The 90,827-nt window shown below is 70.6% G+C and carries 99 protein-coding genes; 18 read left to right on the top strand and 81 right to left on the bottom strand.

Annotated features, from left to right (window positions below; translation table 11 throughout):
• Nucleotides 1-217: 217 nt before the first annotated feature.
• The 9 genes from LN042_RS23360 to LN042_RS23320 all read left to right on the top strand — a co-directional run bounded on the left by LN042_RS23360 (nucleotide 218) and on the right by LN042_RS23320 (nucleotide 8,005).
• The gene (locus LN042_RS23360; RefSeq protein WP_230053281.1) at nucleotides 218-865 is read left to right on the top strand and encodes a hypothetical protein; all 648 of its coding nucleotides are present in this window, start codon (nucleotides 218-220) and stop codon (nucleotides 863-865) included.
• A gap of 100 nt (nucleotides 866-965) precedes the next feature.
• Nucleotides 966-1,391, top strand: coding sequence for a MarR family transcriptional regulator (locus LN042_RS23355; RefSeq protein ID WP_230053280.1), 426 nt, complete (start codon nucleotides 966-968; stop codon nucleotides 1,389-1,391).
• A gap of 494 nt (nucleotides 1,392-1,885) precedes the next feature.
• Complete coding sequence (locus LN042_RS23350) at nucleotides 1,886-3,331, top strand: ParB/RepB/Spo0J family partition protein (RefSeq protein ID WP_230053279.1); 1,446 nt, start codon at nucleotides 1,886-1,888, stop codon at nucleotides 3,329-3,331.
• 112 nt (nucleotides 3,332-3,443) lie between these two features.
• A complete protein-coding gene (locus LN042_RS23345; protein ID WP_230053278.1) occupies nucleotides 3,444-4,358 on the top strand; it encodes a ParA family protein in 915 nt (304 codons plus the stop codon).
• A 255-nt stretch (nucleotides 4,359-4,613) separates the two neighbouring features.
• Nucleotides 4,614-4,826 (top strand): hypothetical protein, encoded by a 213-nt coding sequence (locus LN042_RS23340; protein ID WP_230053277.1) that lies wholly within the window; start codon nucleotides 4,614-4,616, stop codon nucleotides 4,824-4,826.
• 110 nt (nucleotides 4,827-4,936) lie between these two features.
• Entirely contained in the window at nucleotides 4,937-5,233 is a 297-nt protein-coding gene (locus tag LN042_RS23335) for a hypothetical protein (RefSeq protein WP_230053276.1), read from the top strand.
• On the top strand, nucleotides 5,230-5,496 hold the full coding sequence (locus LN042_RS23330; RefSeq protein WP_230053275.1) for a hypothetical protein: 267 nt from the start codon (nucleotides 5,230-5,232) through the stop codon (nucleotides 5,494-5,496). Before LN042_RS23335 ends, LN042_RS23330 begins: the two co-directional genes overlap by 4 nt.
• A 155-nt stretch (nucleotides 5,497-5,651) precedes the next feature.
• Nucleotides 5,652-7,349 (top strand): DUF2637 domain-containing protein, encoded by a 1,698-nt coding sequence (locus LN042_RS23325; protein ID WP_230053274.1) that lies wholly within the window; start codon nucleotides 5,652-5,654, stop codon nucleotides 7,347-7,349.
• Between the two features lie 176 nt (nucleotides 7,350-7,525).
• Nucleotides 7,526-8,005, top strand: a complete 480-nt coding sequence (locus LN042_RS23320; RefSeq protein WP_230053273.1) for a hypothetical protein — start codon at nucleotides 7,526-7,528, stop codon at nucleotides 8,003-8,005.
• 94 nt (nucleotides 8,006-8,099) lie between these two features.
• On the opposite strand, the gene LN042_RS23315 is transcribed toward LN042_RS23320, so the two are convergent.
• Nucleotides 8,100-9,197: an outer membrane protein assembly factor BamB family protein gene (locus LN042_RS23315; RefSeq protein WP_230053272.1), complete on the bottom strand. Its 1,098-nt coding sequence runs from the start codon at nucleotides 9,195-9,197 to the stop codon at nucleotides 8,100-8,102.
• Nucleotides 9,198-9,777: 580 nt separating this feature from the next.
• The gene (locus LN042_RS23310; protein ID WP_230053271.1) at nucleotides 9,778-10,116 is read right to left on the bottom strand and encodes a hypothetical protein; all 339 of its coding nucleotides are present in this window, start codon (nucleotides 10,114-10,116) and stop codon (nucleotides 9,778-9,780) included.
• A gap of 851 nt (nucleotides 10,117-10,967) precedes the next feature.
• On the opposite strand from LN042_RS23310, the gene LN042_RS23305 reads away from it, so the two are divergent.
• Nucleotides 10,968-11,192 (top strand): hypothetical protein, encoded by a 225-nt coding sequence (locus tag LN042_RS23305; protein ID WP_230053270.1) that lies wholly within the window; start codon nucleotides 10,968-10,970, stop codon nucleotides 11,190-11,192.
• A 52-nt stretch (nucleotides 11,193-11,244) separates the two neighbouring features.
• On the opposite strand, the gene LN042_RS37780 is transcribed toward LN042_RS23305, so the two are convergent.
• The 22 genes from LN042_RS37780 to LN042_RS23195 all read right to left on the bottom strand — a co-directional run bounded on the left by LN042_RS37780 (nucleotide 11,245) and on the right by LN042_RS23195 (nucleotide 36,600).
• Complete coding sequence (locus LN042_RS37780) at nucleotides 11,245-12,021, bottom strand: prepilin peptidase (protein ID WP_230053269.1); 777 nt, start codon at nucleotides 12,019-12,021, stop codon at nucleotides 11,245-11,247.
• A gap of 75 nt (nucleotides 12,022-12,096) precedes the next feature.
• A complete protein-coding gene (locus LN042_RS23295) occupies nucleotides 12,097-15,492 on the bottom strand; it encodes a LysM peptidoglycan-binding domain-containing protein (RefSeq protein WP_230053268.1) in 3,396 nt (1,131 codons plus the stop codon).
• Between the two features lie 36 nt (nucleotides 15,493-15,528).
• Nucleotides 15,529-16,536 (bottom strand): hypothetical protein, encoded by a 1,008-nt coding sequence (locus LN042_RS23290; RefSeq protein ID WP_230053267.1) that lies wholly within the window; start codon nucleotides 16,534-16,536, stop codon nucleotides 15,529-15,531.
• Nucleotides 16,524-17,210, bottom strand: a complete 687-nt coding sequence (locus LN042_RS23285; protein WP_230053266.1) for a hypothetical protein — start codon at nucleotides 17,208-17,210, stop codon at nucleotides 16,524-16,526. Before LN042_RS23285 ends, LN042_RS23290 begins: the two co-directional genes overlap by 13 nt.
• A gap of 38 nt (nucleotides 17,211-17,248) precedes the next feature.
• Entirely contained in the window at nucleotides 17,249-17,692 is a 444-nt protein-coding gene (locus tag LN042_RS23280) for a pilus assembly protein TadG-related protein (protein WP_230053265.1), read from the bottom strand.
• The gene (locus tag LN042_RS23275) at nucleotides 17,689-18,135 is read right to left on the bottom strand and encodes a TadE family protein (protein WP_230053264.1); all 447 of its coding nucleotides are present in this window, start codon (nucleotides 18,133-18,135) and stop codon (nucleotides 17,689-17,691) included. Before LN042_RS23275 ends, LN042_RS23280 begins: the two co-directional genes overlap by 4 nt.
• Complete coding sequence (locus LN042_RS23270; RefSeq protein ID WP_230053263.1) at nucleotides 18,125-18,553, bottom strand: TadE/TadG family type IV pilus assembly protein; 429 nt, start codon at nucleotides 18,551-18,553, stop codon at nucleotides 18,125-18,127. Before LN042_RS23270 ends, LN042_RS23275 begins: the two co-directional genes overlap by 11 nt.
• A gap of 52 nt (nucleotides 18,554-18,605) precedes the next feature.
• The gene (locus tag LN042_RS23265; protein WP_230053262.1) at nucleotides 18,606-18,917 is read right to left on the bottom strand and encodes a hypothetical protein; all 312 of its coding nucleotides are present in this window, start codon (nucleotides 18,915-18,917) and stop codon (nucleotides 18,606-18,608) included.
• 43 nt (nucleotides 18,918-18,960) lie between these two features.
• Nucleotides 18,961-19,875, bottom strand: a complete 915-nt coding sequence (locus LN042_RS23260) for a type II secretion system F family protein (protein WP_230053261.1) — start codon at nucleotides 19,873-19,875, stop codon at nucleotides 18,961-18,963.
• Nucleotides 19,872-20,741: a type II secretion system F family protein gene (locus tag LN042_RS23255; protein ID WP_230053260.1), complete on the bottom strand. Its 870-nt coding sequence runs from the start codon at nucleotides 20,739-20,741 to the stop codon at nucleotides 19,872-19,874. Before LN042_RS23255 ends, LN042_RS23260 begins: the two co-directional genes overlap by 4 nt.
• Complete coding sequence (locus LN042_RS23250; RefSeq protein ID WP_230053259.1) at nucleotides 20,738-22,039, bottom strand: TadA family conjugal transfer-associated ATPase; 1,302 nt, start codon at nucleotides 22,037-22,039, stop codon at nucleotides 20,738-20,740. Before LN042_RS23250 ends, LN042_RS23255 begins: the two co-directional genes overlap by 4 nt.
• On the bottom strand, nucleotides 22,039-22,878 hold the full coding sequence (locus tag LN042_RS23245) for a CpaE/TadZ family protein (protein ID WP_230053258.1): 840 nt from the start codon (nucleotides 22,876-22,878) through the stop codon (nucleotides 22,039-22,041). Before LN042_RS23245 ends, LN042_RS23250 begins: the two co-directional genes overlap by 1 nt.
• A gap of 17 nt (nucleotides 22,879-22,895) precedes the next feature.
• A complete protein-coding gene (locus tag LN042_RS23240; RefSeq protein WP_230053257.1) occupies nucleotides 22,896-23,516 on the bottom strand; it encodes a hypothetical protein in 621 nt (206 codons plus the stop codon).
• Nucleotides 23,517-24,074: 558 nt separating this feature from the next.
• Nucleotides 24,075-26,903 carry a type IV secretory system conjugative DNA transfer family protein gene (locus LN042_RS23235; protein ID WP_230053256.1) on the bottom strand — a complete coding sequence of 943 codons (2,829 nt, stop codon included), beginning with the start codon at nucleotides 26,901-26,903 and terminating at the stop codon, nucleotides 24,075-24,077.
• The gene (locus LN042_RS23230; RefSeq protein WP_230053255.1) at nucleotides 26,900-27,289 is read right to left on the bottom strand and encodes a hypothetical protein; all 390 of its coding nucleotides are present in this window, start codon (nucleotides 27,287-27,289) and stop codon (nucleotides 26,900-26,902) included. The genes LN042_RS23235 and LN042_RS23230 overlap by 4 nt, the downstream gene beginning before the upstream one ends.
• A gap of 281 nt (nucleotides 27,290-27,570) precedes the next feature.
• Nucleotides 27,571-28,719 (bottom strand): C40 family peptidase, encoded by a 1,149-nt coding sequence (locus LN042_RS23225; RefSeq protein WP_230053254.1) that lies wholly within the window; start codon nucleotides 28,717-28,719, stop codon nucleotides 27,571-27,573.
• Complete coding sequence (locus tag LN042_RS23220) at nucleotides 28,716-31,628, bottom strand: hypothetical protein (RefSeq protein WP_230053253.1); 2,913 nt, start codon at nucleotides 31,626-31,628, stop codon at nucleotides 28,716-28,718. The genes LN042_RS23225 and LN042_RS23220 overlap by 4 nt, the downstream gene beginning before the upstream one ends.
• Nucleotides 31,625-34,225 carry an ATP-binding protein gene (locus LN042_RS23215; RefSeq protein ID WP_230053252.1) on the bottom strand — a complete coding sequence of 867 codons (2,601 nt, stop codon included), beginning with the start codon at nucleotides 34,223-34,225 and terminating at the stop codon, nucleotides 31,625-31,627. The genes LN042_RS23220 and LN042_RS23215 overlap by 4 nt, the downstream gene beginning before the upstream one ends.
• Nucleotides 34,222-34,806 (bottom strand): hypothetical protein, encoded by a 585-nt coding sequence (locus tag LN042_RS23210; protein ID WP_230053251.1) that lies wholly within the window; start codon nucleotides 34,804-34,806, stop codon nucleotides 34,222-34,224. The genes LN042_RS23215 and LN042_RS23210 overlap by 4 nt, the downstream gene beginning before the upstream one ends.
• A 59-nt stretch (nucleotides 34,807-34,865) precedes the next feature.
• Complete coding sequence (locus LN042_RS23205) at nucleotides 34,866-35,198, bottom strand: hypothetical protein (protein ID WP_230053250.1); 333 nt, start codon at nucleotides 35,196-35,198, stop codon at nucleotides 34,866-34,868.
• Complete coding sequence (locus LN042_RS23200; RefSeq protein ID WP_230053249.1) at nucleotides 35,198-36,103, bottom strand: conjugal transfer protein; 906 nt, start codon at nucleotides 36,101-36,103, stop codon at nucleotides 35,198-35,200. The genes LN042_RS23205 and LN042_RS23200 overlap by 1 nt, the downstream gene beginning before the upstream one ends.
• A 230-nt stretch (nucleotides 36,104-36,333) precedes the next feature.
• The gene (locus tag LN042_RS23195) at nucleotides 36,334-36,600 is read right to left on the bottom strand and encodes a hypothetical protein (RefSeq protein ID WP_230053248.1); all 267 of its coding nucleotides are present in this window, start codon (nucleotides 36,598-36,600) and stop codon (nucleotides 36,334-36,336) included.
• Nucleotides 36,601-37,223: 623 nt separating this feature from the next.
• Here LN042_RS23195 and LN042_RS23190 point away from each other — a divergent pair.
• Both LN042_RS23190 and LN042_RS23185 read left to right on the top strand, forming a co-directional pair.
• Entirely contained in the window at nucleotides 37,224-37,922 is a 699-nt protein-coding gene (locus tag LN042_RS23190; protein ID WP_230053247.1) for a hypothetical protein, read from the top strand.
• Nucleotides 37,919-39,649, top strand: a complete 1,731-nt coding sequence (locus LN042_RS23185) for a helix-turn-helix domain-containing protein (protein ID WP_230053246.1) — start codon at nucleotides 37,919-37,921, stop codon at nucleotides 39,647-39,649. Before LN042_RS23190 ends, LN042_RS23185 begins: the two co-directional genes overlap by 4 nt.
• 138 nt (nucleotides 39,650-39,787) lie before the next feature.
• On the opposite strand, the gene LN042_RS23180 is transcribed toward LN042_RS23185, so the two are convergent.
• The 4 genes from LN042_RS23180 to LN042_RS23165 form a co-directional block, all read right to left on the bottom strand.
• Nucleotides 39,788-40,321 (bottom strand): flavoprotein, encoded by a 534-nt coding sequence (locus tag LN042_RS23180; protein WP_230053245.1) that lies wholly within the window; start codon nucleotides 40,319-40,321, stop codon nucleotides 39,788-39,790.
• Nucleotides 40,318-41,538 carry a helix-turn-helix transcriptional regulator gene (locus LN042_RS23175; RefSeq protein WP_230053244.1) on the bottom strand — a complete coding sequence of 407 codons (1,221 nt, stop codon included), beginning with the start codon at nucleotides 41,536-41,538 and terminating at the stop codon, nucleotides 40,318-40,320. Before LN042_RS23175 ends, LN042_RS23180 begins: the two co-directional genes overlap by 4 nt.
• Before the next feature lie 229 nt (nucleotides 41,539-41,767).
• Nucleotides 41,768-41,980, bottom strand: coding sequence for a DUF397 domain-containing protein (locus LN042_RS23170; RefSeq protein ID WP_230053243.1), 213 nt, complete (start codon nucleotides 41,978-41,980; stop codon nucleotides 41,768-41,770).
• Between the two features lie 27 nt (nucleotides 41,981-42,007).
• Nucleotides 42,008-42,832: a helix-turn-helix domain-containing protein gene (locus LN042_RS23165; RefSeq protein WP_230053242.1), complete on the bottom strand. Its 825-nt coding sequence runs from the start codon at nucleotides 42,830-42,832 to the stop codon at nucleotides 42,008-42,010.
• A 398-nt stretch (nucleotides 42,833-43,230) separates the two neighbouring features.
• Here LN042_RS23165 and LN042_RS23160 point away from each other — a divergent pair, with 398 nt between their 5' ends.
• The 6 genes from LN042_RS23160 to LN042_RS23135 all read left to right on the top strand — a co-directional run bounded on the left by LN042_RS23160 (nucleotide 43,231) and on the right by LN042_RS23135 (nucleotide 46,735).
• Nucleotides 43,231-43,764 (top strand): hypothetical protein, encoded by a 534-nt coding sequence (locus LN042_RS23160; RefSeq protein ID WP_230053241.1) that lies wholly within the window; start codon nucleotides 43,231-43,233, stop codon nucleotides 43,762-43,764.
• Complete coding sequence (locus tag LN042_RS23155) at nucleotides 43,761-44,237, top strand: ATP-binding protein (RefSeq protein ID WP_230053240.1); 477 nt, start codon at nucleotides 43,761-43,763, stop codon at nucleotides 44,235-44,237. The genes LN042_RS23160 and LN042_RS23155 overlap by 4 nt, the downstream gene beginning before the upstream one ends.
• Before the next feature lie 123 nt (nucleotides 44,238-44,360).
• Nucleotides 44,361-44,879, top strand: a complete 519-nt coding sequence (locus LN042_RS23150; RefSeq protein ID WP_230053239.1) for a hypothetical protein — start codon at nucleotides 44,361-44,363, stop codon at nucleotides 44,877-44,879.
• A gap of 67 nt (nucleotides 44,880-44,946) precedes the next feature.
• Nucleotides 44,947-45,333: a hypothetical protein gene (locus LN042_RS23145; RefSeq protein WP_230053238.1), complete on the top strand. Its 387-nt coding sequence runs from the start codon at nucleotides 44,947-44,949 to the stop codon at nucleotides 45,331-45,333.
• Complete coding sequence (locus tag LN042_RS23140; RefSeq protein ID WP_230053237.1) at nucleotides 45,330-45,773, top strand: hypothetical protein; 444 nt, start codon at nucleotides 45,330-45,332, stop codon at nucleotides 45,771-45,773. Before LN042_RS23145 ends, LN042_RS23140 begins: the two co-directional genes overlap by 4 nt.
• Complete coding sequence (locus LN042_RS23135; protein WP_230053236.1) at nucleotides 45,770-46,735, top strand: hypothetical protein; 966 nt, start codon at nucleotides 45,770-45,772, stop codon at nucleotides 46,733-46,735. The genes LN042_RS23140 and LN042_RS23135 overlap by 4 nt, the downstream gene beginning before the upstream one ends.
• Nucleotides 46,736-46,814: 79 nt before the next feature.
• Here LN042_RS23135 and LN042_RS23130 read toward each other — a convergent pair whose 3' ends face one another.
• The 53 genes from LN042_RS23130 to LN042_RS22875 all read right to left on the bottom strand — a co-directional run bounded on the left by LN042_RS23130 (nucleotide 46,815) and on the right by LN042_RS22875 (nucleotide 89,980).
• Nucleotides 46,815-47,120, bottom strand: coding sequence for a hypothetical protein (locus LN042_RS23130; RefSeq protein WP_230053235.1), 306 nt, complete (start codon nucleotides 47,118-47,120; stop codon nucleotides 46,815-46,817).
• Nucleotides 47,121-47,291: 171 nt separating this feature from the next.
• Complete coding sequence (locus LN042_RS23125; RefSeq protein ID WP_230053234.1) at nucleotides 47,292-49,109, bottom strand: replication-relaxation family protein; 1,818 nt, start codon at nucleotides 49,107-49,109, stop codon at nucleotides 47,292-47,294.
• A 108-nt stretch (nucleotides 49,110-49,217) separates the two neighbouring features.
• Complete coding sequence (locus tag LN042_RS23120) at nucleotides 49,218-49,949, bottom strand: hypothetical protein (protein WP_230053233.1); 732 nt, start codon at nucleotides 49,947-49,949, stop codon at nucleotides 49,218-49,220.
• 175 nt (nucleotides 49,950-50,124) lie between these two features.
• On the bottom strand, nucleotides 50,125-50,454 hold the full coding sequence (locus LN042_RS23115) for a hypothetical protein (protein WP_230053232.1): 330 nt from the start codon (nucleotides 50,452-50,454) through the stop codon (nucleotides 50,125-50,127).
• Between the two features lie 151 nt (nucleotides 50,455-50,605).
• Nucleotides 50,606-51,175, bottom strand: coding sequence for a hypothetical protein (locus LN042_RS23110; RefSeq protein ID WP_230053231.1), 570 nt, complete (start codon nucleotides 51,173-51,175; stop codon nucleotides 50,606-50,608).
• Nucleotides 51,176-51,337: 162 nt separating this feature from the next.
• Complete coding sequence (locus LN042_RS23105; protein ID WP_230053230.1) at nucleotides 51,338-51,928, bottom strand: DUF6248 family natural product biosynthesis protein; 591 nt, start codon at nucleotides 51,926-51,928, stop codon at nucleotides 51,338-51,340.
• Nucleotides 51,929-52,121: 193 nt separating this feature from the next.
• A complete protein-coding gene (locus LN042_RS23100) occupies nucleotides 52,122-52,943 on the bottom strand; it encodes a hypothetical protein (RefSeq protein WP_230053229.1) in 822 nt (273 codons plus the stop codon).
• 102 nt (nucleotides 52,944-53,045) lie between these two features.
• Complete coding sequence (locus tag LN042_RS23095; protein WP_230053228.1) at nucleotides 53,046-54,080, bottom strand: single-stranded DNA-binding protein; 1,035 nt, start codon at nucleotides 54,078-54,080, stop codon at nucleotides 53,046-53,048.
• 169 nt (nucleotides 54,081-54,249) lie between these two features.
• The gene (locus LN042_RS23090) at nucleotides 54,250-54,918 is read right to left on the bottom strand and encodes a hypothetical protein (protein WP_230053227.1); all 669 of its coding nucleotides are present in this window, start codon (nucleotides 54,916-54,918) and stop codon (nucleotides 54,250-54,252) included.
• 246 nt (nucleotides 54,919-55,164) lie between these two features.
• Entirely contained in the window at nucleotides 55,165-56,967 is a 1,803-nt protein-coding gene (locus tag LN042_RS23085) for a ParB/RepB/Spo0J family partition protein (protein ID WP_230053226.1), read from the bottom strand.
• Nucleotides 56,968-57,183: 216 nt separating this feature from the next.
• A complete protein-coding gene (locus LN042_RS23080) occupies nucleotides 57,184-57,804 on the bottom strand; it encodes a hypothetical protein (protein WP_230053225.1) in 621 nt (206 codons plus the stop codon).
• 232 nt (nucleotides 57,805-58,036) lie between these two features.
• The gene (locus tag LN042_RS37360; protein WP_283843889.1) at nucleotides 58,037-58,165 is read right to left on the bottom strand and encodes a hypothetical protein; all 129 of its coding nucleotides are present in this window, start codon (nucleotides 58,163-58,165) and stop codon (nucleotides 58,037-58,039) included.
• Between the two features lie 118 nt (nucleotides 58,166-58,283).
• Entirely contained in the window at nucleotides 58,284-58,616 is a 333-nt protein-coding gene (locus LN042_RS23075) for a hypothetical protein (protein ID WP_230053224.1), read from the bottom strand.
• A 105-nt stretch (nucleotides 58,617-58,721) separates the two neighbouring features.
• On the bottom strand, nucleotides 58,722-60,128 hold the full coding sequence (locus LN042_RS23070) for a hypothetical protein (RefSeq protein WP_230053223.1): 1,407 nt from the start codon (nucleotides 60,126-60,128) through the stop codon (nucleotides 58,722-58,724).
• Nucleotides 60,129-60,285: 157 nt separating this feature from the next.
• Nucleotides 60,286-60,669, bottom strand: a complete 384-nt coding sequence (locus LN042_RS23065) for a DUF2958 domain-containing protein (protein WP_230053222.1) — start codon at nucleotides 60,667-60,669, stop codon at nucleotides 60,286-60,288.
• A 116-nt stretch (nucleotides 60,670-60,785) separates the two neighbouring features.
• Nucleotides 60,786-61,490: a hypothetical protein gene (locus LN042_RS23060; protein WP_230053221.1), complete on the bottom strand. Its 705-nt coding sequence runs from the start codon at nucleotides 61,488-61,490 to the stop codon at nucleotides 60,786-60,788.
• A complete protein-coding gene (locus tag LN042_RS23055; protein WP_230053220.1) occupies nucleotides 61,487-61,741 on the bottom strand; it encodes a hypothetical protein in 255 nt (84 codons plus the stop codon). Before LN042_RS23055 ends, LN042_RS23060 begins: the two co-directional genes overlap by 4 nt.
• Before the next feature lie 39 nt (nucleotides 61,742-61,780).
• Complete coding sequence (locus tag LN042_RS23050; RefSeq protein WP_230053219.1) at nucleotides 61,781-62,584, bottom strand: hypothetical protein; 804 nt, start codon at nucleotides 62,582-62,584, stop codon at nucleotides 61,781-61,783.
• A gap of 207 nt (nucleotides 62,585-62,791) precedes the next feature.
• Nucleotides 62,792-63,631 (bottom strand): GP88 family protein, encoded by an 840-nt coding sequence (locus tag LN042_RS23045; RefSeq protein ID WP_230053218.1) that lies wholly within the window; start codon nucleotides 63,629-63,631, stop codon nucleotides 62,792-62,794.
• Nucleotides 63,632-63,718: 87 nt separating this feature from the next.
• Nucleotides 63,719-64,432 (bottom strand): DUF6197 family protein, encoded by a 714-nt coding sequence (locus tag LN042_RS23040; RefSeq protein WP_230053217.1) that lies wholly within the window; start codon nucleotides 64,430-64,432, stop codon nucleotides 63,719-63,721.
• Nucleotides 64,433-64,684: 252 nt separating this feature from the next.
• Entirely contained in the window at nucleotides 64,685-65,173 is a 489-nt protein-coding gene (locus LN042_RS23035) for a hypothetical protein (protein ID WP_230053216.1), read from the bottom strand.
• A 132-nt stretch (nucleotides 65,174-65,305) separates the two neighbouring features.
• On the bottom strand, nucleotides 65,306-66,685 hold the full coding sequence (locus tag LN042_RS37775; RefSeq protein WP_230053215.1) for a phosphoadenosine phosphosulfate reductase domain-containing protein: 1,380 nt from the start codon (nucleotides 66,683-66,685) through the stop codon (nucleotides 65,306-65,308).
• An 85-nt stretch (nucleotides 66,686-66,770) separates the two neighbouring features.
• Nucleotides 66,771-67,007 (bottom strand): hypothetical protein, encoded by a 237-nt coding sequence (locus LN042_RS23025; protein WP_230053214.1) that lies wholly within the window; start codon nucleotides 67,005-67,007, stop codon nucleotides 66,771-66,773.
• A 143-nt stretch (nucleotides 67,008-67,150) separates the two neighbouring features.
• Complete coding sequence (locus tag LN042_RS23020; RefSeq protein WP_230053213.1) at nucleotides 67,151-67,348, bottom strand: hypothetical protein; 198 nt, start codon at nucleotides 67,346-67,348, stop codon at nucleotides 67,151-67,153.
• 149 nt (nucleotides 67,349-67,497) lie between these two features.
• Complete coding sequence (locus LN042_RS23015; RefSeq protein ID WP_230053212.1) at nucleotides 67,498-67,668, bottom strand: hypothetical protein; 171 nt, start codon at nucleotides 67,666-67,668, stop codon at nucleotides 67,498-67,500.
• A gap of 217 nt (nucleotides 67,669-67,885) precedes the next feature.
• Nucleotides 67,886-68,482, bottom strand: a complete 597-nt coding sequence (locus tag LN042_RS23010; RefSeq protein ID WP_230053211.1) for a hypothetical protein — start codon at nucleotides 68,480-68,482, stop codon at nucleotides 67,886-67,888.
• Between the two features lie 218 nt (nucleotides 68,483-68,700).
• Nucleotides 68,701-70,023 (bottom strand): GNAT family N-acetyltransferase, encoded by a 1,323-nt coding sequence (locus tag LN042_RS38295; protein ID WP_504871032.1) that lies wholly within the window; start codon nucleotides 70,021-70,023, stop codon nucleotides 68,701-68,703.
• Nucleotides 70,004-70,321, bottom strand: a complete 318-nt coding sequence (locus LN042_RS23000; RefSeq protein ID WP_230053209.1) for a hypothetical protein — start codon at nucleotides 70,319-70,321, stop codon at nucleotides 70,004-70,006. The genes LN042_RS38295 and LN042_RS23000 overlap by 20 nt, the downstream gene beginning before the upstream one ends.
• Before the next feature lie 324 nt (nucleotides 70,322-70,645).
• Nucleotides 70,646-71,257 carry a hypothetical protein gene (locus tag LN042_RS22995; RefSeq protein WP_230053208.1) on the bottom strand — a complete coding sequence of 204 codons (612 nt, stop codon included), beginning with the start codon at nucleotides 71,255-71,257 and terminating at the stop codon, nucleotides 70,646-70,648.
• A 74-nt stretch (nucleotides 71,258-71,331) separates the two neighbouring features.
• Nucleotides 71,332-71,802 (bottom strand): hypothetical protein, encoded by a 471-nt coding sequence (locus LN042_RS22990; RefSeq protein ID WP_230053207.1) that lies wholly within the window; start codon nucleotides 71,800-71,802, stop codon nucleotides 71,332-71,334.
• Nucleotides 71,803-71,870: 68 nt separating this feature from the next.
• On the bottom strand, nucleotides 71,871-72,605 hold the full coding sequence (locus LN042_RS22985) for a hypothetical protein (RefSeq protein ID WP_230053206.1): 735 nt from the start codon (nucleotides 72,603-72,605) through the stop codon (nucleotides 71,871-71,873).
• A 69-nt stretch (nucleotides 72,606-72,674) separates the two neighbouring features.
• Nucleotides 72,675-72,950: a hypothetical protein gene (locus LN042_RS22980; RefSeq protein WP_230053205.1), complete on the bottom strand. Its 276-nt coding sequence runs from the start codon at nucleotides 72,948-72,950 to the stop codon at nucleotides 72,675-72,677.
• An 89-nt stretch (nucleotides 72,951-73,039) separates the two neighbouring features.
• The gene (locus LN042_RS22975; RefSeq protein WP_230053204.1) at nucleotides 73,040-74,131 is read right to left on the bottom strand and encodes a hypothetical protein; all 1,092 of its coding nucleotides are present in this window, start codon (nucleotides 74,129-74,131) and stop codon (nucleotides 73,040-73,042) included.
• A gap of 79 nt (nucleotides 74,132-74,210) precedes the next feature.
• Nucleotides 74,211-74,549 carry a hypothetical protein gene (locus LN042_RS22970; RefSeq protein ID WP_230053203.1) on the bottom strand — a complete coding sequence of 113 codons (339 nt, stop codon included), beginning with the start codon at nucleotides 74,547-74,549 and terminating at the stop codon, nucleotides 74,211-74,213.
• Between the two features lie 124 nt (nucleotides 74,550-74,673).
• Nucleotides 74,674-75,189 carry a hypothetical protein gene (locus LN042_RS22965; RefSeq protein ID WP_230053202.1) on the bottom strand — a complete coding sequence of 172 codons (516 nt, stop codon included), beginning with the start codon at nucleotides 75,187-75,189 and terminating at the stop codon, nucleotides 74,674-74,676.
• A 129-nt stretch (nucleotides 75,190-75,318) separates the two neighbouring features.
• Nucleotides 75,319-75,780, bottom strand: a complete 462-nt coding sequence (locus LN042_RS22960) for a hypothetical protein (RefSeq protein ID WP_230053201.1) — start codon at nucleotides 75,778-75,780, stop codon at nucleotides 75,319-75,321.
• Between the two features lie 171 nt (nucleotides 75,781-75,951).
• Complete coding sequence (locus LN042_RS22955; protein ID WP_230053200.1) at nucleotides 75,952-76,824, bottom strand: hypothetical protein; 873 nt, start codon at nucleotides 76,822-76,824, stop codon at nucleotides 75,952-75,954.
• A gap of 149 nt (nucleotides 76,825-76,973) precedes the next feature.
• A complete protein-coding gene (locus LN042_RS22950) occupies nucleotides 76,974-77,717 on the bottom strand; it encodes a hypothetical protein (protein WP_230053199.1) in 744 nt (247 codons plus the stop codon).
• Between the two features lie 538 nt (nucleotides 77,718-78,255).
• On the bottom strand, nucleotides 78,256-78,735 hold the full coding sequence (locus tag LN042_RS22945; RefSeq protein WP_230053198.1) for a hypothetical protein: 480 nt from the start codon (nucleotides 78,733-78,735) through the stop codon (nucleotides 78,256-78,258).
• A 67-nt stretch (nucleotides 78,736-78,802) separates the two neighbouring features.
• Nucleotides 78,803-79,480 carry a hypothetical protein gene (locus LN042_RS22940; protein WP_230053197.1) on the bottom strand — a complete coding sequence of 226 codons (678 nt, stop codon included), beginning with the start codon at nucleotides 79,478-79,480 and terminating at the stop codon, nucleotides 78,803-78,805.
• A gap of 107 nt (nucleotides 79,481-79,587) precedes the next feature.
• Nucleotides 79,588-79,962 (bottom strand): hypothetical protein, encoded by a 375-nt coding sequence (locus tag LN042_RS22935; protein WP_230053196.1) that lies wholly within the window; start codon nucleotides 79,960-79,962, stop codon nucleotides 79,588-79,590.
• A 59-nt stretch (nucleotides 79,963-80,021) separates the two neighbouring features.
• Nucleotides 80,022-80,318 carry a hypothetical protein gene (locus LN042_RS22930; protein WP_230053195.1) on the bottom strand — a complete coding sequence of 99 codons (297 nt, stop codon included), beginning with the start codon at nucleotides 80,316-80,318 and terminating at the stop codon, nucleotides 80,022-80,024.
• A 170-nt stretch (nucleotides 80,319-80,488) separates the two neighbouring features.
• A complete protein-coding gene (locus LN042_RS22925) occupies nucleotides 80,489-82,456 on the bottom strand; it encodes a hypothetical protein (RefSeq protein ID WP_230053194.1) in 1,968 nt (655 codons plus the stop codon).
• 281 nt (nucleotides 82,457-82,737) lie between these two features.
• The gene (locus LN042_RS22920; RefSeq protein WP_230053193.1) at nucleotides 82,738-83,262 is read right to left on the bottom strand and encodes a hypothetical protein; all 525 of its coding nucleotides are present in this window, start codon (nucleotides 83,260-83,262) and stop codon (nucleotides 82,738-82,740) included.
• Nucleotides 83,263-83,377: 115 nt separating this feature from the next.
• Nucleotides 83,378-83,614, bottom strand: coding sequence for a hypothetical protein (locus tag LN042_RS22915; protein ID WP_230053192.1), 237 nt, complete (start codon nucleotides 83,612-83,614; stop codon nucleotides 83,378-83,380).
• Nucleotides 83,615-83,690: 76 nt separating this feature from the next.
• The gene (locus LN042_RS22910; protein ID WP_230053191.1) at nucleotides 83,691-84,107 is read right to left on the bottom strand and encodes a hypothetical protein; all 417 of its coding nucleotides are present in this window, start codon (nucleotides 84,105-84,107) and stop codon (nucleotides 83,691-83,693) included.
• Between the two features lie 125 nt (nucleotides 84,108-84,232).
• Complete coding sequence (locus LN042_RS22905) at nucleotides 84,233-84,586, bottom strand: hypothetical protein (protein WP_230053190.1); 354 nt, start codon at nucleotides 84,584-84,586, stop codon at nucleotides 84,233-84,235.
• A 195-nt stretch (nucleotides 84,587-84,781) separates the two neighbouring features.
• The gene (locus tag LN042_RS22900) at nucleotides 84,782-85,051 is read right to left on the bottom strand and encodes a hypothetical protein (RefSeq protein WP_230053189.1); all 270 of its coding nucleotides are present in this window, start codon (nucleotides 85,049-85,051) and stop codon (nucleotides 84,782-84,784) included.
• Nucleotides 85,052-85,445: 394 nt separating this feature from the next.
• The gene (locus LN042_RS22895; RefSeq protein WP_230053188.1) at nucleotides 85,446-86,780 is read right to left on the bottom strand and encodes an ArdC-like ssDNA-binding domain-containing protein; all 1,335 of its coding nucleotides are present in this window, start codon (nucleotides 86,778-86,780) and stop codon (nucleotides 85,446-85,448) included.
• 349 nt (nucleotides 86,781-87,129) lie between these two features.
• Nucleotides 87,130-87,801 carry a hypothetical protein gene (locus tag LN042_RS22890; protein WP_230053187.1) on the bottom strand — a complete coding sequence of 224 codons (672 nt, stop codon included), beginning with the start codon at nucleotides 87,799-87,801 and terminating at the stop codon, nucleotides 87,130-87,132.
• Nucleotides 87,802-88,687: 886 nt separating this feature from the next.
• A complete protein-coding gene (locus LN042_RS22885; protein WP_230053186.1) occupies nucleotides 88,688-89,122 on the bottom strand; it encodes a hypothetical protein in 435 nt (144 codons plus the stop codon).
• Nucleotides 89,123-89,269: 147 nt separating this feature from the next.
• A complete protein-coding gene (locus tag LN042_RS22880) occupies nucleotides 89,270-89,617 on the bottom strand; it encodes a hypothetical protein (RefSeq protein WP_230053185.1) in 348 nt (115 codons plus the stop codon).
• Nucleotides 89,618-89,695: 78 nt separating this feature from the next.
• Nucleotides 89,696-89,980: a hypothetical protein gene (locus LN042_RS22875; protein ID WP_230053184.1), complete on the bottom strand. Its 285-nt coding sequence runs from the start codon at nucleotides 89,978-89,980 to the stop codon at nucleotides 89,696-89,698.
• Between the last annotated feature and the right edge of the window lie 847 nt (nucleotides 89,981-90,827).

Raw genomic sequence — 90,827 nt, 5'->3', positions numbered from 1 at the left:
TGCGGAAACGCCGTCGAATCTGGCCATTGCGGCTGGCCTTGACGGTAAGGCCAAAGCCGGGGGTGGTTTGGCCTCACTGGCCAGGCCAAACCACCCCCGCTTCTCGCTCCCGGAACGTCGCCGCGCCGACGCCACGCTGGCCTCAACGTCAAGGCCAGAGCACTAGCTTGTCTGCTAGCGTTCAATCTGACAGTCGATCAAGAGCACGGGAGCGCGAATGACCGAGAAGCCCCGCCTAGGACCAGGCGAGCAACTGGTCACCCGCGTCGATAGCCGGGGCAACCTGGTCTACTCGGTTCAGAAGATCACCGGCCGGGTCTTCGTCGAAGACGACGAGACCAAGGGCTACGTCACCGATGCGCCGCTCATGATGCTGACGCTCGGCAAGATGGACATTCCCGGAACCTGGTTCCGGACCTGGGCGACGCTGGTGGGCTTCCAGCAGCTGGGGAAGTCGAAGCGCCGTCGCCCCCTGGGAATGATCAAGACTTCTCACCGGGACATCTCGACTGAGAGCGGAATCAGCCGGGCCTACGTCGGCGAGGCGATGATCTACTTCAACGAGATCGCCTGGGTTCGGACCGCGAAGGTCGGCATCTATCAGCTGAACCCCTACCTCACGTTCGCCGGCACCTCGGCGGACCAGGAACGGGCGCAGGAAGTCTGGAACGCGGCTGTGGCGGAGTTCGTGATGCCGGGACCCGACCACGCGGCGGAGTGGCGGAAGCACCGGCGGGACGACCAGCGCAAGATCACGCAGGCGGCCAACGTGGTCGCGCTCGAAGGCGCTCGAAGGAACAAGGCCAACACCGCTACCGAGCAGCCGGCGCGTCCGGCCCGACGGCGCCGGGCGGAGGGGGCCTGAACACCTAGGCTCCGCCCAGCTGTCGGGCTGGGGGATTAGCCTGACAGAGCACACCGAAGACCCGACCGAGCACCGCTGCCGGCAAGAGTGAGGACTGGACATGGACACCGCGTACGTGCCGCCCGTTCCGTCCCTTGAGCCTGTCCCCCTGTCCCGGGAGGCGCTTGGTGTGCTGAGCCTGGTGGACATCGCCAGCAACCCGTTCCGCCTGCTGATGCTGCTGCTCAAGCACATGAACGAAGAGGACGGCTGCGCGGAGATCTCCCAGGCGGAGATGTGCGCAGCCCTGGGTATGGCATCGCCGAGCGTCAACCGGGCAGTCAAGCGCCTCGCGGAGGTCAAGCTCGCCTGGGGACTGGAGGACGGCGTCTACCAACTGCACCCGCAGCTCACCGACGGGAAAATGCGTGCCAGGATCGCCGCGGTCCCCGAGATCGACTCGGTCGAGCCGGCGGAGTTCGCAGCGCGCCGTCAGGCGAAGTATCGGACCCAACTGGCCGGCCTCGGCCTGCAGCAGGGTGCCTGAGCCCACCGAAGAAGCGATCGAACAAGGGGCCCCTCGGGGCCCCTTTCCCGTTCCCGAAGGCCGCCCGGGAGGAGTTGAGGCGGAGCACGGTCGAACAACTGCTCAGCGGAGGGCGGTTCAGCACGGGCGGCCAGCGCGTCGGCCGACGGCTGGCCTCCCCAGCGAGGCCAGGTCACTAGCACACATGCTAATGACCTGGCTCCCAAGTCGGGGCCAAAGCCGCTCCTAGGTAACTCGTGAGAGCGATCGACACGGCGACGGGACCCAGGTGCGAGGCCAAGCCGCTAGCTTGGATGCTAGCGTGATGGCCTTGTGAGACCTCGGACGGCCAGCGGCCGGGTGGGGCCCCGATATTCCGACGGAATACCGCGGATCCGCAGTGGCACCACCGAGGGCGAGTATTCCGACGGAATACCGGGGCGCCGGCTCGGCGCCGGACCTGCTAACCCCCGTGCTCTCAGACCAGCTGAATGACAGGGACAGAGGAGAACCGCATGGCAGTCGGGGCAGCTGGGCCCACCATGAACCTCGGTGCTGGCCGCCGCTCGATCTGGGACGACCCGGAGGGCGAGGACGAGAACGTAGACGCGGAGGGCTCCGAGGGCAGCGGGCACACCGAGATTCCGCTGCATCGGCTCTGGGCGAACCCCTTCAACCCGCGCACCACCCGGGACGAGGAAGAGTTCGACGCCCTCGTTCAGTCGATCAAGGTGGACGGCCAACTCCAGGAACTGGTCGTCTGCCCCGTCGGCGGGTTCCTGGACTACTGGCGGCCGAGGGTAGCCAACCAGCCGGAGACGGCCGAGAAGGTCGAGAAGATGCTCGGCCATGCCCCGGAAGACGAGTGGGTCATCCTGATCGGGCACACCCGGCGCGACGCACTGGAGCAAGTGGACGTCGATGCCGCCCGCTGCCGGATCTCCGAGGAGTCCATCCCCCGCGCCCGGATCATCGGTCTGCCGGAGAACCTGCGCCGGATCGCGCTCAACCCAATCGACGAAGCGATCGGCTTCGCCGGCGCGATGGCGGACGGCTTGACCCAGGTCGAGGTTGCGCAGCAGACCGGATGCAAGCAGCCGTACGTCTCCAAGCGCCTCAAGCTGCTGAAGCTCGCGCCAGCCGTCCGCAAGGCCGTCCTCGAACGCCGGCTCCGCACCACACACGCCGAGCTCATTGCCGACGAACTCCCCAATGCTGACGACCTGCAGATCGCCGCAGCAAAGCTGATCATGGACGGCAACGGCAAGGTGAGCCCACAGGTGGCGATCGAGCGGGCCCGCCGGGTTCCCGCGGCCCGCGCCGAGGGTGCGAAGGCCAACTCGAAGCCCGCGCCGCAGTCCCCCGTCCCGGCACCGCGGCCCACTGGTGAACAGGCTCGGGACGACCGGGCCTCCTCCTCCGACAGCGCCGATGCCCCCACGGCTACGGGCGCTGCGGGAGATGACTCCACCGGTGCCGACGCGCAGCAGCCGTTCGAGACGGCCGCGGCAGACCAGCAGGGCACCGAGGAACCGGATGTATGGATCGAAGACGACTTCGACGACGACCTCGCAGAGGAGCAGGCCGCCGACGACACCCGCGCGGGCGCCTGCAAGCTCGTCGCCACCGTCTTCGACATGCGCAACCCCCGCGACGCGGTGAAGATCATGGCCCCGGGCCTGCTTCTCCGCAGCGACGCCGCTCAGGAGCTCGCCCTCTCCTGGCTCACCGACGCCTCGGTGCTGGCCGGCACCCCCGAAGAACTCGGCAGCGTCCTTTCCCGGGCCGACAGCAAGCTCACCCCGCACATCGCCTTCGCCGTGGCTCTTGCTGCGCTCGAACTGCGCGCGCAGGAGAGCGACCGCCCCTGGGACGACCTGGACCGGCAGTACCTGACGTACCTGCAGGAGACCGCCGGCTACCAGCTCAGCGACGAAGAGCAGCAGCGTCTCGGCGCCTGAACACCTACGGGTGGCACTTCTCGGAGTGCCACCCGCCGGGCGATGACCGCCCGGCAGTATTCCGACGGAATACCCGACGACGAACACCACGCCAGCCACCCAGGAGTCCGCTGTGGCCAAGATCAATCCGGGCATCATCGAGGTCGCGAACGAGCGGCGAATTGCCGCTTCCGGCCAGGCCGGCGGTGCTGGCAAGACCCAAGCGATGGTCAATCTCGCCGTGGAGCTCGCTCTCCGCGGCTACCGGGTCCTCGTCTGGGACCTCGACCCGCAGCGCAGCACCAGCCACATCTTCGGTCACCAGGACCCCATGCCCGGCCAGCCGACGATCTTCTCGGTGCTCTGCGGCGAGAACAAGCTGCTCGAAGCCGTGGTGCCAGCCCGCTACCGCATCGGCGAAGGCGACGAGGACTCCGCCTTCCGACTCATCCCCGGCATCGACCTCGTCCTCGGTACCCCGCAGATGGCAGAAGCGGAGGTCACCCTCGGCAACGACAGCTCCGGCGTGCTCTGGCTCGACACCGTCCTGGACGAGCAGGTCCCCAAGGGCCGGTGGGACGTCCAGCTCTTCGACTGCGGGCCGACGCTCGGCATCCTGCTGCTCTCCGTCGCCCTCGCGGTCCCCGAAATCATCGGCTGCGTCAACGACGAGTTCAAGTACGTCATCGGTATCCAGGACTTGGAGGCGACCCTCGCCAAGGGGCGCAGGAGCCGGCTCAAGAAGTTCGGCTTCCGAGCCGAGATGCAGCACATCCTCGCCACCAACATCCCCATCAGCCCGACGGGCGAGATCGACCGCTCGCAGGGCGCCGTCACCGACGACGTGATCGAAAAGATCAACGCCCGGGCAGACTGGCAGGGGAAGCTGCTCCCCATCGTCCGCCGCAGCATCCGGTTCAAGGAGACCATCGTGCGGCAGAAGGCGCTGCGATACCACGCCCCGAACAACGCGGCGCTCGCCGACATCGCGGCCGTCGCGGACGCGCTCGGGTTCCCGCGTCTGAACTCGACCCGGAAGAAGCGCTGATCGGATATTCCGTCGGAATACCGCGGGTGGTCCGCGGCCCCACGACCGGGGCCACCCGCAGTTGCCTGCCCCGGCTGCGCCTCGGCGCCGCCGCACTCCAGCGGCCCACGGCGCGAACGTCCAGCAGCCGGCTCAAGCGAACACCAGGCGCGCAGCACTGACGGGGGCGCACAACAGCACCGCCCGCGCTGGCCTGGCGCCGCGATGAGGAACACTGGGCCGAGCGCACCGTGCGCGGACCGGACGGAGGACAGGGTGGAGAGCAAAGTGCGGACGGGCCAGCACCTGCCCGGCGGCCCCGAGAAGACCAGCCACGCGGTGGACATGACCGCACTCGTCATCCCGACCGGAAGCCCCGGTCTCATCGCGGAGGGCGTGAACGGCTTCGCGATGATGGGCACGGACGGACGCCTCGTAGTTGGCTTCGACGCTCCCCCGGACCAGGCAGGCGAGTCGGCCACCGCGTAGACCACCAACCGACCGGGCGCGCTGCCGGCCGCAACCGGACTGGTTTCGTGAATGGCTTCCAGTGCCTCCCCCGGCCGAGTAGCGTCATCCGGACAGAGAGAGGAGCGCCCATGTCCACCGCAGCACAGCATTCCGCGCCGCACGACCCCCCGATGGAGACCGTGCCCCAGCTGCGCGCGGCACTGGGCGGCCTCGCCTCGCTCGGGATCGAGACCGAGCTCGACACCTTCGAGGCGGCCCTCGGGGAGACGCCTCTCAACGAGTTCGAGGAACTGGGCGACAGGTACCGCGCCTATGTCCACCGCAACACCTCGCCTGAGGCGGTCGCTGGGCTCACGATGTCTGCGGCCGAATCGGCCGCGCAGCTGCGCCGCAAGATGGCCGAAGCCCAGGCGGAGGGTCGGTGACCTTCGTTGCGTTCTCCGACAGCACCGAGAAGGTGCTGCCCGAGCTGACCCCCAGTGAGCGACGCGCCGTCAACACGGTGCGCTCCCAGCTGGAGGCGCAGCCGCGGCTCGGCAAGCGCCGGCCTGGGTACGACCCCAAGGCAGAGGACTACGTCGTGCGGCTGGGGGAGGAGCAGACCGGCGGTCGGACCATCTCCGTTCTGTACCGGTTCCACCCTTCAATGGATGCTGCCCTGGTGACCTGGTTGGTGATCGGGCCATAGCCTGGTCCGCTGTTCCGCCGGACACGGAGCAGAACGCCACAGACTGTCTCTTCTCAGTGACGTTCAGCATCCAAATCGGCCGCGTGAGCGCCCGAGACTCCGTCAGCACCGAATGTCACTGTGACCTCGTCGGCGCCGCATGAAAAACTGACCCCTTGAGCAACCAACGCGCACAAGGGGGAGTCGTGGCCGCCCGACCGGTCCTGACGAAAATCCACTGGCTGCTGATCAGCATCGTCGCCGTCGGCGCGACCTGCCTCGCAGTGATCGGCTTCTGGGGCTCGTACATCAACGTACGCGCCCTGGCCGTCCACAAGGGCATGGGCACCTTCGCCAACGTCTTCCCGATCGGCATCGACGCGGGCATCGTCGTCCTCATCGCGCTCGACCTGGTCCTCACCTGGATGCGGATCCCGTTCTTCCTGATCCGCCAGCTCGCATGGCTGCTGACCGCCGCGACGATCTTCTTCAACGCGGCATCGAGCTGGGGTGACTGGCTGGCCGTCGGAATGCACGCGGTCATTCCCCTGCTGTTCATCGCCGTAGCGGAAACCAGCCGACACGCGGTCTCCCGCCTGGCCAAGCTCACCGACGAGCGGCGCATCGACCGCATCCGCACCACGAGCTGGGTCCTGGCGACCAGGAACACCTGGCGGATGTGGCGCAACATGCAGGTCCGGGACATCCGTAGCCTCCCCGAAGCGCTGCTGCGCGAGCAGGCTCGGCTGGCCTACATCACGCTCCTACTCGACACGGCCGGCGCGAGCAGGAACAGGGGCCGCAAGAAGAAGACGAAGAACACCGAGAAGCTGCTGGCCTCGCTGCAACTACCGGCAGCGGCGCTCCTTCCCCTCAAGCTTGAGGAAGTCGGCGTACCGCTGGAGCTGACCTACGCTGACGGCCTTGCAGCCGCCGGCGTGCCGACCGCGCCGCTCGATCGGCTCTTCGCCCTTGCCCGCCGAGGTCGCGAGTCCCTTCCAGCCCCGGCACTTCCTCCTGAGGCCGAGCGCATCGACCTGGTGCGGGAAGTCAAACCACTTCCGATGGCACCGGTGACGCCGCCCGCCCCTGCGCATGCGCAGGCTCCCGCCGAGGCGCCTTCCGCACAGGGCCCTGGTGAGCAGCAGATCCCTGCGCAGACGCAGCGCGTGCCCGCGCAGAGCGAGGTTGCGCAGCCGATTACCGTGCTCGCTCCGGAACCTGCGCACGCGCAGCCCGACGCGGTGGGGGCTTCGCCGCACGCTACGCAGACCCCGGCGGACGACCAGGCCCCGTCAGGCGTGCCGTCAGCTGAGATTGCCCAGGTCAGCCCTGGTGCTGGCGGGCGCGCACAGCGCGGTCAGACCGACGACTGGGATGACGTGATGACCAGCGAGTCCGTCCCTCAGGCCGACGACATGGCGCGGGTGCCGGAGGCGGAGTCCGGTGGATTTGCTCAGGAACAGCCAGGTGTCTCTGCTGCACAGCAGTCGCTGGCCGAGAGCATGTTGGCCCAGCCGGCGGACGCCGATGCGGTTGCGCAGGTGCAGGACGCACTGCGTGCTGCGCAGGCGGTGGGGGTGTCCGCGCTGGAAGACAGGCAGGGCCCGACGATCACTCAGTCCACCGAGCAGCCGCGAATCCCTGCTACGTGGCTCGACGGCTTCGGGGACTTCGTCCGGACTCACCGCCGGCACCCGGACCAGCAGGAGCTCTCCGAGCACCTGTACTCGCTCGGATTGAGGGCGAAGGGGAAGGACGCCCCGGTCTCACTCGACTCGGTGCGCCGCTACTACAACCGGCTCGTGGAGCTGCACCCGCTCGGTGAGGAAGAGCAGCAGCAGTTCGACCTGGTGGCGCTTGCCCGCCAGTGAGCCGCACAGAATGCTGAGGGCCCGTTCCCGAGCTGGGGCGGGAATCGCGAGATCGGCCACTACGACCCAGGAGGCCGCGCCCACTACGAGCCCCGCCGCTCGGACCTGAAACGCTGGGACTGGGCGGGAGAAAGCCCCTGAACGGTCCCGCAGCACTGGTTGTGGCGTCGGGTTGAGTGACGAGCGGGCCCGGCTTCCAGCTCGCACACCACCCGCATCTGACCGCTCGTGATGGCCTGTCAGACGGGCGTGCCAACATCCGCGAAGAGGAGAGGGAGGCGCACATGAGCTTCATGGGGAGGTGGTGCCTGGTACCGGTGGATTCCGGCACCATCGACCACTACGCGCCGCTTCTGCAGCCGGCCATTGACGAAGAGGCGGACCAGTCCAGCGAGTTCCTTCAATGGTGGCGCACCCTCGCGGACACGAAAGAAGCCAGACTCCAGTTTTTGGAGGCGGCCGCACCATACGCGCTGGCGGAGCACCTCCGCGTCGTCTACGAGGCGTGGAAGCGCGGGCACGACGCCCCGCTGCCACACATCGCCGTCACCGTGCGCAAAAGGTATCCGGCAGCCGCCTTGGCCTACGCCGCCGGTCCCGAGCGCTTCAGGCTGACCCTCCACCAGAACCTGCTACCCCGCTTCACCCCGCGGTAGCCGACCCACTGCTCGGTTGCGCCGCGGGGTGAGCGCCGGCCCGCGTGGGCTCGGCCGCGCAGTCCCCGCTCGACGGAAGGCCCGCCGGCGTCGGTCAGCCGGTGGCGGGCGTTGCGGAGACCTCGCCCTCGTTCCAGTAGACGACGGCGTAGGCGTCGACCAGGATCGGCGCGAACTCGGGTGTGGCGCGGTCGGTGCCGTTGCGGCCATCGAGGATCACCGGTCCGTTTGAGGTGTGGCCGTAGAGCGCGCCGTGCCACGCCGCGCTGATCGACGGGACGAGTCGCCCTCCGGGCGTTGCGGCCAGCGTCCACAGCTGCTTCAAGGTGGTGGCGTCCAGCGCCACGATCCGGTCGGCTTGGTTGAACGCCTCGTCGCTGCACGCGATCACGGACGCCTGGTCGAACTCGCAGCTCCAGGGGTGGATGTGTCCCGCCGCCTGAACGATGTTGGCGCGGGCGGCACCGGTCTTTGTCTCCAGGAGGTCGAACCCGTCGGTGGTGTCGATCGCGATCAGGCCCGGGCCGGCCAGGGAAGCGGGGTGTCCGGCGCCTACGGGGGGTACGGACCAGGTGGTGGAGTTGTCCTGGGCGGCGTATCCGGCGAGTTGCCGTTGCCCGTACGAGGGGGCGCCCTCGCCCGCGACGATGCCGCCGTCCAGCGCGATGGCCTGGAACGACGGGCGCTTCCAGCGCAGCTGTCGGCTGCTCAGGTCCAGCACGTAGGTGGTCTCGCCTTCGGTGACGACCAGGGTCTGGGCATTGACGCCGATTACCTTGCCGGCCGTGATGCCGTCGGCCACCAGGCCGTCGTCCTGCCCCATGAAGTCGTCCGGGGACGGCGTCGAGTCGACCTGGGCGTCCCAGAGCTGGGCCCCGGTGGAGGCGTTGGCCGCGAGGATTTCGATGACCGTCCGGGACGGGGCCGTGCCAGTGCCCTGGACGACCCTGTCGAAGGCGGCGAACACCGCGGGCTGACCGTTCATGGAGGCGACCAGCGGGGCGGCGCGCACGGTTCCGTCGGTCGGGGCCGGCGTGACGGTGCCCGCCGCCCAGACCTTGCGGCCGGAGGCCGTGTCGAATGCCTCGATGCCGCTCTCGGCCGTGACGAAGGCAGTGGTACCAGAGAGGGTGACGGCGGGCCGGTCCCTGACCGTGCCGGTCGCGCTGGGCTGGGCCGCGTCGCCCAGCATCGCGCCGCCGGGGGCACCGTTGCTGAAGCGCAGGGGAGGGTCGAACGCCTGGCGAGCCGGAGAGGCGATTGGTTTCGCTCCCGGCAGGCCCGCTGCGTCCCCACCTCGAGGCGATCCGTTGGAACAGCCGGCCACGGTCGCCAGCATCAAGGCCGTACCAAGCCCGGCACCGGCTGCTCGAAACCCCATCCCGGTCGTGCGCATCACGTGCCCTGCCCCCTTGATCGTCACCGAACCGGAGGAACTGTATCTGAGAGTCACGGCTCGCTGCCACGACGTGATCCCGGTCGGCAACCAGTACGAGCCCAGGCCTTCGGGTCAGGCGCGCGGCGACGGTCCGGGGCGCCCGCCCCGGTCGGAAGTCGACCGCTCAGACGTCGCGCTCCGGGGCAGCGGGTCATTCGGCAGCGCCGGCGCCTGCACCCGCGCTGCGGAAACACAGCCTGCTCCGCGCCCACCGGTCCGGGCCGAGAAGTGGAGTTCGCCCTCTCGTCGGCTGCCGACCGGGCGTCCGGACGGCCCGGTTCAGCGGCGGGCCGGTGTCACGAGGTCTGGCCGGAACTGCCAGGGGCGGGGCCGGTCACGACGAACAGTGGTCGTCGGCCGCAGGGGAGTGGTCGTGGCGCTCTTCGTCGGGCTGCGGTGCGGTGGCGCGGCCCATGATCGTTCCGACGAAGTCCGGCTCGGGGCCCGGCAGCATTTGGACGTTCACCCCTGTGAAGCCGTGTCGCTCCAGGGTGCGTGCCCAGTCCTCGCAGGTGAGCATCCACCGCACTATCGCGAGCCGGGGGCCGCGGTAGCCGTTTCCGTACATGATCTGTGGGCCGTAGCAGGGGGCCGGCGGTTCGACGCAGGAGAACGCGAGATCAGCCGGCCCCAGGGTGATCTTGCGCGGATAGAGTCCGGGCATGACGAACACGGGGGACATCCGCATCGACCTGTCGGCGATCGAGGAGGACCTGGAGGCCCGCGGTCATGACAGTTGTCAGGTCGATTCGTGCCGGACCCGCTGGGCCCGGCCGGCTCGGCTGCCGACGGCACCGCGTTGCTCACCGCGGCCAGCACGGCGGTGGGGGTAGCTAACAGCGCGGACGGCATGGAGCAGGCGATGTGGGGGCATAGCCCGTTTCCCACGTTGGCCGGCACCGCGGTGACGCTCAGGGCCTACTGGGGACCCGCCACCCTCGCCTGCTGGCTGGAAAGCTTCTCCAGCTCCCTCCGAGACCAGGGCTACCGCGGCCGCATCGGTGCCGCCCCGTGCGTGATGCCCCCGCAGTGGTGGCGGCACAGGCAGGAGCCCAGGGCCACCGCGTTCGTCGCCCTGAGCCACTCCCTCACCGACGAACCGGCCGCCAGCACCTGGTGCCGGCAGGCAACGGGTTGGGCAGCGGTCAACGGCGGCGACGCTCACCTCCAGGCCGGCCCGATTCTCCAACACGATCCCGGGCCGGATACCGCCGAGCACCTCGCATCGGCGCTGTGCACCAACGGGAGCGCCATCCTCACCAACTTCGAATCCAGCGCGCCGCGGGCGCAACGGGTCTGGGCGCAGTCCAACGGCCTGGCTGTCCACCAGGCGTACGACCCGGCGCAGCCGTGGGCCTTGCTGGTGGACAGCGTCCAGGAGGCGGTGCTGCAGGCCGCCGACCGAACCCGGCTCGCCTTCGTCGCGATGACGCCGCTGTGGGCCCACGGCTGGGAGCACCGGGGCCGCGACCTGCCCGACTTGCCCACGGTCCCGGCCTACCGGCTCCGCGAGAACTCCCCGGTATGGGGCCGCCGCGTTCCCGACGCCCACGGAATCCAACTGCTCACCTCGACCAGGCGAATGACCTGTCGGCGTGGAACATCGTCGCGATCCACCGCGACCGGTTTCTCGTCCAGGCGCGTGACCTCGACGCCTGGTTCTCAGCCGGCGCACCGTCGGCCGCCTCCGTCCAGCAGGCGCGTGCCGACTTCGGCCGGCTCATCGTCAGCCCGGAAGACCTGGACTGACAGATGGCCCAGGCATAGGCCTGGCCATTGCCTGGTAGATGGTGAGCACCAGTCAGGCGAGCACAGTGGAGGCCACCAGGGTGCCGACCAGGAGCGCGGGCCCGAAGGCGATCTCCGTCTTGCGTGTCGCGGTGGAGAACGCCTTCAGCGCGAGCCACTGGAGCACGCCCAGCACGCACGACAGGAAGAGTCCGTCGAACGCCATGCTCCAGCTCTGCCAGGCGAGGAGCGCCGTCAAGGTCGGTGCCAGCTTCAGGTCACCCAAGCCCTGGCCGAGCAGCGCGAGGACGAAAAACCAGAGCGCGGTCGCCAAGGCGACCGCCACGGCTCGCATCAGGGCGTCCCATTGGTGCTCGGCGAGCGCCGCGCCCGTGAGCAGCACGCCCACGCCGGCTCCGGCCGCGGCGGTCAGGTGGTTCGGCAGCCGGTGCACGGCGAAGTCGGCCAGCAGGAGCACCGATCCGACGGCGACCAGCCAGAGTTGAGCGGCCATTAGGAAGCCGGTCGTTCCGCCGGCCAGGACTGCGGCTGCGCCCAGGGCCGTGAGGAACTCGGGTACCAGCAGCGGCGGGCCGATCCGGAGAGCGATGCCGGCCGGCTCGGCGGCCGCGCATGCGGTGCAGCGGCGCGCCAGCACCAGCCTGCGGAAGGCGCCCGGCGCGGCGCTGCGGCCGAGCAACTGCGTGCCGCAATCAGGGCAGGCCGAGCGGGGGAGTACGGGATCGTCCGGCGGGACGGTGTAGGCGAAGGCGACCGGGCGAACCACGAGGGCGCCGACGAGGAGTCCAGCCGCTGCTGCGAGAGTGATCACGGTGGGGGAGTGGTGCACGTCGGCTCCAGGCTCGGGTCTCGGGTATGGAACAGGCCCGGCCACCGGGGGCGGCCGGGCCTGGGGTCGGGCGGGTTAGAGACCTTGAACGGCTCCCCGCCCGGCGGTGAGCCGGGTGATGAGCATCTCGGTCTCGTCCTGGAGGTGCGTGAACTCCCAGTCAGTGGCCATCTGGCGGACCTGGTCGATGACGCTGCGCACGGCCGCGGTGTTGCCGGCGCGGTGCTCGACCCTCATCCAGTCGCGGTACAGGATCTCTGCGGTCGGCTCCACATCGAGGCCGCTGGTGATCGCGGCCCGGGCGGCATCGATGTCCAGCACCTCGTCCTGGCAGCGGAGGGTCGCGATGGTGTGCGCCGTATCCACGATCCGGCTGATCATCGTCTGAGCGATCGGGGCCGCCCAGGAGTGGGCGCCAGCTCCGCCGAACGGCCTGCCGCGCACCAGCGCCAGCGCGGCCTCCAAGTCGCGGACACCGCCCGGGCCGTGCGGCAGACCACGCTCGGCCAGGTGCAGGAAATCCGACCAGTCCACTGTGACCTCATCGGACAGCGAGTACTGCTGGACCCCACGCGGCTTGGGCCGCAGATACGGCACGCCCTCGGAGTCCACGCCCAGGCGTGCGCGCAGCCGCGACATCTCCTGGTCCATAGACCCGGGCGACCAGGGGCGGGCTGGGTTCATGTGGTTGGCGATCGACCCGTAGTCCCGCTCCGTCTTGAAGATCAACAGGGCGGCCAGCAGGACGTACTTGGGTGGCACGGTCGTGTCACCCACATTGGCGATTCGCAGCGGGCCCAGCACCTGAACCTGGGGGGCGAGCTTGCCCGGCTCGGGGGCGGGATCGCTCTCGCGCACTACGGTCACCGCAGACTGGTGCTTCGTCAGCGACGTCGGGCCGTTGAGCATCGCGGCACGAGGATCCGGGACGGAGTCCGCCTTTGTCACGGCCGGAGCAGCCGCAGCGGCTTGGGCAGTATCGGCGGCGGGCACCTGGTCGGTGGTGCCGCTCTCGGTGCCCGTGGCCTGCGCGATGTTGCTGTTGTCGGTGACGGCAGCCTCCTCGTCCTCGGTGTGGTCGGGCTCGGGCAGCAGGAGCAGGTGGGTGCGCATCGCGGCTCCGGTGAGGTCGATGGACACGGGGCCGCGGCGTGGCCGGTCCGGGTCAGGGACGTTGGTCCACGCCCCGGTGGCCGGCTCGGCGGGCTGGGCGGCGGTGGTCATGGTGGCGGTGAGTTGCCGGTAGGCCTCGTCCGTGACGCGCTGCAGCACGATGTCGACGCCGAGCATGTCGATGCGCTGAGACTCAGTCACCAGCGACGCGTCCACGACCGCGGCGGTCGGGAACAGGCCACGGGCGGAACCGGCGGCCGGCAGCACGGCGGCGACCTTCAGGTCGCGCGCCTTGCCCAGCAGGTCTGCGAACTCGTACAACTCGTCGCTGCTGGGAGCGGAGGCGCAGACCACTATCCACGGCTGCGGCGGTTCGCCGCCTTCATGCTCGGCCTGGTGGGCCTCGATCAGGACCCGGGCCAGGTCGGCGCGTGCCGTGGCCAGGCTGGGGGAGTACATCACGCGGCCGGCCGACAGCAGCTGCTGGAGCTCCAGGCCGAAACCGGCGGTGAGGACCTCAATGTGATCGGCCCACAGGCTCGTGCCGGCCTCCATGGCGATGCCCCGGGCGACCTCGCGCACGCTCTTCTCGTCACCGTCGAGCAGCAGCACGCCGAGCTCGGAGAGGTTGGCCAGCAGTAGCGTGCCGTCCTCGCTCGTGCCGACTGTGGACAGCCCCGGGTAGGGGGCCGGGACCTGGCGGGCCTCGTCAGTACTGAGCAGGGTGCTGCGATCGGCGCGCACCGACCACCACCCATCGGGACGGCCCGTGAACGGCTCAAGGGCCTCGGCGTCGGGGTCCTCGACCAGGACCTCGACCCGGTCGGCGGTCACCCGTGCTCCGCGCACGATGGGTAGAGCATCTGGGTTCTCGTGAGCCAGGGTGCGCAGCGCCCGGTCCAGCAGGTCCACCGAGCCGGGGGAGGAGGTGCGGTCCAGGACCTGTTCGGCCTGGGCGGTGTCCTCTGGCATCGCGATTGTCTCGCCCGGCCTGCGTTCGTTCTGCTGCTGGCGCCGCCTGCGGGCGATCACCCCGAGGACTCCGGCGCCTAGGAGCGCGGCGATCCCGCCGACCTCCTGCATCGACACCGCCGGCGCCTCGCTGCTCGCCTTCGCTGTCGAGCCGGTTGCGGTCGGCTGGGCCGATGCCTGCTCGGCCGGGATGTCGTGCCCGGGGGCGGTGGTGGCCGGTTGCTCGGTGGCCGGTGCGCTCGCGGCAGGAGTCGGCGTCGCCGTGGCCGGCGCGGCGGGCGCCGGGCTGGCGGGGCTGGGGTGCGCGGGAGCTGGGGGAGTGGCCGGTGCCTGGGTGCCCGGCGATGGTGCGGCGACCGAAGGTGCGGGCGTGTTCGGGGCAGCGGGTTGTGCTGGTGTCGCAGCTGCCGGTGCCGGGATGACGATGACGTCGCCGGGGAACAGCTGGTCCGCGTTAGTCAGGTGCGAGCCATCGGGCTGCACGACGTTTTTCGTTGCCTCCAGCAGCTCCGGGTATCGGTCGCCGTTGCCGAGTTCGCGCTGGGCGATGGCCGACAGGGTGTCGCCTTGGTGGACCTTCACGGTGTGCTCGCCATTTTGGCCGGTCACGCCCGGTTGCGCTGAAGCAGCCGGCGCGGCGGGGCCGCTGTCGAGGCCGGTTGCATCGTCCGGCATCAGCAGCTGCCAGCCGGCGCGCACCAAACCGGCCTCGGTCATCCGATCGCCGTCCGGCTGCAGCCGGCCCTTGTTGAGGTCGTAGATTTCGCTGTACCGGCGGCCGTTGCCCAAGTGCTTCTGCGCGATGTCCCACAGCGTCTCGTGGTGCCCAGCGGTGGACGCCTGGACGACGTACACCTTGCCACTCGACGCACCCAGGGCGGAGGCCTGCGTCGTGGCGGTGCCGCCCGTGGATCCGGGGACGACCGAGGCGACGGCCGCGACCTGCTGTGCCGGGCCCTGCGCGGGCGGGGTGGCCGCGCTGGCGGCCTGTCCCACGGTCAGCGCCCCAGCGCCGACCAGCAGCATGGTCGTCACGAGCTTGCGGGCGAGCGCCTGGCTGGCGCCAGCGGCTGGGACGTGGATATGCACTTCGACCCCGCGCAGCGCCGAACGCAGCTCCACCGCGACGCAGACCGCGAACTGTGCCCAAAGCACCCAGACGAAGCACGCGAAGATCGCGATGAACGTGGTGACGCTCACGTCTTGGGTGAGCGTATCCATCGTCGGCATCGACGCCGGCAGCGGCCAGCCGACGAAGCTGACCAAGCCGTAGGGAATGCCGACGAGGATGGCGAGGAGCAGCAGGCCCGCGAGCAGCGCCCCCAGCACGTCCGTGACGGTACGCGCGCGAGCGCCGCCCGCCGCCTTGATCCGACTTCTCGCCATCCTGGCCTCTCTATGCGTCCTCGGGTCGGTCCGGCTTTACCCGGTGACGACCGTTTGGATTTCCTTGACGATCACAGCCTGCGGTGTCCCGCCGGTCAGACCGTCGGGCAGCGCGTTCTGCGGCTGACCGTTAGGGTCCTTACTCGGGTTCCAGGTGACCCTCCAGGTCACACGCGCGGTCAGCGGGTAGCTGCCTCCGCGCGAGCTCCGCTGGTAGGTGATGTTGCAGTTCGCGGTGGAGGAGTCCACCTGGTAGCCGCCGCCGGTCTTCGTGAACGGGTAGGTGCAGGTGCTCGGCGAGGCATCGCTCGTGCCGGCGTCCACCTGGAGCGATGTCGGCACGGCCAGGGTGGACGCGGCGATATCGATACCGTCGTAGTCCAGGCTCGCGGTCACGCTCACCGGCTGGATGGGCTCGCTGAAAGACACGAACGTGGGCAGGTTGACGGTCTGGTCCCCAGCCGCCGGGGACAACTTCACCTGCGGCGGCGGCAGCTTCGTGGCGCCGTAGGCCAGCTTGCTGAGCATCTCCGGGGTGACCGGCAGCACACCCGGCGGCGTGGTGCCAGTGGGTACCCACACGACACCTGGAGGCTGATCACAACTGGCAGTGCTCGGCAGGTCCCAGGCCTTGTTGCTCTTCACCATCGCCCACCACAGGCCTGGTTGACCCCTGTGGAAGTCGCCATCTGCTTTGAGCTTCTGGTACTCCGCCAACGCATCTGCGCCAGCGGAACCGGACATGCCGGCCAAGCCAGCCAGCAACTGCTGGAAAGCCGTGTCGAACTGGTCTGGCGTGTAAGTCGGTTCATACCAGCAAGGCGGCGGATCCCACGCCCCGCCCACAGAGGTCAGGTGCTGCGCGCCCGGCACAGAGCCGTTGGCGCTGTCGGTGATGACGACGTGGGACTCGATCGTGGTCGGCGTGCTGGAGCCGTTGCCGTTGCCCTGGCCTGCGTAGGCCGGCCAGGGCAGGCCAGCGACGAGCGCGCCAGCGACGACAGCGGCAGTGAGGGTGGCGCCGCGGCGAGTCACGGCTTGCATGACAGCACCCCGTGCGTCCAGTTCACCGCGTTGACCTGCCAGTCACCGGCAGGGTCGTGCTGAAGCGTCAGATTCCAGGCCACGTAGTCATCGTCGCTCGGCGTGCCGGTGACGACCGCGCCCGTGCCCAGATCCTTGGGGAAGGACTTGCTCTGGTCTTCACACAGCGTCGCCGTGGCTGAGGAGGCGTCCTTGAGAGTGAGGTTGGGGCGCAGGAAGTGGGAGATGCCGGTGATGCGGTGCCCGCCGGCCTTGTAGCTGGTGATGCTCTTGGCGACGGCCGCATTCGCCAGGCCGCTCCAGTACCGGGCCAGGGCCGGCCGGTCAGTTGCGCCAGTGGCCAGTCCTTCCTCGTACGCGCTCATCGCGTACCCGAGGTCACGCACTGCGGCGTTCTTGGCCGGGTCGCTGGCGGTGAACCCGTCCAACTGCATGGTGACATCGGAGGGGAACGCGAAGGTAGGGGCGGTCCACCCGGGCGAAGCGGAGATCGTCGGGGTGGGGGAGGAACTGGCGGCGGTCGGCGATCCGCTCTGGGCGCCGGCGATGTCCCCACCGGTGCTGTTCTTCGAGCTGGAGCAGCCGGCCGCGGCAGCGACGAGCAGCACCACGGCCGCGCCGGTGAGCACGGTGCGGCGCGTGACGGAGCGTCGGTTGCTGGCGGTGGTCTTCATGGTGTTCTCCCATCCCCTGTGCTGATCGCTAATCAGGATCATTGTTCCTGGACAGCCTGAGCGGTGGCGGAACCCCACACCTGGAGGTTGCCGCTGTTCACCATGCTCATCAGCAGAGGCTTGTAGGTGAGGCGGACGGTGACGCTGACGGAGTTGCCGCCGGCCGCGGTGCAGTGCGAGGCGCTGACGTCGTCGCTTCCGTAGCCGGACTCGGCAACGAAGGCCTCGACGTTTGCGGTGCAGGCCTGGGCATCGACGCTGACACCGGTGCCGTTCCGCAGAGAGGTGGCGTTGATGTGGTCGGCCGCGTACCGGGCGGCTTGCTCGGCGGTGTCGGCAGCCCGCTCCCGCTGGTGGATGGCCAACCCCGTGTCGATCACGAAGCCGGCGATCGTCATGAACAGCAGCGCGGCCAGGATCAGGGCGATCGCGCCGGAGCCCTTGTCGGCGGGCTTGCGGCGCAGGCGTTCGGTCAGGGTCATTGCACAGTCCGCCGGTAGGTGTCCAGGGGAGCGGTGGACGTGGACGTCATGGACTTGCTCCACCGCCAGCCGAGCATGTCCAGGCCCTTGGCATTGCAGGTCAAGGTGACCTTGAACATCCCGCCGGGCTCCCAGTTGCCGCTCGGGTCGAGGTTGACGTGTCCGCCCGCGCAGACGCCGACGGCGTCGGCGTCGGCCGCCTGCTGGGCGGCGCGTACAGCCGAGCCCCAGTCGCGCTGAAGGGCGCCGGCCCGCGAGGCGTCGCGGGCGGCGCCGTCCAGGCCGCCGCGGGCCTGCACGATCTGCCCGAATCCGATCAAGAAGAGGATCAGCAGCATCAACACGGGGGCGATGATGACCAGTTCGACGCTGGAGATCCCCGCGTCGCCGCGGCGCCGCGCTGCGGCGAGCACGGCCGCCAGCCTGGAGCTGTCAGCCGACATCGGGGATGAACCTCTCGATCGGCCCGACACTGCGGGAGGTGACATGCAGGTGCAGGAACGGCACGACCGGTACGACCTGAGCAGTGATGGTCAGACCGACCTGGTCCCCGTCGTGCACCGGGTTGATTTGAGCGGAGCCGTTGACCAATTGCGGGCCCAGGCTGCTGATTCGGTTGCTCGCGGTCTGCGTGGCCAGCCCCTGCCAGGAGCCCGGGTTGGCGTCGGCGGTCTCACGGGCCTTGCGGGCGCCAGCCTGGGCGGCCGCCTGGGTGACCTGTGTGGCGAAGTAATACATGGCGAACTGGACGAGGGTGAGGATGATCAGCAGCAGCAGCGGCGTGATGACCAGGAACTCCACAGTGCTGGAACCCCGGTCACCGCTCAGCCTCTGCCGCAACCGCTGCAGTAGGCGTGGCATCGCTTTCCCCCTCGGATCGCTGTCGTCCTCGTCCAGTCCGCCGGTGGCGGTATCAGTTGCAGCCGCCGTTGTTGGTGGTGTCGGCACCGGTGATGCACTTGCTGACGTCGCCGGACTTCGTGGTGACGGCGCCCTTGATGGCCACCACGGCGATGCCGACGATGACGATGACGGCGGCAGTGATCAGGATCAGCTCGACAGCGGAGACGCCAGCATCCTCGCGCTCCCGAGCGGCCTGCGCCCGGCGGTTGAGGTCGCCGTACAGCTCGGCGCAGCGAACACGCAGGACGATGGCGGTCAGCAGGAAGAGCTCGACGATCGGGCGCCGGGACTTCTCCTGCACGTTGGCGATAGCAGTGGACATCGTGGTTCCCCTCGTAGTTCGGTCGTGCGCGTAAGTCAGTTGGTCACAGGGCCATGACACGGGTCAGGGCCGGATAGCCGAGAAAGATCAAGAAGCCGAAGCAGAGCAGCAGCTGGGCGACCAGCATGGACTGCGACCGCGCGGCGGCCGCCCCTTCGAGATCGGCGAGCTCGCGTTTGCGTAGCGTCTCCGCGCGGGCGGCAAGAGAAGCGCGTACCCGGGCGCCGTCCTCGGCGACCAGCGACAGGGTGGCGGTCAGATCGACCAGGTCCGCCACGCCGATCTCCTCGCCCAGCCGGCCCGGCGCCTCCCACGCGTGCGCCCCGGTCAGCCGCGCCTCGTCCAGCGCCCGCCGGATGCGCACCATCGGCCAGATGTCGGAGACCTCGCTCGTCGCTTTCAAGGCCTCCGGAAGCCCCGCCCCGCCAGCCAGATTCAGGTGAACAAGCGTCAGGTAGGTCGCGAGCGCGCGCTGGAACTCCTTACGGCGCTCCCTCGCCTGCGTCCGCACCTCCTGATCCGGGGCGAAGAAGCATGCGATGATGAAGATCAAGGTGAGCCACAGCGGGGTCGCAGCGCTGGTGGTCAGGCCCGCCAGGTACACCAGGAAGGCCACCGCGGGGCCGAGAAGCAGACCAGCCGCTGAAAACATCACCTTCTGCGCCAAGAACGACTCCATCGAGCGGTCCAGGATCGCCAAGTCCTTCCGGATCGCTCGCAGCTGCCAGCCCTGGCTGGCGTAGAGCGCGGCCATCTTCGGACCGATTCGCTCTTCCAGCGCGCTCGAGCGGCCGCGCTGCTGGCTTGGGGTCGCCTGGGAGGCGGTACCGGTCGCCGTGCGCATCGCGTCGATCCGTGCGACCTGCGCCGCCGCCCCTGGGCGGGCAGGCATCAGGGTACGGACCAGCAAAAACAGGCCCAGCCCGCACACCGATCCGGTCAGCAGGGTCAGGATCATCCGCGTGCCTCCCCTCGGGTGAGCAGCCGTGTAGGTGCGGCCATGGTGGACAGCCGGCGCAGCCACGCCAGGCCGGCCAGGAAGAACGCGGCCACCAGCACCAGAACGCCCTGGCCCTGAAGGGAGCGGTACGGCTCGACATAGCCCGGGTTGAAGACCGCCATGCCAACAGGGAAGGCAACGCAGACGGTGACCACGATCTGCACGCTGCGACGGGTGCCGGAGCGCTGGGCCAGGACCCGGCGGCGCACGTCCGCGTTCTCCCTGGCCGTCCTGGCCAGTTCGCCCAGGACCCCGCTCAGTCCCGGGCCTCGCAGACGGGCGTTGTCCTTGAGCGCGGTGATGACCACGTCCGCGTCACCGTCGGCGAGGTCATCGGCCAGTAGCTCCAGGGCCTGGGGAAGCGGCGTCTTCGCGCGCAGCCGGTCGATGAGGGTGAGCAGGTGCGGGCGAAGGGCCGGGGCCGCGGCCCGGGCGGAGGCCTGCACGGCTTGCTCCAGGCCTACGGCGGCCGACACGGTGTCGCGCAGGCTTTCGGTCCAGGCGGCCAGGGCTTCCACGCGCTCCAGTGCGGCCGTTTCTTCCTTCTTCCCGCCGAACAGCTTGCTCCAGAACAGCACCAGCAACCCAGTGCCGATCGCGGCGACCGGCCAGCGGGTTAGCGCTAGCACCACCAGGGCCGTTATGGCGGCTGCTGCACCGCGTTTGCGGGCGAACGCGGCCAGCCGCTGGCCGGTCCCCGACCTGGTGCGCACCTTGCGGGGCCAGCCGATGATCGAGGCAATGAGTAGGGCGATGCCGCCGCCGGCCGCGAGACCGGCGATCAGGGCGAGCAGCAGGTCCGGAGAAGTCAGCAGGTCGCTCACAGCCACCCTCCGCCCGGGAGGTAGCCGAAGTCGGCGAGCTCGTCCAGGCAGGTCAGCTGGGCTGCTGGCATGAGGACGCCGTGCGGGGCCATCTTGAAGACCTCGCTCGACTGCACCCGTTGGTCGAACCCGTTGACTTCCCGAATGCTCATGAGCCGGCGGACCTTCTCACCGGTGTGGGGGTCCCGCACCTTCTTCAAGAAGGCGACGAAATGCACGGAGCCGGCGATGAGCATGTGGCTGGCCTCGATCGGCAGCCGCTCCTTGGCCGTGAGGGCGTAGGTGGCGATGCGGTTCCAGACCTCGCTGGAGTCGCGGGCGTGGATCGTGGACAGGGAGCCGTCGTTACCCTGGCTCATCGCCTGAAGCATCGTCACGATCTCACCGCCGAGCACCTCACCGACGATCACCCGGTCTGGGTCCTGGCGCAGCGAACGCCGCACTAGGTCGGCCATGGTGACAGCGCCCTCGCCCTCGCTGTTGGCCAGCCGCTCCTCCATGACCACGATGTCGGGGTGCAAGTCCTCAAATTCGTCCAGCCCGAGCTCCAGCGACCTCTCGATCGTGATGAGCCGCTCGTCGGGATGGATCTCGTTGGCCAGGGCGCGTAGCAGCGTCGTCTTCCCGCTGTCTGTCGCACCGGCGATGATGATGTTCTTCTTGGCCAGCACGGCAGCCCGAAGGAACGCGGCGACGTCCGGGGGAACCGTGCCGTTTTCCACGAGGGCATCGAGTCGGACCTTGCCGATCCTGTTGCGGCGGATACTCAAGGCCGGGCGCTTCGAGACGTCGCGAACCGCCGACAGACGTGAGCCGTCGGGAAGGGTCAGGTCCAGCTCGGCGTTCAGGCTGTCCCATGCGCGCGAGCTCAAACCGGACGTAGCGGCCAGGGTCTGAACGAGGGTGTACAGCTCCTCGTCGCTGCCCACGAGCGGTCCCAGCCGCACCTTTCGCCCACCTGCGTAGCGGACGAACGTGCGGTCGCCGTTGATGTTGATGTTCTCGATCTGGGGATCCTCCAGCAAGGGCTGGAGCGGTCCGGCGCCGTACAGGGCCGCGTGGACGGCCTCGACCAGGTCGCGTTCCTCGTCCGGTGTCGGCAGGAGACGGCCTTGGCGCGCCTCGTCTTCCACGTGCTCGGCAAGCGCGCCGGCGATGACCGAGCGGGCGAACTGCCGCTCATCCTCCAACCGCATCGGAGGGATGCCGGACTCCTCGTCCTGTCGGCGCTGCTGAGCCAGGCGGACACCGGCCTGCTCACGCAGCCTACGGACGAGCTGGGTATCCAACGGAGCCATCAGCGCACCTCCTGCACAGCGGGCATGGTCGCCGGACGGGCAGCGCGGACAGGCGACTGCTCGGCCTGGCCAGTGCCCAGGCCATAGCGGCTGCCGATGTTGCTCACGACAAGGCGCGCGGAGCGCAACAGCTCCGAGCGCTCCACCCGGCCGCCCTTGCGGCCGGCCAACTGCAGGGCGCCCTTGGGGTCTTTGGTGATCCCGCCGAGCACGTCTGCTCCGATCCGGCCCGCTTGGAGTAGCGAGATCAGGCCGTCGCGCGCTCCCGCGAGCTCGCGGTGCGAGCTGACCAAAAGGACCGCCACCGGTGGGCCGCTGACGCCAGCTGCGCCCAGGCGCTGCCCAAGCGCTGCCGCCCGGTCGCGCACGGCCGCGAGTTCCTCCGGCGTGGTACCCGAGACCAGCAAGACCAGCGAGGCCTGCGAGAGGAGATCGAGCGATGCCGATTTCGGCCCGATCCGGCCCAGGTCAGCGATGACGTCCGTGTCGCCGATGGTGGCCAGCGCCCTACCCAGCAGCGGCCACAAACCAGTCCAGGCCGAGGCCTGTTCACCAGAGGCGAGCCCGAGCAAAACGTCCAGCCCACCGTGGAGGGTCTGGGTGTGCTCACCAACGGTGGCAGCGGTCAGTCCGCGCCGGCCGGCCAGCGCCAGCGACAGCATGCCGATCTTCGGGTCGAGAGGCTGGCCGCCTTCACCATGCTGACGGAAGACCAGATCGCCCCCGTGCTCATCGGCCTCGACCAGCAGCGACCGCCGCGGCCACACCGCGGCCAAAGCCAAGGCGGTCGTGGACACACCGGGAGCGCCCTTGGCAGACGCAACAGCGATCAGCGCCATGTCCCGTCGACTCCTTACTAGTTGCTGCTGGACGGCAGGAGGACCAGGGCCACGTTGCCCGCCGAAGCCGCCTGCGCGATCGCACCGGAGGTGCCCGCGGGGACCAAGACGGACAGCGACAGGTTGCTGTTGCTGCCATCGCTCTTGAACACCTGACGCACGCTGCCGCTCGCCAACTGGCTGCCGTTGGTCGTGCCGCCGGGAGCGGGAGAGGCGGTGGCCGATCCGCCTGCGCCGGCGGGCATAGCGCTGCTGCCCACGGCGACGACCTGGACCTTGTCCCCTTCGCGGAGGCCGGGAGGATACTGCCCGCTCTTCAGGGACAGCCCCACGACGGCTTGATTCGTAGTGACGCCGGGCTGGTCAGTGAGCATCGGCCCGGTCAGCAGGGTGGACGGCATGATGTCGGACGCCGCGAAGTACTTGGCGGCGAGCTGGCCGCGCTGCTCCCACCGGACGAAGGGGACCGAGGTGTCCTTGGCCACCTGGATCTCGCGCAGCGCTGAGGAAGGGATGTGCTCCCCGGCGGCGACGCGCTGAGTGACCTCGACCGCGGAGACCTTCTCTCCGGACTTCTGCGCCATGACGAGCGAGCCGAGCCCGCCGGCGGCGGCGAGCAAGACCGCGAGGATCGCCATGCCGGGGCGGCGCTCACGCACCGCGGACGGAATCCGCTCACCAGGGGGCGACACCTGCGCCCCCGGTGCACTGCGTGGAGCCGGCGTCGTAGCGCCCTTCTTGGTAAAGCCTTGACTCACGATTCTCTGCCCCAACCCACGTTCGTGTGGCGTGAACTCATGTGACGGAAACCCGTCAAATCAGGGGCTCGCTACGCGGGTCCCCCGTGATAGGCCGACAACTTGGCGGCTCGGCTGGGATCTGCCGTAACGTCAGTCGGTGGCCTACTGCCCACTGCCTAACTCGGCAAGATCGTCCCCCGTTACCAGCCCCCGCCGGACACCAGCAAAGTGATTAGGTCCGGAAATGTGCAGATAGGACCAGATCACACTGACGTGTCAGCACCTCAGAGGTGCCAGGCAGTCACACTACGAAACTTTCGGCCAGATGGGTACACGTATTTGGTCAACGATGGCCATGCCGGTGGCATATTCAGCGACAAAAGCGCACAGAACGGAACACGTCGTGTCCAGGGGCGCCAGGAGGTGGCCCGGACCGAGGTCCGGGCCACCCGCGCCTCATTCGTTCCAGGCGGTCGGCTGCTTCGTCTTCGGCCGACCCACCCGCGACCGCTTCTGCGACTTTCGCGTTCCCTGCTCGTCCGCTGCGCCCTCGTTCGCCTGCGAGGACTTCTTCGCCAGATCGACCGGCGGCTTGTCGCCGGAGTCCGACTCAGGGACGCCCAGGTAGTCACGGATCACCGTCTCCTGCCCGACGGCTGTGGCCAGCAACTGCTCCACCGATCGGGCGCTGGCGGCGTCGTCGGCCATCTTCGTCAAGTCGCCGACTCGGCCCTTGGACAGGTAGTCCTTGAAGACCACCTCGACCTGGGGACCGCGGACCTTCAGCGGGCCCACCTTCCTTCCGTCCACGGTGAGCTGCATGTAGTGCTCATACTTGCGCAGGTCCGCGATGGCCGCCGGGTCTACTGCTCCGTGCCACTCGTCGGCCACCAGCCGGATCGCCGCCAGGGCGCCGGCCGTGGTGCTGAGCGCGCTGGAGTTCTGCAGCAAGGACCGCTGAGTCGGCGTCGAGACCCGGTCCAGGTGCTGCACCATGACATGCATCCGGATCGCGAACTTCCGCAGCTGTTCCACGATCTCGGCGAAGGTCGTTCCGCTGGCCGTGTCCAGCGAGATCAACTCGTCGGCGAAGAAGTTGAACGGCCGCCGCTGCTCCTCTGGGGTATCCCGGCGCGACAGGCCGGCCCGCAGGATGTCCTGCGTGATCATGCTGGCGAGCAGCCGGTCGCTCGGTCCGGTCCCCTCCAGGCACAGCCAGACGATCTTGCCGTCGTCCATCGCTCGCCGGATGTCGTAGGCGCCCACCGGGCTGCCCAGGAACGCCCTGGTGACCGGGTTCGCGGCCAGCCTCTCCAGCGGGTTGGTGACCGGGCCCAGCACGTCCGTCTGGTAGGAGTTGAAGACGGTCTCCCACCAGCGGCGCTGCTCGGCCGGGAGGAACTCGACGACCGCCTCGCGGACCTGCCTGTCCGTCAGCAGCGTGCGCACCTGGAGCAGCGTCGCCTGCGCGTCTGGCCGCTCGGCGTCCACGGCGGCCTGGTTGTAGGCAACCAGCGCCTCGCAGGCCTTGGTCAGGATCGTGATCGCACGCGGCGCGGCAGCGTCCGTCCACGACAGTGCGGTGGCCAGGGCGTCCACCGCTGCGCTCGTCACCCGCGCGGCGTTGCGCTGCCCGGCCATCCCGAGCATGTTCCAGGCGGGCATCCGCGCATCGGGTGCCTCGGCTCGGGCGAGGTCGATCCGCACCACCCGGCTGGCCAGATCGGGATGGGCGAGGTAGGGCGCCACGTCCCTCCAGGTGTCACCGTGCGGGTCCAGGAACAGCACGCCTTCGCCGGCCAGGGCGAGCGCCAGCGCCCGGACCTTTGCCAACTCGGTCTTGCCGAACCCGGCCTGGCCCACCGTGACCGTGAACAGCGTCTCCTTCGCCTTGGTTGCCACCAGCCGGCTCTCGCCGTCGGCCCGCTCCAGGTAGCCGGCCGGCACCAGCGCCTCACCCTTCTTGTAGGTCGGCAGCTCGGAAGCGAGCACCGGCACCCGGGCGTGCATCGTGGCTGGCTTCAAAAGCCCCTGGAGCTCGATGATGTTCAGCCAGTTCTGCTTCGTCGGCGCCACCTTGCCGCTCGTCCAGCGCTGGTCGAAGCTGGCGCGCCGGTGCCAGCTGTTCGCCCCCCAGGTCAGCCACAAGAACCGGCCCGCGTCCTGTCCCAGCCGGCTGCCCTCCCCGAAGACGTCCATCGCGGCCGTCAACTTGGACAGGTTCTGCGCGGCCCGGCCCTCCTTCGTGGACACGCACCGCACCAGTACCTGGATGCGGACCAGGCCCCGGGAGGTGCCGAGTCGGCCGAGCACCTTGGCGCCATCCACCGGCTGCGGCCTCGGTGCCGGCATGAACGGGCCCCGCCGCGCCGACCCCGACTCGAAGAGCGTCGCCAGCTGGTAGCGCCAGGAGTCCTGAGCCTCGGCCGCGTCCGCCGCCGCGTGGCTGGCAGCCTTGCGAGCCGCAGCACGCCCCTGCTCCCTCGCTTCGCGCATCAATTGCCAACGGCGAAGCCGCAGCTGCCACCGCGGGACGGGCTGCAGGTCCAGGACGACCTCCGCCAGCTCGCCGAGCTCGCTCTGGACGTCGGCGACGGCGTCGAGCAGCGGCTGAAGGGGGTCCGGCTCCAGCGGCACCTCGCGCAACGCGGCCGACGGGCGGCCGTGCAGGACGAACTCGGCGCGCACCACGTGCAGCTTCTCCTCCTCACTGTCCTCTCCCTTGGCGTCCTTCCCCTTCTTCATCCGTCGCGCGGCCGACTGCGGGCTCTTCGTGCCCTTGCTGGCTTTGCGTTGCTCGCGCTCCTGGGCGACCTGGGCGGCGTACGGGTCGTCGGCCGGCTCGACCGGGGCGACGGTGACCTCGTGATAGCGGGACTGGGCCAGCAAGGTGGCCGCGTCAGCATGGCCTTCCAGCGAGTACTCCAGCGCCGTGTTGCCGTCCGCGCGCAGCCGGACCCGCACCCGCCCGGCCCGCCGTGCCCACCAGGGCGCCTTCTCCGAGGCTCGCAGAACGAGCGCGGCCTGACGCAGGATGTCCTCGGCCGACGGATTGAAGCGGCGGCTCGGAGTGAGCACGAATCGCCTGCGGTTCGCGAGCGCCTTCTGCTCCAGGCGCCGGTGCACGATGGCGGCCGCGACGGCGAAGGGCGCGGTGCACAGGAACACGAGCCCGCCGTTGTCGCTGATCCACCCCGCGGCGTCGCACAGCCACGCTCCCGCGGCCTGGGCGATGTGTACGGCGCTGGTCAGGGTCTTGTCGTGTTGCTGAGGGGGGGAAGTCATCGGACCGGCTCCCAGGTGTTGTCGGTACGGGCGAGGTGGACGGTCGCGGGACGGTGGTCGCCGTAGTCGCCGGCCGGGGTGGTACCGACCCACAGCAGATCGACGCGGACCTTCCCCGACCCGCCCTCGGTGTGGGTCGCGACGGCTTGGATGCGGACGCCGGAGTAGTAGAAGGAGCTGGAGGCACCCTGCCCGGTGGGGAAGTAGGCGGGCCAGCGGGTGCGGCCGGTGCCGGTGGTCTCGGCCAGCCACACCTCGCTGCCCAGCTGCGCGAGTTGTGCGGCGTCGGCGGGTGCAAGGTCGCTGGGGTGGGACCGGGTGAAGGCGGCCTGGATGTCGGCGTCGCCTCCTGGCCCGTCACCGACCGCAGCGATCCCCGAGGGCATGGGCCCGGCCGTCGAAGGGGCGCTCGCCGGGGTCGCGCTCGCGGATTCGGAAGTGGAGCCCGGCGGGGCCGAGCCGGGTGGCAGTGCGGCCGGCGGCGACCCGGCAGACTTGGTGGCCGGAGTTGGGGCCTGGGTGCCCGTTGGGGCACCGGCTGATGGTGCGCCAGCCTGCTGATGGGGATGGGACTTGGGGACCAGCAGGGCCAGGCCGGTTATCAGCAGGGCGGCTGCGCCCAGGGCGGGGATGAGTGAGGTGTTCTTCGACATGGTGGACGGTCCCTTCATTGGATGACCCGGACGCCGCCCGCGAAGTCGTAGTCCCATACGGCGTTTTGCCGCACGTGATCACCCGGCTTGGGCGCGTTGATCATTTGGCCTCCCCCGACGTAGAGGCCGACGTGGTATATGCCGCCTTCATCCGGATTTCCGAAGAAGACCAGGTCACCCGGCTGGAGGGCGGCTACGCCGGCGGATGCGGGGATCCGCTGCCCGACGCTTGCCTGCTCGGAGGCGACACGCGGCAGATGGACACCGACCTGTGCGAACGCGTAGAGCATCAGGCCGCTGCAGTCGAACCCGAGGACCTTGGAACCGTCCTGGCCGCCCCTTGAGCAGCAGATGCCGTAGGAGGGGCCGGTCTCGCTGCCACCGCCCCAGGAGTAGGCGACGCCCTCCTGGGAGGCGGCAGCGCTGATGACCGTCTTCACCCGGTCCGAGACTGGGCCCGTCACTGGCAGGCTCGGCCCTCCCGTCGCGGTGCCCGCCCCGGCGCCGAGCTGGGTGTATTGGGTCGCCCAATTGAGGACCTCATCCACGTAGGCCTGGGACGCGTTGTAGGAGTAAACGGCGCTACGCAGCTGGTTCTGATCGGTCAGGTCGCGGCCATTACCGCACAGGTAGAGCGCGGTGGCGAGGCTCTCATCGTCTGCGTTGTTCGGGTTGGCGCTGCCCGGGTTGTCGGGGCGGACCCGGGCGGCATAGCCGGCGAAGGTGCTCGGCAGGAACTGGGTGGGGCCCACCGCCCGGTCGTACTGGGTATCGCCGTCCCACTTGCCGCCGTCCGTGTCGAAGATCGGGGTGGTATTGCCGCCCGCGCCGCTGCCGTCCAGCCGCGGCCCGAGGATCGAGGGGGTGATGAGGCCGTCGTCGGCAATGGCGTGGCCGGCGGCGTTGTCCGACTCCACCTTCGCTATCCCGGCGACCAGCTCCCAGGTCATGCCCTTGCAGCCGGGCACCATGGTGGACATCAACCCGGCGGCCCGGACGTAGGCGGTCATCATGCGGGGCGCGATGCCGCCAACCGAGGCCACCGGTGAAGTGGCGCTCGGGTCGGCCGGCTCCACCTCGCTCACGATCACGAGAGCGGGCACCAGGATGGCGAACAGCACGCCCAGGCATCCGAGCTTCCGCAGAGCCTTGAGCGGATTCACAGGTCCTCCCGCTCGATGAAGCGCGGCTCGGCCCCGCTCAGGTCCACCCACACACCGCCGTTCTCGACGAACTTGCGGGCATGCTCGTCCAGAGAACTCGCGTCTTCGGCGCTCGAGCGGGCGTAACCGAGTTCACGGCGCATACGTAGTGCTTCCAGGGACGTTCCGCTGGGCTCGCGTAGCACCGCCGGGCTTACCCGGCGCAGCACCTCAGGTGCCATGGCGGCGGACGTCTCCGGGACGGACTCCGCGAGGATCTCGCCGGTGGACGGGTCCACCACCATTCCCTCGTCCGTCACGATCGTGGACGGGGAGACGATGACGCCTGGCCCCAGGGCCCCGCGCAGGTCGGCTGGCCCGGTGTCGCCCTCGCTCGAGCGGAACACCACGCGTTCGGCGTCGTCGCTCTCGTCCGGGCGCGGTTCCGCTGCGCGGCCGGCGTGCAGCACCGCCTCGATGGCGGTGTCCGGACCGACCTCATAGAAGGGGTACTCGTCGCCCCGTTCGCGCGCGTGCTCCCACGGCTCGCCAAAGTGGCTGTACCGGGGGCGCTCGGGGACGGCGGCCTCGGTGTCGGTCACATCCACGCCGTGCAGCAGGTGGGCGGCGACCAGCGGACCGGCGAGGTCCTGGCCGTGCACGCGGCCCAGCGTGGCGGCCGCATAGTAGGCGTTGTTGTAGCCGGACTTGACGGTGTTGTAGCTGCCCTTGGCGAACTTCCCAGCCGTTTTGACGTCGCCGGCCCAGTCCTTGAGGCCCGCCTTCTCGTCGCCCCACCAGGACTTCGCGACCCCGCCGTAGTGCGCGGCCTGCTTGTCGATCCGGTTCCACACCCGGTCCTTGGCGCGATGCATGCGCTCCCAGCTGGCGGGCAGGCCTACGGTGGCGTCGAAGCCGAGCTTTCCGGCCTGGCCCGCCCGGATCGCCAGGCGCCCGACCCGGGTACCCAGCAGCCGGTTGTGCACGGTGTGGCCGAACGGGGTCAGGTCGTCCTTCGGATCGTGCAGGACCTCGCCGGTCTTGCCGTCCACGACCATCGGACCCTTGCCGCCCTCGGGCTTCATCCGCTTAGCGAGCTGCTCGGGCGACAGCGGGCTACCGACGAGCAGGTGGTGAGCGGCGCGGCCGGGCAGCGCGAGCGCGGACAGGCCCCGGCGCAGCTCTCCCGCGGTGCCAGCCACCATCGTGCCCGCGCTCATCGACCCGAGGCCCGGATCGGCCAGCGCTCCGAGGCCGTCGGCGATGCGGGCCCTGCGCAGCATCGCGGCGTGCGCAAGGGAGCCGCCGCCGAACAGGCCGCCGCCGAACCCCAGCCCCAGACCCCCGCCGGCTCCCGCGCCGCCGAAGCCGCCGCCGGGAGACAGGGTGCCCATGGCCTGAGACATCGCCAGGCCCAGCCGGGACTCCTCCCCCGACATCGCCGAGCCACCGACCCTCGCGTAGCGCATACGTGCCGCGAAACGGTCGCCCACCCGGCCGGCGGCGGCGAAGATCCGGCGGTGGAAGACCAGGACCACCAGCGCGAACCCATCCAAAATGAACAGCCTTTGGATCATGACAGTCTGCTGGTTGGAGTTGAGGATCCCGTCGGCGCCCAAGGCGAACAGCGGGAGCATCACGGAGATCGCAAACTCGCTGACCGCACCCGTCATAAAGATCCCGAGCCACTTCCAGACGGCGGACCTGTTGCCACCCGGCAGCATGGCCCAGATCAGGGCCACGGGCGTCATCGTGGCGGCGATGACATCTGCGAACTGACAGCCCAAGTGGATCAAGGCCATCCCGAGAACGACGATCGCCACGATCAGCACGGCCAGCAGTACCAGGGCCACCCCACCGACCCGGTCCCAGTCGCTGTTGACGGCGAAGTTCTCGATGTCTTTCCCCTCCTTGCCGTGTGACCCCAGTTCCTTCTTCAGCTCGTCCCAGGAGGAGTCGCCCTGGCTGCATAGGACGCAGTTACCGCAGTAGGAGTCCGAGCCGGGTAGCGGCAGGACGTCGCCACAGTTGCCCTTGCTGCCCTGGATCTGCCCGTGGATCCAGCGATTGTGGACGTCGGCGAGCCAGCTGCCCTTCGCTGGGATCTGCCCGTACTGCAGCAGCTGGTAGGGCTGGACCACGAGCGTCCGGGTCAATACGACCCGCATCGGGCAGGACGGGTCGTCCTTGTCCTGGGGTGAGGTGCAGCCAGGATCGACGCCATTGACGTTGGCGGTCATCTGGCCAACCTCGTGCGCGGCCTGCTGGCTCTGCGCGAGCGGGCCCTGCGGGCCCAGCATCGACCTGGCGCTGAGCGCGGGCATGGTGACGGCGGTGCAGATCACCAAGGTGAGCGCGATCTCTCCGAAGCCGCGGCCGACCTTGCCGCGCATCACCAGGATCAAGCCGAAGGCGAACGCGCCAGCCAGGAAGAGCGCGTACAGCGACAGATCGCTGCCCATGAGGGTGAAGAACCTGGTGTTCAGGGCCTGGGCGGTGCTGATCAGCGTGGAGACGATCGGGAAGTTGAACACCCAGTGCGTCACCCAGCAGATCAGACCCACCAGCAGCCGAACGAGTGCGAACCCGCCGCCGATCAGCAGGTTGCACACGTGCGACTGGATATCGGTCGCGCCCCCGCTCTCAGACTTGAGGTCGTAGGCGTCCAGCGGCGCACCCTCGGAGGACTGCACATTGAGTGGGGCGAGGATGCCGCCGGTCTCGTTGTCGCTGCCGTCGTCGGCCGAGGCCAGCTCGGCCCCCGCGAGCAGGAACAGCAGGGTCATGCCGGCGGTCATCAGGACGGTGCGCCGGCCCGGCCAGTACGCGGCCAGCCAGCAAGCCGCTGAGCGGGCCCGGCCGCGCACCGTGCGGAACAGGGTGTCGATCCGGCAGGCGGCGCCTGCCCAGCGGTTGGTTGCGGCGCTCATCGGGCACCCGCCGTCTCCAGCACCTTGGCCAGGCCGATGGGTCCGGTCTCCTTGCCGGGGGTGGTGAAGATCTTCGCGTAGCGCGGGATCCTCGGAACGATGACCTGGATCAGGCCGATCCGCCCTCGCCCGTCGTGCAGCAGCATTTCGCCGACCCGCTGCTTGTTGCCGATCGGCGAGAGGCCGGTGACGAGCTGGACCAGGACCTCGTCCTCGGAGGAGAGGTTCAGGAACGACAGGCCGCGGCGGGCCATCGCCTCGTCGCCGGTGCGCGCCAGCAGCCGGTAGGTGATCAGGCCCTGGATCGTCTCGTCCCCGAGGTCCAGCGCGTCGTGGCCGCCCAGGAACAGTCCGGCCCAGTGCTTTCGGCCGTCGTGGACCAGTTCCTTCACCAGCTCGTGACCCTCGGTGCTGCTGGTGAGCCAGTAGCACTCGTCCATGACCACCGAGCAGAACCGGGTGCGGTCCGCGAACGCGACGTGCCGGCTGATCGCGGCGATCACGTACAGGACCGCCCGGCCGATCAGGGCCTCCAGCGGCTGGGCGCGCAGCACCTCCGGCCGGGCCAGCGCCTCGCGCGGCGGAAGCGTGAGCCCGGCGGTGGTGAACACCACCAGGTCACCCGCCAGGTGATCGAGGTTCAGCGCCGGCAGGCTCGGGTCGAACAGCATCGCCGCCAGCGGCCGGTCCGAGACGGTGTGCAGCAGGTCCAGCACCTCGGCGGCCGCATCCCCGCGCGGACCGCTCTCCTGCGAGATGGCCTCCAGCTCGCGCAACACCAGGCCCATGTGCGGCTGGGGGGCGGCGGCCGCAGCCTTGACGGCGCGGCTGACCGCCGCACCCTGCAGCGACATCGGCTCCAGGCACAGCTGGAGGTTCAGGTACGACAGCGCGGCGGTCTCGCCCTGCGCCGCCGGGAGCACCCGCAGCGGATCGATGGACACCTCGGCACGCGCGGCGTCGATCACCTGGCTGCGCCCGGGGGCGGCGGTGCGGGCGAAGTCCGCCCACTCGCGCTGGGGGGTGCGGTCGATGACGATCGACCGGTGCCCGCGGTCCACGACGTCGGCCGTCAGCCGCTTCAGCAGCACGCTCTTGCCGCTGCCGAGATCGCCGATCACCGCAAGGGACGCAGCGGCGTCCCGCAACGGCGCGCCAGCCAGGTCGAGCAACACCGGCCGGGTCGTGCCGACGTCCAGGCTCTGCGCGATCATGCTGCCGGTGACGTCACCGATCTCACCGCTCGTCAGCGGCCCGCCGAGCGCGAAGTCCTCACTGAGCTGGTACTGGGTGCACTCCCGGGCCCTCCACGCCGGAGCGGCGCCGGGCAGCCCGAGGGCGAACAGCCGCTCCTGGCCGCCACGCGGGCGAATCACGCCGTAGTCCGCGCCGGACAACTTCGCCTTGAAGTTGCGGGCCCGCTCGTCGCACTCCTGCGCAGTCGGCCCCCACACGGTCAGCACCGTGCGGGACTGCACCTCGCGCTCCACACTGCTGCGCCCCAGCCGCGCCTCCTGCTCGCCGAGCGTCTCAGCCGCCCCGAACAGGCTGTCCGGCGTGCCGGTCGGGTGCGCCGCCCACTGGTCGGCCTGATCGACCAATTCGGCCTTCTTCTTGGCGATCTGCCGGCGGGCCTTGGACGACTCCACGATCGTCAGGTCGATCACCGCGTCCACCGGGTACTCCAGGCGCTCCAGCTGCGCCAGGATGTCCGCGCTGGACTCGACCACCGCCTCCGGGATCTCCTCCAAGGCCAGGTGCGCCTGGTAGCCGATCGCGTCCTCGGTCTCGACCTCCAGCCACAACCGCGACAACGCCGTGCCATCGAACCTGCTCGCCATCCAACCGCGCACCGCCGACCACAGGCTCTCACCCTGCTGGCGCTGGTCGGCCTGGGCGGCGGCGTCTCCACCCTCCAGCACCCGGACCTGCCCCAGACTCGCGTAGCTGGGGCTGCGCAGCTGCGCACCGACCAGCTTCCCGCCCCGCTGACGGCTCAGCTCGGCATCCGCCAGCAGCGGCTCGGCCTGGCCGCGGTGCACTGCGTGCTGGTGCATCCACACAATCTCGGCCGGCCGGGCCGGGCGGAACTGCAGCCCGCCGCCGAACCCGGACTCCAGCTGCCGGGCCACTCCTCTATATAGGGTCACCTCGCTCTCGGGCACCGGGGCGGCCGGCAGCCCGGCCTGCGCCTCGAAGCTGGCCCACATCGAGCCGCGGGCCTGCGCCCACTGCGCGGCCCGGCCCGGCGCCTGCAGCGGGATGGCCAGCCACAGGGTGCGCCGGTGCATCTCGCTGCCCTCCAGCATCTTCCGCGAGATGCCGGCGATCTCCGCTGCCTCGGGGTGCGCCTCCAGGTCCACACCGGCCGAGATCCGCTCGGCGACCTCCCAGGCCTCCACCCGGGCGCACAGCGAGTACAGCCGTGCGGTCCCGCTCAACGAGCGGATCAGGGCCGTGACCCGGGAGAGCACCTCTTGCCGCTCCAGCCCGGAGGCATAGCGGCTGCCGATCGGCTCGATCCGCCACACGCCCCACACCGCGCCGGACGTGGACCACAGCAGGTTGCCGTGGATGTGCCTGATTGCGACCTTCATGGCCGGTCCTCCCCCGAGGAAGTCGTGGATGCGGTGTCGGAGCGTGCCGCTGCGGCGGCGAGCATCTGCTGAAGGGGCGTCATCGCCGGCCCAGGCCGGGCCGGCCCTCGAACCTCCGGCCGGGCCTGCTGTCCAGGTGGCCTGCTGGCCGGTGCGGGACGGCGCTTCGCGGGCGGCGCCGGGGTCGGCTGGGGTGTTGTCCGCGGCGCAGCCGGGCCGGTGGCAATCGCGTCGTCAGGCGCGGGCGGTGGAACGTCGTCGGCTTCCTGGATGCCGAACCCGCCGGTCATCACAGACGGGCGCATGCTGCGCACGGCGCGGCCGCGGATCCGGCCGCGCTTGGGGGAGCCGGCCAGTGACAGGGCGTCGGCCAGGGCGGCGGCCGGTGAGCGGCCAGCGATGCGTGAGTGCCGCGCGGCCCAGATCCCGATCCCCCAGGCGACCACCGGAACGGGGCCGACCACGGGTGCCCACCAGCTCGCCGTCTTGATCAGCACGAAGGCGCCGATGCTGGCGACCGCGAGCTGCGGCGGCGTGTACGGCCCCATCGGGATCCGCCAGTCGCCCAATTTGCCCAACACCCACGGATGCCTTCTCGCGCGGGTATACGAACGGCCGATCCTGGGGCGCGCGGCGGAGCTCACAGCCGGCCCTGGAAGGCCACGGGCGGCAGCTCGTGCAGGCCCTGGACCTGGCCGGGGAGCGGGGCGTTGTTGCTGCCCGGGTCCTTGTACTCGGACTGAAACATGCTGGCGATCGAGTACCTACCGCTGAAGATCGACCAGCAGATGACCAAGCCGATCGCCCCACCGATCGCCGACTTGATGCTCATCTTGCGGATCGCGTGGACGATCAGAATCCCCGCCAGCGCGATCATCAGGCCATTGGTCACCCAGGTCAGCAGCGTGGTGGACCAGGAGTTGCCCCAGTTCTGCACCGCACCGGCCAGCGCCACCGTGCTCTGCGAATCCATTAGTTCACCCCTGCCGTGGTCGTCATCGAAGGAACCGGCGAGGGCGAGACACCCGAACCGGAAGAAGAAGAGGAAGAAGACGGAGAGGAGGGAACCGGGGCCAGCGCGGCGACCTCCCACCGACCCGCGCGAGCCCGCAGCCGAAGCGGGTAGGACAGCGGCCACGTACCGGCGGAGTCGGTCGCCAGGACCTGCGCCTGGACCTCGAGGACCGTCCCGTCCACCGGTGTGGCCGGCACCGGACCGTTGGCCCCGAGGGTGGAAAGCTCGACCTTGGAGTACGACGCGGCCGGTGCCGGGACCCGCGCGCCCGGCGACAGGTAGCGGGTGCTGTCGCCGATCCCGGTCAGATACGCCGTCAGGTAGCCGGCCACCGTTTGCTGCAGCGGGCCGCCGTTGATCACCGACCCGTACACCGTGGCGGCCGGGTCCCCCGACAGCGCTGCCGGAGCGGCCACCTGAGCCGGCGCTGCGCTGATCACCAGAGCATCCGGCGCCCCACCCGAGCCGGAAGAGCGGACCATCGAGACCGGCACCGCGAAGTACCGCACCGTCGGGACCGAGCTCTGCGCAACGCCGCTCTGCGCAGGGCTCGGGCTTTGCGCAACGCCGGTCGGCTGCGCAATCCCGCTCTGCGCAGAGCTCTGCGCACTGGAACCACTCTGCGCAGAGCTGGTCGGCAGGAGCAGCGTCGCGGCGACCGTCACCTGCCACGTGCGCGAGCCCATCGGCGAGCTGCGCACCGCGACGACCCGCTCGACGGTCGCCTGCGCACCCGAGGCAGGGCGGGGAAGATCGATGGAGGGGGCCATCGTGCGCAGCGCATCCACCTGCGGGCCGTCCTGGGAGCTGCGCAACCAGAGGTCGATGAACTCCTCCGCGTAGCCGGTCGGCGGGGCGATCACGCTCGGCGCAGCTGCCGCCGGCGGCACCGGCGCGGCCGCCGCCCCGCGGAGCGCGGCGAGCGAGAGCATCAGCGCGAGGGGGCTGGCAGTCAGCGCCGCCAAGACGCCGGCCCGGAGGGCGACGGTGCGACGCTGGGCGCGCCTCAGGTCGCCGTCCGAGGCGGTGAGAGAGGGGTCCGGCGCTGGAACGCGCCGGGAGAACAAGGGACTCAACTGGGACTCCTGGGTCGTCAGCGATTGCTGTCGGCCGAGAGAACCCCGCAGACCTTGATGAACTCCTTGATGATCAGCCGCCGGGGGATAACACCTGTGCAACGCCGCCAATCAATGCTTTGACCTGCGACTTTGTCGGCCGATCGAGAAACCTTGATGCGGGCGGCCCGTACCTTGATGGCCTCGCGGCCGCCAGGGCTGGAAAACCTTGATGGCCCGTCATGAGGCTGCGGCGGAAGCCTTGATGAAGCCGGGCTGCCTCCATCCCGCACCTTGATGACCACCCGCCCGGCCCGGATGGGAACCTTGATGCGGCCCCGGCTCGACGCCTGACACCTTGATGAGCCACCCGCACCGGTCCAGATACCTTGACGCCGCCCCGGCCGGACCTTGATGGGGAACCGGCGGGCTGGCGCACGGCGCGAGGTACTCGTTCCGACCGTCAGCCGGCCGCCAGCTCCTGGCGATCGACGACCGCCGGTTGCGCACCCGTCGGCCGGACGAGAGCCGACCGGCGCGCAGCCGCGCCCCCCTGACTTCTCGACAGCAGGCTCTCACCGTCTTACGCGTGCGCACCGACGCGAGGCCGACGCTGCGCAGCGCATCCGGCGGCGCTGCGCATGCGCAGACGAACCTCGCCCGCCTGTGCGCATGCGCAGACCCGGCGATGCGCAGCCGTCTGCGCATGCGCAACCCCAGTCCCGCTGCGCACAGTCGACCGGTCCCGTGCGCACAGTCGTCCGGTCCTGCGCAACGGCCGCCTGCCCGGCATCAAGAAGAGTCCCCGCACCTTGATCACCGCCGTGACGAAGTTGTGATCCTTCAGGGGGTCGAGCATCAAGGGGTCCGTCAAGGTCCACGGGGTTCTCTCGGGCAAGCAACCCCGCAACCCGAGGAGCCACCCGCGATGCTGACCCTTCCGCAGACCCTGCTCCCCGGCCTCGGACTGAGCCTTCCCATGCGGCTGACCGCGTTGAGCACTGCTGGCTACCTCGTTGTCGGCACGTACGCGACGGTGATCAGCGACCACACCGCCGGCTGGGGTCGCCGCTGGCGGCGGGAGATCGGCACGAGCCGGTCGGCCCTTGTCCTTGCCACCGCGGTCTGGATGCTCGCGGTCCTCCTGTGGCCGGTGCCACTGATCCGCGGAACCATTCGGACCAGGCGCAGCAAGGCCCACGCCGAGGATCTGGTCTGGCACCGTCCCATCCCGGCGCCAAGGGCGACAGTCACTGCATCTCCCACGATTCCGCAACGGCCGGCTTACCCCCCGGTGCCGCCGCGTTGGTACCGGGCCGAGTACCAGGCCGTCCGGGTCGTCCTCACGGAGGGCCGCACCGTCATCGCCCGCATCTGGGTCAGCAACCTGATCGACGACTCGCTGCTGACGTTCGGCGATGAGCACCCCTACACCCGCTGGGCCTGGGAGCTCCTGGCCGAGATCGTCCGCACCGAACTCGACAACCTCGACCGCACCGGCGCGACGCTGGAGCCGCACGGCAGCAGCGACCCGTTCGGGACCATCCTCTTCCCCAAAGGCAGCGGCTACACCGTGGTCCGCGACCTCGACAAGGTCAGCGTCTACCGCACTGGGGCCGGCCGGTGACCGACTTCCTCACCCGGCTGACCACCGGCCCTGACGGCTCCCTGGAGTGCACGGGCCTGGACTACATCGAGTTCGACGTGAGGCTCGCCCGCGACGGCTCCTGCCCGCCCGCGACCAAGGCGACCTACATGGCGCTGGCGAGCTTTGCCAACATCGAGCAGCACATCACCCTCACCCCTGAAGCCGTAGCCGACTGGTCGGACGAAGTCCGCCACGCCCTGCTGCCCTACCGCAAGACGCTGGCCGCCTGCATCGGCCGCACCACCAGGACCCTGGACCGCGCCACCGGCGACCTGGTGGCGCGCCAGTTCCTGGTCATCACCGCGCAGAGCACCCCCGGCAACCCGGCCGTCGCCGACGCGAACGTGTACCGCCTGGTCGATCGCGAGCGCTGGGCCCGCCAGCTCCTGGAACGCTCGGCTGGCGCCTCGTCCCCGGTACCGACCGGGCCGGATGGTCGGCCGCTGCCGCGCGTTCAGCGCGACCCCGGCATCGATTACGTGAAGCTGGACGCCCGCCTGGCCCGCGTCGGCGAGCGGTCCCCCAACTACAAGGCCGTCTACGCCGCGATCGCCTCCTTCGTGAACATCAACAACCGCGCGACCTCCGACCGACCGCCGACCCTGCGGGAACTGATGGCCTGTACGGGGCTCAGCCGCAGCGTCGTCTGCGAGGTCCTGCACCAGATGCGCGCCGATGGCCTGCTGCTCACCCGCGACAACTACCACCCCGAGGCCGACGGCGGCGGCCGCGCCGCCTCCTCCTACCTGCTGCTGGACGCCCGGCTCTGGCGCCGGCGGGCGGCGGCCCGCGACGACCTGGAGATGACCGCGCTGGCCGCAGGGTGGCGACACCAGCCGGACGGGGGTAGCGGGGGTAGCGGGGGTAGTGACACTACGCGGACGGGGGTGGCGACACCAGCCGGACCGGGGTGGCGACATGAGCCGGACCCCATTAAGAGAAGTAGTCAAAACCGTGGACGCGAGCTCCTCCCGGACGCCCGTAGGGCATCTACAGCGGGTAAGGCGCGCCAGCCGCGTGCGGCCGGCGCCACGAAGGGCAAGCCGGATGGCGGCTGCGCCGCGACCACGAGGAAGAAGCCGCGCATCAAGACCATCCGCACCTCGACCTCCCGTCCGGTGCCGGGTGAGGAGGAGGTGTTCGCCGTGATCGATGCTCTCCAGGTCAGCAAGCACCCGGCTCTGCGGGTTCCGCCGCTGCGCCGGGCGGTGCGCGACCTTCTTGGCGCCGGCCGGACCCCAGAGCACGCGCTGGCCCGGATCAACGAGGGCTGGTGGCGGGCGGGAGTGCCGGAGAAGATCGCCAGTGGGGAAGTCCGGGGGCCAGTCGGCTACCTCGCGACCATCCTGAGCCGGCAGGACTGTGAGCGGCCCGACTGCGAGCGGGGAACCGTCCTCGGCACCGGTGAGGAGTGCCGGGCCTGCGGACAGCGGGAGGTGGAGCGCAAGGCCGAGCACGCCCGCCAGCGCCTGGAGGCCGAGACCTGCGCCCTGGACCACGCGGCCGGCGAACCCGCCGAGCAGGTCACCACCGAGCAGCCCGGTCCAGGCCGCGCCGCAGATCCGGTGACCTGGCGGTGCCAGGCACCGGGGCCCGATGGCTTTGGTACAGGGATTTGCGGCCGTCCCGGCCGCGGCACACCGCCGGCGCTGCTCATGTGCCCGGACTGCCTGGAGTCGCTGCAGACCGCCCTCGCCGGCCGGTGAGACGCAGCGCAAGGCAGCGGGGGAGGACCAAGAACCACGAGGTGCCCGGCACGACGCGTGCCGGGCACCCTCTGCTGTCAGGGCTGATGAGACCTCACATCGAACGCTCGATCCGAACGTCGCGGGCCTGACGCGGGCTCAGGTGGTCAGGGTTCCCACAGCCTTGGCCCACGGGTAGGCGTCCAGGTCCCCCTGGCGCGGAGGGTGAGGGGTGAAGCCGCCGTCCCCGAGCATCACCGTGACCCCGTAGCTCCGCAGGGCTTCCACACTGCGGTCGAATGCCGGGTGCGCGGCCTGGGCGTTGTTGCAGTACGGCAGCGCCGTCAGCGGCAACCTCAGACCGATCGCCTCGGTGATCAGCCCGAGCGCCAAGGTGTCGCTGATCCCGTTGGCCCACTTGTTGATCGTGTTGCTGGTAGCCGGCGCAACCAGCATCGCGTCAGCGGATGGCAGGAGGTCCTCGTCCTGCGGCATCTTGTACTCGCTGCGCACTGGGTGGCCGGTCAGTTTCTCCAGGTCGTGGATGTCGTCCGCCAGCCAGCGCCGGGAGGAGGGGGTCAGGACCAGGCAGACATCCCAGCCGGCATCCTGGCCTGCCTGGATGCCGGATCGAATCCGCAGGGCAGGCGGTGCCGCGCAGGCGACCAGGTAGAGCACGGGGAGTTGAGTCATGCGGGCAGTCCACAGCGCGTGGCGAGCGCGCGCAAGCGCCCCTCGTCGGAACCAGCCACCAGCATCCGCAGATCCCGCACCAACTGGTGGGTGCGAGGCCGGCACCGCACCTCTTCTGGTGCCTCGCGCTCAGCGTCCAGCAGGGTCTCCAGCGCCTGGGCAGGCTGGCCGCTCTGCATCCGCGCCCGGGAGAGGTCAACCAGAAACAGGGCGCGGCGCTCTCGGGGAAGCGCCTGCCAGCGGTGCGGCGCGATGGACCTCGCCACAGCGACTGCCTTCGACCCCTCCCCCAACGCCACCAGGCAGGCGACGGAGTGGAAAGCGCAGTTGGTCGGCCCGAACGCGGTCCACAGCACGTTGTCGTCCCCACCCAGGCGTTCGGCGCTCTCGCCCGCGGCATCGAGCAGGTCGGTGACCATGGTGGACGATCCGAGCGTCGCTGCGCCCACCGCCCCTTTCAGGTGCAGCATGCCGAGCATGGTCACGCCCTGGGGCCCGCGCTCGACCAAATCGACCTCCAGCCGCTCGGCCATGGCGCCGGCCAGCTGAACGCCGATGGCAGCGCGGTCTTGATGGGTCATCGCGTCTACCAGGTGACGGGCGGCACCGGCCATCGCCACCGGGTCATCGGAGCGGTCGGCCGTGGTCATCGCCCGGTCGGCAGCCATCGCGGCGAGCACCGGATCCCCGTACTTCACCGCGACCGCCACCACCAACTGGTAGGCCAGCGACTGCAACGAGAACGCTGCTTGTCTCGCGCCGGGCTCTGCAGTCGCTGATGTCGCCGCAGCTTCGGAGATCAGGGGAGGCAGCACCCGTCCCAGTGAGGCGAAGCGGGCGTACTGAAAGGCGGTCCAGCCGTAGGCGACGTTGCGCCGAAGCCGATCCACGTCAGGCCGGAACGTGTCCACCACCAGTCCTGGTAGCAGAACGTCGGGCGACAGCAGGGCTGCCCGGATGGCGGAGATCTCGGTGGAGTCCAGACACTGCGCCGCAGACGTCAGGGGATTGTTGCTGAGCAGGTCCTCGACCCGGACCTGGAGCGCTGCGGCGAACTTCTCCACCAGGGAGACGCGCGGGTCGTTCTGCCGCTCACCCCTCTCGATGTCTTGCACGCCGCGCTGGCTCATGCCGACCAGCCGGCCCAGCTGCTCCTGGGTGTGACCCCGGCGCACACGCCAGTAGGCGATCCTGCGCCCGATCCCGCCGGCGTCCATGGAATCGACCTTCCGTCACAAGGCACGCACTTTGCGTGTCCTGGCCCCGTTGTAGTCGTCCTACGGTGCTCGGGTAGGTGTTTTCCCCGACTTCGGAGCCCGAAGAATGAACGACACGGGGCCGAAGGCGTGCTGCTGTCCGCAGCGTCTGTGGCCGGACAGCCGAAGGGGGCGGGAACCCGCGGTACGAAACCGCAGTTCCCGCCCCCTTGGCTGTCCCGGAGTGCTGCTACACCTCGAGCTGCCGGGCGAAGTCCGCGAACGCCGCCCAACCGAGCCGGCTGACGATGAGCGTCGGACCGTCAGGGTCCTTCGAGTCGCCTACCTCGACGTGATCCGCCTCGGTGCGGGCGCGGCGCCAGCGAACGCAGCTGCCGTTCTGACCGCTGTAGGAGCTGGTGGTCCACTCGTCCGGTGCCTGACGAGGGGGGCGGTGCGGCATGTCGGTCCTTCCGGGGTTGAGCTGGTCTTACAGGGCGCGGACGTGATCTTCGAGGAAGGTCCGCGACGCGCTCGGGTCGAGCGCGAGCTTGGTGAGCTGGTCAGCAGCGCGGCCGTACACGTCAAGAGAGTCCTGATCGTCGATGTAGGCGGTGGTGACCAGGTTCTCGACAGCGGCGAGTCGGCCGCCGTCCGGGAAGTCGAGGAGTGTGAAGGCGCCATCCAGCCCTACGTGGGGGCGTCCCAGCGGGAGAATCCGCAGCTCAACGTCCTGACGGGTGAGCAGGTGCGCGATCTGCTCCCGCATCACATCGGGGCCGCCTACGACGGTTTGCAGCGCGGCGGCGCCGAGGATGACGGTGAGCTTGTTGGTGACCGCGCGCTGGCGCTTCATGCGGACGGTGACCATCGAGGCCACGCGCTCCTTGCCGCCTTGCACCACATCGTCGCCCGAGAGCATCAGATGTTCGGCGTAGCGCTCGGTCTGCAGGCGGCCGTGCACCAGCAGCGGTTCCCAGGCCCACACCGCCGATGCGTCCTGCTCCAGTCCGAGGAAGTCGCGCAGGGCAGGAGCGAGCGCATAGGTCTGCCACCAGCCGGGCAGCGCGAGGTTCTCGACCATCGCTTCCAGCGCTACACGCAGCGCGTGGTCCCGGACCTCGTAGATGTCGAGCAGTGTGCGCAGCAGCTCCACATCGAGGGCTACCCGCCCCGACTCGACGCGGTTGATCTTGTCCGGGCCTACGCCGGCCGCGGCGGCGACGGCTCGCTGGGTCAGCTTGCGCTGCTCGCGAAGCTGGCGCAGGCCTCCGCCGAAACGTGCGCGGCGATATGTCGCATCGCTCGTGGCCACGGTGCTGTCCCTCCTGCAGGTGTGCGTCACAGTCTGCCGTGTCCCGGTGCGGGGCCGGATAGGCATGGTCGATTGCAGCTATGACGGCCCGTCACGATCGGCCGCAGATGCGACGTTTGATTCAGCATAAGGTCGCGAAATCGCGACTGGCACAGTTGACGAGTCGCGATTTCGCGAGGACAGTTGGTTGTGCTTGCTTTGAGTGATCACATGATCGCCAAGGGCGATCTGTGCTGCTGTCATGCCTGACCGAGTCCGCGACGGCTGGAGAGCCCGTGCACCCCACAACACAGCTGCCGCAGGCGCCCGCCCCGCTTTCGCCCGGGCCGGCCCCGATCTTCCAGCCGAACCCCGGCGCACAGTGGCTCCTCAGTGAGCAGGAGAACCTCGCCTCCTGCGTGGCGGCCTGGCGGATACCTCACGGCCTGGCTCCGATCCACCCCGGCGCTCGCCGGTACTGGGAAGCGATCCGCGTACCGGCGGAGCTCGGCGAGAGTGCACTGCAGCTACTACTGGCTGACGGCACGAAGCCGGGGCCAGTCTTGGCTGACGGCAGGTCCGTGACCTTCCTGGTGCCGCCGTTGCACCACCCGTGGGGCGTACTCCTGACCGGCATCGCCGCGACGGCCACCGGACCCTTCAACTGGGGCGAACTCCTGACCACTCACCTCGGTGACGGCAGCGAACCCCTGTTGTGCCCGCAACCCGGCTTCCTCCACCGCAAAGGCCCGAAATGGTGGGTCGAACCGGACGGCACAGGCACCCTCACCTTCACTGGACGGCTCGCCGCTGCGTTGAGCACCGCGTTCCAGGCGATCGACAAGCGGAACGACCGGCCCCGCCCGCAGAACCGTCCCAACGCCCGGCCAACCGCGCCGGCCAACTTCGCCGCCTTCGTCCGGCGGCAGCCCAGCACCGCGGAGGCGTCATGACCCCCACCGTCCAGCTCGCCGCTCGTCCGAGCCACCCGCACACCTGGATCCACCGCCGCGAGAACCTGACCGGGCGGGACGTGGCCCGGCTGCGCACCGACGTCGTCACCCACTGCCGCGACGCCTTGGAGACGCAGGGCCGCGCGGTGGATGCTGACGCCCTCGACTGGGTCGAGCTGGTCGCCAGCGAGGTCATCGGCAACGTGGTGCGCCACGTCGGCGCGTTGAGCGCGATGACGCTGCACGTCCAGGTGGACCCTGAGGCCGACGAAGTCCTGCTCGTCGTCTTCGACGCCAGCAACCGCGAGCCGAAGGTGAACCCGGCCGCCCCGGGCCAGGAGGACGGCGGCCTCGGGCTCGGCATCGTGCACCGTATCAGCGGCGACCGGTGGGGCTCAACGCCAGTCCCCAATGGCAAGTGCGTCTGGGTGTACTGCCCCCTCGTCAGCACCAGCCCGGCCGCGGCCATCTGACCAAGCCGGGCCACTCGCGACCGCGTGGTCCACCTGGCACTCGTAACCGACCCCGACCCGAAGCAGGCGAGCAGGACGTTGAAGGCCAACCAGCGATTCCCGAACACGGAACGCGCGGCCGCCATGGCGCCAGCACGATGGCTGGCCGATACCCTCGGCCCCGGCCAGGGCGCCCGGACGGCCCTCAGCTGGGCCGGCGATCCCAATCTGCTCGTGCCCGTCCCGACCGGGATCGGCTGGAACGCCGTCCAGCTCGCCGCTGGCACCGGCCTGCCCCTGCTCGACGCCCTTCTGCGCGGGCACGCGCCTCATCGTGTCGGCCCGGTGCTCTACGACACCAGGACCGAGCAGACCTACTGGCTCACCACACCCAACGCCGAGACCTGGTGGGGCGAGCCGCACCCGCAAGCCCGCCTGCTGCCCACCGGGACCTCGATAGAGATGCCCTCCCCAACGCCGAGCACCGGAGATGGCCTCAGCGCCGCCTCCGTGCGGTGGGCGCACCTGCTTGCCGCCAACGGCACGCTCTCCTCCGCCCGCTGGCTGCACAACATCCTGTTCGACCAAACCACCGGCTCCGGCCGCGCCCACCCGGCCCGCCTGCCGCAGCAATGGCCCCCGCCCCTCCCGGGCGCCGGCTGAACCCACCACGGCCGCAACACCTTCCCGTCGGCACCACCGTCACCTTCGCCGCCTGATCGAGGACCCCATGCTCGACCCCTTCACGGCCACCCGTACCCGCATTGAGCGGATCGACGGACGGTTCACCCTGCACCGTTCGGTCAGCTATCACGGCAGCGCCGGCCAAGCCCTGCGCCACCTGCTGCGGCACAACTGGGTCGGAAGCCTGGACACCCAGGCCTTCCATAGCGCCTGCTTCACGCTCAACCTCGGCCAGCAGCTTCGACGGGTCCGGAGGACCGCGCAGGCCACGGTCACCGTGACCGTGGCCCTCACCACCCCACACTCCCTGTTGCGCACCGGCCGGCGATCGGACGGGGAGCGGCGCGGCCAGCTACGCCGACCCGGGACGACCGCCGCGCAACGGTGGTCCGCGCGCACCGGCGACCGCGAGCTGGGCGGCCAGCAGCGGTGACCGGCTCCTCCTATACGGACCGGATCGACACCGCCTACCAGGCCGGCACCTCCCTGGCTGCCATCGCGGCCGACCTGGGCACCGGCAGGCGGGCGGTCTCCCACTGGATGGGCACCTGGAACATCCGCCGGCGTACCCGGGAGGAGACCGGACGCCTCTTTCACCAACCGGCCACGTCGCTCAGCCGCGGCGCCGAACCGTCCCGGCCAGGCACCGGCGAGATCGCCTGGACGCGCCTGGCCTCTTCGCACTGCCAGACCTGCCGAACCCTCGCGGTCCGCCGCCAGCGCGCCCGGGCTCGCCACGACCCGACCACGGTGGCGGCCTGCGAGGAGGAACTCGACCTGCACCGGCGCGCCCACCCGCGCCGAACCGGCAGCCGACACCCGTCCCGACCTCCTTCCTGCATGGAAGACCCGACCAGAACCGAGGAACCGTGAGCCAACCCCTTCCCGCCGTGGGGCCCCAAGCCTCCGCGCCGGCGCCCGCCCGTGCCGACGGCACCCTGCCCGAGTCCGTCACCCGGCAGATCTGCTCCGGCTGCCGCGTCCTTCAGATCGGCGCCAACAGCGAACTCACCCGCCAGCTCTGCGCCCTGATCGGCGACGCGGCGCTGCTGTCGGTCCAGAAGGACCTGGCCGGTGTTGAGAGCGTCCGGGCACCGCTGGGACCGCGCGGCCGGAACCTTGGCCTGGCGGATGTACAGGTAGGCGACCTCGCCGATGGCCGTCCGGACGCCGCCCCGTACGACCTGATCGTTTCCAGCGTCGCCGTCCGGGGGCTTCCGCAGTCGTGGCTGGCCCAGTTGGCCGGCCGCGGTGCTCTCGTCGTGCCCTACGCCCTCGGCGGCCGCCACCCGTGGGTGGTCGTCCGGAACCGCCGCGAAGGCAGCTTGCGGGCGAGACTGATCGACCTCGGCGAGGACGGCTGGCCCGAACCGGTGGCCGGCCCGTTCTACCCCGATGGCGGCTCCACCCCGGCCAGCCGCCCGCCATTGCCCGCGGCCGACCCCGCCGCCCGGTACTTCAGCACCGTGCCCATTCTGACGGGGAACCAGTGGGGGGACCTGTGGGCGTACATGGCGACCCACCGCCCCGACCTGGTCACCGTCGCCATGGTGACCGGCCGCGAGTTGTACTGGGGACCGACGCTCGCGCTGGTCAGCGGAGAGCACGCCGTCTACGTCCGCCCGGACGCGCTGTGGGCCACCAGCAGCCGCATCGCCGCCGAACGTCTCGTGGAGACGGCGAAGAAGCTGATCCTCCACTGGGGGTGGGCCCACCGCCCGAAGCTGGCTTGGTGGACCGCCGGACTCAAGCCCGCCGCGAAGCCCGAAGACGGACTCGTGCACCTGGAGGGGTGGGCGCAGAGTCCTATCGTGATCACGGGCTCCACGTCCTGACGCGCACACAACGGCTCGGGGCCGCAGGAACCGGTACTTCCCGGTTCCTGCGGCCCCGACGACGTTGGGCGCCGTTGGCTCAGCTCGCGCTCTCGTCTCGGGCGAGCGCTGTCGAAGCCAACTGGAGGACCTCGCTCCAGGAGGCGTTGCCCGCCATGAGGGCGTCCCTGACGGCGTCCGCGACCGCGTGGGCCTGAACGGCGAGCAGATCCTCCAGAGTGACCAGCTCGCCGTAGCTGTCCTGTCCGGTGACGATGACCCGGCCCGGCAGGAAGTAGGTGGAGTCGTAGGTGATGTCCATGCCGCGCCAGGCGCAGGCCACTGCGGTGGCGAGGAAGTTCGGCGGCAGGCCCTGCTGGATACCGTTGTCGTGAGCCCACATCACCGCGCGGCGGTGGTAGCAACCGGGTGCGGGGCTGCCCGACAGCCGGGCGGTGATCGCGTGATGGTGGTCGTCGGCAGGGTGATCGTCTCAATGGTGCCGTTCGGGTCGATCTGAAGTGCGGTAGGCACGGGTGCTCCTCATGGGTGGTGTGCGGGGTAACCGGGGGCGTGACTAGAGATCCATCCAGCTGCAGGCTGACCGGTCGGGGTCGCTGAGGGAGGTCCACACCGGCGCCGAAGGGCGGGCGGCGGGATTGGCCTTGGTGGCGACGATGTCTTGGAGCAGTGCGGCGCCGGCCTTGACCTCCTTGAGCATGGCGGCAACTCGTCGGTTCTCGGCCGCCGCAATCTGCAGGTCCTCGATGCGGTTGAGCATGGTGGTGCGGGATTCGTGCTCAAGGACGAACAGCAGCCGAGGGAACTTCGGGTAGAAGTCCTGCCAAACCGGCAGTGCCGACTGCGTGGCCTCGATGGTGCCGCGCCGGCCGGCCGAGGCAGGGGTGAGCTCGAAGAACCGCGCGTAGGAGACCAGCTTGGCGGCGAGCCGCTCGCTGTTGTAGGTCGCGCGATCGATCTCCAGGAAAGCCCGGTAGTGGGCCCTGCCGCGGTCGCGCTGCGCGGTGTACCGCAGCAACGCATCCGCCCGGACCTCGTCCGCCTTCTTGTCGGACCAGCGGTGCGACATCTCGGGCGTCCAGTCCAGCGGGCCGTACCCGTCGCCGCGCTCGCGGGCGTCCTGCAGGAACGCGAGGTGGGTGCGGAGCACGGCCTGGGTGTGCGGCAGCAGGATCCGCGTGCCAGCGGCACCGAAGTTCTGCAGCGGGCTGGGCCGGTCGGCCACCTCGGGCATCCTCGCCGCGGTCGCGCGCCCCAGCTCGGTGAGGAAGAAGAGATGGGCGTTGCGGGGCTCGGAGATGTCGGTGAAGTCAATCAAGCCGTGCTCGCGAAGGTCGCGCAGCCACCCGCGGACCTTGCTGATGTCGGTGTCGGGAGCCGCCAGCTGCTTGAGCTGGTCAGTGGTGGCCGAGCGGTGCAGGTAGAGCGAGGACAGGGCGAGGTAGTGGAACCGGCCGGCCGGCGCGGGGGTGTCCGTTGTCACAGGAGCCTTCCAGGAACGCAGTTCAAGGTCGCCCCACTGAACCCCGCACACCTTGACGGATTCCTTGACGCGCCCGCCTGCTGCGGACAACGAGTCCGTAACGCCCGGCATCAAGGTTCGGCCGCCAGCATGCGACGGTGCATCAAGGTGGCCGTCAAGCGACGTCAAGGTTTTCCTGGAAGCCTTGCTGACCTGCGGCTTTGTAGCCATTTCGGCCTCTCTCCTTCCTTGATGCCCGCTCAGGTCCTCGACTTGTCGCACTACTTCGCGAGGTCGGCGCGGTACGCGCCACGGTCTCCTGCAGGACACCGAGTTCCTCGGCGATCTCCTTGTCCGTGATCGCCGGTTGGTGCTGAGCAGCTCGGTGGTGCGACGCTGGGTCGCCAGGTAGACCCTGGCGGTGGTCTCGGAGATGCCGAGCTTCTCCGCGAGCTGGGGACCGGTGCTCTCCGGGGTCGCCTTTACTCCTGGGCCGCGAGCTTCATCCGCTGCGCCCACTCCTGGGTGGGACAGGAGGGCTCGGTCGTGGCCGACAGGTAGTAGGAGGCCCGGCGCTCGGAGATACCGAGGGTGTCGGGGATCTTCGCGATGGGGCATCGACGGGTCCTGCTCGCGCAGCGCCAGTGTCTGCCGGCGGCGCTTGGCGGCCGCGAGGTTGCGCTCGCTGCGCGAGGTCCAACCGCCGGTGGAGCCCGGCTTGCGCCCGGCTACGGTCCTGACCTGGCTGCGGGCCAGGCGGCCGTTGCGGTTCCAGTCGTCGATGGTGGAGCGGAACCAGTGGTCCTTGCCGCAGATGGTCCGATCCGGCTTGGGGAGCGTGGTGCCCTTGTTGCCGCAGTAGTAGTTGTACATGGCCTTCTCGGCCGGGCACCGGTCAGCGGGGATGGCCATAAGGGCCTCCTCCAGCTCGAAACCGGTTAGTTCACCGTCGCCAGGCGGTGCCCGGCTACTCGACCCGGAGCCGGGCCGGCCGGCGCCGGAGGGCAAGCTCTAGGGCTGCTACTTCTTCTTCGAGCTCGGTTCCTCCAGGCCGAGGTTGGCCCGGGCCTCCTTCAGAATCCGCAACGCCTGGCGGTCGGAGACGTTCTGCGTCGACGCGATGGTCTTGACCATCTCGGCCTGGGACAGGTCGGGCAGGCGCTGTAGCAGGTCCTCTGCCGCGGCCAGACGGGCGATCGCCGTCGGCCGAATCCGCGGCCCGGTCGTGTCCTTGGACCCCTTGGGCCGGCCGGCGTTCGGGCTCTCGCCGCGGCCCAGCCGCTTCTTGTCCCAGCCGAGGACGGTCTTGCGGTACCAGTACCGCGAGCCGTTGATCTCCAGGTCGGGCTTCGGACCGCTGGTCTCGCGAGCGTCATCGGCCCGCGAGATGTAGGTGTTCCAGGCGCGCTGCGAGAGCTCGGAGCCCGCCTCGCGCAGCGCCTCCCATGCTTCGACGACGTCGAGGAGGTCCTCGTCCTGGTACTCCTCGGGCTTCGGGTGCTGTGGGTCGGCAACCGGGAGCACCGGGATGTCCTGCTGGTCGAAGGGGAGCTCCAGCTGGGCGGCCAGGGCGAGCAGTTGCTCCTCGTCCCAGATCCGGGTAATCCGCTGTGTGCCGGCGCGATGGAACGACTTGATGGTCGCCGGGAACAGCTTCTCCCAGAGCCGCTGGTTCTGGAAGTAGTTGAGACTCTTCCCGAAAATCTCCGCGGCGCGTTCCACGGTGGCGGGTGTGCGGCCGGCGGGGATCATCGCGTTCTCCTTCTCATGCAGGTCGTGGTGGTTGGAAGCTCTCTGCCCTCTCGGACACGAAGAACTGTAGCAGCTGTAACTCATATGGCCTAGGGCGGTCACCGGTGGTGATCGTGGACCGGAGGCCGGCCCGTGGGTGCCGCCTCGGCGGTTCCACGCCCGTGGGCTGGGCGCACTACCGGCCCGGTCGGCCGTTGCCGCGGCGGCGAACCTCGAGAAATTCGTATCCCTCCGGGGAGTCGCGCACTGCCAGTCCGGCCCGGGCGAGGGCTTCGGCCATGCCGGCCCGCGCGTCCATCGGGTGCTCGGCGCTCCGGCAGGCAAGCAGCACCATGGCGAAGGAGCCGCCCTCGAGCGGGCCGTGCCCCTCGGTGCTGTAGTCGCCGGCATCCGCCCACTCCTCGCTCGAGCTGCTCCGCCCGTGGGTAGTGGCTCGTGTCCAGCCGCGCGGCGCCAGGATGCGCTCGACGTCGGCCTCGGTGAGGCCAGCTGTGTTCGTGCTCATCTTGTCCTTCTCTCTGCCTTCGCCCGGGCCACCGCCGGTGTGGCAGCGGGCCCGGTTAGAACGGGGAGTGGCTTTGACCTGCGACGGAAAGATCCAACGCCAGCCGGTTCGGGGTGCTGCGAGGGAACTAGCCGGCCGTCGCCGCGATCGGTTAGTTCGTGGACCAGAGCGTGACCGCCGCCTCGAAGGTGCCGGTTCCGTCCAGCTTGCCCGTGACCGCCAGGCCGGGGCGCCGCAGTGAGCTGGCGAGAACCACGCACTCGAGGTCGTCCCAGTGGGGTGACGGAATGATCACCACGTCCGCCTCGGGTGACCCGGTGGATACCCGGAAGCTGGAGCGCAGGCGCAGGTTCCCCAGGAATAGTGCTGGCCGGCGTCGACCAGGGCCTCGACCGCGCAGTGCACCGCGGCGTTGCCTGCCGCCTCCGGCGGGCCGGTGCGATCGGCGCCAGCTTCGACGCCACCAGGACCAGCGGTACGACCCCGACTTGCTGCGCTCGAGCCGGGCCTCCCTGGGCAGAACGACCGTCAGGTGCGCGAGTCGGCCGCGCCCGTCGCGGAAAGCTGTCTCGGCATCCTCTGTGATGATCACGATGTAGACCTCGCCGGCCGGGCCGACGTGGAGTCCCACGCTGACGCCCGCCGCGGTGAGGACATCTACGCCGTCAGGGCTGTCCCGGTCGGCGCGGCTGAAGGTGGCGATCGGGCGCGGTGTGGTCATGATGATCTCTTCCCTGACGTGGGTGCGGGTCGCGGGCCGGCCGGACGTACCCGCTACTGGAGTCGGACTGCGTAGCCGCCTGGGTGGGGCCGAGCGGGGAGGCCCCTCTTGCCTGGAATCCGGGCGGAGGGCCGTTCGGCCTCCGGCTCCGTACGGGCATCGTCAGAACAGAGAGCCCTGTGCCTCGTCGACAGCTGTAGCAAGGCGGTTGCCCCGCCGCGGCCCGCGCGCGGCGGGGCCGTCCGGCGGGGGCGCCGGGCGACTCTGCTCGGCGGGGGCATCGCTCTCGGTGGCAGTGGGTCCGGTCTTGGCGCATGGGCAGCGGCACCACCACACGCACGACGTGCCCTCCGGCCGCACGATGAACTTGGCGACGGCCCGGCCGCGGGTGTCCTCGACCCAGTCGATGTTGTCGTCCACGTCCGGACCGCCCCGTTGCCGGTGGATGCACAGATCGCATCGGTTGTTCAGGCAGTTCCAGCAGCTGCCCCTCTGGCAGTGGGTCCACCGGTAGAAGCCGTGCGGGTACTTTGCCTCGATCGCCTGGTAGCGCTCGGGCCAGACGTGCTGGCGAACCCAGGCGCCCTCGGACTCGCTCATCGGCGACGGGCTGGGCACCGGGTCCACGATGCCCATGATCAGGGCGCCCTGGAGGGTCAACAGGGGCATGCTCCGGACGAGAGCGACCTCCTCCAGGGTGAGGGTGCGCTGCGGACGGCCGGCGGCGGGGTGGCCGGTGTGCTTCTCGGTCATGATCGGGTTTCTCCGGGCGTTGGGTGGTCGGTCCTTGGATCCGGCGGCCGGGCAGGGGTGTGCAGGCGCTCCGGGGTGGGCGAGCCGGGGAGTCGCTGCTGTGCGCCGTGACCGCCAGGGGGCTGGCCCGTGCGCGGAGACAGCGCTGCCGGCCGGGCGCACGTCCGTGCGCCCCGGGGCTGCTGGCGAAGGGTCAGCGCAGCAGGGGCAGGAGCAGCAGGGCCAGGTCGAGGTCGACCTCGATCGTGAGAATGCCCCGGGCCTGCTCGTCGGGCGGACCGTCGGTCACCTGGACGCCCACGGTGACCCGCCCTTGGCCCGGCCCGTACAGCACCTTGCACGGACCCGTGCTGGAGCTGACCGGGTCGTGCCACAGCACGGGATGGCGGTCCATCAGCCACGTCGAGGCGAACCGGGCGGCGGCCGTCAGCCCCAGCGGCTGCGCGGGCGCAAGAGCAGCACCGAGCACCGCCGTCAGCTCGGCCAGGGTCAGGCGGGTGGCCTCGATCTGCACCCGCTCCGGCCCGTCGATCCGGACCAGGACGGTACGCCCGCTCGTCCTCCAGCCGACGAAGTGCCAGCGGTCGACGCGGGAGTGGGACAGCCCGACCGAGCCCGGCGGGACGTGCCGGGTGACGGTGTCGAGAGCCTGCAGCTCCTGCTGCTCGCGCATCCCGCCGTTGAGGGGAGCGGGGCGCAGCGGGCCGAGCTGGTCACGGGCGACGGCCAGGGCGAGCGTGCGGGCGTCGGCCCACCGGTGCTCCACGACGGTCGCGGGCACCGGGGAGCCGCCTCGCTCCGGCTGCGCCCGTACGGCGACTCCGTGCACGGTGTCCATGAACGCCACGGTGCGCACCCCGTCGGTGATGTGTGCGGTGGCGGCCCAGGCGGAGCCGGAGCCAGGGGTGCAGAACCGGCGGGCGGCGGTGCGCCACGGGCCGTAGCGGTCGGGCAGGCGGAAGGCGGCCTGCTCGGCCAGAGCGTGCAGGTCGCCGGCGGAGGGTGGGGTGGACATGAGCGTCCTTTCGGTGGTCGGCCGCTGTGACGGCGGCCGAGTACGGGTTGATGTCGCCCGAGGCCAATCGGGCGACATGAAAAATAATAGCAGATTTAGACACTATTCAGAAGTGGCGGATGACGCCTCGGCCATCAGATCTAGCCCGATCGACTCCACGTCCAGCGACACGGCCGACCGCGCCCCACCCGCATACCGGTGGTACCGCCTCCGGCCACGGATCACCACCCGCGAACCCTTGCGCAGCGCCGCGCCCAGTCGCGGAGCGGCCGGACCCTTCACGCTGCATACCAGCAGCTCCGGGAGCACCGGGGCCTCCCGGCCGGCTCCGGGGCGGTCGACGTCCAGTTGGAGCCTCGCCACCGGTGTGCCGTCGTCGCCCCGGCGCAGGTCCACGTCCAGCGCCAGCTCCCCGGTGAGTACCTCCATCGGGGATTCCTCGGGGAAGCCGTCCTCGACCGTCACTGCACGATGCATCGCCTGGCGGGCCTTCGCCGCGCCCTGGCGCTGCACGTCCTGGCGTGCGTGGTCGAGCGCCTCCTTGCAGCGGTCGGCGATCGAGCCGGCGATTCCGGCGACGTGGTGCAGGCCCTCGCGTGTGTCGGCCGCCATGCCCCTGCGGCGGGAGATGTCCATCAAGCGGCCGTGCTCGCCGTCCAGTTCGGTGCTGGCCGCCGCCAGAACCTCCTGGATGCGCCAGTAGTGGTTGACGCGGTTGAACGAGCAGTGGGCGGCCCGTCCGGTCTCGCCCTCCGACACCAGCACGGAAACGACCGGCCAGCCGCTCTCGTCCCGGGGCTCGATCGTCACGTCCAGGTCGCAGGTCACCCGACGGTCGTGCATGCCGCGCCCGGAGTGTCGGTACACCTTGGATGGAAGCGGACCCGTCGTGGAGAAGAAGGCGTGCAGGCCCTCTGCGGACGCCTCCTCTCCCGTCTGTCGCCGCTGCGTCAGGTAGAGCGCGAGGGTGCCGAGCAGCCAGGGGGCGGTCCCGTACGGGGCCGCGGGCACGCACAGCGCCAGGTGCTGTTCCACGCCCTGGCGTCCGGTGATGGTGGCTCGGATGCTGGCCAGTGCAGGGCTGAACCGGCTCAGCGGTACGGGGGCAAGGGAAAGCAGGGCGGTGCTCTCGGGCATATCGGTCTCCGGGAGGTGCGGGTTGACGCGTCCCGGGGCCAGCCGGGACACGGGATCTCCGCGAGGAACTCGCCCCGGGAGACCTGAATAACTATAGCATATCTAGTCACTTTTTGGGTGAAGGGGCCGTGTCCCGGGTTACCCGGGCGGGAGCGGCCACCGGTACGCCCTACGCGGTGAATAGCGCCTGGAGCCGACCCTGCCGGTGGCTGCGCCCGTGGCTGCGGGCAATACCCGGGTCCTCGCTGCGATGGGGGCTGCGCCACCCGCAGCCGCACATCGACACGTACAGCGGCGGGCACGGAACCCAGCCGCCCCAAACCGCCCCGCTTGCCCAGGCTTCGGTGCCGACGGTTCCTGTCCGCAGGCGGTGCTCGTGAAGGACCGCCGCGACCCGGCCAGCGTAGGAGACCCTGACGTGGCCGCCGGCGCGGCCGCCCGGGGTGAGCCACCCTGCGGCGAGCAGCCGCTGTGTCCGACCCGGGGTAACGCGTTCGAACCGGGTGCGGGCCGCACCCTCCGGGGTGAGCACCGCGCCTTCGGGGTGGTGCTCCTCCCACTCGGAGATCAGGGCCAGGTCCTCGTGCTGCCGGTCCGTCGGGCGGCGCTGGTCGGCCAGCTCTAGGACGATGGTGCGCGTCGCGGTGGCCGCAGCCGGGTGGCTGAGGGTGCGGGTGATGGTGAGGGTGCCCCGGCGGTCGCCGGAGGCCGTGATGGTGTCCCCGTCGAACAGCAGGGCCGTGTCGATCACGGCGTCTGATTCCGGGGCCGAAAGGGTCACGGTCCGGCGGGCGCCGGTGAAGTCGGTGATGCGGGCGGTGAAGGCGGCGTTGGGCACGGGGGGTCCTCCTGGACGTTGCGGCGGTGGGGCGGGTCGGCGGCTGGTGCGGCGGGCACCAGGAGCGCGGCTCTGGTGGTGTTCGGCTGGTTCCGGCTTCGCGCTCGGCCGATTGCAGCCATGGGGCAGGGGGAGTGGAAGGGTTCCGCTGACCGCTCGGCCGGCCCGCCCCGTGGCGGACGGGCCCGATCGGTCACGGGGCGGCGGCCGGGACTTCACCCGGCCGCCGCCCCGTCCGGCTCCGCCCTACGCAGCGAGCACCGGGTCCAACTGCTGCTCCTGCTCCACCGGCTCCTGGTCCGGGGCCTGCTTCGCCTGGCCGTCCTCCGGCGTGTCCTCGCCCTCCGCAGCAGGAGCCTCGGCCCGCTGCTCCTCGGACTCCTGGCCGTCGTCCTCCGCCGGGGCCTCCCCGCCGTCGCCCTCGGCGTCGTTCGCCACGTCCTCCGCCGGGGCGTCCACCGCCTCGGGGGTCTGCGGGGCCTGGTCGGCGTCCTTGGACGGGGGGTTGAGGCTGTCGAGGTAGCGGTCGATCATGCCGGTCTCGATATCGGCGGGGGTGTAGCCGAGGTGGTCCCGCATGAACATCAGCAGCTTCGCCGGGGCCTCGTGGACACCGTCCCAGACCCTGTTGACCTTCATGGGCCGCCCCTCCCAGGCCGTGAAGATCTGGGCGAGGAGCACCTTGCCCCGTCGCTCCTTGCCGATCCGCCCGGCGTACTCCTTCAGCCGCGCGGCGGCGTCCGTCTGCAAGGCCTCCTTCTCCTGGTAGCCGGTCGGCGCGAGGTCGGTACCGCTCGGGAGCAGGTCGAACAGGTCCGCCATGAGCGCCCAGTTCGGGTTCTTGACGTACGCCCCGTACCAGTCCGGCATCTCGGTGGTGACGCTCATGATCAGCGACCACTCCGCATCGGAGACTTTCGCGGCCTTGACCACCGCCTTCTGGGCCGCGCGGCGGACCTCGGTGGCTGCCTTGAACGCCGCGTTGCCCGCCTTGGCGCGGCGCAGCTTCTCCCGCTCCTCCTCGCTGGTGGCGGCCTTGCCCATGCTCGCGCGGGCCTCCGGGCTGAGTTGGTGGTGCTTCTTCCAGTCCGCGCACAGGTGGACCGGCTCGCCGTCGTAGTCGACGCAGTAGGCGCGGCCGGGGCAGTCCTCCACGTGCCGCTCGGGCTTGATCGCCTTGCCCAGGCCGTTGACCAGGTGGGACAGCGGGCGCTGGGGCTTGCCCGTCCAGTCGTACACCCGCTCAATCCGGGGCACCCCGGCCGCCGTCAGCGCCTCGATCTCCTTTCGCTGCGCCGCCTTCTTGTCCCGGGTCTGCCGCAGCTGCGCCATGGTGTGCTGCCAGTGGCCGTCCCCGCCCCCCGCCTTGAGGTCGCGGTCCATGGCGCGCACGAGGTCGTTGAGAGCGTGGGAGACCTCCTTGACCGTGTCGTAGTCGGCCATCTGGACGAAGTCGAAGTCGTTCTCCGACGCCTGCCGGAAGGCGGCGGGGTCCATCGCGGTCGCCTTCTTGGCGGCCTTGACCTGCGCGGGGGTCAGGCCGAGCGCCTTCGCGGTCCTGGCCCGCTGGGTGGGGTTCATGCGGATGGCCGCGAGCTGGGTGACCTTCCGGGCGATGTTCTCGGTGGACATGTCCTTGCGATGCAGGTTCTCCACCAGGGACTTGGTCAGCGCCTCGGCGGTCGCGCCCTTGAGGTCGTGGCGCAGGATCGCCGGGAGGGCGAACGCCTCCTCGTGGTCCTCCTCGGCCCGCTCGACGGCCGCGAGCGCGGCCTGCCAGCGGCGCTGGCCCATCAGGACGCCGTACTCCGGCAGCGGCTTGCCCGGCTCCGCCAGGTCCTCGGCCTGCTCCTTGGTCAGCGGCCGGATGACCACAGGGGTGTCGACGCCGCCCAGCATCACGGAGTCCAGCATCGCCTGGTCGACTTCCACGTCCGCGTCGCGCACGTTGTGGGGGTCCAGCACGAGCGTGCGCGGGTCGACCTGCAGCAGCTCCATGGAGCGGGTGCGCAGGCCCTTCGGGGGGGTGGGCGTAGCGGTTGCGGTCATGACGGTGTGCCCTTCTCAGCAGGGGTGTTCGGGTTGAGTCGGAAGGAGTGCCACCCCAGTCCGACATGAACAACAATAGCATAGGTAACCACTAAGGGAAAGCCCCTCGGCGCAGCTCAGAGAACTCGCCCGCCTCCCTGCCGGCCGAATGCCCCACCGCCATGGCCCTGCCGATCGCAGCAGCGCGGGGCGGGCGAGGGCCCGGCCGGTTCGCGGTCAGCGTTGAGCCGTACCGTGGACGTGCATCCGATAGAGGATCCGCAGGCGCACGGCCAGCCGCGCGGTTGCCACCGGCCGGTCCAGTACCGACGGCCCCGCCACGATGAACCGGCGGGCGCGTACCTGCAGCGGCCACTCCCACCGCCACCAGCAGCCAGCCGGGTGCACCACGCACCGGGAGTTCCAGCCCGCCCCGGCGAACGGGTAAACGGCGTGCACCGCCATGTCGTTGTGGCCGCCGCTGCCGTACTGCTGCTCTACACGGCCGAGCGGCCCCTCGAGCACCCACGTCCCGCTGCCCAGCTCCACCCCTCGGTGGACGCTCACCTCCTCGCGCAGGGACAGCGGCGGCAACGGGGAGAAGGGGGCGCGACGCACCGGCCACACCGTGATGGTGGAGCCGGCGCCGTCCTCGTCGCGTTCAGTGGCATAGCTGCGATCGCGCAGGGCTCTCCGGACTGCACTGGCCGCAGGGCCGCAGTCGGTCCGCAGAACCCAGCGCCCGTCCTCGCCGGGGCCGGCCTCGACCCGGCCGCTGGTGAACACGGCGTACCCGGGCCGGTGCCGCAGGTCCACGGCGCTGCGCGCGATGTCGGTGATCGTGGTGGTGTCGAGCATGAGTTCTTCCTGCTTTCTGCAGTCGGGACGGGGTCGGCCCACTACCGGGCCGGCCCCGGTAAGCAGGTGGTGGGGCGAGGGTGGGCTTGTCGGCCGGCCAACCGGCGGCCTGGACGCGGCCGGCGATCTGCCGGGCGGCGAAGCGCAGCGCGCGGGAGTTCGGTCCGGCTGTCGTCGGTGCACGGTCTGCGGTGGGGTAGGCGGGCGGTCCGGGGACCGCCCGCCTCCGGGGTCAGTCCTTGTTCTCGCTGCCGCGGGTCTGGCGGGGCGCGCGGCCCTTGGCGTCGGTGTTCTCGGTGCTCCGGCGGGGGCCGGGCACCGTGGGGATGGCGCGGTCGTTGAAGTCGTCCTGCTCGGGCATGGGTCGCTCCTTCGGGTACGGGTTGAGCCGGTCCGGACCGCCGATCCGGACGACATGAACAACAAGTGCAGAGCCAGTCACTATCGAGGGCGAGCCTGCACCTTCGGCGTGGCCGAACTCAGGGAGTCAGGCTGTCGATCGCGGCGACGGCGTCCTCGTAGACGGCCACCGCCTGGGCGATCATCTTGGGGTAGCGCTCAAGGGTGTCGGCGGGGTACCGGCTCCGGTCGGTGCGCGGGTCCCTCGCTGCCATGGTCTTCAGGGCTTCCGTCAGCACCTCGGCGAGCGGGGCCGGGGTCCGCGACTGGTTCTGCACGATGTACTGCGTCGGCAGGTGCGTGATGACGAACCGCATCCAGTCGGGGCGTCGCTTGATATGGGAAGGGCCTCCGGTGATGGCAAAGTTTCCCAGGACGACCAGTCCGTAGTACGCCTCGGGTTGCGGGGTCATGACTCTCCTCGGGGTGCGGGTTGAGACGGGGGCGGGTGCCACCCCGCTCCGACATGAACAATCATAGCAGAATCAATCACTAGGTCAAGTCGTGTCGGCACCCGTTCACGCGGATGGCGCAGTCCAGAGCGCGAGCTCGCCTTGCGTCTCCCGGCCGACCGCCGGCGCGGGCGCCGCGCCGGTCTCCTCGGCACGGCCCGGTACCGCCGCCAGTTCGAGCGCCAGGTCGCGCATGCCCGCTCCGGTGGTCGTCTCCCACAGGCGCTGGAAACCGGGCCGGGCCTTGTCCGGCACGATGGCTGGGGCTGCGACGTACAGCTCCTCCACCATCGGGTAGACCAGCCCCCGCCGCCGCGTCACGACCCTGCTGATCCCGTTGAACCCGGTCTCCACGCACTCACCGCTCAGCTCTGCGCTCTGCGCGAGAACTCCCATGGCCTCCTCCCGAGTCATCGCCGGGAGGCTGCGCACGGAGCGCCAGGCGGTTCCCTTGCGGACGCAGTCTGGGCCGGGCTGGGCGCACTGGTCGCCGTGGGCCGCCTTGCACCGCTTGGTCCGGCCGGGCGTGATGATCCGGCGGACCTCGTAGACGGTCCACGGAAGCTGGCGCAGTTCGGCGTCGAGAGCTTCCAGGGCGGCGACGTTCTTCGAGCGGTTGAGCTCGCGGCGCAGCGAGGAGTCGGCGTACAGGGTGCACCGCGGGTTCAGCGCCTCGGCCACGTACTCCAGTACGGCGGCTTTGACGATCGCCTCCGGGAAGCGCCGGGCCCGGGCCAGGTGGTCGTCGATCGACCCGGCCGAGACGGGGAACGGGCACATCGTGCAGTAGGACTTGGGCCACACCACCCCGAACCGCTTCTCCAGGTAGCCCAGCAGGGCGGGCCTATCCCAACCCCACTCGATCAGCGGGTATCGGGCGTGGCGCCTCGGGTTAGCGTAGGTCAAGTCCCTTAGCGCCCGGCCGACTTCAAGGGCATCGAAGCCGATCCAGTGGCAGAATCGGCTGCCCTGGACGTTCTCCTCGAACCACCGGTCAAGTACCTCGCCCTTGAAGCGGATGCTGCACAGGCGCTTGCCGGCCGCGTACATCGGCAGCGTCCCGGAGACCGCGAGGTCGTCCCCGAGGTTCCATGGGGCCCGGCGCACGATCCGCTCGGGCGAACGGCTGTCGCCCAGCACCACGATGCCGTGTTTGGCCATCGACGGCCCGGCTCGGCCCACCTGGACGTAGCGCACGCCGTACCGCCGCAGCAGCGGCAGGATGTGCTCCTCGGCCAGGTCGTAGGTGTCCGGCCACTCCTCGCCGACGACCGCGGTCACCACGATCAGGTCGGACAGGTCGCCGCGCAGCCCGTAGCGCGGCGGATTGGCCAGGATGCGGGCCAGGATCGCGGTCGAGTCTGCGCCAAGTCCCCAGCAAAGAACAGTAGTTGAGCAATCGCAGGGCTCGGCCCGGAGGGCAGGGAGGGACGGTGCGGGGGCGCCCAGCAGGGCCAGTTGTCCGCAGCTCACGGCAGAGTTCTCCTCGGAAGCCGACCGCTCAGCGCGGTCGGGGTGGATCTGGGGTGGGCGGTCGGAGCGTCGCCGCCGGCACGGCGGCGGTGGGTCTGGGTCGGCGGTGCCGGGCCGGAGCCCACCGCGGCGGGCTCCGGCATCGGGTGGCGCGTCGTTAGCGTCGGGGCAGGCACTCGCCGGCGGGCGCCGGGTCGAAGTCGAGGTCCCGCTCCACCAGGTGCGGCAGGCCGCGTTCGCTGCGGTGGGACTCCAGCGCGGGCAGGTCGATGTAGCCCCACTCCCCCATGGCCGGGTCATGGTGGCCGACCATGGCCCATCCGAACGCCTCGCCGTCGAGCGGGTTGAACTCGGTGACGTACCAGTCGCCCCATGCGCAGAAGTAGTGCAGGTGGACGGTCTTCTCGCCGACCGGGATGTGCTCGGTCGCATACAGGGCCGGGATGGCGGCGAGGATCTCGGCGGCCGGGTAGAAGTCGTGGCCGCGCTCCTCGCGGCGGATCTCCGGCGGGCGGGTGATCTCGGCGTGCTGCTCGGACATTGCGGTACCTCCGGATGAGTCGGGTTGAGCCGGAGCCGGGTGCCACCCGTTCCGACATGAACAATAGTAGCAGTCCTAGCCACTATTTCCAAGCGTGCGGGACTTCTGACCTGCGGCTACAGCGAGACGGTGATCACCTCCCCGGCCCCGTACTGCTTGAGCCGGAACAGCGCGGTCACCGAATCGGGGTCGACGTCGACCGTCGCCGAGGATCCGTCGCAGTACCGGACCACAGCGCCCTCGGCGCTCCAGGCCGGCCCACCGTCAGGCCCGTCCATCGGGCGCAAGGTCACGGACACGGCGTAGGCGCCGACCGGGCTGCGGTACTGCCTCGTCTCGCAGAACACGCCCCAGAAGTGCGCCCGGGCGCACCGGACGTCCCACTCGGCCGCCGACGCCCCGGCCTCACCCGACCCGGGGGAGACGGCACAGGTGAACTCCGAGCCGGCGTCAGGCTGCTGCGGGACGTGGCCGGAGAACAGGGGCCCGCCCTCGGAGTCGGGGTGGCCGGGCCTGGCTCCGGCGGCGAAGATCCATCGCCGGACGAAGGCGATGGCCAGCCCCGTGCCGGCGCACAGCATGCTGCCCTCTTCGACAGTGACGCCGTTGGTCTCGTCGTCGGCATCGCTGACCAACTCCCACTCCAGCTTGCCGTCGACAAGCAGCAGGAACAGGCTGTGCGGCGAGTTGCCGATGGTCAGTGGGACCTCGGTGATGCCGAGGTGTAGGGGATCGCCCGCCACGTCGGCGGGGATCCCGTGGTCGGCAAGCTGATCGGCGATGGCCTGCGAGCTGGCGATCGCGTCGGCAAGGCTGGTCATGATCGGGTTCCTCCGAAGGCTGAGGTGAACGAGCTGGATTGTTCGCGCGGCGGGTGGTGCGCCGGCCGCGCGGCGGCGGCCTGCTGGGCCAGGTCGGCCAGCAGCGCGGGGGAGGCGATGAGGACGCTGCGGCGGCAGTGGTTGGCGCGGCAGTCGTACCAGACGCCGCAGTACTGCTGCTCCCGGGTGCCACCGGACGGCCGCAGGCGCATCGGGCCGTGGTGAGTGCAGGCGGGAAGGCGGTCAGGCATGGGCATTCCCTCTCCCGGTGGGCGCGGAGCCGGGGCGGCTCAGCGGGGGCGCGGGGGGCGGTGATAGCGCAGGTTGAGCAGGCTGACGCGCTCCCCGCGCCAGCGCCGACGGTCGGGAACGGTCGGCAGGTGCAGCGCGGCGCGGGCGGTCGCCAGGGTCGCTCCGATGCGCTCGGCGGCCTCCACTGCGGTTTGGCGCCAGCGGTCCCCCGGGGTCAGCTGCAGGTGCGCCCGGTCCAGCGTGATCCGGACGGCCCGGTAGCTGACGGTGTGCACGGAGGTGAACAGCGCGGCCTGGTCGAGCGCGATCCGCGCCCGGGTGCCGCTGCGGATGCAGTCCTGGGCCGTGCAGTCCTCGCACTCCGGGTCGGCCAGCACGGCGGCGGTGTCGACGGGCGGCGGCTCCAGCAGGGCTGAGCGGGCGTTGTCGAGCACGATCGCGCTGCTCCACGGGTCGCCGATCGCGTGGAGCACCGGTTCCTTCGCGCTCTGCTCCAGGGCGGCCAGCAGGGCGCTCGTCGCTTGGGCGACGCTGCGGTTCAGGTCCGTCACCGCGAGCTCGCGTTCCTGGGCCCGGGGGCACCACCGACCGCCGCACCGGCACACCGCCGGGTCGACCGGTTCCGGCTCCGGCGCCGGTGCGGGGAACACGATCAGGGCCTCGCGGAACCTGTACCCCGTCTGGATGCTCACCCGGGTCACCGGGTGCCCGGCGGCGGCGAGCCGATCGGCGCAGTCCTGGAGGGCCTCCTTCTGGCGGCGGATGTTGCCGGTGTCGGCGCGGTGCGCCGGGCAGACGAGGTAAGTGAGCTGTACGGCCCGCTCGTCGGCGGTGGGAACCACGGTGCGTCGTCGAACGTCCCCGCGCTCCGCGGGTGAGCGGGCGTCAGGACGGCGGCCACGGCGGCGACCAGAGAGGCGTGGGGCGAGACGGACACGGAGGCTCCTCGAAGCTGGAAGGGGACGGGGCGGCGGCTGCCCCTGGGACAGCCGCCGCAGCGGATCGCGAGGAAGGGCAATCACCTTGCGACATGAACAACTATAGCATAACTAGCCACTATTCGGAGTGCGCGAAAGCCCTTCCGGCACCGCTGCCGTCCGCCGCGCCGCACGGCGGACGGCGGCCTGCCGTTCGCGTTCCGACCGCCGGGCGTCGTGGGTCTTCTGGTGCTGGCTGAACGACTGCTTGCCCTGCCGCTTGCGTGTCCGGCTCAGGCGGTTGGCAAGCATCCCGACCTTGATGTCCGGCCCGGCCGCGATCAGGTCGGAGGCGCCCTGGTCGACGTAGCCGGCCGCCGCCAGCGAGGCTGCGTCGGGGAAGACGTCGGCGTTGCGATCCTTCTCGATGTCGATCAGGTCGTCCTCCGTGCCGCCCAAGCTGAACCGGTGGTCGAAGTTCGCCGGCGCGCCCATCTCCGCGATGACCGTTCGCAGCGTGGTGACCGCCTTGGTGTAGGCGTAGAAGCGCACGTGGGGTGCGGACTTCATGATGCGGAACCACGCCCGGGTGTACGGCAGCGAGTAGAAGTCCCCGGAGTCGTGGATTCTCGCGCGGGCATCGACCGCATAGCGTGGCCGGCGCAGCTCGGCGACCATCCATCCCTCCCAGTCGGAGAGGTGGTGCAGCGTCAGCTCGAGATTGAGAAGGTGGGCGGCTCTCGCCCCGGGAAAGCGCTTGTAGGAACTGGTCGAGTCGTACGCGAAGCACATCCGGCCGCAGACCCCAGCCTCTGGGCAGACATTGAACCGGGTGCCGTCACTCAAGGTCACCCACCAGGCGGGCAGGGTCCACGTGAAGATGTTGTCCCGGGCAAGGTCGGCGTTGTTGCAGGTCAGCAGGTAGGCGCGAGGCTTGGCCGGCGGCGCGTCGAACAGGGGCAGGGTGTCCATCGGGAGGGCTCCGTCGGTGAGGTGCGCGTCAGGTGGGTGAAAGGGCGGGGCGGCCGGCCGTCCGGCCGCCCCGGTCGCCGGGGCCGGTCAGCCCAGCTCGGCCGCGCGGGCCGCCGCGCGCAGGAACTCGACGGCTCCGGCGGCCGTCCGGCCCGTGGCCGCGTCCCAGTTGGCGACCGTGGAGAGCAGGTAGCTGTACGCGCCGCCGGTCCACCAGTTCGGGACCTGGACCGGCGCGCCGTTGCACCGGTCGGCCAGCAGGCGCAGCGCGCGGTCCCGGACGGCGTCCCGGTCCTCGCACGGGGTGTCCCGCAGGACCCGCAGGGCGAGCTGGAAGGCGTGCGGGACAGTGCACGGCCCGGTCCACTGGTTGTCCCGCCAGGGCGAATCGAAGCGGCCCGGCGGGCTGTGGTGCAGCCCCACATGGCGGAGGTGGTCCGCGGCGAAGTCGAGCAGCCCGGCCGGGGTGGCCGCACGCAGACGGCGGGGGCGCCGGGTCGGGCCGGACACCTGCTCGGTCAGCAGTCCCAGGGTCACGGCCTGCTCCCAGAGCGCTCCGGCGGTGTCGTCCGCAACGAAGTCTGACGCGGCCTCGGTGGCCTCGACCCGGGCCCCCTGGCTGTCGTAGACCCGAACGGTGACCTGCTCGTGTGCACGCTGGACCATCACACTGTGCCCGGTAGCGGTGAGCGCGAACTCCCGGCCGGTCGGCTCCGCCTCGCCGATCAGCCGGTGGATCTCGGCGGTGAAGCTCTGCCGGGCAGTAGCGGTCTCGCTCACCGGGGGCGGGGTGCGGGTCATGGGGAGTGTCCTCTCGTGGGTGCGGGTCGAGACGGTCCGGGCGCCACCCCGTTCCGATATGAAAAATAATAGCAGAACTAGCCACTATTGCCAAGTGGGATGTGGCCCGGCCCCTGGCGGGTGGTGCCGGCCGAGGGCCGCGCGGCATCCGCTCGTCGGCAGGCTGCGCGAGCATGCCGGCGTCGATCGGGCGCGGGTGTGGGCTCCATGCCGGTGTGGGACGGGCCGGCGGCGTTGGCCCGCCCCAACTGCTCAGCTCCCGGCGGTTCGGGCGGTGGCGTAGAGCCCCGCTCCCGGGTCGCATATCTCGACCTCGTGGTTGTCCGCCCCGCCGGTCAGGATGGACGGCCTGGGCGGCGGGCACTCGGCGCACCTGCGGGCGTGGTCGGCGTAGTCCATCATGGCCTGGAGCTGCTCGTGGGAGGTGAAGCCCTGCTCCCGCCGGCTCCGGGTGAAGCGGCGCTCTGCGTCCGGTGCGCCGTGCGGGAGGTCCACCGCGCACGGCGCCAGGCTGAGGTGGTCGGCGAAGTCCGCCGCGGTCATCTCGGGGGCCTCCTCGAACATCCCGCGGTAGATGTGCTCGGCCAGCTCGGACAGGCAAGTGACGGCCAGGGACTCGCTGCCGCCGTCCGCGTTGGCCGCCTCCCTGCGCCAGCCGTCGCAGCTTGTCCGATGGATGCGGGGGTCGCCGGTGCCGGTGTAGACGGCTGTCACGGAGACTTCGGGCAGGGTGCTGGTCATGGTGAAGGACTCCTCGGGGGCGTGCGGGTTGAGCCGTCCGGATGCCACTCCAGGACGACATGAACAACTATAGCATAATCATCCACTTGTCGGAGTGTGCGTCTTCGCCCAATGCGCATCTGCCCCCGGGGGTCAGGCCGCGAACAGCAGGAGCTGGCCGTGGGGGCCGTGCTGCTCGGCGGGCTCGTCCAGGTGCCGGCGGATCGCCGCGCCCGGCCGCATCCGGCGGTACCAGATCCGCCGCCGCTTGGCCCTGCGCCCGCGGGCCACCGGCCCAGCCTTCGCCTGGACGTCCGCCATGGCCAAGCCGTACTTGAAGGTGTGTTCGGTGCTGACCTCGGCCCCGATGTAGTCCACCACGATCTGCGGGTTGAGCTGGGCGGAGCGGACCAGGTCGCCCTCCGTCGCCAGTACGCAGAGCCGGCAGCTCAAGCGGTCCATCCGGAGGTCATACGCCCAGTGATATTCCAACGCGTGGTCGCGGATCGTCTCCCAGACCTGCCGGTCGGTCAGGCCGATGATCGGGTGCCATCGGATCACGGTGCGCCGCGAGTTGCTCGCCGCGCGGTCGATGACGAACTCGGGCTTGCCCGCCCGCCCCCTGGATTCCGCCCCCCGCAGGCCCAGGGCGTAGTACACGATGACGTGCTCGCCCGGCCGCTCCACGCGCCGCCGGCTGACGAACTTCGTGATCTCCTTCTTGCCGGGGCCCTCCTTCTGGTCGGAGGTGCACCAACGTGCCTGCGCAGAAGGGAACTTGGCGCGCTCTTCGGTGAGCTGCTGGAATAGGCCGCCCTGCTCGCGCCGGGTTATGATGACCGGCACCCCGTAGCGGGCGGCCTGCCGGTGGACCAGGTCCTCGGTGCCCGGCCACTCCACAGGCTCGCCGCTGTCGGTGACACCGAGGTCATTGTGGACCACGACCACCTTGTCGAGCGCGCCCGCGGCCTCGGCTGCCGTGCAGACCAGGTGCTTCATGACCAGGCTGTCCTTGCCGCCCGAGCTGCACACCATGATCTGGTCGGCCTTGGCGAAGGGGTTGTGCCGGCGGGGGTTGATCGTCAGCCAGCCGATCGGCACCCGCGGCGGGTCAACGCGGTGGGCGGCCTCCGACAGCGCGGCCACCTGGTCCTGCGGGTGGGCGAACACCGACCACGCCTGGATGCGACGGTGCCAAACGTCTGGGCCGGCGTCGGGCTGCTCCCACAGGACGGCGGCCAGCTGGCCGACGGCTTCGGGGACGTCGCCGATCAGGCGCAGCGGGTCGAGCCGGCGCGAGGTGAACTTCTCGGCCTGGTCGTGTTGGTCGGAGTCGGTGAAGGCGTACCAGCTGTCCGCGCGGCGCTGCCACAGCTGAGGGTGGCCGTGGCTCGGGTCGGCGCCGATGTACTCGGCGAGCAGGTGGTGGGCGACGGTGGGCATGTCGGCCGGCCAGCCGGCGGCCTGGACGCGGCTGGCGAGCTGCCGGGCGGCGAAGCGCAGCGCGCGTCCGATGCGAAGGGGGGTGGGCACGGTTCTCCTCGGAGGCCGAAGTGGGCGGAACGGCGCGGGAGTGTCCGGCCGCGGCCGGACACCCCCGTCTTGAGGGCAGGAAGGACTACTGGGGGTCGAAGCAGGTGCACTGCCCGGCCTCGCCGACCGGGTGGCCCTGGCACTGCGGGAGGTTGTCCCAGGGGGCCGGGAGGCACTCCGCGCCGCCGGCGGTCAGGATCGCGTCGAGCTCCTCCCAGATCACGCGTGCCGGGTGGTCCTCGGGCAGCGTTCGGGTGGCCTCGGTCAGGGCGGTGTGCAGCTCGTCGGTGCCCATCCCGTCCAGTTCGTCTCGGGTGGTCATGGCGGTCCTCTCGGTCAGTGGTTGGCGGCCGGCCGTGCCGGTCCGGGCGCCTGGCGGTGCTGCGCTCGGTCAGCCGGCTGGGCGGCGGGCGGGCCAGTGGGGGTCTGGGTGGCACGCGGCTGGTCCGCGTGCCAGGTGTGGGGCTAGACGATGCGGCGCTCGTATGTGCTGAGGCGGGCTCGGACGGCGGTGCCCAGCAGCTGCTCACCCGGGCCCGCCAGCCACTGCGCGACGGTCGCCCCCTCGTGCAGGGCGGCCAGGGAATCAGCGAGCTTCCCCGCGTCCACCAGGGGAGTCCCGTCCGAGTCGCAGGCGACCTCGTAGGTGCCCACGTCCGGCACGTGGCCGAAGTAGACCCCGCCGCAGACGGGAGGGCAGGGGTCCTGCCAGAGCTCGAAGACGGCACTCGTACTCCAGGTCCAGGCCGTAGTCGGTGAGTACCTGACGCCCGGCGACCGCCGGGGGCCCGGTCGGACCCCCGGCGGGTCGGTCAGGAGGTCAGCACGCTGGCCTGTTCCTCCGGCGTCGCCCGGACCACGCGGGCGTACGCCCGCTCTTCCGGGTCCAGTGCGGTGATCGAGACCGCCCAGTTGCCGTTGGGACAGTGGGCGACGTCCTCGCTGACGACGAAGTTGTGGCGGATGAGCTCGACCGCCTCCATGTCCGACAGCTCGGGGAAGTTCCTGCGATGGTCGGCAACGGCAACGGCGATCGCTTCGGCGAGCTCGGCTGGCGGTGCGCGGTGGTCATGCGGCTGGTTCCTCCGCAGACGGCGGGTGGCCGGTCGGTGGGACGGGCACCCGGGGTGAGATGGGGAGGGCGGGGAGTTGCAGTTGGGGGCGGTGGCTGCCCGGCAAGCACGGGCAGCCACCGAGGAGTCAGGCGGAGGGGGAGAGCGCCTCGGTGAGCGCGCTAAGCAGGCACATGGCCTCGTAGCCGGTCAGGTCGGAGGCGAGGACCGTGACGCGGGCGTCCGCGCCCGGCCCGCTGAGACGGACCGTCACCTTGGCTGCCCGGTGCCAGACGGGGGACAGCTCGCTCGTGAACCGGGCCGGTGCCTGGTGGTGCTCGGTCCCCGGCCAGAGCGCGAGCCCGCTGGGCCGCAGCCCTCGCACGTTCTCGGCGAGGATGCGGGCGGCCAGTCCGTCGAATCCTCGCGCACCGCTGAGGCTGAGGGAGTCCTGCGGACCACGGTCGATCTTGCGCAGCTCGTTGAGCACCTGGACTGCGACGGGAAGCGACAGGCGGGTCAGCTCCACCTGGTGACCGCGCTGGGAGTTGGGGGTCACGCTCCAGTGGCCGCCGCTGCCGGTCTCCCGGTCGAGGAAGTCGGTCCAGTGCCACGGCGGGAGGTCGACACCGGCGTGGGTGTTCATCTGCGCCATCCCGCCCAGCAGGCGGGCGGCCAGCCGCTCGTGGTTGCCGTTGGCCTGGGTGGTCCTGTCGATCACGTCGGCGGTGAGGGTCGCGGGCATGGAACTCCCCTTGATTCGGAGGTACGGGTTGAGCCGGTCCGGGGTGCCACCCCCGTGCCGACATGAATAACTATAGCAGAGACAAACACTATTGAGAAGCCTCTCGCCCGGCACTGCGTCGGCACGGGTGGCGCTCGACCTCGATCCGGGTTCGCCGGCGCCCGGAGTGCGGACCCTGCGCCGCGCCGGGGCCGTAGCCCCGGGCGGCGCAGGTGCACTTAGAACAGGGTCGCTGCCACCTCGACGGCGACCGGGGTGCGGCGGTCCGGCCCAGCGGGGGAAGGGGTGGCGGCACTCCGGGCGGTGCGCTTCGTGAAGTCGCACAGCACGATCTCCGTTGTGGGCGCCACCCCGCGCCACTGGTGCCGATAGCCGGAGGTGTCGATGCTGCACCCCATCTCAAGGCGCAGGCCGGTGTCGCGCTCGAACTGGAGGTAGTCCGCGCTGCGCTCCTCCCGGTAGCCCCGCTCGCCGCTGTGGCGGAAGGGGGCCGACTGCTGGGGGATCAGGAACACTCCCCACTTCGCCACCTCGGCGGCCACGGCCACCGCGTGGTACTCGAACCGACGGCCCGTCACCCCCGGCCCGTCACCGCTGCGCTCGGTGTGCCCGTACGGCGGGTTGCTGACCACCATGTCGAAGCGCCCCAGGTCCTCGGGCAGATCGAAGATATCGGCACAGACCCACGTCGCCTCCGGCAGCACCTTGCGGCCCACCCGGACGTACTCCGGATTCCGCTCGACGCAGACGACCTCGCGATCGGGGGCCCCCATGTCGTTGAGGCAGGTCCACGCCAGGCGACCGATCCCGGCACACAGGTCCAGCACCCGTTGCACCTCCGGCCCGCTCGCCTCGACGGACATGTCGACGGCCAGTCCGAGCGGAGTGAAGAACGCCCCGTCCAGGCCGTGGGCGACCGAGGAGGACTCCTGCCAGTGCGTCATCACGAACTCGCGTTCCTGCCAGGTGAGCGGCCGGTCGAGATCGACCAGCTCCTGAGCCTGTCGGTGCAGCCTAGCTTGGTCCTTGGGGAGGTTCGACATGGTGACTTCCTTGGTTCGGTGGTCCGGGTTGAGCCGGTCCGGGGCGCCACCCGCTCCGACATGAATAACTATAGCATGGTTAGCCATCTTTTGGTGGCATGGGGAGGCCCGGGTGTTCCGGTCCGGGCCGGTGCCGCGCGCTGCGCACCATGCGCTGCTCCCCGTCGGCCCGGAAGCCGTGGCGGGCATGCCAGGCGACCAGGGTGCCGACGGGCAGGCCCTCCGAGGCCGGCCACCCGTTTCCCTGGGAGATGTACGGATCGCAGCACAACGCGACGTTCCGTCCCCCGTGGCGGCCAGCACGGCAGTGAGCAGCACCGTCGCCAATCCCCGGCCCCGGTAATCGGGGTGAACGGTCAGCTCGGCCACCCACGCTTCGCTCCCGCAGTCCATCACGTTGGCGAAGCCGACCCACAGTCCGCCCAGCCGTAGGCCAGCCTGCTCTTCGTTCTCCTCCGGGAACAGCTCCCAGGCCAGCTCAGGCGACGTGATCCGCACCCCGCTGACGGCCAGCCTCCTCCGCGGCCGGGAAGGGGAAGGTGAAGGTGAACATGTCGCGGCCGTCCACGTCACCGAGGAAGGTGATGCTGCTCCCCTCGATCCGGCACAGGCCAGCCTTCGGCCAGTCCGTGTAGGTGGTCGTGTCGTCCCCGTCGCGCTGAGAGCGGATGCGCTTCGGGTTCACCGCGACGACGGTGCGGGGGCCGGTGCGGTGGGGGTGCAGGTGGTTGACGACCTCGAAGGTGGTGCAGGCCGCGGCGCGGCGCTTGAACTCGGCCAGGCTGATGTCGCCCATGGAAGGCTCCTTCGTGTTCGGTGGGGCCGGCCCGCCACTGGCGGGCCGGGGGATTCGGTTGCGGCTTCGGCTGGGTGGGCTGCCAGCCGGGGGTGCTGCCGTAGGAATGGGGCGTGGTGGTGCCTGGGTCAGCTATCCTGAACGCCTGTACTCCCGGCTAGCGGTGTCGAATCTCGGCTCTTGCATGCGGTGGGTACGGGTTGAGCGATCGGCGGCCGAGGAATGCCAATCTGCCTGCCCGGATGACGTCTTAGGACGGCGGCCGGCGGGCCCACCCCCGGGTGGACGGCCGCCGCTCGTATGCCCTCGTCCATCCCAGCCCGGCTATCTCGGCACAGCCTGGCCCGGCTTCAGCGACAGCGGCATCCGCGTCTGCCCGGCCACGATCAGCGTCCGGACGTCCTCCATGCTCTCCGTGCCGTCGTCCCAGCGCACCAGCCCAGACCAGTCACCGGTCGCGAAGCGCCGGTACTCCAGCACCACGCCGTGGTGCTCCGGGGCTCCATCTTGGTGGACCACGTCGGTCAGGGGAGCTGCGGCCGAGTCCTGGAGATGGCGCCGCGCGCGGACGACGGCCGTGACGCAGTGCATCTCCTGCCCCGGCTCCCCCTCGGTCACCTGGGACCGGACGGTGAACTCTTCGACGTCGAACCCGGCTCGCGCGCCGATACGCTCCACGGCCCGGTGCAGCTCCGCCACGCCGTCGGCGCAGGGCGCCTGGTCCATGCGGAAGAACCCGCGCAGTTCCTGCGGTTCCCCGTCCTCGCGCCGCTGCGCGGTGCCCGCCGGGCGGATGCTTCCGGTCCAGACGGGCCCGCAGTCGGCCGCGACCAGGAACTCGGCCCGCCCGCCGCCCGGCAGCCAGATACGGGCGGGCGGCTCAAAGGGGATCAGCTCCAGGAAGTCGTGGACGGGGACGGCCTTGCGCTGCGCCATGTCGGGCTCCGATCTCGGGTGCGGGTTGAGCCGGGCGGGATGCCACCCGTCCGACATAAACAATAGTAGCATACTCACCCACTATTTGCGGGTGTAGTGCGCGCCTCTTCGGCGGGTTCGCCGACGGGCCGGTAGTCGGCTTCGATGAGCCACTCCCCCGACTCCTCCTCAAGGACCACGAGCAGGGTCTGGCGGCTGCGGGCGGTGCTGTCGGCCGCGGCCCGGCTCGGCTGCTGCTCCTTGTCGACCAGGGCGTCAGGATCTGCAGTGCGCCACTGTCGGCCGTCGTCGGTCGCGGTGGAGCAGTACACGGTTTCCCCCTCCACGGTGACGTGGATCGGCACTCGGCCGTCCGGGCCCAGCAGGGCCGGGTCCGCCTCGTCCTCATGCACCGAGATGCGCAGGTGACCGTCCTCCTCGTCCAGGTAGGCGAACACCAGGACCGCGCCGATCTCGAGTGCGGGCAGGCTGCTGGGCTCGCCGGGGTCGTACGGGTGGAACGTCGCGCTGCGGTGGATCCGGCGGCGCAGCCTCTTCGGGAACATCATCTTCTCCTTCGTGCCTGTGGGGGCGGTCGGCCAGGCCCGCGCGGTGTTGCGCGGGCCCGGGGCGGTCAGAGGGTCCGCCGGGTCCAGCGGGGGAGTTCGACCTCGGGCTTCTCGCCTCGCTCGTACTGGCCGCACGCGCCCGGGGCAGCGAAGGGCTTGTACGGCTTGTGCTCGGAGTACGTGTGCTGGCAGGTCCTGCACAGCGGGGCCGCGTTGAACCACGCGGCGGGCCAGTAGTAGGTCCAGCGGTCGCGCCACTCCTCGCCGCGGGAGGTGACCAGGAGCATGCCGTTCGGCCACTTCTCGACTCGGCCGCCGTCGTGCTCCACCAGGGAGGCGATTTCGTGCCGGGTGCGGGCGGCGGAGTAGGTGACCGGCTCGGTGGATCCGCGCTTGGACAAGGTGGCGCGCTCGTAGCCCACGGCGTGGTCGGCGTCGGCGGCTCCGGCCCGGACGGACTCGCCGAGCAGTGGGCTGTCCAGCGGGCCGCGCCAGTCGAACCGGCCCGGCCGGACGGTGACCGACCGCAGGTCCGGTGCGATCTCGAGCTGCCACGGCTGGCGAAGCAGGGCGCGGACCACGGCGCGGTTTTCGCGGGCGGTCATCGGCAGCGGGTGCATGGTGACGGTGACCGCTTCCGCGTCACCGGTGGTCAGGAAGCCGCGCCGCCGCCCCTGCTCGGGGCACTGGCGGTTGAGCGCGGTCTCGGTCAGGCCGTAGCCGGTCAGGGCGGCGGCGACCAGGCGCCGCGCGGTCGCGGCGGTGTCGGTCTGGTAGGGGGTGGGGGTGTCGGTGGTCACGGAGAACGTCCTTCGGGTCCGGGTTGAGCCGGGCGGCGTGCCACCGCCGCCCGGCGGGAGGTGCGTGCGTCAGCGGCTGATGGCCGGGGGCTGGAGTGCCCTGACGCCCCGGGCCCTGCTTTCCGGGCGCTCGACGGCATCGGCCGGGTGGCTGGTGCTCTTGGCGCGCTTGGCGGCATCCGCGTAGTGCCGGTAGCGCTCGTGCGCGTACTTGGCGAGCTCCATCTCAGTGGCGGCCCGGGCGGCCGTCTGAGGGGCCGCGTTCAGGGCAGCGGTGTGCTCGTAGTGGTGGTCCGCCTTCACCAGCCACTGCGCGGCCTGCTCCATCAGGTTCTCAAGGTCCACGGTGCATCCTCTGTCCGGTGGGGCAGACCATCCCGCCCCGACATGAAAAACTATAGCAGACTTAGGCACTATTTGTAAAGCTGCGGAGATCATGCTCCCGCCGGTGCGGTGAGCCGGCCGCCGCCCTGCTCGAACCGCAGCGCCGCCCGCGCCGAAACCAGCAGCGCCGCCCGCGCCGAACTCGCGTAGTACACCCAGTTGGGGCCGGCTACCCGCCGCACCGCCTTCTCGATCGCCTCGGCCTCGATTGCCACGGCGAGCATGGCGGCGGCAGGATTCGAGCTACGCCCCTGCTGCACGGTGTCCAGGATCTTCAGCGCGCGGAGTGCCCGTTCACGGGCCTCCAGCTTCTTGGACAGACCGGACAGCTCGTCGCCCACCTCGCCGCCGAGCAGCCGGCGCGCCTCGTGCTCGGCCGGGTCGCGGTGGGAGAACGGGACCGGCGGGAACGCGGCGGCGGTCTCCTCCTCGGGCCGCACCACCCTGGGCAGCCGAGCACCCGGCAGGGACCAGCCGGGGCCTCGGCCGTCCAGCGGCTCCAGCCGGAACCGGACCCCGTACGGCGGCGGCTCCTCCACGCGAGCCACGACCCGCAGGGGCTCGCTCCACCCGCCGCGGCCCTCGTACTCGTACCGGACCACCTCTCCCACCGACAGGGCCGGCACCCCCTCGTCCAGCCGCCAGCCCCCCGGGACGGCCCGCAGCTGCTGACGCGCGCGCTCCTGCTCCTCGCGGAAGTCGATGACGCGAACTAGGCGGTCGACGGCGTCCAGCCTCCGGCGCTCCCCGCCCTCCTGCTCCTTGTCCTCGCCCTCCAGGTGCAGGTACCAGGACCGGCCCTGCTTGAACACGTACCCTCGCAGACGGCCGTCCACCTCGACCGGGTAGCGGCCGTGCTCGTTCAGCCGGCCCAGCGACGTCCGCTCCTGGCGGGCCTGCCGCTCCTGCTCGTCCTGCTGCGCCCTGATGGCTTTGCTGAGCTCGTGGGCACGGCGGTCGGACTCCTCGGTCAGGGAGCGGTTGCGGTTGCCCAGCGCGGCCCGCTCGGCCCGGGGGAGGGAGCCGCGAAGTCGGCTGTGCAGCTTGGCCAGCTCGGCGGCCAGCTCCTGGTCCTGCATCTGGCGGGGGTCCGGCAGCGCGTCGGCTGCGGTGGTGCCGGGGTCGGTGGTCAGGGTGTTCATCGGTTCGGTCCCTTTCAAGGTGGTGCCCGCCCGGCGGCGCGGGGCTGCCGGGCTCGGGCGGTGGCTGGGGTGTTGGGGGTCAGGAGTTGGGCCGGGTGGCGCGGGCGGCGGCGACCGCGCCGATCGCCTGCAGCAGCGCGAACGCGAGCTCGGGCTCGGCCAGGCGGACGTTGAAGTCCACGCTGTCGGCCGATCCGCTGATCTGGACGTTGATCCACGTGCCGTGGCCGGTCAGGTCGCCGTGCATCGTGTCGCTGACCTGGTGCTCGACCGGTCCGCGCGGGGGCAGGCGGTTGAGCTTGACCAGCGGGAGGACGGCCGCGATCCGGGCGGCGAACTCGTGCCGGGCCGCTCGTGCCGCCTCGGCGGCTTTCCGCCGGGCCGTCCAGGCGGGGGTGAGGTATCGGGCGGTTCTCATGTGGGGGGGGCCTGTTCTGGAGCAGCGGCGTGGCGTGGGGCCGGAGAGTTCGGTGCGCCGTGCCGGGGGCGTCCCCGGCACGGCGGGCTTGGGCGCGGTCGGTTCCCCGGCCCTGTAGCGCTGATCACAGCCAACGGGTCTGACGTCCCCTCGTGATGGACGAGCGGGGCACGCAGTCCTTCAGTGGCTTGTTCGTGGCAAGGGCGTGCAGCCGGTACCGCGCGTCGTGGTCGTAATAGACACGGCTGCACAGGTTGTCCTTGCAGGCGTATGCGCGATAGACGCCGCGCCACATCCGGATGTTGCCGTGGTAGGTGACCACGCAGCCGTCCGGGATTGCCTCCGCTGCCGGGCGCGCCAGGACGTCGGCGCTCGGCGGTGCGGCCAGCGACTGGGGGGCGGGCGCGCCGCTGACGACGACCCACTCCCCGTCCCAGTGGGCAGGGCGGTAGGCGACGGTCTCGCAGTTCGGGCGCCAGTCCTGACCAGGCGTCGAAGCGCCGCTGAAGCCAAACGCGCGGGGCTCGCCGCTCACGGGATGGACGGCTACCTGCGTGCACTGGAAGACTCGCACCAGCCGGCTGTCCGGGAACGTCTGGATGTAGGTGTGGCCCGCCTGGAAGAAATCCGCCTCGGTCACGTCTGCTCCTTGCTCGGGCTGTCCGGGTTGAGTCGGCCGGGGTGCCATCCCCGACCGACATGAACAATAGTAGCGCATCTAACCACTCTTGCCAAGTAGGCTGAGTCGCTGGTCTGGTGGGATGTCGGCTCAGCCGCGCAGCCAGGTGGAGCCGGCGGGGCGCATCGGCTCGGGCGGTTCGGTGCGCATGAGGTCCAGCGGGTAGGGGTTGAGGCCGAGTGGGCCGTCCAGCCATTGAACCGCGGCTCCGTGGCGGTTTCGGATCGCGATGAAACCCTTGCGGCCGTCGGCGGCGAAGAACTCGACACCCATACGGAACTCGGGGAACGGGGCCGGCCCGACATCGACGATCCCGACCCACCATCCTGGAAGCTCGGCAGCCAGCGCTGCACGCTGCTGCTCGGCTGCCGCGCGCTCGGCCACGTACTCCGTCGCCAGGTCCATGTGACGGTGGCAGGACCAGCCGCTGTAGCGGACGTAGAAGCGGGGGAACTGGTGCTCCCACGGGCTCAGGGTCGCCGGACACTCCAGTCGTACGGGGGCCTGGCCGTAGCGACTCCAGTACGTGAAGTAGACGCCTTTGGTGATCATGTGCAGTCCTCTCTCTGCAGGCCGGCGTCGGCCGAGAACGGGAAGGGGTGAGCACCAGCCGACATGAACAATAATAGCAGAGTTAGTCACTCTCGACAAGCGGGAAAGCCCGCCCAATGCACCGGGAACCGCTGCGCCCGGCCGCTGGCCGACTGAGCACCCGGCGTCTGGTCAGCCGTACAGGTGGGTCAGGAAGTCGGCGGACTGCCACGCGCGCCGGACGTCCGCCGGGACCGGGTCCACGGCGGCCACCGCCCGCTCGGCGTACTCCGCCGCGCGCTCCGCCAGCCGGAACCCCTCCGTCAGCGCTTCGCGCTGGTCGGCGCTCGGCTCGTCCACCTCGGTCAGCGCCACCCAACGGTCGGTCCGGCGCTGCGCCGCTGCGATGGCCTCGAGCGCGGTGACAGCCGGCTCCGGCTGCCGGTAGGTCGCCAGAACCTCCTTGCTCATGTCGACGATGACCCGGGAATGGCCGTGCTCGGCGGCGGCCCGGAGCGCGGCGTCGTGCAGGTTCTGGACGATGGTGCCGTTGAGCACCACCTGCCACCGGCCCTTCGGGCTGGGGGCCTGGACGGTGCACCACAGCGGGATGCGGCCGTCGGGGCCGGCCTGCTCGGCGAGCGCGGCCGGGATCGGCATTGGGATGTACGGCTGCTCGGGGTCGTCCCCGTCGGGCACGCCGGCCGCGGCCTTGGCGACGGTCCGTTCGTCCGGCTCCCACGTGAAGCCGGTGCGGGTGACGGCGACGCGGGCCGGGTCGGTGCCGTCCAGGGCGGCGGCGACCATGGATGAGTGGAAGGCGGCCCCCGGGCGTGCCTGCCTGCAGATCTCGAAGAACTCCGCGAGCTCCTCGACGAACGCGGGCGCGCCCACGGCCCGCTCGGTGGCCTGGACACCGGCGACGACGTGCCGCTCCCTGTCGGGGCCGGGGAGGGTGAGCAGGCGGAAGTGCTCGGACTCGCCGATGGACGATCCGGTGAACGCGCTCAGCGGGACGGCGGGCTGGACGGAGATTCCTCCGGCCGCCTGGATCTCGGGTGCCATGACTGTGTGCCTCCTGGGCTCGGGCCGGGGACGGGCGGGCCGCTCAGCCTGGTGGTGGTTGTCGTGCGCCGCCGCGTAGGGGCGGCTGCTCCCGCGGCGGCGGCGGTCGGCGGGCCGGGCGGTCGCGGAACCGCCCGGCCGCTGCGGGGCTAATCGGCGGTGAGCAGCGGGGCGTGCTCGTCGCAGACCGGGACGGGGATGCCGTTCGAGTCGAGCCGGAACGCGGTGGCCCTGTGGCGCTCGCGCCAGACCCCGTCGACCTGGCCGGACCACGCGCACAGGTGCCCTGCGTCCTCGGACAGGTGGATGACGGCGGGGCTGTCGGCGGTCAGCACGTACGGCGGCGTCACCAGGGCGGCCGGGACGTACTCGGGGATGGCCAGCCGCAGGAACAGCGGGTCGCGGAACAGCCGCTCGATGGCGGAATCGCCAGTCGGCTCAGTGAACCGGGTCCGCGCGTGGTTGAACCATCCCTGCGGCTCACGCGTCCACACCACGCGGCCGTGGCGGACCACGTCCCCAGTGTGGAACTGCGTGGGGATGCTGCGCTCGTCCGGGTAGGGGCTCGGCGGCAGGCTCGCCGGGTCGACGTGTCGGTCGGCGGCCACGTCGACCATCGTGTGGCCGTGGGCGCTGAGGGTGAACGGGAACGCCCAGTACAGCGGCGCGTAGTAGGAACCGGCCTCGGCACTCGGGCGCACCACCCGGGACGTCCAGACGTACTCCCCCCGGCCCAACGACTGGATGGTCAGGATGACGGCCTCCTCCCCGCCACGGGCGAGCTTGACATCGCCGGGGCGCAGGTCCCGCAACCGCATCGTGGCGCTGCCGTTCGGGCGCACGGCCGCGCCGCGCTGGGCCGGGGTCTTCGGGGTGCTGGTGTTGCTGGACAAGCGGACTCCTTGCTCGGGGTGCTCGGGTTGAGTCGGATGGGGTGCCACCGCCTTCCGACATGAACAATAGTAGCAGTGTTAGCCACTATCGACAAGTGGGGTGACCCGCTCTCACGATGTGACTCCGACCGATAGCTTGCGAATCCGAACTGCACCTTGCGAGTTATAGGCGACCACTCGTCTGCTCGGCGCTGACCTGCGGACTCGTCATCGCGACTGGGTCGACCATGTCCGGCCTCGCACACTATCGGTCGGAACGGCCCGCAGACTGCGCCTCGGAACATGGCCGTGGCCTGCGACGGCTCGGCGGAGCCTCGCAAGTTATCGGTCGGAGTCACACACGACTCCAGCGGCGGCGACCGCCCAGCGCCTGGTGCCCTCGATCCGCGACCCTTTGAAGCCCAGCCGGCCCACCGCGTCGGTACGCAGCTGGGCCACCTCGTACGGCGTCACCAGCACGGCTGATCCCCATTGGGGCCCTCTCGGACTGGGGTGGTGGCCGGGGCCGCACCGTCCGGTGCAGCCCCGGGGTGGGCGGTCAGCCCGCCGAATCGGGCCCGTCGAGCGCGCGGCACAGTGCGTCCTGGGCGGCGCGGAACACCGGGTCGTCCAGGTCGTGCCCGCACCCGTGGCAGCGGCGGCCGGCGTAGCGGCAGCGGCACGAACTGATGTCGGCGACCGGGAAGACCTGCTGCCGCAGCGCGAACCCGTAGTTGTCGTCGTAGGCCCGTTCGGAGATGGTCTCCACGACAGTGCCGCGCCACGCCTGCCCGGCGAAGTACTCCCGCGGGTTACTGCCGAAGGTGACGTAGAGGTTGTGCCACCAACCCTCGTCGGTGGGGCACCACTTGGGCGCGTCGGCCCGCCACTTCGCGCCCCTGGAGGCCAGGCGCTTGCCGCGCGAGCGCGTGACGAGGGCTTCGCCCCGCACGGTGGGCCGGATCTCGAACCCTCCGCCGGCCTTCGGCATGACGTAGTAGGTGTGGTCCTCGGTGGTGACGGCGCCGGGAAGCGGCACGGCGGTTCTCCTTCTCGGGATGGGGTAGGGGCCGCCCCGCCCACTGCGGGGCGGGGCGGAGGGGGTGTCAGGCCGCGAAGCGGCGGCACTTGCAGCTGTACCGGTACACGTCGGTGTTGTTGAACGGGTAGTAGTCCACGGCGGCGGCGTCAGCGAGCTCCTCGGTGGCGAAGCACACCGACACCTGCCCCCGGCGGGAGATGGCGTTGGTGAACAGCACCTGAAAGTGCGCGGCGCCGGTGACGGCGTGGCGGGGGACGATGGCCGTTCCGGCCGCCTCCTCGGCGGTCAGGCCGAACGCCACCGCCCGGCTGCGCAGCTCGGCCAGGCGGCGCTGCAGCTCCTCGGGCTTGGCTGCGCGGCCGTTCGACGGCGCGGCCAACTCACGGGCCCAGTCGGCCAGGTGCAGCAGCTCGCCCGTGGCCGCGACGGGACGGTGCCGGGCGGCGCGGCCGGCCGCCTCGGACAGGGCGGCCAAGTCACCCCGGGATCCGAGCACCCGGTCGACGGCCCCACGCAGCAGGCTGACGGCGTACGGCGTCTCCTCGTTCTCGGCGACCCCGGGGCGGGCCAGCAGGCGCTGCGCCAGGGCGTCGGCGGCGCGCACCCGGGCCTGGACGTCACGCATGCTGCTCCGGTACCCGGGGTTGGCCAGGGTCTTCGGGGCCAGGCGGTTGGCCGCGTAGGCGATGCGGTACAGGGTCCAGACGTCGCGGTCGATCTGCGCCAGGGTGCGTACGGTCATGGCCGACTCCTTGCTCGGGGTGTTCGGGTTGAGCCGTCCGGGGCGCCACCCCTTCCGACATGCACAATAATAGCAGGGCTAACCACCATGTGCGAGTGTGTGCTCGCTCAGAACTCCCAGCAGGGGAACGAGTCGTGGTCGCCGTCGCAGGGGTAGATGCGTCCGCGCTCAAGGCTCTCGCCGATCACATCCAAGTGGCCGTCCAGCTCGTGGTCAGGGCCCACCCATCCTTCGAACTCCCGCAACCGCGCGTTGATCTCGTAGCTGGTCGCGTCGGTGTCGACGACCAGAGCGGCGATATGGCTCGGCCGTCCCTGCTCGTCGACGGCCGCGTCCGCGGAGGGGGTCAGCAGCCACTCGCCGGCCGCCGGAGCGACGGCGAACGGCACCCGGCGGTCGGGGTGGAACAGGTCCCAGAGGGCAGCAGTAGGCACCGGCGGAGAGATGGTGATCGTGCCGCTGACCTCGTAGTCGTACGACATCGGCATGTCCTTTGTCTGGCGGGAGGTGCGGGTGGGGGGTCGTGCGGGTCGGCGTGAGATCACCGCGGGGCCGGGGCGGCGGGCTCCGTGGCGGGGGTGCGGGCGTCCTGGCGGGCGTGGTCGGGGCAGGCCCGAACGGGGCGGTACACCGTGCTCTGGGAGACTTGCACGAACCGGTCGATCCGGCCGGGCGCACCGCATGCCGGGTAGCCGAACTGGGCGGCGGTGCTGGTGCCGCCCCCCGTGCTGACGGTGCGCCAGGTCGCCTGGCACGCGCCGACGGTGTGGTGCGCGACGCCGTTCGGGTCGGCGGTGGTCTCGGGCCAGACCTGCGGGGGCGGCGCGCTGCTGGACATGGTCTGCTCCTTGTTCGGGGTGTTCGGGTCGAGCCGTCCGGGGTGCCATCCCCTTCCGACATGAATAATAGTAGCGGAGTCAGGCACTATTGGCGAGCTCGTGCTCGCCCGGCATGTCCCCGAGGGCGGCGGGCCGCCGCTCACTGCGGCGGCCCGACCCGGTCGCGAAATCAGCGGGTGGTCAGCGGGCGTTCGATGGTGACCGGCTCGGCCGCTGCGACGTCGGCGAACCGCCCGATGGCGAACGGCCGGCGGAAGCTGAGGCGCCGGTCCTCCTCGTCGACGACGCCCAGGACGTCCGCCCACCACCGGGGCCGGTCGCCGCGGACGGCGCTCTCCTCGGCCGTGCCCGTGGCGAGGACGCTCGCCCGGATGCCCTCGACGTGGACGATGTCCCCGGGGGCGATGTCGGCGAGCGTTCCGGTGAAGGTCACGCGCTGCGCGTCGGCTCGGGCGACGGCCGCGGCGCAGAGCGGGTCCGCGTCGGAGAGGTAGCGCAGGGCCTTGCCCAGGTCCTCCAGCGCGGCCAGCCGCTCCGGGTCGGTCGCGCCTGGGGCGGCGGCGACCCGGGCGGCGGCCTCCGCTGCGGTCCGGACCTCGGCGACCCGGGACGTGTCGATCATCTCGGACTTGTCGGCCTGCCACGCGGTGCCGTCCTCGGTGAACACCCACTCCGTGCCGTTGACGGTGTCGCGGTGGGTCGCGGTGCGCACCCGGCCGTCGGAGCAGCGCAGTCGGGCGCCGGCGACGTCGGCCCGTGCGGTGCGGTCCCGGACGGCGGCGGTGGTCAGGCCGTAGCTGGCGGCGTGGGCGGCGGCGCGCTCCCGGTCGTTGAACGTCGGCCAGTAGTCGGAGTTCGCGCCGACTGCGACGACGTAGCGGCCGAGCACCGCCTCCCCCTCGTCCGCCTCCTCCTGGGCCGGCTCCTCCTGGGCCGGCTCCTCCTCGCTGTTGCACTCCGAGCAGGTGCCCGCCGGGTATTCCGGGTGTTCCGTGCAGATCCGGCCCCACGTGTTGTACGGGTCCTCCGGGTCCGTGTCGTCCATCTCGGCGTTCTCCTCGGCGGCCCGGTTGGCGACGTCGACCGCGCACCCGGTGACGTACCAGGCGGTTTCCGCGTCGGCCGCGGCGAAGGCACCCCACTCCGGGCCGTTGGAGGCGGCGGAGCACTCGGCGACCGGGGCACCGGTGACGCCGGGGGCGACCACGCGGCCGTGGACGCAGTGGGCCGGCTCCCGTTCCGTGCCGGTCGGGCTCGTGTGCTGGGAGACGATCGCGGTCTCGGCGATGGCCCGTGTCGGGTAGTGGGTGCCGTCGGCGCGGGTGAGGAGACGGCCCTCGGCGGTGACCGCGCCGAAGCTGGCGCCCTCCCCGAACCCGACGCGGAAGGTCCAGCCGACAGGGTGCTCCTCGCCGTCGACGACGACGGGCCGCATGTGCGGGTTGCCGCCGAAGCTGCGGGCCGTCTCCTGGGCGGCGGTGAAGCGGGCGAAGGCGTCGCGCAGCGCCGCGGCCTCCGGCGTGTCGGCCGGCTCGGCGGGGACGGCGACGGCCTGGTCACGGTTGGCGCTGGCGTTGTACCGGAACGGCTCGGCGGTGCGCCACCCGAACGCGGTCAGGATGCCGTCGACGTCCGGGTGCGGCTGGTATGGCATGGGGACGTACAGCGAGAAGTCGTCGGAGCCGACGGGGCGGACGGTGAGGCGCTGCTCGCGGTTGCCGGGGAAGAGGACGGCGCTGTAGAACTCGACCACGGCGCGCCCCTCCGGGGCCGGCGCGGTGGGCTCCTCGTCTGCGGGTGCGGCGGCGGCCTCGGCCTCCGGGGCGCCGGCCGGCGCGGCGACCTCGAACCCCAGCTCGGCGGCGAGCACGCACGCCGCGCGGTGGCTGGCTACGTACGCGCCGCCCTTGAACTCCTCGATCGGGCCCTGGAAGCCGTGCAGCTCCCCTCGGGCGGCGGTGGCCGACACGGGCCACGCCTTGACCAGGAAGCCGACGACGCTCTCCGCCTCGATGACCAGCACGTCTCCGTCTCGGATCTCCTCGTCGCACTGAGTGGCGTCGTACGCCTCGGCGGTGCTGTCGAACCGGTGCACGGCCGGGCCGCCGGAGGTGGGGGAGTTGCTCTGCTCGACCACTGCTGCTCCTTGCTCGGGGGGTTCGGGTTGAGCCGGTCGGGGTGCCATCCCTCCCGACATGAACAATAGTAGCGTAGCTAGATACTATCGGCAAGCGGGGATGATCCGCGCCGACATGTGCGGGGCTGGGCGGGTCGGGCTGGTGCCCGCACCCGTGGCGGCCGGCGTGCTGGCGGCGGCGCGGCTGCTCTCCTTCTCGCTCGAGTGGCCGGGGGACTGCTCGGCGCGGTGCGCTGTGGGCCGGGGGCGGCGGTGCCGGCCGCTGCCCCCGGCGGGGTGGTTCAGCCGCGGGGAATCCAGAGGCCGCGCTTTTCGCGCTGGATCTCCCAGTCGCGGCGGCCGGGCTCCTTGCCGGGGCGGAAGTCGTCGCAGCCCAGGAAGCTGTCCGGGCGGCCGTGTTCCTGCTTGGCGTCGCCGCACTCCAGGCACCGGGTGATGGCCTGGCGGAACTCGGCGCACACCGCGCGGTGCTCGTCCAGGCCCTCGGACAGCGCGTGGTGCGGGGTCGGGTGGCCGTCCCGGTTGGCGGGGTTGGTCCAGTCGCCGGGGTTGCGGCACCCCTCCGCGGTAGCGACGTCGAACCGGCCGAGGTACGACCACGGGGCGACCGGAGTGAACTCGGCCGGGGCATCGGGCTCGTTGAACATGTTCTCCGGCCAGAGGGTCACCGAGCAGGCGCAGCCGGGCACGGTGTACTGCCACCCGGCCAGGTACCCGCCGTCCTCCCAGACGGTGGCGGTGAACTCCCCGAATGCGAGCGGGGCGAGGTCGGCGGCGGCTTCCGGGTGGACGGTGATCGTGCGCATGCTGTGCCTTCCTGCGGGGCGGTTCGGGTTGGGTCGGCCGGGGTGCCACCCCTTCCGACATGAACAATAGTAGCGCATCTAGCCATCATCGCCAAGCGGAGGTGGTCCCCTTCCGCTACTGCGGGTCGACGAAGCCGGCCGCGGCGACCGCCCACCGCATCCGGTCGCCGTGGTGGTCCGGCTCGGCGGCGGCGCAGAACAGCGCGCGCTTGGTGCACTCGATCCGCAGCCCGTTGAAGCCCAGCCGGCCCACTGCGTCGGCGCGCAGCTCGGCCACCTCGTACGGCGTTACCAGTGCGCCGGTCTCGTGCATCGACATGTACAGGGCCTGGGCGGCCGGGCTGATCTCCACGGAAGTCCTCTCGGCTGGCGGCAGGGAAGGGCAGGGCCGGGCTGCGCCCGCTCGGCGGCGGGCGCAGCCCGGGGCGTCAGCCCTCCGGGGTGTCGCAGCACGGCCCGTACCAGGAGCCGGACGGGCTCCGGCGGTTCACGGTCAGCTCGACCCGCAGCCCTTCCGGATCGTTGGGCAGCTCCACCCGCACGCGCGCGCCGGCCCGGAAGGTCGAGATCAACTCGCCGGTGCGCAGCCCGTCGCCGTGGTGCACCGTGATCGCGTCCCCAGGCACCAGGCCAAGAAAGTCCGGCGTGCTCACGCTGGCGACCGTGCGCCACCATGCGGCCTTCTCGCGCACGCCGCCGCTCGGAGCCGGTGCCATCGGCGCGAACTGGTCGCCCGGCCGGAAGTCGACTCCGGCCGCGACGAGATCGGCGGTCGGGCTGTAGAGGTGGCCGTCGGCGAAGGCGGCCGGGACGCTGGAGGCGGGGAGGGTGTTCTGCTCGACCACTGCTGCTCCTTGCTCGAGATGTTCGGGTTGGGCGGTCGGGGTGCCCTTCCGACATGAACAACTATAGCATAGTTGGACACTATTTCGGGGGAGGGTGGCGCCACTTCTTCGCGTTCGGCCGCCGATCAGCCCAGGTACGTGATTCCGTTCGGCAGGGTCCACCTCGGGTGGGTCATCGCGCGCACGGCCTTGCGGCACTTGCGGCACAGCCTGGCGGACGGCAAGGTGCGGGCAGCGCGGCGCAGCCTGCGGGCGGCCGGGTTGCCCTTGGGGTGGCGCGGCCCGTAGGTGCGCAGTACGCCCCACTGGCCGCGTCCGGTGCGGGCGGCGAATCCACCGTCGAACACGACGGGGCCCGTAGGCGAGTCGGTGACGAAGCGCCCACACAGCGCGGCGGAGCGCGTCCACGGGCCCGGGTTCTGGTGGCCCGGGGGCATCGCGTGGTCGCCGTTGCAGTGCAGGAGGGGAGCGGTCGGCATGGAGTGCCCTTCGTGGTGCCGGAGTGCGGGTTGAACGCCCCGGGTGCCATCCCGGAGCGACATAGACAATAATAGCAGAATTAGCCACTGTGTGGAGTCGTGCGCTGCCGCTTCACCGGACGTCGGCGCCCACCGGCGCGGCGCCGACGAACCCCGGCGACGCCCGCCGGCGGGGCCGACCGGCACCGCGCCGACCTACCGCACACGGGGCGGCACGGTCTCCGCGTTCCGCTCCTGCAGCCACCGGAGGACCTGCGCCGGAGCGTCCGCCGGATCGGCGGTGTCCCACTCTCCGACCTCCTCCGTGCCTTCCTCGTCGTGGTCCAACTGCCAGACCAGTGCATCGCCGTCCAGCCCGACCACCAGCCATCGCGGCCCCTCCGGCGTCGTCAGCCGCACCCCCGACGCGTAGAAGTTGTAGCCGACGGAGAGGACTTCGGCCGGGATACCGGCCTCCTGCAGCACTCGAGTGATCGTGCGGGCGTGCGCGGTGGCGCCGTCGAAATCCGAGTGGATGTCCCCGCTGCGCCGGGCCCTCGACGGTCGCGCGCACGACGCACCCGCTTCCGGGGCACTCCACGATCAGCCGCACGGCGGACACAGCCGGACCATCGGGACCGAGCGGGAAGAGTTCGGCGGCGTACGTGGCGGATCCGGGCTTCGGTCACCCAGCGGCCGGGAAACATGCTCCCCGGTTCTCCATCCGGGTCGCTGGGGCCGGTGTAGGTGGTGCTCGGGGCGGGGTCGTGCTGCGCCATGGCGGAGTCCTCCTGTTGGTTGTCGGCGGCCGGGCTGGCGGCACCTGGTGGGGTGCCGGGGAGTGGGGCCCGGGGCGGCGTTGCCGCCCCGGGGCGGTACGTCAGGCTGCCAGCGTGGGGCGGCCGGGGGCGGCGGTCGCGTGCGGCCTCTCCCGCAGGACCACCACGGGCGCGGGCAAGCCGTAGTGCCGCGCGAGCAACTCGACGGCCTGGTCCTCGTCGACGTCGCCCACCGGGACGGGGGCGCCCGTGTGGTCGGTGACGACGTAGGCGCAGCTGGCGTGATTCGACCGGAACCGGACCGTTCCGCCGAACCCCTCGTAGCCGTCGAAGGTGACAGCTCGGGTGAACTCCTCGACCGGGCCGACCGGGCGCAGCCGGGCGACGGTCGGCGCGGCGGGTGCGGTCAGTGCGGCGGCGGGTTCCGGCTCGGTCGACTGCTCGGCGGCCTGCTCGGCCTCGGCCTGCTGCTCCTGGCCGCCCGCGTCGTCGGCGGCCGGAGGGTCGATGCTGTCCAGGACGGCGGACACTGCCGCCGTGACCTTCTGGAGGACGGACAACATGGTGGTCTTGATCTCCTCGGGGGTCTTGCCCGCCCAACCCGCGATGTACGGGGCGGAGCTGATCCCGGAGTCGAGCCCGAACCAAGCGCACACGATGGCGGCGACGGCTTCGGCCTCGGTCTCCATCCGGCCCCGGTGCTTGGCGTACTCGGCCATGTCCTCGACGTGCCCGCACTCGACATGGCCGACCTCGTGGGCCAGCGTAACCGTGGCGTGCGCCCCGGGGTCGGTGTCGCTGATCAGGATTTGCCGGGTGGCCGGGTTGGTCGAGCCGTCGGCGGGGGAGGTGTCGGCGAGGGCGACGGTGTAGCCGCGCCGTTCGGCGTGGAGGGTCAGCGCGGCCCACAGTCCGTCCGGAACGGCCCCGGTGACCTTCGCGCCGATGGTGACCAGCGGGGCGGCGGTCGCGTCCTCGATGGGGTCGGTCTGGCTGATGTCGAACACGGGCGTGGTGCGGAACCGGGTGAAGGTCTCGGGCTTCCCGTCCTCGTCCGTTGCCGGCTTCCCGTCCTCGTCCCGCTTCTTGATGGTCATTCCGGCGAAGATCGTCAGGCTCTTCTCGCCACGGCGGACCTGGCGGCCCTGGCGCTGCCATTCGTCGTAGCTGGCAACGGCGGTGGCGTGGGGGCACTGCTGGAGGATCAACAGCCAGTTGCGGAAGCTGTAGCGGCGCAAGTCCAGCGACGCCATGGCCCGGATCGTTGCCGTCCACCCTTCGCTTGTGGCGAGAGAGACGACAGCATCGGTCAGCTTGTCGCCGAGTGCGGCAACGGCGGCTTCCCGCGTGGCGGTGCGGCGCGCCTTCTCCGCCTCCGACATCTTCGGCCGGCCCTTGGCGCGGGACTGCTTGGTCCGGGTCTTCGTCGTGGTCATCTCTCCGCCTTCATTCGGGTCGTACGGGTTGAGCCGGGAGGAGTGCCATCCCCTTCCGACATGAACAACTATAGCGCAACGAGCCACTATTTACAAGCGTGGGCACCCTCTCGGACGGTCTTCGTTTCGAGGGGCCGGCTTGTGAGCCGCAGCTCGCCGGGGCCTGCCCGTCGACCCGAACGCCGGACCCGCGCTGAGCGCATCGGCAATGGGAGAGGAGGGGCGCTGTCTGGGGCGGGCGCGTTCCCGAGGGCGAATCCCCAGGGTCGGTCTGGCGCGGGGGCCGGCGGGCCCGCCTGGGGGCGCAGGCGGGCCCGTCACCAGTTTCTGGGGGCGCGGCCCCGGGGGGTCAGTCGTGGGCTTCCTGGAGGCGCGGCAGGGAGGCGGGTTCGATCGGGGTGATGGACCCGTGCGAGACGTGTAGGGCTACCAGTACGCCACGCACCGCGTCGTACAACTGGTACTGGCCGCAGTCGCAGTCGTCGCCATCTCCGCCGTCGCACTCGTACACGAGGTACGTCCCGCTGTGCAGCTCTTGGAGGGACCCGCTGTACCGAACGCGCGTGCCTCCCTTGATCCACATCAGCGGCGCCTCGGTGGCGGTCGGCTCGGCCGCCTCGGGCTGGGGGTCGACGGGGACGGGGTGGCCGTGGTGCTGCCGCGCGTTGAGGATCTGTGCGACGCCGTGGCGCAGTCGCGCCTGCTGCCCGGCGGCGCAGAAATCGCCGATCGCGGGGTTGAACCACTCGATGTGGAACCGCGTGCCGTGCCCCCGGAACAGGAGCCCGATGGTCCCGGCCTCCGGGTGGGTGACCTTCCACCCGGCGAGGGTCAGTCGGTGGGTCTCCTCGTCGAGTCCGGGGTTGAGCGTGTCGGTCAGCCACTGCCACTCTGCCAGCTCGGAGAGGGACATGCCCTGGACCGACACGGTGATGTCGCCGAGCGAAGTGATGGTCAGGTCACCGGCCTCGTCTCGCTGGCTGGCGGTCAGACCTCGGACGGTCATGGTGTTGGCGGCCATTGCGTTCCTCCTGGGGCGTTCGGGTTGAGTTGGGAGGAGTGCCACCCCCTTCCGACATGAACAACTATAGCGCAGCTGGTCACTAATTGCCAGTGTGAACACCTTCCCTGGGCGGGAGACGGCTCGGGGAAGGAGCCGTGAGCCGTAGCTCACCCAAGGGAGCATTCGTCGTCGTCGCCGAATAGTGAACCCGTACCGAACGCATCGGTGGACGGGGCGAACAGGACCGGCTGCATCGCACGTTCCCGCCCGACCTGGTGCGGGCGCAGCTGCGACCACTCCGGGAGAGAACCCGCCCCGGTCAGGGCCAGCTGACGGCGCGGCTCGGGAGCAGCCTCTAGCACCATCTCGAAGTCAGCTGCGGGTGCTCCGCCGGGTGCCGCCGGAGCCGGTCTGGGCGGCTCCTCCGGGACGGCGAACAGCTCCCGCTGCACGGGCTCGGCGGTTCCCGCGCCGTGCTGGGGCGACGGGACGGTGACAGGGCGGCGAAGCGTCATGAGGGGCCTCTCGGAACGATGGGGGGACAGGTAGCGGGTGCACCGATCGCCGGTCGGCTGCCGGTGCACCCGGTCCTTGCTGGGGTGCTGCGCCCGGGGCTACGAGGTCATGTCCTGCTCGTCGGGCTGGAAGTCCTTGTACCGCCTTTGACAGGTGGTGCACCAGCCTCCGGCTGTGAACAGTGATCCGCAGTGTGGGCAAGCTTCGGTTGCTACAGGCGGCAACCTGTCCTCCTTAGTGGCGAGCGCGGGCCGGGCGGGGGTGGTGGGTGCGAACATGGCGGACTCTCTCCTGGTGGTCGGTGGCGGCGTGAAGTCGCAGACAGGGCGCAGCGGCTCGGGGACGGGGCGGGGGCGGCCGGTGGCCGCCCCCGCCGGGGGCGGCTGGCTCAGGCGGCCAGGGCGAGCGCCAGGGCGCGGAACTTGGGGCTGTTGGCCACCTGCTCGAAGCGGGCGGCGACCTCCTCGGCCAGCGGGCGGTGGGTCCGGAGCAGACCGAGCACTCGGGCGGCGTTGTAGCGCTTGACCGGGAAGGTCCGCATGCGGCGGTTGCGCCCACCCTTGTTGACCCGGTTCGGGCTCTTGGCGGTCAGCCGCTTGCGGGTCTTGCCCATCTCGTCGGCGGCGCCGAGCTTCTTGGAGATCGCCGAGGTGTTGCGGCTGATGTCGGCCGCGTCGTACCCGGCCACCGCCATCGCCACGGCGACCGGAAGGGGGCGGCCGGAGAGAACGGTGGCGTGCGCGCGGGTGTTGCGGGCCTGCTTGCGGGTGTAGATGGCGCGCTGACGGAGGGTCTGCTGGGCCTTGCGAGTTTGGGCGTTCATCTCGGGTCCTTCCGGTTGGTACGGGTTGAGCCGTCCGGGGTGCCACCCCCTTCCGACATGAATAACTATAGCAGAGTTAAGTACTCTTGAGAAGCTGGTGCCGCCCCATCTGCAAAGTCACCCGGACGGCCCCGGGCAACAAGATCATTAGCAAGCCTCTGCGGTGGACGCCTCACGCAGAGCGGCCTGCACGCACTCGACGGCCTCCGCCATCATCCCCCACCCCGCGTACTCCATCGCCGACGCGAGCGACCGGAGCGCACCCCGCGCCCGGAACCGCGCCCGGTCGTAGCCACCCTGGGCAACCCGTCCGTACATCTCACCGGCAAAGGAGCGGAATTCAACTGACGAGAATTCACCAACGAAGAATTCTCCGCTGATTTTCGAAAGCCGATCAGAAGAACCCTTCCGAATCCTCTCCAGAGACTTTCCAACAACACTCAAAGTACCGGGGAGGAGAAAGCGGAATTCGGCGGTCGCGCGGTCGACGTTCACTGTTCTATCCCTCACTGCAAATAGGACCCTGGACAAATTCCCGGCGGGCGGCCAACCGTGCCGCCCGCCGGGCGGTGGCTACGCCGCGAGCTCGACCCCCGGCGCCTGCGGCGCCGTCTCGAACAGCGACGGCTGAACGAAGTCCTCGCGCGGGGCGAGCCTCAGCACCGCGCCGCGCAACGTACGGGAGGTGATCGACCGGGGCAGGTGGGCGGCAACCGTCTGGGGGTCCTTGACGGTCCGCCACATGCCGTACAGGTTCACATCAAGGGCGCTCAGCGCGCGGGCCAGCTCGGCGCGGGCGGCCTGCACGCGGGCTACCGAATCCAGGGTCTCGATCAACTGCTCGGAGTCGAACTCCATGGTGTTCCCTTCGACGGGGGCGGGTTGAGCCGGTCGGGGTGCCACTCCGTTCCGACATGAATAACTATAGCATGTCTAGCCACTGCATCGGAGGACCCCCCTGTCTCGCAGTGCCCTGCTCGGTTGGGGTCCTGGATGCAGTCCTGGATGGGGTCCTGCTATGGCGCCTGGATGGGGTCCTGGATGGGGTCCTGGATGGGGTCCTGGTCCATGTTGCCGAACAGGGGTAAGAGTGCAGGTCGGGGGCTATATCAGGTCGGGGCAAAAGGTTGACAACCTCTTCTGCTGCCCCCTTCTCCTGCTGCTGGTGGGGTGGGTGGTGTGTGGGGTGGGCGGGTACGTGCGGCGAGGTTCTGGCGCCTGCGGCGGGCTTGGTGGTGGGCCGTCCGGCGGGGCCGGCCGGTGTGTTGGGGTGGGGCCAGCGGCTGGGGGGGTGTGTTGCTGGTCGGGCGCTGGGGGGGTGTCAGCCCCTTGGGGTGCGTCCTGCTGGTTCAGGGACCGGGATGCGGGATGGGCGCGGCCCGAGTGGGCTGCTCGGCGGGCCGTACGGCCTGTTTTAATAGGACGATTCCGACCGATGCTCACGGAACTTTCATTTCGCATTGCCGGGAACGGCATTGGCCGTCACCCGGGATCGTTTCTCACTCTTCTTCTGATACAAGTGAGAGGGGAAATTGTTGCGAAATTAGAGGCGGTATTGCGTTAGCGGTGAGCGGAATTTTTGGGGGCTTATCTAGCAGTTTCCGAGAGGTCCGATCGGAGATTTACACGCGAGCCGTGAGACCAGATCCGCTCCCGCTGTGAAAGTGATACATCGACTGAAGGGAATGACCTTAGCCTAGCGGAC

The organism is Kitasatospora humi (genome assembly GCF_020907985.1).
In the GTDB taxonomy this organism is placed as follows: Bacteria; Actinomycetota; Actinomycetes; order Streptomycetales; family Streptomycetaceae; genus Kitasatospora; species Kitasatospora humi.
Note: the sequence above shows the minus strand (reverse complement) of the source record. Positions and strands in the feature narration are given on the sequence as shown.

Excerpts from the sequence above, each read along its gene's own strand:
- LN042_RS23360 (WP_230053281.1), top strand. The coding sequence starts at position 218 with ATGACCGAGAAGCCCCGCCTAGGACCAGGCGAGCAACTGGTCACCCGC.
- LN042_RS23355 (WP_230053280.1), top strand. The coding sequence starts at position 966 with ATGGACACCGCGTACGTGCCGCCCGTTCCGTCCCTTGAGCCTGTCCCC.
- LN042_RS23350 (WP_230053279.1), top strand. The coding sequence starts at position 1,886 with ATGGCAGTCGGGGCAGCTGGGCCCACCATGAACCTCGGTGCTGGCCGC.
- LN042_RS23335 (WP_230053276.1), top strand. The coding sequence starts at position 4,937 with ATGTCCACCGCAGCACAGCATTCCGCGCCGCACGACCCCCCGATGGAG.
- LN042_RS23315 (WP_230053272.1), bottom strand. The coding sequence starts at position 9,197 with ATGCTGGGCGACGCGGCCCAGCCCAGCGCGACCGGCACGGTCAGGGAC.
- LN042_RS23305 (WP_230053270.1), top strand. The coding sequence starts at position 10,968 with ATGGGGCCGCCGCGTTCCCGACGCCCACGGAATCCAACTGCTCACCTC.
- LN042_RS23295 (WP_230053268.1), bottom strand. The coding sequence starts at position 15,492 with ATGGCGAGAAGTCGGATCAAGGCGGCGGGCGGCGCTCGCGCGCGTACC.
- LN042_RS23290 (WP_230053267.1), bottom strand. The coding sequence starts at position 16,536 with ATGCAAGCCGTGACTCGCCGCGGCGCCACCCTCACTGCCGCTGTCGTC.
- LN042_RS23285 (WP_230053266.1), bottom strand. The coding sequence starts at position 17,210 with ATGAAGACCACCGCCAGCAACCGACGCTCCGTCACGCGCCGCACCGTG.
- LN042_RS23280 (WP_230053265.1), bottom strand. The coding sequence starts at position 17,692 with ATGACCCTGACCGAACGCCTGCGCCGCAAGCCCGCCGACAAGGGCTCC.
- LN042_RS23275 (WP_230053264.1), bottom strand. The coding sequence starts at position 18,135 with ATGTCGGCTGACAGCTCCAGGCTGGCGGCCGTGCTCGCCGCAGCGCGG.
- LN042_RS23270 (WP_230053263.1), bottom strand. The coding sequence starts at position 18,553 with ATGCCACGCCTACTGCAGCGGTTGCGGCAGAGGCTGAGCGGTGACCGG.
- LN042_RS23265 (WP_230053262.1), bottom strand. The coding sequence starts at position 18,917 with ATGTCCACTGCTATCGCCAACGTGCAGGAGAAGTCCCGGCGCCCGATC.
- LN042_RS23260 (WP_230053261.1), bottom strand. The coding sequence starts at position 19,875 with ATGATCCTGACCCTGCTGACCGGATCGGTGTGCGGGCTGGGCCTGTTT.
- LN042_RS23250 (WP_230053259.1), bottom strand. The coding sequence starts at position 22,039 with ATGGCTCCGTTGGATACCCAGCTCGTCCGTAGGCTGCGTGAGCAGGCC.
- LN042_RS23245 (WP_230053258.1), bottom strand. The coding sequence starts at position 22,878 with ATGGCGCTGATCGCTGTTGCGTCTGCCAAGGGCGCTCCCGGTGTGTCC.
- LN042_RS23240 (WP_230053257.1), bottom strand. The coding sequence starts at position 23,516 with ATGGCGATCCTCGCGGTCTTGCTCGCCGCCGCCGGCGGGCTCGGCTCG.
- LN042_RS23235 (WP_230053256.1), bottom strand. The coding sequence starts at position 26,903 with ATGACTTCCCCCCCTCAGCAACACGACAAGACCCTGACCAGCGCCGTA.
- LN042_RS23230 (WP_230053255.1), bottom strand. The coding sequence starts at position 27,289 with ATGCCCTCGGGGATCGCTGCGGTCGGTGACGGGCCAGGAGGCGACGCC.
- LN042_RS23220 (WP_230053253.1), bottom strand. The coding sequence starts at position 31,628 with ATGAGCGCCGCAACCAACCGCTGGGCAGGCGCCGCCTGCCGGATCGAC.
- LN042_RS23215 (WP_230053252.1), bottom strand. The coding sequence starts at position 34,225 with ATGAAGGTCGCAATCAGGCACATCCACGGCAACCTGCTGTGGTCCACG.
- LN042_RS23205 (WP_230053250.1), bottom strand. The coding sequence starts at position 35,198 with ATGGATTCGCAGAGCACGGTGGCGCTGGCCGGTGCGGTGCAGAACTGG.
- LN042_RS23190 (WP_230053247.1), top strand. The coding sequence starts at position 37,224 with ATGCTGACCCTTCCGCAGACCCTGCTCCCCGGCCTCGGACTGAGCCTT.
- LN042_RS23180 (WP_230053245.1), bottom strand. The coding sequence starts at position 40,321 with ATGACTCAACTCCCCGTGCTCTACCTGGTCGCCTGCGCGGCACCGCCT.
- LN042_RS23175 (WP_230053244.1), bottom strand. The coding sequence starts at position 41,538 with ATGGACGCCGGCGGGATCGGGCGCAGGATCGCCTACTGGCGTGTGCGC.
- LN042_RS23170 (WP_230053243.1), bottom strand. The coding sequence starts at position 41,980 with ATGCCGCACCGCCCCCCTCGTCAGGCACCGGACGAGTGGACCACCAGC.
- LN042_RS23155 (WP_230053240.1), top strand. The coding sequence starts at position 43,761 with ATGACCCCCACCGTCCAGCTCGCCGCTCGTCCGAGCCACCCGCACACC.
- LN042_RS23150 (WP_230053239.1), top strand. The coding sequence starts at position 44,361 with ATGGCGCCAGCACGATGGCTGGCCGATACCCTCGGCCCCGGCCAGGGC.
- LN042_RS23145 (WP_230053238.1), top strand. The coding sequence starts at position 44,947 with ATGCTCGACCCCTTCACGGCCACCCGTACCCGCATTGAGCGGATCGAC.
- LN042_RS23125 (WP_230053234.1), bottom strand. The coding sequence starts at position 49,109 with ATGGCCATCCCCGCTGACCGGTGCCCGGCCGAGAAGGCCATGTACAAC.
- LN042_RS23120 (WP_230053233.1), bottom strand. The coding sequence starts at position 49,949 with ATGATCCCCGCCGGCCGCACACCCGCCACCGTGGAACGCGCCGCGGAG.
- LN042_RS23115 (WP_230053232.1), bottom strand. The coding sequence starts at position 50,454 with ATGAGCACGAACACAGCTGGCCTCACCGAGGCCGACGTCGAGCGCATC.
- LN042_RS23110 (WP_230053231.1), bottom strand. The coding sequence starts at position 51,175 with ATGACCACACCGCGCCCGATCGCCACCTTCAGCCGCGCCGACCGGGAC.
- LN042_RS23105 (WP_230053230.1), bottom strand. The coding sequence starts at position 51,928 with ATGACCGAGAAGCACACCGGCCACCCCGCCGCCGGCCGTCCGCAGCGC.
- LN042_RS23100 (WP_230053229.1), bottom strand. The coding sequence starts at position 52,943 with ATGTCCACCCCACCCTCCGCCGGCGACCTGCACGCTCTGGCCGAGCAG.
- LN042_RS23095 (WP_230053228.1), bottom strand. The coding sequence starts at position 54,080 with ATGCCCGAGAGCACCGCCCTGCTTTCCCTTGCCCCCGTACCGCTGAGC.
- LN042_RS23085 (WP_230053226.1), bottom strand. The coding sequence starts at position 56,967 with ATGACCGCAACCGCTACGCCCACCCCCCCGAAGGGCCTGCGCACCCGC.
- LN042_RS23080 (WP_230053225.1), bottom strand. The coding sequence starts at position 57,804 with ATGCTCGACACCACCACGATCACCGACATCGCGCGCAGCGCCGTGGAC.
- LN042_RS37360 (WP_283843889.1), bottom strand. The coding sequence starts at position 58,165 with ATGCCCGAGCAGGACGACTTCAACGACCGCGCCATCCCCACGGTGCCC.
- LN042_RS23075 (WP_230053224.1), bottom strand. The coding sequence starts at position 58,616 with ATGACCCCGCAACCCGAGGCGTACTACGGACTGGTCGTCCTGGGAAAC.
- LN042_RS23065 (WP_230053222.1), bottom strand. The coding sequence starts at position 60,669 with ATGTCCGAGCAGCACGCCGAGATCACCCGCCCGCCGGAGATCCGCCGC.
- LN042_RS23060 (WP_230053221.1), bottom strand. The coding sequence starts at position 61,490 with ATGACCAGCCTTGCCGACGCGATCGCCAGCTCGCAGGCCATCGCCGAT.
- LN042_RS23055 (WP_230053220.1), bottom strand. The coding sequence starts at position 61,741 with ATGCCTGACCGCCTTCCCGCCTGCACTCACCACGGCCCGATGCGCCTG.
- LN042_RS23045 (WP_230053218.1), bottom strand. The coding sequence starts at position 63,631 with ATGGACACCCTGCCCCTGTTCGACGCGCCGCCGGCCAAGCCTCGCGCC.
- LN042_RS23040 (WP_230053217.1), bottom strand. The coding sequence starts at position 64,432 with ATGACCCGCACCCCGCCCCCGGTGAGCGAGACCGCTACTGCCCGGCAG.
- LN042_RS23035 (WP_230053216.1), bottom strand. The coding sequence starts at position 65,173 with ATGACCAGCACCCTGCCCGAAGTCTCCGTGACAGCCGTCTACACCGGC.
- LN042_RS23025 (WP_230053214.1), bottom strand. The coding sequence starts at position 67,007 with ATGACCACCCGAGACGAACTGGACGGGATGGGCACCGACGAGCTGCAC.
- LN042_RS23015 (WP_230053212.1), bottom strand. The coding sequence starts at position 67,668 with ATGGAGGCGGTCGAGCTCATCCGCCACAACTTCGTCGTCAGCGAGGAC.
- LN042_RS23010 (WP_230053211.1), bottom strand. The coding sequence starts at position 68,482 with ATGCCCGCGACCCTCACCGCCGACGTGATCGACAGGACCACCCAGGCC.
- LN042_RS23000 (WP_230053209.1), bottom strand. The coding sequence starts at position 70,321 with ATGGGCGACATCAGCCTGGCCGAGTTCAAGCGCCGCGCCGCGGCCTGC.
- LN042_RS22995 (WP_230053208.1), bottom strand. The coding sequence starts at position 71,257 with ATGGCGCAGCGCAAGGCCGTCCCCGTCCACGACTTCCTGGAGCTGATC.
- LN042_RS22990 (WP_230053207.1), bottom strand. The coding sequence starts at position 71,802 with ATGTTCCCGAAGAGGCTGCGCCGCCGGATCCACCGCAGCGCGACGTTC.
- LN042_RS22975 (WP_230053204.1), bottom strand. The coding sequence starts at position 74,131 with ATGAACACCCTGACCACCGACCCCGGCACCACCGCAGCCGACGCGCTG.
- LN042_RS22970 (WP_230053203.1), bottom strand. The coding sequence starts at position 74,549 with ATGAGAACCGCCCGATACCTCACCCCCGCCTGGACGGCCCGGCGGAAA.
- LN042_RS22960 (WP_230053201.1), bottom strand. The coding sequence starts at position 75,780 with ATGATCACCAAAGGCGTCTACTTCACGTACTGGAGTCGCTACGGCCAG.
- LN042_RS22955 (WP_230053200.1), bottom strand. The coding sequence starts at position 76,824 with ATGGCACCCGAGATCCAGGCGGCCGGAGGAATCTCCGTCCAGCCCGCC.
- LN042_RS22940 (WP_230053197.1), bottom strand. The coding sequence starts at position 79,480 with ATGACCGTACGCACCCTGGCGCAGATCGACCGCGACGTCTGGACCCTG.
- LN042_RS22935 (WP_230053196.1), bottom strand. The coding sequence starts at position 79,962 with ATGTCGTACGACTACGAGGTCAGCGGCACGATCACCATCTCTCCGCCG.
- LN042_RS22930 (WP_230053195.1), bottom strand. The coding sequence starts at position 80,318 with ATGTCCAGCAGCGCGCCGCCCCCGCAGGTCTGGCCCGAGACCACCGCC.
- LN042_RS22920 (WP_230053193.1), bottom strand. The coding sequence starts at position 83,262 with ATGCGCACGATCACCGTCCACCCGGAAGCCGCCGCCGACCTCGCCCCG.
- LN042_RS22905 (WP_230053190.1), bottom strand. The coding sequence starts at position 84,586 with ATGCCGACCGCTCCCCTCCTGCACTGCAACGGCGACCACGCGATGCCC.
- LN042_RS22895 (WP_230053188.1), bottom strand. The coding sequence starts at position 86,780 with ATGACCACGACGAAGACCCGGACCAAGCAGTCCCGCGCCAAGGGCCGG.
- LN042_RS22890 (WP_230053187.1), bottom strand. The coding sequence starts at position 87,801 with ATGGCCGCCAACACCATGACCGTCCGAGGTCTGACCGCCAGCCAGCGA.
- LN042_RS22885 (WP_230053186.1), bottom strand. The coding sequence starts at position 89,122 with ATGAACGCCCAAACTCGCAAGGCCCAGCAGACCCTCCGTCAGCGCGCC.
- LN042_RS22875 (WP_230053184.1), bottom strand. The coding sequence starts at position 89,980 with ATGGAGTTCGACTCCGAGCAGTTGATCGAGACCCTGGATTCGGTAGCC.